Origin of the sequence: Rhodococcus sp. DN22 (assembly GCF_036669995.1) — a bacterium.
GTDB classification, from domain to species: Bacteria; Actinomycetota; Actinomycetes; order Mycobacteriales; family Mycobacteriaceae; genus Rhodococcus_F; species Rhodococcus_F erythropolis.
This window is the reverse complement of sequence record NZ_CP133326.1, coordinates 1813045-1927953: the sequence shown is the minus strand read 5'-3', so window position 1 is coordinate 1927953 and position 114909 is coordinate 1813045. Positions and strand designations below refer to the sequence as shown.

Sequence of the window (114909 nt, the reverse complement as noted above, 5' to 3'; positions counted from 1 at the left end):
TGTTCTCGTACCGCGCCAGCGCCGTCCCGTACGGATCGAGGGCGACGATGCGGGGCGCAACAAGGGCAACCCCTGGATCGCTGAAGTGGCCCAACATCAACTCGAGCCAACCGGCACGCGGTATGACGTCGGAGTCGAGGAAAGCTACGAAACGTGTTTGGGCCGAACGCAATCCCGAGTTTCTCGCTGCCGAGGGTCCGCGGGCGCTCTCGTGCCGCACCACTGTGATGGTTCCGGTGCCCGGGCAGGCGCGACGGGGCTCCACCGGCACTTCCGAACCGTCGTCGACAACGATGACGGTCAGATCCTTGAGGACGGGCAGTAGGCGTTCGACGCCGGCCTGGTTGTCCTTGACCGGAATCACGACGGTGACATCTGCCGCAGACGGTGTCGACATCGGACGAGGATTCGCGACGCCTGAATCGAGAAGGTGACGAGCAACCGCAGCGCTCTGCTGGTCGACCACCTCGAGGAAGCCGTCACCGATCATCGCCGCAGCCGTCGGAGCCAGCTTGAGCATCCGTGTCGGAGAGCCGCCGATGAGCACCCGGCCGCCCGAGTACGTGCGCACCTTGGGGTCCAACCGAATGCCGAAGCCGTCGGGGAGTCTTGCTGGTCGCATCAGATGATCGTAAGGGACGTAGCCCGTCGTGCTGCAACTCGTCGCAGCCTCGAAAGCCGTCGCAGGTGGACCGTCCGCCCCCACTCGGTCGTGGTCGTCACCGAAGCCTCCCATCTGGACCAGGCTCCCACCGGGCCAGTCCATCCGTCACGCGTCCTACCAACTCACCGAAGATGTATGCGCCGTCTTCGGCGGTAGCCCCGACTGGATTGCCGAGAACGCCGTTTTGCGACACAGCGACCATACCGCCCGAACGCATTCCTGGCATCAGGTCCGCGATAGGAGACAAATTTCCTGTCTCAGCAAGGCTCATGTGCACCAAATCGGGCGAAAGGTGCAGCAATAGGCTCGTTTCAGTGTGTCCCGCGTGCGCATCGGCACCCGCAACAGCGCACGGCACCCAAGCGGCGTCACGTCCCTCGTATCGAAGAAGTGCCACAGCTTTGGCCAGCGCGGGACCATTTCCGCCGTGGCCGTTGACGAACAGCGCCCGCTTCGTCCATCTGAACGCCGACCTTCCGTATTCGACGACGAGGGTTTCCATAGCCTCGGCACCGATCGAAATCGTGCCGGCAAACCCTTCGTGTTCGCCGCTCGCCCCGTATTCGATGGCCGGGGCCACGACAACGTCGGGCAGAGCCTGTGCGACTGCTCTCGCGATCCGGGTGTCGGTATCGAGAGGCAGGTGCGGTCCGTGTTGTTCGAAAGAACCGACCGGGACCACGACGGTGAGCGCAGTGCCTTCGAGCGCAGGACTCGGGATGGCAGCAAGGTCACGCGGAGAACTCATCCCCCGATCGTATTGTGCACAGCTCCTCAAGCACTCGGCTCCACCCGAATCGATCGGATTGTGGTGGTGGCATTAACTGTTGCGACGGCAGTTCCGGTTTCGGTCAGAAGTTCTCCTGCAAGAAAAGCGAGGGATACACCACGTCTCACGACACGGCCACGCCCGATGTATGCGCCGGGGAGGGCATGCTCGGGGAATTGAACATGCAACGACGCTGTCCGCGCGAACTGGTCGGGTTCGAGAGTGGCTACCGATGCGGGACCAAGAATGCGGGACCAAGAATGCGGGATCATGAGTGAATCCCACTTCGAACGTCGAGGACTCAGGATCTATCGCGCGAAGTGTCCAACCGAGTATGTCGCTGCCGGAGAGGGCGGGAATGCCCATTGACCACATCCCAGAATGGTCCCTTGCGTTTCATCGTTCATGCCTGACCCCGGCTCTACCACCCCGAAACACAGCATGCGTGTGCCCCGGGGCATGCCTCGTCCCCGGTACACACGCTGCCATTTTCAAATATGCCCGTTCAGGCCGCTGTGGGTGGGCTGTTCCCACCGATCGGATGCTGATACGGATCAACCGACATCGGTGGATAGAACACCGTCTTCCGATCCGGGCCGATCTCCACCCGCCACTCCGTATGATGCAGCGTCCGATGATGATGACCGCACAACAAGATCAGGTTGTCGAGATCTGTTGGGCCACCATCATTCCAGTGAACAATATGATGAGCATCGCACCACCCCGACGGCGTCCCGCACCCCGGAAACGCACACCCACCATCCCGAACCGCCAACGCCCGCCGCTGCGGAACCGTCGCCGTTCTCGCTTCCTTACCGCACTCGAGCGGAACACCATTCTCATCCAACAAAATCCGCGTCACGGTGCAGTCGCACGCCAACATCCGGGCAGTGTCGATACTGATCGGACCCACCCAATCCGTCCACGCAAACCCGAGTTCCTCCGTGGACGGCAGCAAGTCCTTCAAGGCCTGCAGATCCGTCATGTCTTTCGCCGACGCAGTGATCGTGATGTGCGGTTTCACCCCGCCCTCGATCGGACCCAACCCCGCCCGCTCGTACCGGCGCAACAACTCGCAAAACCCGTCCGCACGTCGCAGCGCAGGAGTACGCGTGTCCTTCACGCCGTCCTTCTCAGGCGTCGGCGCCGACAAACTCGACAACAACGTGATCAACCGCGCCCCGTTCACAGCATCCAGATCACCCTTCACAGTCACTCTGCCGTACAAGCCTTTCGAGGCGTAGAACTCGTTGCGCTCCGAATCCTCGCCGACCGGAACACCGTCCTCACGCTTGCCGTACTGCTTCTCGATCCGCCGAATCGCTGCCCGCACCGCATCACAATCCGCGATGTTCTTCGACGCCAACCGAAGCAGAATCCCGCGGGCCTTGTCCACATCCGCCAGGGTCATGTTCTTGGGTGGATGCTGACAAAACGACGCCACCTGCCGTGCTTTCAACGCATCCACGTCACCCCGGTGAAACGCATCCGCCACAACAGGTTCGAGCATCAACAACCGCGCCAACCCGACCAGCAGACTGCACTCACCGATCTCCAGATTCGTCGAACCGTGCAACCACTGTGCGATCGCCCGAAAACCCTTCCCGCCGAGAACCTCACGGGAAAACATTTCCACGATCAGCAACACCATCCGCGACTGCAACTCGTGCCGGGCGTGCACCAGATCGAGAACCTCACTCTTGAGGCCCTCACCATCCAGCTGCCACGCTTCCCGACTGTTCATACCGAAAGTTTAATCGAACATACTTTCGAGAGCCAGAGACAAAACGGACGACTTAAATCGCCAACGCAGCCCGATGCCCCTCGATGACCGCTGCGTGCGAACGTCTCGGGGACAGGGCGTCACCGATGCGAAATATCTCGAAAGAACTTCCCTGCAAGGTGTTCCACAACTCGTCGACAGGTTCCTGCTGTGTCGCGAAGACCACCCAGTCGACCGCAACTTCCTCGACCACACCCGTCGGAAGGTGAACCAAGCTCACGAGCGGCGAGGCTCCAGCGCTCACCGAAGTCGCCATCAGATCCGTCCGTTGCACGATCGACTTCTCGAACGCCCGGCGGTTCCACCCCTCGAAATCCAGGGTGACGCTCAGATCTTGGGCAACCACCATGCCGTTGGTCGCGATCGTGACAGCGCAACCTCGATCAGCCAGGAATTCCGCCACCGACGTACCTTGATGGAATCCCAACTCGTCGTATACGAGCACCATTCCGCTCGGCAGAACCCTGCCGTCGAGAACGTCTCGAACACTTACGACACGCTCTGATCCACCCACCCACGTTGGGCGCACGGGCCGCGCGCCGGTTGCGATCACGACCACGTCGGGCGCCCGTTCCTCCACAATCGCAAGGTCAGCTCCAACACCCAGCTCGATCGTCACACCGCTTCGGCGACACTCCGATTCGAGATTTCGCACGAGGTCGGCGAGCTCACGGCGAACCGATACCACCGAGGCGGTAAGAATCTGTCCGCCAAGTCTTCGTTCACGCTCGAACAGCGTCACCGCATGACCTCGCTGGGCCGCGGTGGCCGCAGCTTGCAGGCCGGCCGGGCCGCCGCCAACTACCACCACCGTGCGGCCCCGTCGCCGCGGCATCGGCAGTGGGACCGATTCCCGACCGGCGTGCGGATTTTCGGTGCACCCCAACCAACGCCCCAGACCCATCCGCCCGACGCATTCCTGGTTGCAGGACAGGCAGGTTCGCACCTGTGACGATTGACCGGCACGCGCCTTGTTCACAAAATCCGGATCGGCGATCTGCCCGCGAACTACGCCCACCAGATCGCATACACCGTCCTCGAGTGCAGCTTCGGCTTGCTCCGGCGTCTTGAAACGGCCGACTCCGACGACTGGAAGATCGATGACCTCCCTGATCGCAGACGGGACGAAGTTGGCGTAGCCCGTGGGTACAGCCATCGATGCTTCGACCAGATGCAGTGTTTCCGTGGCCATTCCGACGGTGGTGTTGATGTAGTCGACGTGACCGTCAGCTTCGATCAGTTGGGCGGTGGTTACCGCGTCGGACAGTTCGATGCCACCCCGCGTTCCTTCGTATCCACTCAGGCGCACACCGAGCACACGATCCGGGCCGATGGCCTTACGCAGGACCCCGAGCACTTCGAGAAGGAAACGAGCACGATTCGCCACGCCCCCGCCGTAGCGATCGGTGCGCAGGTTGGTCGAGGGTGCCAGAAACGCGCGCACGATGGACGACTGCGACGCCTGCAATTCCACCCCGTCGAAGCCACCGGCAACGCAGTTGCGCGCAACAAGGGCGAACCCTGCGAGAACCTCGGCAATGTCCGCGTCGTCGACAGCTTTGGGCACCTCGCGGAACAACGGATCCGCAACGGCGCTCGGCGCCAACAGCGGCGATCGCGAATAGGTTCCAGCGCCCTGACCCCCATTGTGGTTGATCTGCGCGAGAATCGACGAACCATGCGCATGAACGGCGTCGGTGATCCGCCGGTATCCCTCGATCGCTTCCGGCCGATAGCCCGCAATCATCTTCTCGTACGGTCGATCCGAAGGATGCGTCGAGTGTTCCTCGGTGATGATCAGACCCGCACCGCCCCGTGCCCGCGCCTCGTAGTAGCTCGCGTGCTGCTCCGTCGGCAACCCGTTCTCCGCGTAATTGGTCAGGTGTGCGGAGAACACGACCCGATTGCGGAGTGTCAGGTTGCCCAGGCGCAGTGGCGCGAAGAGGCGCGGGTATGGCGTCATCAGACCTTGGAGTTTCCCTGATCGAGAGCGATATGACTTGCCGTGACGGTGCGTGAACCGTCACCCGCGAGCCACAGAACGGTATCGGCGATCTCGTCGGGTTCGGCGAACGCGATGTCCGAGAGGATCGGAGTGAAGTTGGGAAGGTACTGCGGAAACTTTGCAAATACCTCGAGCGCGCCCTGGTCGACCCCCATCGGCGTATTTACTCCGTAAGGGTGGATCGAGTTGACCCTGATCTTGTACTCCCCCAGTTCCTTTGCCGCGGCCTGCGTCAGACCGACGAGACCGAACTTGGCGCTCGCGTAGTGCGCCTGTCCGGGCAGCGCCTTGAGTCCGGCCACCGAACTGACCACGATGATCGATCCACCGCGCCCACCTTCGATGATCGCCGGCACCGATGCCTTGAGGGTTTTCCAGACTCCGGTCAGGTTGATGTCGATCAGGGTTTCCCACTGCTCGTCCGACATTTCCCAGAATCGATTCCAGTTACAGACCCCGGCATTGGCGACCACGATGTCAAGGCGTCCGAACTGCTCGACACCGTCCTTGACCACCGCGGTGAGCGCTGCGCCGTCACGGACATCTACCTCGCGGGCGAGGATCTTCCCACCCTCCGCTTCGACCAGACGTATCGTCTCGGCAAAGTCCTCGGAAGTTGCTGCGTCGTAAGAATTGTCCGACGCCACCGACGCGCACACGTCGACTGCGATGATCGCTGCTCCCTCGCGCGCCATCTTGACCGCGTGCGCACGTCCTTGACCGCGCGCTGCGCCGGTGATGAAAGCAACGCGACCTTCGAGCGAACGAACTGAACCCTGTGTCATGAGATAGCCCTCTCTGCAGAATTGAAACTCGTTCTAGTAGTAAACCCTGCAAAGCGCCCTTCGCGGATGGATTCGAGAACAGTTCTCGGGGCAACCGAGTCACCCACCTGGATGTCGGCCGCTTCCTTCAGCGTTTCGTTCGGCAGACGGGGCGAGCAGTCGATCACCACTTCACACTCGAGCTGTGACCACTCGCCGGTATGAACGTGCTCGACGCAGACGGCCCCTGAGGCGATTTCGATGACACGGGACGCGAGCACCCTGGTGACCCCGGCCTGCTGGATGCGCGTGTTGGCGCCGACCAGATCCCCACTCGCACCGAGCCTCGAACCGACGATGCTGTCCGGGGTCACAATCGAGACGGAGACGCCCTCGGCCGCGAGTGCTTCTGCGAGCGCCACCGCGATCGGTCCACCGAGCGGATCGATCAGCGCGACCGGACCCGGCCCCACGGTGGTCAACTTCCCGAAGGCTTCCGACGCATCCAACCACCGAACCGAGTCGTCGACCGGATACGTCGGCGGCCGCGCAGCACTACCGGTGGCAACCACAACCAGCTCGCCCCGACTACGTGCATCACTCAGGTCCTGCGCGTCGACCGCCGCCCCGGTCCGCATCGTCACGCCGCTACGACGGCATTCGTCCTCGAGCCACTGTGCGAGGAGTGTGAACCGGCTGCGGCCGTCACCTCGCGCAAAAGTTCGGATCATGCCGCCGAACTGCGATGAACTCTCGACGAGTGTGACCGAGTGCCCCGCCACCGCCGAGATCCGCGCGGCCTCCATCCCGGCGGGGCCACCTCCCACGACCAGCACGGCTCCCGGTGTCGAAATCTGCTCTCGCTCATCGGGGTCCACCGTCTCGAAACCCGCGCTCGGATTCCCCACGCACGTCACGACCGGGTTGCGAGGATCACGCACGAGGCACGTCTGATTGCAGAGCACACACGGCCGTGGACGATCACCGCGCGCGGCTTTCACGACCAGGTCCGGGTCCGCGATCTGGGCCCTGGTCATCTCGACGAACTCGGCCACTTCCAGCGCTGCACGAGCGTCGGTGATGTCCACGACGCTCCCCTGCACGACAACCGGAATCGAGACCGCGGCCTTGATCTCACGGCACAGATCGAGGTTGAAGTTCGGCGGACAGTGAAAGTCGGGTCGGTACCCCTCTGACGAATAGAGTCCGCCACGAACGACGACAAGGAGATCGAGTAGTGGCGACAGATCGCGTGCAAAACCGGCGGCGAGATCGGGTGTCAGTCCCGCCCATGGTGCTTCCTCGTCGCAGGACAACCGCAGGGAGACAACGTGGTCCGACCCGACTTCCTCGCGCACTGCCGAGATGATCTCGCGAACAAGGGCAACGCGATCAGTGCCGTATCGGTCTTGCCGAGTGTTGGTCAGACCCGAAAGGAACTGCCGCAGAATGCTTCGAGGACCGGCATCGAGTTCCACTCCGTCGATTCCCGAAGCGATGGCCATTGCCGACGCTTCACGAAAGCCGGCCATCAACTGGTCGATTTCCGGCTGCCCCATTGCCATCGGCAACTCACGCGTCACCGGGTCGGCCACTCTTGACGGTCCCCACAGCACCGATTGGGAGTATGCGCTCGATCCCTGCATGCCGGTATGACCGAGCCCGGCAAGAACCAGCGTCCCGTACGGAGCACATGCGGCCGCGATCGACTGCCACCCCGGGCCGCATTCCGACGCCAGCGGTGCACGCTCGTACGGCCAGTCGTTCTCCAATACCGAGGCCACTTCGGTGACGACGATTCCGGCTCCACCCTCGGCGCGGCGCTGGTAGTACGCACGGTGCCGATCGGAAAGTGATCTTCCCACAGCAAGATTGGTCTCATGCGGACCGAAGACAACCCTGGACCGGACGAAGCGTCCGGCCAGGGTTGTGTGTTCGTCGAGTGTCAACTCACAGCTCTATCGGAACCGCAATCTCAGCTGGCGCCCAGTGAGCGTGTGAAGCCTTCCGGGATCACCAGGTCTGCCGGGCTCAGTTCGGTGATGGACGAGTGGCCAAGGCCCATCAGCCCCGAGTCGATGCCCATCCGCATCAGGTCGAGCACGTTCTCGACACCGGCCTGGCCGTTTGCCGAGAGACCCCACAGGTAGGCGCGCCCGAGCATGACGGCCTTGGCTCCGAGTGCGAGCGCCTTGACGACGTCGCCGCCGCGTCGAATGCCGCCGTCGAGAACAACTTCCACCTGATCGCCCACGGCCTCGGCAATGCCCGGGAGCACGCGGATCGGCGCCGGGGTGCCGTCGAGGTTGTTGCCACCGTGGTTGGAGACCGAGATAGCGGAGACACCGGCGTCGACAGCTCGCTTGGCGTCGTCGATGCGCATGATGCCCTTGAGCATGAACGGTCCACCCCACTGCTCACGAAGCCAGGCGATGTCTTCCCACGTCGGAAGCGGGGTCTGCATCCACTCGCCGTACGCGCCGAAGAACGTCGGTGCCGGCTGGCCGGGAGCCGCGAGGTTGGGTGTTGTCAGATCGGGGATCTTGCCGGTCTTGGCGAACTCCAGCAACCACTTCGGGCGCATGATGCCCTCGGGGGCGAACTGGAACATCGCCTTGAGGTCCATCTTTTCGGGGATTGACGGGCTGCCCCAGTCGCGACCGTACGAGAAGGACCAGTCGGTGGTGATGATCAGGCCCTTGGCACCGGCAGCGCGAGCGCGCTCCATACGCTGCAGGAGCACGTCGCGGCTGCCGACCCAATACATCTGGAAGAAGACCTGCGGGTTGGCCGCGGCAACTTCTTCGATGGACTTGCTGGCGAAAGAACTCAGTCCGATGGCTGTTCCCCGTGCTGCAGCCGCACGAGCTACCGCTACCTCACCGTCGGGGTGCACTGCCTGCACACCTGTCGGTGAAATCATGACGGGCAACGAAATGTCCTGGCCCATAATGGTGGTGGACATCTCGCGCTTGTCCGACAGTCCCGCAGCGTGAGGAGCGAAACCCAGTTCGCTGAATGCCGCGACGTTGTCGTCGACCGTCAGCCCTTTCTCGGATCCCGCCACCAACGCCGCGTACACGGACTTGGGCAACCTCTTCTTCGCACGGCGCTGTGCTTCTGCCACCGTCTCGAAGAAAGCATTCTTAGCCATTGAACTGACCTCTCTGGGGTGCAGCTTTCGCCGCACTGTCGGTATCGCGCAGTAGTTACTGCATTCCCGCAAGCGGGTTTTCGTCACAAATCTTGGCGGGCGGACGCATCATCAGTGTCAGTGGCACCGATGCACGTGGGGTCTTACGTTGACCGGAACGGGAGTGGTCGACGCTGGACTTCGGGACCTCTCCCGCCGACGCCAATGCCATTTCACCGTTACCGATGACGCATTCGGGGTCAGGTCCGTCCATCGGCAGTCCGGTGAAGAACTTGGCTGCCATGCAGCCACCCCGGCAGGAGTCGTAGTGATTGCACTTGCTGCAGGCGCCACCGGTCTGCGGCGAGCGCAGCTCCTCGAACAGGTCCGAGTGCTGCCAGACTTCCTGGAATCCACCGTCTTTCACGATGTTTCCGGCGAGGAACTGCTCGTGAATCGCGAACGGGCATGCGTACACGTCACCGACCGGGTCGATCAGGCACACGACGCGGCCCGCGCCACAGAGATTGAGACCGGGCAGTGCATCGCCGAACGCGGAGAGGTGGAAGAACGAGTCGCCCGTCAGGACGCCTTCGCCGTTGGCCACCAACCAGTTGTAGAGCTCACGCTGCTGTTCGGGGCGTGGGTGCAGATCGTCCCACACGTCGGCGCCGCGACCCGAAGGGCGCAGTCGAGTGATGCGCAGGGTCGCGTCGTACTTGTCCGCGAGAGCCTTGAACTCGTCGAGCTGACTGACGTTGTGCCGCGTGACGACCACCGAAATCTTGGCGTCCTTGAAGCCGGCTTCCTTCAGGTTCGCGAGAGCCCGCTCGGCCATTGCGAACGAACCAGGCCCGCGCACAGCGTCATTGACCTCAGCGGTGGCACCGTCGATGGAAATCTGCACGTCGACGTAGTCACTGGCCGCAAGCCGTGCCGCGACCTTCTTGTCGATCTTCACGCCGTTGGTGGAGAACTTCACGCCAACCTGGTGGTCCGTTGCGTAATCGACGAGCTCCCAGAAGTCGGAGCGTACCGTCGGCTCGCCGCCACCGATGTTGACGTAGAAGACCTGCATACGTTGCAGCTCGTCGATGATGGACTTGCACTGTTCGGTGCTCAGCTCGTTGGGGTCACGACGACCCGACGACGAAAGGCAGTGCACGCAGGACAGGTTGCAGGCGTAGGTGAGTTCCCACGTCAGGCAGATGGGGGCGTCGAGTCCGAGTTCGAACTGATCGACGAGGCGACCCACCTTGGCGGGCGGAGAGGGCTGTTCAAGAACTGAGGTCATGGCTGTGTCCTCGCGAAGAAATGAAGCGGGCGAACGTGCAGAAGGGCTGTTCCGCACGTGGGGGCGAGCGTCTGGCTCAGACGGGCACGATCATGTGCGAATCGGCGAGAGTGCTCAGCGCGCGGGCATATTGGGGAGCCGCGTCATCTTCGATGCCTTGCGCACGTAGTGCGGACCTGACATCAGGATGGTCTGGCAACGCCTTGACCACCGCAACGATGGTCGTGTTCTTCAGGAACGACAGCTTGCGCGTTCCGAAGTGGTAGAGCAACGCCCCGAAAGGTTCGGGGCGAAGCGCTACCTGCGGGTGGAGTTTCCACCCCGCATCGAGATCCAAAGCAGACACGGTCAGTACACGCCGCACATGCCGTCGATGGAAACTTCCTCCACGAGGGACTCCTCGACGAGGTCGTTCTCGAGCGCCTTGTTGTCACGATCTGACATGGATTCCTCCTGCGGTCGCACTCCGTCTGGAAGTCTGTAGATCAGACTTCCAACCTGGGAGTTGGTGGTCACTAGTGGGACTTCACTGTGACTCGGTTCACCACTGTAATGGCATCGAGTGCAGAATGACACACATGGAGCGAAAAAAGTATGCGTAGCCGCAAGAAACCGTCCGCTCGGATAGGTCGTCGCCCCTCCACAACGAGGGAGGGAATCAGCACGATCGGCATCGAACTGTTCTCCACCGTCGGCTTCAACGAGGTGAGCGTCGACCAGATAGCCGACGCCGCCGGCATCGCGCGTCGGACTTTCTTTCGCTACTTTCCGTCCAAGAACGCCGTCCCCTGGGGCGACTTCGACGGACATCTCGACGAGATGCGCGAGCACCTGGATTCACTGCCCGCTGACATACCGTTGGTCGACGCACTCGAATCCGCATTGTTGACGTTCAACACCTTCCCGCCGGAAGAGACTGCGGTACATCGCAAACGGATGGAATTGATCCTCGAAGTTCCGACGCTTCAGGCATACTCTGTGGTGATGTACGAAGGTTGGCGGCAGGTGGTCGCCGACTACGTCGCACGCCGAATGAATCTCGAGCCGACCGATCACGGCCCACGCACGGTCGGCTATCTTCTGCTCGGGGTCGCCATGTCGGCGTACGAACAGTGGCTCACCGACGATTCACTCGAGCTACCGGAACTCTTGAAAACAGGTACGCAGTCCTTGCGGACCGGCATCACCACCTGAGAAGCATCACCACCTGAGAAAGGCGATCATGTCCACCATCACGAACGAACCGGTCCTGGATTCACTGGCACCGTCGACGCCGGGCTTGTGGTCGTTCGGGCATGTCACCGTCGAACGTGTCGATTCCGGTCCGATCTCGCTCGATCGTCGAGGCGGCCGACTCCACGTCAGGCACTCCCTCACTCCCGCCGATCTGAGCGAGCGACTCGTAGCCGGAGTCACCTCGTCGATCCAGGACGCGGAGTTCGGTCAGGACGAATTCGAATTGACGATGGTCGGACTGGTTCGGTCCACCGTGGACGGCGCTCTCGAATCCTGGACCACCTACTACCGGAACTCCCTTGCCGAACTACTGGACGGCACTGCAGATTTCGCGCCGATTCACGACAAAGCCGAAGAACTGGTTCGCGGTTCCGTACTCGATCTGGGTTCCTGCTTCGGTTTCCTGCCCCTGCGGCTCGCGCGCGCCGGAATGGACGTGACCGCCACGGACATCCTGCCCGGAACGATGATCCTGCTCGACGCGGTAGCCCCCGAACTCGGCATCACGATCGACACGGTGATCTGCGACGCGGGTGAAGTACCGGCACCGGACAACAGCGCCGACACCGTCACCGCAATTCATCTCCTCGAGCACGTCGACGACTCGGTCGGCGAAGCCGTGATCGCGCAGGCACTCCGAATCGCACGTCAACGGGTCGTCATAGCCGTCCCCTTCGAAGACGAAGCCACCGCGTGCCACGGCCACATCCGTACGTTCGATCTCGAGTCACTGCGTGCGGTCGGCCGGCAGACCGGTGTGCCGTTCGAGGTATTCGAGCATCACGGCGGCTGGTTGGTGCTGGACGCATCGGCCGCCTGAAAAGAACTAACCTTCTTTCAGCGTATGGGCGACAAGTGCATTCGCGTGCCCATGCCCCATCCCGTGCTCCGACTTCAACCAATTCACCAATTCCATGTGCTTGGTGAGGTCTGAGCTTTTGATCAGCTCTTGCCACTCACCGATCGGCCGACCGTATTTCTTCTCGATCGACGGAAAATACGACGCCGGGCCTTTCACGGGTTCAGTCATGACCGGAATCTACCTCCACCGCCCGACAATATTCGCGCACCTGCGGTGCCCGCATGTCCGCACCTGCGGAATCGCTGGGTAGATACGCGACCATCGGATTATGGTCGAAGTACACCCACCCCAGAGCACAGGAGTTTCAGAGATGCGACTGTCCACACGAAATCAACTCACCGGCACCATCACCGAGGTCAACCTCGGCACCGTCATGGCAACGGTCAAGGTGAAGTTGGACGGCGGCAACCAGATCGTGACTTCGTCGATCACCCGCGATGCCGCACTGGATCTCGACCTCGAACCAGGCCAAGCCGCAACGGTATTCGTGAAGTCCACCGAGGTGACGATCGGCGTCGAATAACTGGTGATCGCTGCGATCAGGGCCGGGTGAGATGCGTGGTCATCGTGTAGTTCTTGCTCGGCCCCGTCACGGTCCAGACGACCGCCCAAGCCGATCCATCTACTGCAGTGACGTCGATTCGCCCGCGGTAGGTGTCCGCACCGCACAGGTGCTCGACTTCCTCCCCCGGCGCCCAGTCGTGGAACTCTCTGCCGTCTTCGAATGTCACGGCCCATTCGAGGCCGCGCTTTGCAATGAACAGAGTGCGGAACACTGGCAATTCCAGATCGCCGTCACGCAGAGTGCCACTCTCGTACCAGCGCATCCGACCGTCACCGGCGTCGGAGATAGTGGTCTCGCCGAAGACATGCTTGGTGGAACCGGAAAGGCGGTCGACGATGTCGCGCTCGAAGTGCCACGTTCCTGCCAGCGCCCTCGGCTCGATCTTCGCGTCGTCAACCATGTGACGATTCTAGTGACCCTGGACAAGGACTTGCGAAGGAGCCGAACGCACTGCGTGGAGTATGTTCCGAGTACACCCGGAACACGCAGGAGATTCACACAGACATGAATGATTCGGCCGCCCTTCACCAACGCACAGTGTTCGCCGAAGATCTCGAGATCGGCCAAGTGATCCCATTGGGCTCGTATTCGGTGACCGAAGAGGAGATCGTCGAGTTCGCAACCCAGTGGGATCCCCAGTGGTTTCACATCGACAAGGAAGCCGCCGGGTCCGGGGTCTTCGGCGGGTTGATCGCCAGCGGGCTGCACACCCTGTCGATCTGCCAGAAGTTGGTGGTCGACAGTCTCTACGACCAGTGGAACGTGATCGCCGGAAAGTCCATGCGCGACGTGAGCTTCCTACGTCCACTTCGCCCCGGTGACACCCTGAGCGGAAAGGTCACCGTCGACAACGTCGTGTTCGACAATCGCGCGCGGGGATTGGTCACCATCACAGCGAAATTGGTCGATGCAGACGGCAATCGCGTTCTCGACGTAGTCACTGACGCCTACCTGCACTGTCGCCCGACTCGCGGACAGTGAATTATCGGTAAATTCCGCACCGCATTGTCTGAATTGCCGTACTTTCAGTGACGTTGCGACGCAACAGTACCCATCCCCGCAAACAGGAGTTCCTCACACATGAGCAGCCTCGGCGAGATCAATCCTCTCGGCATTCTTCAGATCCTCATCTACATGCTCTTCGGTGGGTCGTCCAGCACTCCCGAGTAGACCCTAGCTTGCCATAGCCATAGTCAGCATCTAGGGTGCTGACTATGGCAACTAATAGTCAGGCGTCCGCGACGGTAGCGCCGTCGACCGACGCAGCGTGTCATCACACCGAATTCGACTCCAGCTGGCGGAGTTTCGACGGCATTCAGGGCGGACTCGCCGTTGCACGGATGCTGCGAGTGGCTGCCGACGCGTCCGGAGCCGAACCTCTGGCAGTCACGGCGCACCTGGACCGCCCCGTCCCTCCGGGGCCGGCCGAGCTGACTGTCGACGATATGCGGGGCGGGCGGACCGTCAGTTGCCACGTCACGCTGACCGGTTCGGGATCCGCTCTCGTTCGGCTAGCCCGCGACACAGGAGGCACAACGATGTCCGCCCCTGTCGCCGCACCGACTCCGGCCGACCCGTCAACCCTGCCGCCGCTGGAGATCCCGGTGGATTTTGTGCCGTTCTCCCAGCACCTCGACATCCGGCCGATCAATTCCGCGAGGCCGTTCGCCGGTGGCGACTCCCCGGAATTCGACGTCTGGATCCGATTGCTCACAGACCTCGATTTCACGGCCCAAGAGCGCGCCGCGGTCCTTCTCGACGCGCTTCCGCCCGGATTGTTCGCGACACTGACGATGCCCGTGGCTATACCCACTATCGAGTTCACCGCGCATTTCACACCGGAGCACCTCACGGCAGATCCCCAATCACTGTCACCGTGGTATCGCCTACGCCACGGGACCGCCTGGGCGACAGACACTCTCTGTGTTGACGAATCCGAACTATTCGACTCGACCGGACGGCTCGCTGCTCGGGCTCGCCAGCTTCGTCGAATTCTGGGTTGAACTCCCAATTGAGTTCAGCCCTACTACCCCTGGAGGTCGCGACGACGGAACGCAACAAGCGATGCTGTCGAAAGCACTACTGCCACAACGATCATTGCCAGCAGCGGTAGAACTGTCACTGGCTCGGCGGGGGCACCCGGCACGTGGGTGAAGGGTGACAGATCCAGCACTAACTGTGGAAGCTTCAGCAACGTTCCGAGTTGCCCGAGCACGATGCATGCCGCCAAGATTCCCCAGGAGAGCGCCGACGCGTAGGTCGGAAACAGTCCGAAAGCCAACGACACCAACCCCACGACTACAAGCACCGCGGGTAGATAGGCCAAGGCGGCGCCAGTCATCCGGAGTGTGTTGCCGCCGATGTCGTCCGTGACGAGCCCGAAGGCAAATCCGGTGAAGGCACCCATCAAGACGTGCGCGAGGATCACCCCACCCACAACCATACCCAGGTGGGAAAGCATCCACCTCCACCGCGACAAAGAGGTTGCCAGCAACGGTTCGAGCCGTCCCGATGTTTCCTCACCCCGCATCCGGAGAAGACTCTGGACCGAATATGCCGCGATGACAATCGAGGTGAGACCGAGAGCAGTGGCCAAGTACGAATCCACCAGATCCGTACCGCCGCCACCAAGTTTCTCGAACATCTCCGCGGTCTGCTGCGACGATCCCACCATCGCGTCGATCTCGTTGCCCACAGCGCCGTAGGCGAACCCGAGAATGACAACGGCAAAGATCCACCAGAACATCGTCATTCGCTGCATGCGCCACGCCAGGCCCCAAGCCGACGGCAACCACGATGCTGCGGTCGGCGGGCCGGGCCGGGGCTGCACGAGCCCCGCTCCCTGATCGCGATGGCCGATGAGAACAAACGCCACCACCACGTGCACAACCGCAAATCCGATCAGCAACAGCAGGATCCACCAGGCGTCGTCGTCGAAAGGTCTGATCTGTTGCGCCCATCCGATCGGCGAAAGCCACGACAACCAACCGCTCACCACGCGAGTTCCGTCGTCGACGACCGTACTGTTCACGTCGCCGATCGCGCGCAGCATGAAGGCAACACCGATCGCGGCACCCGCCAGACCGTTGGCCGTACGAGCACCGTCGGTGATCTGCGCAGTCACCGCCGCCACACCGGCAAACGCGATTCCGGTCCCACCTATCGAAGCACCCAACGCGAGCGAACCAACGACAGGCAAACCGACGGCGATCGATCCCAGGGCAATTCCCAGTGTCAGAACCACGTTCGCACCGACCGTGACAATCAGTGCGGACGTCAGAAGCGCTCGCCGACCCACCACCGCAGCACCGATCATCTCGGCACGGCCGGTCTCCTCGTTCTGTCGTGTATGACGAACCACCGCAAGGGTGCTCATCAATGCCGCCACCAACGCGAACACGAGCACCGACTGACTGGCGACTATCGCGCCCTGCGAATCGCCGGACACGATTCCGTTGGTCGCCAGCGCCACCGGCGATACCGCGGAACTGACTGCGATGTTTCGTAATTCCTCGGGTGTCGAGTACAGCCCGGTCACACTGGCGACGACTAGCAGCATGAACAAGACGATCGAGATGACCCACACCGAAAGCTGAATTCGGTCCCGTCGCAAAGCCAACCGGACCAGTCGGCGTGTGCCGGTGAATTGACTTGCCGAGGCAGGTACCGGTGGAGCGGCCTCGACAACAACGGTCATGGCCGTACACCGGTCTCGGCTCGCAGGTGGACCGAAGTCTCCCTGGCGCGCTCGTCACCGTAATGACGCAAGAAGAGTTCTTCGAGTGTCGGCGGAGTGGAAGTGAGCGCCACGATTCCGAATCCGACCAAGTACGTCATGAGTGGTCCGAGTTGCGCGCTGTCGACTTCGCAGGTGACGTGGTTACCGTCGATCACCGCGTCGTGGACCCCGCCGAGCCCGTCGAGTCCGCCGATCTGGCGCTGTGTCTCCGCCGAGATGGACGTGCGCGTGAGATGCCTGAGTTCGGACAGCGTTCCCTCTTCCACCGTCCGCCCGTCGCGGATGATGCTCACGCGATCGCACAGCGCTTCGACCTCGGCGAGGATGTGGCTCGACAGCAGGACCGTCTTTCCGGCGTGAGCCACCTCTTCGACGCAGTCCTGAAACACCGCTTCCATCAACGGGTCGAGCCCCGATGTCGGTTCGTCGAGTACGTAAAGGTCGACGTCGGACGAAAACGCCGCCACGAGTGCAACCTTCTGCCGATTACCTTTCGAGTACGTCCGCGCCTTCTTGGTCGGGTCAAGTTCGAAGCGATCGAGCAACTCGCTGCGGCGTTTTCGGTCCAAGCCACCGCGCAGACCCGCCAACAGATCGATAGCCTCCCCGCCGGTGAGGTTGGGCCACAGATTCACGTCGCCAGGCACGTAAGCGAGACGTCGATGCAAGGTAACAGCGTCTCGCCACGGATCGCCGCCGAGAACAGTTGCGTCTCCGGAGTCCGAGCGGAGCAGGCCGAGGAGCACCCGAATAGTGGTCGACTTTCCAGAGCCGTTCGGTCCCAGGAATCCGTGCACTTCACCTGCTGAGACTTCGAGGTCGAGGCCGTCCAGCGCGCGGGTGGTACCGAAGGTCTTGACGAGGCTTTTCACTGAAATTGCCGCACCCATGAATTTGACCGTACGCCGATTTCACAAATGTGTGAAGATAGAAAAGAAGAAAGATCGAAGGGTTCCGATGACCGACGTCAGCCGCACCGTTGCACCGGACGAGAGCCGACATTTTGTCGAGCGACTCTCACTCGTTCTGAGCGACATGGGTTTTCCGCCGATGCCTGCACGCGTCTGGGCCGCGTTGATGACCAGCGAGACACCCTCGTCCACGCCAGGAGATCTCGGATCCCGATTGGGAGTGAGCCCCGCCGCCATTTCCGGAGCAGTCAGATACCTCCAGCAAGTCGGATTGATCGAGCGAGTGGCCGTCCCCGGATCGAGGCGTCAGCACTACTGCGTCAGCGTCGAGATGTGGGCCGACGCGTTTGTCACGAAACAATCGTCCCTCTACCAGGTCTCGGCAGTTGCGGACGAGGGCATTCGGGTCCTCGGTGAAGGCACTACGGCCGGCGATCGTATGGAAGATCTGCGCGACTTCTTCGACTTCATGGCCGCGGAAATGCCGCGCATGCTCGCGGACTGGCGCTCCCAGCGAAAAGACCGGACACCTGGAAGGTAACTTCAGGTTTACCCGCATTTTCGGTGGGGTACCTCAATTCTCGTTCCAGCATGATGAGGTGCGCTGTACCCGAGGAGTTGTTGATGAAGCTGTCGATCAGGGGCGCGAAGACTTCACCGACGCCACCCTCCGCACGAACCGCTTCACCCGAAACCTGTGAACAATCGATTTCCTTGAACCGCAACGCCGCCGGGGCATTCGCCGGCGATCATCACGCACTGTCGAAACTCCTGGCCCGATTGCACCCTCGCGTCGTTCTCTACTATCGCGCCAGGCTTCTCGGGACGCCTGTCGCAACATTCGCCGACGATCTCGCCCATCAATGCACCCTGGACGTCGTCACACGAATGTCCGAAACGATCTCGGCCGACACACGAATCGAGAACTTCGCCTACGAGTTGGCCTCGCAACGGATTGCGTCAATTCCCCAGTCACGCAACATCGACGGACAATTCAAATGCCCACGTCGCCTCACCGACGACCAACGTGAGGTCCTGGTATTGCGAATCGCAGTGGGTCTGACTGCCGAGATGACCGCGTCGACTCTGCGCACAACTCGATCGAGCGTGCTCCTCGTACAGCATCAGGCGCTGCGCGCCTGGGCGGTCTCCGAGCGGAGCTAGATCAGACCTTGCTTACTCGCGGCGTAGACGGCCTCTGCTCGCCGACTCACCTCGAGTTTGCGCATGATGTTGCTGACGTGGAACTTGACCGTGGTCGGCGAGATGAACAGTCGCTCACCGATCTTGATGTTGGACAAGCCGTTTGCGAGCAGTCTCAGTACTTCGAGTTCACGATCGGTCAATCGTTCTTTGGATGACGACTGCCCGTTGAGCGATCGGACGACAGCCGATGCGCTGCGAGAATCGAACGCACTCTCACCCCGCGAGACCGCCCTGATCGCACGCACCAATTCGGTGGTGTCGACGTCTTTGACGACATAGCCGCGAGCACCCGCGTGTACCGCTCGCACCACCAGTTGATCGTCGAGAAAGGTGGTGAGAACCAACAGTCCGAGCCCGGGATGCGCCGTAGACAACTGGCCACAAAGGGTCAGTCCCTCGTAGTCGGAACTGGCGGAGAGTTTCAGATCCATCAAGACGATGTCCGGACCCACCTTGTCGACCACGGCAAGCGCCTCGGCGAGAGACGAAGCCTCCCCCACGATCTCGAGGTCGCTTTCGCGCTCGAGAACCGAGCGGAGCCCTTGCCGCAAAATTGCATGGTCGTCGACCAGGACGATTCGAACCAATCCCTGAACCGGCGATGCTCCGCGGGTGATGACGGGACGCGCAGTGGTCATGATTCCTCGCTCTCGATTTCAGTGGTGGAGCAAAGATTGTCGACATCCGCCTGGAGCGGAAGTGCCTGTGGCAGTGGTAGTGGCAGTCGCACGAGAATCTGAATTCCACCGATCCGCGCGCGCCGAACTTCGAGCGCACCACCCAACTCGAGAGTTCGTGTCTGCATGTTCGCCAGTCCGCGATGACGGCCGTCGACGTCGTTGGTGGCTGCGAGTTTGAGGATCAGACGCATCCGCGCAGGGTCGCCGTCACCGTCGTCGGAAACCGACAGCAGCACCGTATCCGCTCGATAGGTCAACCGCAGGACCGCTCGACTCGCATGGGCATGCACCGCAACATTGAACAGCGCCTCCCCCGCGATCCGCAGAAGAGCGTGTTCGGCATCGCCTGGAAGCTCGGTCGGGGTGCCGCCGACGCGAACGCTGACCGCCAACTCGTCCGGCATGTGAACCACGCCGAGCTGCTCGAGCATCTCGGGCAGCGACGTCCGGTCCGCGTCCGAGGAATGATTGAGCGCGTAGATCGCCGAGCGAAGCTGCTCGACCGCCCGCCTGGTCAAATCCTTTGCCAAGTCCAGTCTTTCACTGCGTTCCGCCTCCGGGATGTCGCTCCGGCAGACCTCGATCTGCATGCCGGCCGACAACACCGCCTGTGTCACGCTGTCGTGAAGTTCGCGGGCGATCCGGTGCCGTTCGTCGTCGACCACCTGGTGCCGGTGAGCCACTCCGAGTTGACGCTGCGTGGACTCCAATTCGCTGTTGCGCACCGCGAGGTCGGCTGCAGTGCGGTTGGCCTCCGCATATGCGTCTTCGGCTCGTTCGAGCAGTAGTTGTCCGCGCTGATAGAGCGCCGAGTTCTGCAGAGCCACGGCAGTCTGGCTGGCCAGAATGCTGAGCACAGCACCGTCCGTCGTGTCGAGCGTCCGGTTGGCCGGCGTCCAGGCCGCAAAGGCGCCGACCACACCGCCGCCGAGCACGATCGGCACAAACGCGTAGTGAGCGTCGATCACCGAGTTGGATTCGATTCTTCCGCAGCGGATGTCGTCGAGGCATTCGACTACATCCTCCGGAAGTGGTGGCCCCTCCACGTTGTCGACCAGAAATGGGGTGGCGTCCGGGCCGAGAACCAATCGCCGTGGTCCGGCGTCGGGCAATGTTCCGTCGGCCAAGGCGAAGACTATCCAGTTGGCACTCAGATGAGCACGGGCAGCTTCCGCCACCGCACAGACGAGGGTTTCCGGCCCCTCGACGGTCCGCACCAAAGCCCGCGAGATCAATTCCAACGCATGTACGACGCGTTCGAGACGCTCGGCAGCGCCGCGGTACTGCGGATAAAACGAACTCTTACCCGAACGTAAACCGGTGAGTCGCGACAGGTCCGCGGTCATCGTCTGCACCGCTTCACCCTGCACCGCATCACCCTGCACCGCATCACACTGTCCCTCTTCACAACGCACCTCGGAACAACGCCACCATCTGCTCCTGCGTCGCTTCCCTGGGATTGGTGGACATGCAGGCGTCGAGCAACGCGAAGCTGGCAAGTCGACTGAGGTCTCCCTCGCGAACACCCAACTCCCCCAGCCCCTTCGGAACCCCAACCTCCCGGGCGAGACGTTCGACCCGGTCGGCCACCGCCAGCGCTGCTTCCTCCGGGGTGCCGTGCTGTTCAGGAAGGCTCAGTGCCGCAGCGATGGCGACAAAGGGGGCAGCGTCCGTCGTGGAATTGAATCGGATGACGTGGGGCAACAGAATTCCGTTGATGACGCCATGTGGCAGATCAAGCATGCCGCCCACCTGATGGCTCATGGCGTGCGCGGCTCCGAGTATCGCGTTGGTGAACGCCAACCCGGCCTCGAGACTCGCCTGCGCCATCACCGATCGAGCTTCCATCTCCATCGGGTCCTGGATCGTGTTCACCAGATTCTCCGTCACGAGGCCGACCGCGCGGAGCGCGTGATGATCGGTCAACGGATTGTGCGCCAGTGAGACGAAGGCTTCGATTCCGTGCGTCAGTGCGTCCAATCCCGTTGCTGCATTGAGCCACTCGGGCATCGTCGTGAGCAACCGCGGATCGATGACCGTCACATCTGGCACGAGGGCACGGCCGATGATGGTGATCTTGGTGCCGCGGGTCGTGTCCGTGACGATGCAGAACTGCGACACGTCAGCGCCCGTTCCGGACGTAGTGGGAACCATCACCAACGGCGGGATCGGTTTTGTCGCCTGATCGACACCCTCGTAGTCGAGTATGTTGCCGCCGTTGGCAGCGAGGACGGCTACACCTTTAGCCGCGTCGATGACGGAACCGCCACCGAGCGCGATGATGACGTCGCACTCGCCTTCCTGGTACACCTCGAAACCGGCCGCGATCTCGAAGTCCTTGGGGTTGGGCGTCAGCCCTGACCACACTGTCGCGGTCAAGCCCTGCTCCGTGAGATGGTCCTCGAGTTCGCTGACCCACCCCGCGTCGATCAAGCCGGGATCGGTGACCAGAAACGGGCGGAACCCGCCGAACCGCAGAGTCGCGTGTGCTGCCTCGACCAGGGAACCGATACCGAAGACGATCTCGGGGGCGTGAAATTTGACCAGTCGAGCAGCAGTGCCGCGGCGATGAACACCGTGGTTCACAGCATCCGGATATGCCACGGACACGACCCCACTCTCCTCTCGCGCGGCACCGAGATCACCGCTTCGCGAATTCCCAGCTCGCTCGCCCGAGCACCAACTGGTGTGATCCACCTTACAAGTGCTGGCCCCGAGCCTACGCGGACAGCAGTCGGGGCACACCCACCGAAGGAGAGGCGCTTACCTACCCGTTCGGGCAGGTAGTCGTCGCCGGAAAATAGATGGCGCGGCAATCAGGTCCCGTTGTACTTTCGGTTCTGGCCAGAGCGGCCCGTAGTACCGATCCAGAAGGTGTTTATGACCCAGCCCGCGCCGAGCGCGCCTCTCGCCCCTGCACTGCCGGCAACCTCGAGGGTCACTTGCTGATCCCCGAAACGACGGACTGACAGCCGCGAGGCCACTCGGCCTGCTCCTACCTGCTTTGTTCACTCAGCTAGGAGTTCTCCAGTGCCTCAATCACACAATTCCATCTCGAAAACCGACACCTTCTCGTGCATTCAGTGCGGACTCACCGTCATGACGTACGGCCCCGATGGTGATCGCCGAAACCACTGCCCCAGTTGCCTGCATTCCCGACACCTTTTCGACCAGGTGGAAGGTGGACCGTCGGACTGCGGAATGCGGATGGCTCCCATTTCGATCGCAGTACTGCGCAGTGGCGATTGGATGATCATCCACCGCTGCGCGCAGTGCCTCGAGCTTACCTCCAACCCCGTCAGCCGTGACGACAACCAGTTGTTGTTGATGAGAATGGCAGTGCGGCCGCTCGCGCAACCGCCCTTCCCGCTCGAAGCCTTCGGCGACTTGTGAGGGGGAAGCAGATGCCACGTAGGAATCCCAGCACCCGCGCGCGGCGGGCACCGCAACGGACCAAGCACGTATTGCACGGAATCGGCGGCGAACAAGGATCGAGCTTCCGTTGTCTCACATGCCGTTTGGACATCTCCATTGCGGCGCCGGGTACCGCTCATCGGAACCACTGCCCGAACTGTCTGGCAAGCCGCCACGTCGATGGTCGTGTTCCGGGCGACCGGGCACAACAGTGCAGAGGTGCCATGGCGGCGCTGTCCCTGTCGGTACGGCAGGACGGTGAGTGGATGCTCGTTCACCAGTGCATCGAGTGCAATACGTTGAAAGTCAACAGGATCGCCGGCGACGACAACGCCTTGGTCTTGCTGCGGTTGGCGCTACGCCCGTTGGCGGATCCTCGACTGAGCTCGCGCGCGTTGCTAGCGCTCTGATCGATCGTCCGGCGTAATCGCGCGGTCCTGCGCGCGATTACGCCGGACGAACACCACGAACACGATCCCGGCAAGCAAGCCGACCACCGTCGGTCCGAGGACCAGTCCCGAATACAGCCACGGGGCAGGTTCTGCCGGAAAGAGGTCCATGAATATGGGTCCGGTGTATGTCGGCTCGGCAAACGGCTCCCGATAGGATCCGCCGGTGAGAATGTGAGGTGATGCCAACGAGTTCCACCACCACTGAAACACGCCGAGCGCCACCAGCCCACACACGGCGCCGAACACTGTCAGCGCCGCGATCGGTCGCCAGATCGATCCCCTGATTTCGGACATGAGATCAAACTAGTTCACGACGGATCGCGCAGTGACATCGGTGAAGTGCAGTGACATCAGCGAAGTGCGTGCCCCAGTTCAGCGGCCTTTGCCATCAGTTGCGCGGCATCTCGGGCAACAACAACCTCGTCGCAGATCTCCGAATACTCCGGCATCGCGCACGATGCCTGGTTCCAGTAACGCTGAGGTTCAGGCGTGATCCAGGCCAGACGGTGAACCTTTCGGCGGAGTTCCTCGAGCTTGTCCACCTGTGGGGGCAACCCGTTGCACCGACCGTCGCCCACGATGATGACGGACGTCCGTGAGTTCAAGCTGTTTCCGTGCTCGTCCAACAATTCTGTGAGCACTCGACCATAATCGCTGCTGGCTTCCAGATCCAGACCCGGGTGCGCAAGTACCGCAGCCAGTGCGCCGTCACCGCTACTGGCGAGAAGGGTGTCGGTCACGTCGACCGGACGATCGACGAATGCGAGGACTTCACAACGATCTGCCCGGCGATGCATTGCCTGAGCCAACCGCAGAGTGAACGCGGTGATCGGGCGCACGGACAGCGACACGTCTGCGATGAGAAGTAGTCGAACACGATCGGGGCGAGGAGCTTTCACGACCAGATGGAAGGGAATTCCGTCGGTGCGCAGACTCGAACGCACCGTGCGTCGCATGTCGAGATGTCCTCGAGAGCGCTCCCGAGGACGAGGCCTGGACGGTCCTCTCATCCGCCGAAGCACCTCGTGGCACGCGAGTTCGATGTCGTTGTGCGTTGCGCCCGCAGCAGATTCGCTGTCGGGCGCATCGGGAGCGCTTTCGGCGAGTGCAGCGGCCGAGAGTGCTTGCACGAACGCTTCGACCGCCTCGACGAGCCGGTTCAGTTGCGCCTGCGTCAGCGGCCCGTCGTCGGAGACGTCCGCATACGCTTTGCTCGGGTCGTATGCATCCAGCCAGGCGAGGATCGACGTCGGATCGTCCCAGGACAACGAACCGATCACTGCTGCAGCAACACTGGTGCTCAGGTCGCCGACCACTGCCGACGCGGCACGGTCCACGTCGACCGTGTAGCTGACTCCCCGTCGACCGGTCTCCGAACCGGTATCCACCGACAGTTCCGCATCGCTGGACGTCATCGACACATCGTCGTCGTCCTTGTGCGGGTTGAACCCCTTCTCCGCTTCCGGAGTGTCGAAGTAGTCGCCGACCTCGGCTGCACGTTCGTTGTACTCGGCATACCGGCCTACTTCTTGATCCTCGTCGATCCCCAGCGCGGTGGGCAGACCGTCCGCCACCTCGGCGCGCGAAGCCATCCGCTCGGCGTGCGCTTTGCCTGCGGCCGGCCGGAACAGCGCGTCGAATGCCCGATCGAAACCGGCCTGTTCGTGAGAATACTTGGCGCACACTGCCCGAAGACATGCTCGCAACGTCTCACGATCCGAAGCGCCGACCATCGCGAGTACACGCCGAACCTCGATGACCTCGGCCGGTGACGCGGAAACTCCGGCCGCCCTCAGCAATCGGCCGAAACTCGCGGACACCACGTCGAGAACAAACGACGGTTGCCACACAGCGAGGCCACCGAGCGTCGTCATCGCGTCGAACGGATTCCGCTGCCGCCGCGGATTCCCTGTTGATGGGGGTCACGTCCACCGGTCCCCCGGAACACGGCCGTCGTCGTGTTGGCGGGTTTGCTTGCCACCGTGGATCGCTCGATCGGCTCACCACCGTCACGCGACGGTGATTCGAGACGCTTTCCGTCGAATCGTTCCTTGGCCAGCGTCACATCTGACGAGTACTTGAGCAACGCCGTGAGCAGGATGTCGCGCACCTTGGCGTCGGAAGCGGTGTCGAATCCGCTGGCGGCGAGCACTGTTGCCGCTCTGGCCGCGTCGATGACCTCCGAGATGGACGGGCTCTTACGCAGCGGGAGATCACGCAAGATGCGAGCCAATTCGACAACCTCGGTGGCCGTAGCCGCATCCACCTCCGGCGCTCGGGCCGTGACGATCTCGCGTTCACGCTCCGACGTCGGATAGCCGAGATGGTAATGCAGACAACGACGCTTGAGCGCGGGTGAGAGCTCGCGGGTGTCGTTGGACGTCAGGATGACCCAGGGCTGCGAGCGGGCAACGAACGTACCGACCTCGGGAATGGTGATCTGCTGTTCGGCGAGAATCTCCAGGAGCAGTGCTTCCATCGATTCCTCGGTGCGGTCCACCTCGTCGACCAGAAGCACTACCGGATCGGGCGAGAGGATAGCTTCGAGCAGCGGCCGCACGGACAGGAAGTTCTCGGAGTACAACCCGAAATCCTGATCGGCCAGAAACTTCGACGCTTCGGCGACGCTGTCGAATTCGGAAACCTGATCACTGATCCGGTCGCGAAGCATCTGCACGTGCAGGAGTTGCTTCGCGTAGTCCCATTCGTACAGGGCCCGATTGTCGTCCAGCCCTTCGTAGCACTGCAATCGCACCAGTTTGCGGCCCCCGATCGCAGCCAGAGACTTCGCCAGTTCCGTCTTGCCGACACCGGCCGGCCCTTCGAGCAGGAGCGGACGCCCCAGCGCCGTCGCCAGATGAACGACTACCGCGAACTCGTCATCGGCAATGTAGTCCTGCTCTCGCAGAGCATCTTTCACTTCGATTCCGCTGGAGAAACTGCGACCGGACATGGAATACCTTTCGATAGGGGCACAGCCCCTGTGCGCGCTCGAGGAGTCTCTGGACTCCTTAAGCGCGCACGGGGCCGAAGGCCCTGCTAGAAGTACGACTTGTTGATCGCGTGATCGACAACCGGGATCATCGACTCCACAGTGACCTCACGGGGGTTACCCGGGGTGCACCAGTCGTCCTGAATGTGCTCGGAGATGGCGCGCACAGTCTTCTCGTCACCCTTGATGACATCACCACGACCCTCGTACTTCTTGGTGTTCATCTGGTTCTTCGCGTACGAGTCTGTGCGAACCTGCCCGAAGTTGTCGGGGATACCGACGTCCTTGGCCAGACGGATGGCAGCCTCGACGGCAGCATCCGCGGCCTGAACCGTGGTGAGGTTGCGAGTGTCGACACCGAGTGCGCCGGCCAACTGGGCGTAGCGCTCGTAGCGCGAAGGCAGGTTGTACTCCCACACACGCGGCAACGCGATGGCGTTGTTCAAACCGTGGTGGCTGTCGAAGAATGCACTGACCGCGTGCGAGATCGAGTGAACGATGCCGAGGCCACCGGAGTTGAAGGCCTGTCCGGCAATGTACTGCGCGTTCATCATTCCCTCGCGCGCCTTGAGGTTACGCGGCTCGAAGACGGCCTCGCGCAAGTTCTTCGCGACCAACTCGACCGAGTAGATCGCGTTACCGAGCGAAGGCGCGAAATCGAGACGAGAAACGAAAGGCTCACTGCCGTGCGCGAGTACGTCGAAGCCGCAGTACGCGGTGAAATGCTGAGGGCAGGTGTAGTAGAGCAGCGGATCGTCGATCGCCAACGTGACGATGGTCGCCTCGTCGAAGCCCACCCACTTGTGCGGGTTGTTCATGTCCGAGGTGTCAGTGATGACGTACGCCCACGACGTCTCGGATCCCGTTCCAGCCGTGGTGGATACGGCGATGTGCGGCGGGTTCTCCTTGTTGGTGGACTTGGCGAAGCCCTCGAACTCGTTGATGTTGCGACCGTCGTGTGCGATCACGACGCGAGCACCCTTGGCGGCGTCGTGGCTCGAACCACCGCCGATCGAGATGATCGAGTCGCACTTCTCCTTCTGATAGAGAGCCGCGGCCTCCATGACGTTGTAGTCCTTGGGATTCGACTCGACCTTGTCGTAGAGCACGACCTCGACACCCTGGTACTCGATCTTGCCGACGAGTTCCTCGATGATGCCCGAACCGCGCAGACCGGTCGTCATCAGAAGGGTGCGCTTGAAGCCGAGATTCTTGGCCTCCACACCGATGATGTCGTGAGCGCCCACACCCATCAGGGCGCGCGGGAAGGGGTGGAACTCCTTGATCGGAAAGTCCCAGATCTGGTTGAGCTCGATAGCCATCGGTATCTCCTCATGGATGTGCACGAATGTGACTGCGGGAGGGATTCGAGCCGATTCTTTGTGACCGGCGTCTCACCTGGTTTCCACTGTGTACCGACAAACAGCCCGTGCACAGACTTCGGCAGCTCAACCGCCCGGACGCCGCCCGCGAACCGCCCGTTCGGGCAGGTCGTCGCCACCCCGGACCGCCAGGAAGGCCGGATCAGACTGCCGTGGTTCCCGCTGATCGGGAACGTGTTGCTCGGCGACTACGATCCCCAGTAGCTTTTCATCACTGCTAACATTGAACTAGAACACGTTCTAGATGTTGCACTTCACTGACCTGCGCTTTACCCAGCTTCACGAGAGGACTAGCTTCGCGATGACGACAGTCGAGGTACCGCACAGCTCGCGATCGGCGGTACTCACCGTGTCCGGAGTCATCGAAGAGACTTCCGACGCCCGGTCGCTGGTGTTCGAAATTCCCGCAGAACTGAAGGACAAGTTCGACTACAAGCCAGGTCAATTCCTGACCCTGCGCATCCCGAGTGATCAGACCGGCTCGGTCGCACGCTGCTACTCCCTGGCCAGTTCACCCTTCACCGACGACGCCCCCAAGGTGACCGTCAAGCGAACTGTCGACGGCTACGGCTCCAACTGGCTGTGCGACAAGCTCCAGGTCGGCGACACCATCGAAGTGCTGCCGCCGTCAGGTGTCTTCACGCCCAAGTCGCTCGATCACGACTTCCTGCTCTTCGGTGCAGGCAGCGGGATCACTCCGGTGATCTCGATTCTCAAGTCCGCCCTCACGCAGGGCAGCGGCAACGTCGTGCTGGTCTACGCGAATCGCGACGAGAAGTCCGTCATCTTCGGCGCCGAACTGCGCGAGCTGGCAGCGCAACACCCCGGCCGCCTCACCGTGGTCCACTGGATCGAAACCGTGCAGGGACTCCCCGCTGTCTCGCAACTGGCGACGCTCGCCAAGCCATTTGTCGCGTACGAGGCCTTCATGTGCGGTCCAGGCCCCTTCATGGACGCCGTCCACAAGGCACTGGCAGAAGCGGGCATGCCCCGCACGCAAGTTCACGCCGAGGTCTTCAATTCACTCGCCGGCGACCCGTTCCGTGACGTCGAGGTAGCCGAAGTCTCCGACGAGGAAGCTGCCGACGCCGCAACCGTCGAGGTCGAACTGGACGGTGAAACCCACACCCTCGTCTGGCCGCGCAAGCAGACGCTCGTCGACATCATGCTCGCCAAGGGTCTCGACGTTCCGTACTCCTGCCAGGAAGGTGAGTGCGGGTCGTGTGCCTGCACCGTCACCGAAGGCGAAGTTCAGATGGACAACTCCGAAATCCTCGACGCCGAGGACGTGGCGAACGGCTACATCCTCGGTTGCCAGGCGAAGCCGATCACCGATCGCCTGAAGATCGAGTTCTGAACCCTGCTTCGATGCATGACGGCCCCTGATTCCCTGCGGAATCGGGGGCTTTGTCATCTTCTGAGCCATCATCCGCGCCATCTTCCGAGTCCCGCCCCGTAATCCACTCCGGCGCCGTTGTGGGCAACCGCCACAGCGCAAGAATCAGCACCAGGGTCACGATCAGGAAGCCCTCACGAAGGACCAACCCCAGAGGAAGCAGCAGCGGCGACGTCTCGATGAACTGCTGCCCCATACTCGGCCCGCAATAGACGACGGCCAACCCCACAGCGGCCGCACCGAACTGCAGCGGCGATCGAAGCCGAAAGAGAACCGTGACGGCAGCAGGCACGAGATACACCCAGTGATGAATCCAGCTGATCGGCGAAAGGATCGGCGCACTCAATCCGATCACCAACGCCGCATCGACCGCACGACCGACGCGATGTACATCTCGGGCGACCCAGAGCGCTACCGCCGCGCACAGCACGGTCAACGGCATCGCCAGAGACGCCGTCCATGTGCCCAGTGCCGCAAGTCCGCCCTGCAGTGAACTGTTACCGGCACTCGCGATCGCCTGCCCGCTCAAGTCCACCCGGTCACTGAGGTTCCAGACGACGTCCGACCAGAAGGTCCAGCTGACGGCCGGGTCCACCATTGCTGCGACGGCGGTCGCCGCGGCAAATCCGATCGAACTCCAGATCGCGAGTCGCCACTGCTTCGTGACGACGAAGTAGACGATGAACAGCGCCGGCGTCAGCTTGATCGCGGCTGCGACGCCGATCAAAAGTCCTCGTGGAAACCACCGGCCGAATCTCGAATCGCCTCTGCGGGTCACGTCGAGCAGTACGAGCACCATCAGCACCAGGTTCACCTGGCCGAAGGAGATGTGCGCGCTGACGATGGGTGTCACCGACACGGCCAGGACCAATGCCGCCATGACGAGCGGCCGCTTGGGGACGCGAGCGGGAGTGAACTTGGCGACTGTCCACACCACCGCCGCGATGCACAACGCCGACCACAGCAGATAGGCCGTCCACCAGTCGGAGAGAACAGTCGGCCAGAGGAAGATCACCGCGAACGGGGTGTAGGTGAACGGCATGCCCTCGTCGACGATCAACGGGCCGACAAGGTTGCTCTCGTAGATGTTCGAGCCTGCGGCAAATGCCTGGGCAGCGTAGCGGTAGACGAGAAAATCAACGGGTTCGACGGCCCGAACGGAGTACACGAGATAACACAGAGCTGCGACGCCGGCAGCGATCAGTGAACCGATCGTCACAATTCGAGACGCCTCGACACGGGTGGCGGGCATACCGAGAATCGTCCCACAACCTACCGAGCGGTACTTCGCTAGCGGGCCGCCCGGAAGTGCGCTCGCTCGTCTGCGGTCAGGTGTTCGCACGCGTAGCTCAGCGCCGTGCGTCCCATGTCTGCTGCATTCTCAGTAAGGAAGCCGGTCAACAAATCCCGATCCACCCGCTTGCCCACCTCGCGGAGCATCCAGCCCATCGCTTTCTGGGTCAGGTCTCGTCGATCACCCAGCACCTGAGCGGCAAGCTCGAGCGTGGTCGACGCGTCGCCGCGAGTGATGAATCCGTACGTCGTCAGCAGCGCCACCCGTCGTCGCCACAGGTCACCCGAATCGGAAAGCTCGAAGATCAGCCGGCGATCTCGGTCGTGCAGCCAGCCGCCGAGGATCTGTCCGGCGGACGAATCCACCAGATCCCAATTGTTGACCCGCCCGTCCTCGACAGCGGTCAGATAGAAACCTGCGATGCGAGCGCGGCCCTCGTCGTCGAAAAATTTTGGGCGACTGACTTTTTCGAATTGAGCGACCAGGATCAGCAGCCCGGCCAATCGGTGCTCGTGAACGTCACTGTCGAGAAGGAGACGTATCTGAGGCAACGCGAGTCCGACGTGCTTCTTCACCACCGATCGCGTCTTCGGTACTCGCACGCCGATGAATACGTCACCCTCGCCGTACTCCCCCGGCGCTGTCTTGAAGAACCGCTGCAAGTGGACGGCATCTGCGGGATCCGCGAGGTCGGCCAACTGCTCGATCACGTCCGGGGCACTCGATTGCGTCACCCCAGAACCTTCTCACGGGTCGTCTGTGCGGACTCTTCGATTCTCTCAGCGTCCTCACACCGTGTGCCCTGCTCGGCCACAGGTCGGCAGACGACACTCGAGGACAGTCAGTGAAAGGACCACCCATGATCACCGCCGCTATCGCATTCACCACCCTCACCCTCATGGCACTCTCGGGACATATCGCGGCAAGCGCGCCGCGCGGGCTCGTGGCCATCCGGACGAATGGTCACAAATCTTGATATTCGAGCCTCCGCATCGCCTCTAACTGCAACGCGAATGCAATTGGCGGAGAGTTGATCTCGATCTTCCGCGGGCGTGTACTACAGGAGGACACACTCTCGTCTTTGGAGGTCTCGTCATGAAGTCGTGGAATCGAATGCAAGATGCCGTCGCGGTGGTTCTCGGCGTCTTTGCGGCTCTCTCGCCGATGTGGCTCGACACCACCGATCGGGCAATGTGGTCACTCGTCGTCCTGGGTGTCCTGGTTGCACTGTCGGGTCTGGCGCACATGGCACGTCCGGACATGGCCATGGCGGATTACGCGATGGGTGTTTTCGGCGTCTTGATGTTCATTTCACCCTGGGTGATGAACTTCGACGCTCTGCGCGGTGCGTCGTGGACGGCCTGGGTTGTCGGGGTTCTGACCGTTGTGGTCGCGGTGAGTGCGATGCCGGTGATGAGTGCGCGGATGCATCACGGGGGTCACGGCGGCGTAGCCGCCCATTGACGGAGCGGCGTAGCCGCCCATTGACAGAGCGGCTTGATCAGGCTTTGATCGCGCCCAACAACCGCCCGGCGTCGAAGGCTTCGGCGCTGGGCGGTAGTGCGCCCGGACGACCGCTCACGAACACCTCGACGGTTCCCGATCCTTCGCCCACGGCACCGAGCCCGTCGATCCGCCGCAGAGTCTGTCGTGCAACGGCTTCGGCGCTGTCGAAGAGTGTGACGCCGGCGGGTAACCGTGCTGCGATCTCGTCGGCGAGCAGTGGGTAGTGGGTGCACCCGAGGACAACGCCGCTGACGTCGTCCGGCGTCCGGGCAACCGCGGAATCGATGGCAGCAAGTGCGGCTGCGCGATCACCGAGATCTATCGAATCGGCCAGGCCGTGGCACGGCACTCCGACGACCTTGGCGCCGTTGCCGAACTGCTCGATCAGATCGGCTTGGTACCGACTGGCCGTCGTCGCGGCTGTAGCCCAGATCGCCACTGAATCGCACGCGGCAGCGGCGGGTTTGATCGCGGGCACCGTTCCGATGACCGGTACTTCCGGCCCGACCAGTTCTCGCACGTGTGGCAGCGCGGTGACGCTGGCGGTATTGCATGGAAGAACGATGACCTGAGCCCCACGATCGAGGCTCCGCCGCACGGCACCGAGTACCCGGTCGACGACCCACGGCTCAGGCTTGGGGCCCCAGGGGGCGCCGTCCGGATCCAGGGAGAGCACCAGATCGAGATCCGGGCGCAGGCGTCTGAGCCACGCAGAGGTAGGGAGCAGGCCCAGTCCCGAGTCGATGAGTGCAACGATCACCGCACAAATCTATCGCCTCGGAACCGGTCCTGCCTCATCCGTTCAGGCCGGTGTGGACTCCAACACGTCAGAGATGGGCGTGCCGGCTGCGATCTTGGCGCGCATCTTCATCACCGCTCCCGCGCTACCTCCGCCGACGACAGCTGCCAGCACACCGTCGCGCTCGTAGTAGGCGACGAACTTTCGGCCGTCGTCCTTGACGATGTGAACGGTGTCCGTCGGTGCGACGGTCCCCAACGCCTGGATCTTGACGTCGTACTGATCGCTCCAGAAGTAGGGAACCTGCGCCGGCGCATCGGGATCACCCGTTCCGGTGAGCGCTCCCGCCAGGATCTTGGCCTGGTCGCCCGCATTGGTCCAGTGTTCGACGCGCTTGCGTCGATCACCGATCTGCCAGGACGCGACGTCGCCGACGGCCCAGACGTGGTCGGCACTGGTGCGGCCGACGCCGTCGCAGAGCACTCCGTTGTCGAGTTCGATTCCCGAACCGTCGAGCCATCCCGTGACCGGCACCGAACCGACTCCGATCGCCACCACGTCGACGGGGATCTCCGAACCGTCGCTCAAGGTCGCAGTGGCAACCGCTCCGTCGCCGGACAACGAGGTCAAGCCGGTGCCGACGCGGACATCGACGCCCTCGTTCCGATGCAGACGTTCGACGAGGGCGCCAACGGTGGGGCCGAGCACCGACGCCAGCGGTGTCGGCTGGGGTTCGAGCAACACGACGTCGACGCCATGAGACTTCATGCTGGCGGCCAGTTCGCAGCCGATGAAGCCGGCCCCGACGATCAGCGCACGCTTGCCGGGAGCCAGCTCGGCGCGAAGGGCCAACGCCTCCTCGATGGAGCGCAGAACGTGCACTCCGGACAGCTCCGGAAGGCCGGCAATGCGACGCGGAGTCAGTCCCGTCGCGATGACCAACTCGTCGTAGTCGAGGGTGGATCCGTCCGCGAACGCCACCGACTTTGCGGCAGTGTCCACCGAGGTCGCGGGCGAACCGAGCTTGAGATCCACCTTGTTCTCGACGTAGAACTCTGCCGGACGCAGCGTCGTCTCGTCCTTGTCGCCGCGGATCACTTCCTTCGACAGCGGCGGCCGGTCGTATGGCAGATGTGTTTCCCCACCGGCGAGCGTCAATTCACCCTCGAAGCCTGCTCGTCGCAGTTCCTCGACGGTCCGCAGCCCCGACAACCCCGCACCCACGATCACTATCCGTGCCACCACGTACCACCCTGTCCGACCCACGTCACTAGCAGCGCTCACTATGAACGCCGTCACTATTTGCAACCGACTCTGCCATACCAAATGCCGGAGTAGGTGTGGTGCATCCCGCATGGCCACCTACCAGTCACTACAGTTGGAGGTACTTCAGACGCACGCACTGACACATGAGCAGGGAGCCCCCATGACCAGCGATTCCAGTGAAAAGAACAGCGTCCGATTCGGCGCCGACGGTGGCGCGGAACTAGTCAGCACCCAGGGCAAGACGATCATCGCCGACGCCGTGGTCGCCAAGATCGCCGGTATCGCGACCCGCGAGATCAACGGCGTGTACGACGTCGGTGGGGGCACCGCGCGCGCGGTGGGGGCACTTCGCGACCGCATTCCGGGCGCCCGCGTCAACCATGCCCAGGGCGTGGCGGTGGAAGTGGGCGAGAAACAAGCCGCCATCGACATCGGCATTGTCGCCGAATACGGCGTCGCACTCCACGAATTGGCGGTAGGTATCCGCCGAAACGTCATTGCCGCAGTCGAAAGCATGACGGGTCTCGAGGTCACCGAGGTCAACATCACCGTCTTCGACGTCATGCTCTTCGAGGATGCAGAGAGCGGCGGCAGTACCGATCCGGAAGCCAAGCCGAGGGTTCAGTGAGTACCGCCGACGCCGGCCGCGAGATCGACGCGGCCGAGGTCGTCGCCGACGCAGTTCTTGCGATTCCGGAAGTGGCAGATCTGCACGGCGGGCAATTCGGTGAGGTGGGAACCTACCTCCCCGGACGCCGAGTCACCGGCGTCGTCGTCGACGAAACCTCTTGTGCGGTACACATTTCCGTTCACTATCCGGCCGATGTTCGCGGCGTCGCCGAACGCGTCCGAGCGGTGGTGGCACGGTTGGTCGACGTACCGGTGAACGTGACCGTCGGAGACTTGTCGACAGCGGGATATCCACCCGAAAATTCCGAAGATGCAGTCACCGAGCTTTCCACCGTCACCGAGCTTTCCACCGTCACCGAGATCGCACCGAACATTCGAGAAGGGAACTGACATGAACAGCACTACCGTCGGACTGCTGGTCGGTCTGCTCCTCGCGCTCGCCGGAATCATGGGCGGATTCAGCGGATTCGTCTTCGCCGTCCTGCTCGGCGCCGCCGGTATGGCGATCGGAGCACACCGCGACGGACATCTCGATCTCGGCGCGATCCTCCGAAGCCGTGGCCGTGGCTGAGCCGACCACTCCGAACGCGGCAGACGATCCCGGCCTACGAGGTTCGCTGGTCATCAAGGACCGGGCGATGGCCAAGATAGCCACTGCCGCAGCGGTGAACGTCCCGGGGGTGGTCCGCCAGTCCGGTGGCTTGACCCGCCTGACCGGGCGCGACCTTCCGCGAGCCGACATCTCGATGGGCAGCGACGCCGTGGCCATCAATCTGTTCCTTGCTGTGTCCTGGCCATGTTCGGTCACCGAACTGACCGGTCGCGTGCGGGCAGAAGTCGGACGCAGCGTCGAGTCGCTGACCGGCCTGCCCCTCCACGACATGAACGTCATGATCGCGGCAACCGAGGGTTCTGACGAATCCTGTGTTTCCGGCGTCGAAATCGCGGAAGGCCCCGCGCAGGAGGCACTCTCGGATCCGATTCCACCCCGAGTTCCCTCCGCGAACCCCGCCGCCGCGGTGTCAGCCGTCGTCATCGCGTGCGGTCTACTCGCACTCGCTTTCGTGGTCTCGCGCGAATGGTTCATCAACCGCGGAACCTTCGATTCGGCGCCCTGGATCCGAAACTCCGTGGAGTGGACGTCGCGTCTGCACTGGCAACCGTGGCTGCTGCCGGTCGCGATCGCTGCCGTCGTCGCGGGCGTTGTCCTGATCATGTCCGCCCTCAAACGCCGGGCGAAAACCCATGTGCCGTTGGGTAACCCGAGCGCATCGACGGTATGGATGCGGCCGACGGACATTGCACGTCTGTGCAGTAGCCACGCAGCGGTCGTTCCCGGCGTCGACTCGGCCCACACCAGCGTCGACCGCAAACACATCAAGGTCCACATCGAATCCACCGGCGGCGATCGAACCGAACTTGCCGCGGCCGTCGACGCGGCAGTTCGGCCTCATCTCGCGATACTCCAGCAGCCACTGCAGCTTTCGGTAGTCGTGAGAGAAACGCCAGTACGACGAAAGGACGCCTCGTGAACCGCTGGATCTCCGCGGTCGATCGGACCATCGTCCTCATCGTCGGAATCGCACTCCTCGCGGCGGGCGCATACGCCATCGCGTGGGACGCGGGTGCCTCACTGATCAGGACCTGGGTGTCACGACTCGATCGTGAGGTCCTCTTCGGTCTTCCGGAGGAGCCTTGGTGGCACTGGGTGCTGTCGGGCACCTTCATCCTCTGCGTCTTCGCCGGTTTCGGGCTGTTGTACCTGAACCTTCGTCGACGCCGAACGAGCGCAGTCACATTGCGGCACAACGAGTCCGGTACCGACGTCAGTGTGGATCTGGGACCGGTCGCCGACGGCGTAGCGGCAGAACTCGCCCAGCTGAGCGGCGTGCGCAGCACCAGAAGCAAAGCGACGATCGATCGCGGACTGCCAACGCTGTCGATTGTCGTCACCGCAGACCCGGCGATCGATGTCGTCGGCTTCACCACTTCGGCCGAACACATCGCCCGTGCAACCAGGCGAAGCCTCGACGGCTCACCTGTCGCGGTACAGGTTCTGTTGCATCTCGACCGGGTAGAAGCCTCCAAGTAGAAGCACCCCGAACAACCGATCGCAGACCACCTGGCCATAGACACAGAAAAGGCGCTCACTCCCCGAAGGGAATGAGCGCCTTTCCTAGTGCTGTGAATCAGCTAGCGAGACAAGAGTCTCACTTGATGATCTTGGCAACCTTGCCGGCGCCGACCGTACGGCCGCCTTCGCGAATTGCGAAGCGCAGGCCCTCGTCCATGGCGACAGGCTGGATGAGCTTGACGGACATCTCGGTGTTGTCACCGGGCATGACCATCTCGGTGCCCTCAGGCAGCGTCACGACGCCCGTAACGTCCGTGGTACGGAAGTAGAACTGCGGGCGGTAGTTGTTGAAGAACGGGGTGTGGCGGCCGCCCTCGTCCTTCGACAGGATGTATGCCTGGCCCTCGAACTCCGTGTGGGGAGTCGTGGTGCCCGGCTTGACGACAACCTGTCCACGCTCGACATCTTCGCGCTTGATGCCACGAACGAGCAGTCCGACGTTGTCGCCGGCCTGGCCCGAGTCGAGCAGCTTGCGGAACATCTCGATACCCGTGACGGTGGTCTTGGTGGAGGTCTCCTTGATGCCGACGATCTCCACCTCCTCGTTCACGTTGACCGAGCCACGCTCGATACGACCGGTGACAACCGTGCCACGGCCGGTGATCGTGAAGACATCCTCGACGGGCATGAGGAAGGGCTTGTCCGTCTCGCGGACCGGGTCCGGAATGGACTCGTCGACTGCAGCCATCAGGTCGAGGATGGACTGCGTCCACTTCGGGTCACCCTCGAGTGCCTTGAGTGCCGAGATCGGAATGACGGGGGCTTCCTCGTCGAATTCCTGAGCGGCCAGCAGTTCGCGGACCTCCATCTCGACGAGCTCGAGGATCTCGTCATCGTCAACCATGTCGGCCTTGTTCAGGGCGACGAGGATGTAAGGAACGCCAACCTGGCGAGCGAGCAGGACATGCTCGCGCGTCTGGGGCATCGGGCCGTCGGTAGCTGCGACGACGAGGATAGCGCCGTCCATCTGAGCTGCGCCGGTGATCATGTTCTTGATGTAGTCGGCGTGACCCGGTGCATCGACGTGCGCGTAGTGGCGCTTTTCCGTCTGGTACTCAACATGCGAGATGTTGATCGTGATGCCACGAGCCTTTTCCTCGGGAGCCTTGTCGATCTGATCGAAGGCCGAAGCCTCGTTCAGGTCGGGGAATGCATCCGCGAGAACCTTGGTGATGGCCGCCGTCGTCGTGGTCTTGCCGTGGTCGACGTGACCAATGGTGCCGATGTTCACGTGCGGCTTCGTCCGCTCGAACTTCGCCTTCGCCACTTTGTGTCCTCCTGGACTGTTGTTGCTTGCCGTATGCAGCAGTGCGGTTGGTTGTTACTTGGTCGTGCTTCGTGCCGGAAGCAACCGAGGTCACTTGCCGGCGCGGGCTGGGGAGCTCGCTGTGCTTACTCGCCCGTCGCCTTGGCGATGATTTCCTTCGAGACGTTCGCGGGAACCTCTGCGTAGGAATCGAACACCATGGAGAAGTTCGCACGGCCCTGGGTCTTCGACCGCAGGTCACCGATGTAACCGAACATCTCCGAGAGCGGAACCAGCGCCTTCACGACACGGGCACCACTGCGTTCCTCCATGGCCTGGATCTGGCCACGGCGGGAGTTGAGGTCGCCGATCACGTCGCCCATGTACTCCTCGGGCGTTGTGACCTCGACAGCCATGAGCGGCTCGAGAATGACGGGGCCGGCCTTGCGGGCGGCTTCCTTCAGTGCCTGCGAACCGGCAACCTTGAACGCCATTTCCGAGGAGTCGACGTCGTGGTAAGCACCATCGAGCAGCGACAGCTTCAGGTTCACGAGCGGGTAGCCGGCGAGAACACCGTACTGCATCGCGTCCTGCGCGCCGGCATCCACGGAGGGAATGTACTCGCGCGGGATACGTCCGCCGGAGACCTTGTTCTCGAACTCGTAGGTAGCACCGTCTTCGCCCACGAAAGGCTCCAGAGCGATGATGACCTTTGCGAACTGGCCCGAGCCACCCGTCTGCTTCTTGTGGGTGTAGTCGTGCTTCTCGACCTTCTTGGTGATGGTCTCGCGGTACGCAACCTGCGGCTTACCGACGTTCGCCTCGACCTTGAACTCGCGACGCATGCGGTCGACGAGGATGTCGAGGTGGAGCTCGCCCATACCGCCGATGACGGTCTGACCGGTCTCTTCGTCGAGTTCGACCGAGAAGGTCGGATCCTCTTCGGCCAGCTTCTGGATCGCGACGCCCAGCTTTTCCTGGTCGGACTTGGTCTTGGGCTCGATGGAGACCTGGATGACCGGCGCGGGGAACGACATCGACTCGAGGACGATGGGGCTCGCCTGATCGCACAAGGTGTCACCGGTGGTGGTGTCCTTGAGGCCGATCATTGCGTAGATGTGGCCGGCTACGGCCTCGTCTACCGGGTTCTCCTTGTTGGCGTGCATCTGGAAGAGCTTTCCGATGCGCTCCTTCTTGCCCTTGGTTGCGTTGAGCACCTGAGCGCCCGGATCGATACGACCCGAGTACACGCGGACGAAGGTCAGCTTGCCGAAGAACGGGTGAGCAGCGATCTTGAAGGCGAGAGCCGAGAACGGCTCTTCCTTGCTCGGCTTGCGAGTGATCTCTACTTCTTCGTCACCGAGCTTGTGGCCGACGACCTCGCCGATGTCCAGCGGGTTCGGCAGGTAATCGATGACTGCGTCGAGCATGGGCTGAACGCCCTTGTTCTTGAACGCGGAGCCACAGATGACCGGGTACAGCTCGGAAGCGACCGTCATCTTGCGGATGGCGCCCTTGATTTCCTCGACCGTGAGCTCTTCGCCGCCGAAGTACTTCTCCATGAGAGCTTCGTCGGACTCGGCAACGGTTTCGAGCAGCTTCTCGCGGTACTCTGCAGCCTTCTCGACGAGGTCCGCGGGGATCTCTTCGATGGTCGGCAGTGCACCGGTCGGAACTACGCCGCGCCAGGTGATGGCACGCATCTCGACCAGGTCGACGACGCCGTCGAAGTCGTCCTCAGCGCCGATGGGCAGCTGGAGAACGAGCGGCTTCGCGCCGAGACGGTCGATGATGGTCTGGACTGTGAAGTAGAAGTCCGCGCCCATCTTGTCCATCTTGTTGACGAAGCAGATGCGCGGAACGTCGTACTTGGCAGCCTGACGCCAAACCTGCTCGGACTGCGGCTCGACACCTTCCTTACCGTCGAAGACAGCAACTGCGCCGTCGAGCACGCGCAGCGACCGCTCCACCTCGACCGTGAAGTCGACGTGGCCGGGGGTGTCGATGATGTTGATCTGGTTGTTGTTCCAGAAGCAAGTCACGGCGGCAGACGTGATCGTGATGCCGCGTTCCTTCTCCTGCTCCATCCAGTCCGTCGTCGACGCACCGTCGTGCGTCTCACCGATCTTGTAATTGACACCGGTGTAGAACAGGATGCGCTCGGTGGTGGTGGTCTTGCCGGCATCGATGTGCGCCATGATGCCGATGTTGCGGACCTTGTTCAGGTCAGTCAGCACTTCCTGTGCCACAGGTTTCTTCCCCGCTCGTTGCTTGGTTTTCGGGTGTCGGCCGTATCCGGTGTGTTCCACCGTCAAGGCCATGGTCTTTCAATTATGTCTCTGCCGAGGCGAACCTGGCCACCTGCGTCCGGAAACCGGCGAGATGATCAGGTCGCCAACGGCGACAAGCGTCGGAGCCCCACCCGATGGCAGTTGCTCCGACGCTTTACATCACCAGCGGTAGTGGGCGAATGCCTTGTTGGCTTCGGCCATCTTGTGAGTGTCTTCGCGACGCTTCACAGCTGCACCGAGGCCATTGCTGGCATCGAGGAGCTCGTTGGCGAGACGCTCGACCATGGTCTTCTCACGACGTGCACGCGAGAAGGTGACCAGCCAGCGCAGTGCCAGCGTGGTGGAACGACCGGGACGAACCTCGACCGGCACCTGGTAGGTAGCGCCACCGACGCGGCGGCTACGAACCTCGAGTGCAGGCTTGACGTTGTCCAGGGCGCGCTTGAGAGTGACGACCGGATCGGTGCCGGTCTTCTCGCGTGCCTGCTCGAGAGCCTGGTACACGATTCGCTCTGCGGTGGACTTCTTGCCGTCCAGCAGGATCTTGTTGACGAGCTGCGTCACCAACGGGGAACCGTAAACCGGGTCGTTGATGAGCGGGCGCTTCGGAGCGGGGCCCTTACGTGGCATTAGCTCTTCTCCTTCTTGGCGCCGTAGCGGCTGCGTGCCTGCTTGCGACCCTTGACACCCTGGGTGTCCAGGGAGCCGCGGATGATCTTGTAACGGACACCCGGGAGGTCCTTCACACGACCGCCACGGACGAGCACCATGGAGTGCTCCTGAAGGTTGTGACCTTCACCGGGGATGTACGCGGTGACCTCGACCGAAGTCGTGAGGCGAACACGTGCGACCTTACGGAGCGCGGAGTTCGGCTTCTTGGGGGTGGTGGTGTACACGCGAGTGCACACGCCACGACGCTGCGGGCTGCCCTTGAGGGCTGCCGTCTTGACCTTGGCGGTCTTGTCGCGGCGACCCTTGCGGACCAGCTGGTTGATGGTTGGCATTTACCGGCTTTCTTGTGACGAACAGACTGCTCGAGCGAACTCGGGCCGTTCGAAAACGTGGCTGTTCTGAAATTAGGGATCTAGCAGTTGGAGCAAGAGAGCTGCTGCTCCTCACCCACCTCAGAGTCTGTACTCAGCACTTTCATGCCGCGCACTGCCCCCGAGGTCGGGCGTGTCGCATACCCCCACACAGGCAGCCGGATGCTCGTTCATCAGCAGTTTCTGCTCGAACGCGCGCACGGCAATACCTAGCTAGGCACACAGATCGGCCCGGGCATGCCGGACACGACCCATAACGATACCTGTCGGCGCGCCACGAGGTCAAAGCGAGGCCACGGTGATAGTGACCTCACGCTCTGACCAGACACTCTGGCTGCAAACTCAGACCACGCAGCCGGACCGGTCACGATCAGATGCTGCGGTTCAACGTCAACGCGCCGAGCTTTGCCGCAGCCTCGCACGGATCCGCGCCGCCCTGCGGCTCGGTGACCCACCACCCGAACACTCCCCCGGCCGGTGCGCTCGCGCTCACGCCGCAACTCTGCGGATCGGCCGGCTGGCGAACCTCGTAACCGCCACTGCCGTTGATGTCGATTTTCGCCACCACGTATCCCAGATGTTCGAATGCAGCGCGCTCGTGATCGAGGGTGCCCGTCTCGAACCAGTTGAAGGTGATCTTGATCGGACCCGCGGCCCCGATGCCGTCCCAACGGCAGATGGCGCCGAAGAACCCACGCCCGACGGCGTCGGCACCCACGGCACCGGCGATCTGCTCGTCGGTGACGGCCTCGCATTCTTGGAGGACGTTGGCGAATTCCTGGCTGTCACCACCGCCGTAGCTGCCCTCCGCACGGGGAGTCCCGATGACCACCGAGCCGCAGCCTGTCAGCAGAACCAGCGATCCAGCCAGGGCGAGCCCGATCCGTACGCGCTTCACGGCGCCCTCGAACTTCACTGTGCCCTCGAAACTGTTTTTTCCATCAGATCCCGCGCCACCGTGCATGGATCCGCGGTCGGTGGCAGCAAACCGTAGGTGATCGACCAGTGCACGAAGTCTCCGCCGAACGCGATACCCAACTCGCACAGCGAACCTGCCGTGGACGCGATGAAGCCTTGATGACCGCCGATCGTGATGTCGGCGGCGGGACGTCCGAGCAGGTCGGACCCGGCCCGTTCGCGGCCGATCGGGCTACCGCGGTACCAGGAGAAACTGACGCTCGGACCGCTCGAACCAGCGACCTCCCACTGGCAACCGACGCCGTTGCGCGTCGTCGTCGCAAAAGCGCCGAGGTTGAAGGCATTGACAACTTCTTCGTCGGTCACCGAGCCGCATTCGGCGAACATCGGACCGGGATCGGTGGGTGCGAGCGCCGGCGAACTGGCGTCGTCCCCCGGCCGATCGGCGGACCCGTCGTCGGAGCTGCAGCCGACCACCGCCGAAAGCACGGCAGCCGAGACCAATACCGAAGTCCCGATCGAAGTGAGGGTGCGTGCGGCCATGGAGCCGACTGTACTTCTCGGTGGCCCCCGACACACGCCACGTGCGCACCTCGCTCTTCGGTCGCCGCCACGCCGCTACCGATTCAGGGAGTCGGGACCGGTACCCGAACCAGCGTGGAATCCAATTGCGCCGCCCATTGTTTGACCACCTCGGTGCGTCGACGCGAGTCGTCGGTCAAGACGTCTGCCAGCCCCAGCCCGCGGGCCAGGTCCAGGGTTGCCTGTACCAAACGGTGCGTCACCGGATCGGAGTCGTCGACACCCAGACTCTCGACGGCCATGCGGTGCGCGATGCGCCCGAACCGTTCCTCGAGGGGCAACACGCGGGCCCGCAGGTCGGGGTCGGAGGCAGCGGCCGTCCACACCTGCAGTGCTGCTTTGAACAGAGTCCCGGTGTAGTACTCGACCAACCGCGAAATGACCGCCTCGGTTCGTCCGGCACCCACCGGAAGGTCGGTCGATTCCTTTCGTGCCTGATCCATCCTGGCGTCGAACATCACCTCGAGCGCCGCGGTGATGAGGTCCTCGCGGGTCGGGAAGTGATGCTGCATCGCACCGCGGGACACCCCGGCACGCTGGGCGACGACGCTCATCGTCGTTGCGCTCCATCCGAGTTCGGCGAGACACTCCACAGTCACTTCGAGCAGGTGGGAGCGCGTGACTCGACTTCGGTCCTGCTTGGGTTCTCGAGTCATCGCGCCGCCATCCTTTCTACCGCTGTGTTCCAGTGCGCAGTTCTACTGCGCCCAGGCTGCTGGACGCTTCTGCAAGAAAGACATCATGCCCTCACGAGCCTCGTCAGAGGAAAACAGCCGGGCAGACTGCGCGATCATCTCCTCGCCGTCACGGTCGAATCCAGCCAGGACCGAACGCGTCGTGATCCACTTCGATTCGGCAAGTCCCTGCGGTGAACATTGGCGCAAGGTGCCGAGCAGTTCGTTGATCGACTCCCCCGTGTCCTGCGACGCGGCGGTGACGAGTCCGATGGATTCGGCCTCGTGCTGGCCGAACTTCTCTCCGGTGAGCAGGTATCGGCTCGCAGATCGCTGGTCGAGCCTCGGTAGGACCGTGAGCGAAATGATGGACGCTGCCAAACCCAACCGTGATTCCGTCACCGCGAAGGTGCTCGCCGGTCCGGCGACGACGATGTCGCACGCCCCGACAAGACCCATACCCCCGGCTCGGACGTGACCGTCGATGCGCCCGATCACCGGCTTGGGAAGCTCGAGAATGCTGCGCAAGAGCGTCAGCATTCCCCGCCCTCGTTCTTTGACGGCCTCTTCCGGTGACGCGGACGATCCGGAAGCCTCGCTGAGATCGGCTCCCGCACAGAATGTTCCACCGGTGTGGGTGAGCACCACCGCTCGAACTGCCGGATCGGCGGCCGCTGACGTCAACCCCGCTTGTAACTCCGTGACCAACCGCGTCGAAATCGCGTTGCGGTTGTGGGGTGAGTCGAGAGTGATCGTGGCAGCACCGCCCGATACTTCGTACCGTACGTATGGCTTGTCCTGATCCGTCATGAGTCTCCTCTTCAGTAGGACCGTTTAGTACGACCGCGGCAGACCGAGAGAGTGCTGCGAGACGAAGTTGAGGATCATCTCGCGGCTCACCGGCGCGACGCGGGCGATACGGGCCGCGCCGAGCATGGCGGCCAACCCGTATTCCTTCGTCAGGCCTGCGCCGCCGTGCGTCTGGATCGCCTGATCGAGCGCCTTGATGCTGGCTTCGGCGGCGGCGTACTTTGCCATGTTCGCGGCTTCGGCAGCACCGAAATCGTCGCCGCTGTCGTAGAGCACCGCGGCCTTCTGCATCATCAGCTTGGCGAGCTCGAGTTCGATCTTCACCTGCGCGAGTGGATGCGAAATACCTTGGTGCGCACCGATCGGCGTCTTCCACACCGTGCGCTCGTTGGCGAACTTCACCGCAGCGTTCAGGGCGTAACGGCCCATGCCGATGGCCATCGACGCACCCAGGATGCGCTCGGGGTTGAGGCCGGCGAACAACTGCATCAAGGCGGCATCGGCTTCGCCTACCAGAGCGTCGGCCGGCAGCCGTACATCGTCGAGGAAGAGAATGAACTGGTGGTCCGGCTCGATGATGTCCATCTCCATCTGCGTCTTCACGAATCCGGGAGAATCCGTGGGGACGATGAACAGAGCGGGCTTGAGCTTGCCGGTCTTGGAGTCCTCGGTGCGCGCGACGATGAGGACGGCGTCAGCCTGATCGACACCCGAGATGTAGATCTTGTTGCCGCTCAGGATCCAGTCGTCGCCATCCCTGCGTGCCGTCGTGGTGATCTGATGAGAGTTGGAACCCGCGTCGGCCTCGGTGATTCCGAACGCCATGATCTTGGAGCCGTCGGCGAGGCTGGGTAGCCACTGCTGCTTCTGCTCCGCCGTGCCGTACTTGCCGATGATGGTGCCGCAGATGGCCGGGGAGACGACAACCAGGAGCAGACCGGCACCCTGCGCCGCCAATTCCTCCTGCACCAGCGCGAGTTCGTAGATACCGGCACCGCCGCCGCCGTATTCCTCCGGTAGGTTGACGCCCAGGAATCCGAGTTTGCCCGCCTCGTTCCACAATTCGGTGAGCGGCTCACCCTTGCGTGCCTTGGGCAGCACGTAGTCGACGTAGTTGAAGCGCTCACCCAGTTTGGAAACGGATGCCCGCAGTTCCTTCTGCTCTTCGGTTTCGATGAAACTCATCATGCGTCCTCTTCTGTAGCGGGTTCTTCCACACGTGCGAGTACCGATCCGACCTCGACCTGCTGGCCGACGGCGACCGGAAGTTCTACCAGGACACCGGCAGTCGGCGCGGTGACGGTGTGTTCCATCTTCATGGCCTCTAGCCACAGAATCGGCTGGCCGGCAGTGACGGTGTCACCGAGTGCGGCGCCGAGGCGGATAACCGATCCCGGCATCGGAGCGAGCAACGAACCGGCGGCGACTTCCGCCGACGGATCCACGAAGCGCGGTGCTGCCGTCAACGCGACCGGCCCCAGCGAGGAGTCGACAAAAATCTCACTCCCGTATGCCGCCACGTCGAACGAACGCCGTACTCCGCTTAGCTCGAGCACGACCCGTGCAGCAGTTGCCGATACCAGGCTCACGTCGTCGAAGCCTTCTGCGTTCAACACGCCGCTTCGGCTCAGGGAGTAGCGGACATCGTAGTCGCCCGACGCAGTGGAGTAGCTCTTGCTCTGCGGCTGCGACGGGAGGTTGCGCCACCCGCTGGGCAAGCGGCCGATGACGCGCGCCGACGCCCGGTTGTGCGCGGCATCGGCAAGTGCCGCCGCCAGCGCCGAAAGCCTTTCGGCGTCGGTGTCGGCCAGAGGCGTTGACAACTTCTCGAGGTCATGGGTCTCGAAGAACGCCGTATCGGTGTCCCCGGCAATGAAGGCCGGGTGAGCCAGGACATTGACGAGCAGATCGCGGTTGGTGCGCAGGCCGTGAATCCTGGTGCGCGCCAGCGTCGACCCGAGCAGCCGGGCAGCTGCGGTCCGCGTCGGCGCGTACGAGATGACCTTGGCCAACATCGGGTCGTAGTGGACGCCGACAACACTGCCGTCGACGACGCCGGAGTCGAGGCGAACGCCCTGCTCACGCAGAACACTGAATTCTTGTGGGTCACCGGGCAACTCGATGTGGTGAACGGTTCCGCTCTGCGGCTGCCAGTTCTTGGCGGGATCCTCGGCGTACAGGCGCACCTCGATCGAATGCCCACGGATCTCCGGCTGCTCGTCCGCGAGCACTTCACCTGAAGCGACCTGCAATTGCAGTTCCACCAGATCGAGTCCGGTGGTGCACTCGGTGACGGGATGCTCCACCTGCAGGCGAGTGTTCATCTCCAGAAAAAAGAAGTCACCCTTTTCGTCTGCCAGGAATTCAACGGTTCCCGCACCCTCGTAGCCGATGGCATTGGCGGCGAGCCGCGAGGCGTCGAACAGCTTGTCGCGCATGGCGGCAATGCGTTGCACGAGCGGCGACGGCGCCTCTTCGACCACCTTCTGATGCCGACGCTGGATCGAGCACTCGCGCTCCCCCACCGCCCACACCCCACCGTGGCGGTCGGCCATGACCTGAACCTCGATGTGCCGACCGGTCTCGAGGTAGCGCTCGCAGAAGACAGTCGGGTCGCCGAAGGCGGACTGCGCCTCACGCCGCGCCGCTTCCAGTTCGCCTTCCAGCGAAGACAATTCACGAACGACACGCATTCCGCGTCCGCCGCCGCCCGCCGACGCCTTGATCAGCACTGGCAAATGAGCGTCGGTCACCGCAGCGGGATCGAGTTCGGACAGCACCGGAACTCCGGCGGCGTCCATGATCTTCTTGGACTCGACCTTCGACCCCATGAGCTCGATGGATTCGACGGGTGGGCCGATCCACGTCAGCCCCGCGTCGATGACGCTGCGCGCGAACTCCGCGTTCTCGGAGAGGAATCCGTATCCGGGGTGAATCGCGTCGGCGCCCGAAGCCTTCGCGGCGGCGATGATCAACTCGCCCCGCAGGTAGGTCTCGGCAGGCGTGTTACCCGGCAGGCGAACCGAAGCATCGGCTTCGGCGACGTGAGGGCTGTCGGCATCCGCGTCGGAAAATACCGCAACCGTGCCGATTCCGTTCTTCCGACAGGTTGCGAAGACACGGCGGGCGATTTCGCCACGATTGGCGACCAGTACTGAAGTGATTGTCACGGCGTGCCTCACATACGGAAGACGCCGAAGTTCTCGGTGCCTTCGATCGGGGCGGTGGCAATGGCCGACAGGCACATTCCCACCACGGTGCGGGTGTCTCGGGGATCGATGACGCCGTCGTCGTACAGACGCCCGGACAGGAACATCGGAAGTGACTCGGCCTCGATCTGGTTCTCGATCATCGCGCGCATGCCGGCATCAGCCTGCTCGTCGAAAACCTGGCCGCGGGCCTCGGCAGCAGCGCGTCCCACGATGGAGATGACGCCGGCGAGCTGCGCACCGCCCATGACGGCGGACTTGGAACTGGGCCAGGCAAAGAGGAATCTCGGATCGAATGCCCGTCCGCACATGCCGTAGTGACCGGCGCCGTACGACGCTCCGAGCAGGATCGAGATGTGCGGAACCTTGGAGTTGGCAACCGCATTGATCATCATCGATCCGTGCTTGATCATGCCGCCCTCCTCGTACTCCTTACCCACCATGTAGCCGGTGGTGTTGTGCAGGAACAGCAACGGCGTGTTGGAGCGGTTGGCAAGCTGGATGAACTGCGTTGCCTTCTGGGACTCTTCGCTGAAGAGAACTCCACGTGCGTTGGCCAGGATGCCGATCGGGTAACCGTTGAGTTCGGCCCAGCCGGTCACGAGGGAGGAACCGTAGAGCGGCTTGAACTCGTCGAAGTCGGAACCGTCGACGATACGGGCGATGACCTCACGCGGATCGAACGGAATCTTCAGGTCGGCCGGAACGATGCCGAGCAACTCTTCCGGATCCTCGAGCGGTTCGATGATCTCCCCGCGAGGCGCCGGCCCCTTCTTGGTCCAGTTGAGTCGCTTGACGATCGAGCGACCGATGCGGATCGCGTCCTGCTCGTCGGCTGCGAAGTAGTCGGCCAACCCGGACTTGCGAGCGTGCATTTCGGCGCCGCCGAGTGCCTCGTCATCTGATTCCTCACCGGTGGCCATCTTGACCAGCGGCGGACCTGCGAGGAACACCTTGGAGCGTTCCTTGATCATCACGACGTGGTCGGACATGCCCGGGATGTACGCGCCGCCGGCAGTCGAGTTACCGAAGACCAGTGCAATGGTGGGGATACCGGCTGCGGAAAGCTGTGTGAGGTCACGGAACATACGCCCGCCCGGGATGAACACCTCCTTCTGCGTCGGCAGGTCTGCACCGCCGGACTCGACCAGCGAGATGACGGGAAGGCGGTTCTGCATGGCGATGTCGTTGGCCCGGAATCCCTTACGCAGCGTCCACGGATTGCTGGTGCCGCCGCGCACGGTGGGATCGTTGGCGACGATCAGGCATTCGACACCTTCGACAACACCGATACCGACCACGGTGCTGGCGCCGACCGGGAAGTCACTCCCCCACGCAGCGAGGGGACACAGCTCGAGGAACGGCGAATCCTGATCGAGCAGGAGTTCGATCCGCTCGCGCGCCAGAAGCTTTCCCCGCTTGTGGTGCCGCTCGGTGTACTTCTCGCCGCCACCGGCAAGCGCCTTGGCGTGCTCGACCTCGATCTCGGCGAGCTTGGTGTTCATGGTCGATGTTGCGGTCTGATACACCTCGGAATTGGTGTCCAGCGTTGACCGGATGACACTCATGACTGATACCCCAATCGCTTGGCCGCGAGGCCGGTGAGGATTTCGGTGGTTCCGCCACCGATTCCCAGAATTCGCATGTCCCGGTACTGCCTCTCCACTTCACTTTCCTGCATGTATCCGAGGCCGCCGAACAGCTGAACGGCTTGGTTCGCAACCCATTCGCCCGTCTCGACTGCCGTGTTCTTCGCGAAGCACACCTCGGCGATCAGGTCGCCGTCACCGGCCATGTACCGCTCGATCACCGAGTGGGTGTACACCTTGGCGACGTCGATCTTGCGGGCCATCTCGGTGACGGTGTTCTGCACGGCCTGCCGACTGATGAGGGGCCGACCGAAAGTTTCGCGGGCGCGGCACCATTCGAGGGTCAGCTCCAGGCAACGTTCTGCACTGGCATACGCCTGCGCGGCGAGCGCGACACGTTCGGAAACAAATGCCTGGGCGATCTGCTCGAAGCCGCTGTTCTCTGCGCCGACCAGATTCTCCACCGGAACCCGGGCATCGACAAAGGACAGTTCCGCGGTATCGGATGCACGCCAGCCCATCTTCTCGAGTTTGCGCGAGACGGTGAATCCCGTTGTGCCCTTCTCGATCACGAGCAGTGAGACACCACCCGCGCCGGGACCACCGGTGCGCACTGCGGTAACGACGAAGTCGGCTCGAACGCCGGAGGTGATGAACGTCTTGGCGCCGTTCACGACGTAATGATCGCCGTCGCGCTTGGCTGTGGTTGTCAGGTGCCCGACGTCGCTGCCTCCGCCGGGCTCGGTGATGGCGAGCGAGCCGATCTTGTCGCCGCGCAAGGTCGGCTTGACCCACTTCTCGATCTGCGCCTCGTCGCCCGCTGCAATCAGGTGCGGCACCGCGATGCCGCAGGTGAAGAGCGAAGCGAACAGCCCGCCCGACGCACCTGCCTGATGCATCTCCTCACAGATCACGATGGAGTCGACGGCGTCGCCGCCCTCACCGCCCACCGATTCGGGAGCACTGGCGCCGAGCAGCCCGAGAGCGCCTGCCTTGCGGTGCAATTCGCGGGGAATCTCGCCGTCACGCTCCCACTGCGTCAGGTGCGGCAAAATCTCCTGGTTCACGAATCCGCGTACGGTCTCGCGAAGCGCAAGCCTTTCCGGTGTGGTCCACACGGTCACCGTGAATCCTCTTTCTCGTCAGTTGTGGGGAGTAGCGAAATCGGGATGTCGATGTGGCGCGAGCGCAGCCATTCACCAATTCCCTTGGCCTGCGGATCGAACCGCGCCTGCGAGGCAACACCCTGACCGAGAATTCCCTCGATCACGAAGTTGACGGCACGAAGGTGCGGAAGCTGGTAGCGAGTGACGTTCAGGTCTGCTGCTTCCGGTAGCAGTTCCTTGAGCATTTCGACGGTCAGATTGTGCGCCAACCACTTCCACTGATCGTCCGTGCGAACCCAGACGCCGACGTTGGCATTTCCACCCTTGTCGCCACTACGGGCACCGGCAATCGTGCCGAGTGGCACCGAAAGCGAAGACTGTGGCGGCAACGGCTCCGGACGCTCAGGTTCGTCGACGGCTTCGAGGTCCTGCGTCAGCGTCGACGGAGCGATGTCCACGCGAGTGCCGTCGGGCAGTACGGCCACGTGAGGCACCGATCCCGCGTCGACGTAGCCGGGGGTGAACACTCCGTACGGCTGGCCGTTGCTCGGCGGAGCGGTCAGCGAGAAGCCTGGGTAACTGGCGAGTGCCATTTCCACCGCAACCGCAGAGAAGGGACGACCGATCACCTTGGGATCGGAATCGCGAACCACGCAGCGCAGCAACGCACTCGCGGTTTCCTCGGTGTCGGAATCCGGGTGATCCGTGCGAGCGAGAGTCCAGACCAGTTCGGCGGGCTTCTTCGTCAGCCAGGATTCGAGTTGAGTCTTCGCCAGATCGGCCTTGGCCTCGATGTCGAGACCCGTGAGGATGAACGTGGCCTCGTTGCGGAACCCGGCCAGCGTGTTGAGTGAGACCTTGTACTGCGGCGGCGGAGCCTCGCCCGTGACTCCGCTGATCAGCACCCGATCCGGGCCTTCCTGGGTGAGCACCGCGTTGTCGATGCGGGTGGTCACGTCCGGGCCTGCGTAGCGTCCACCCGTGATCTCGTACAGCAGCTGCGCCGTCACGGTGCCGACGCTCACCTCGCCGTCCGTACCGGCATGCTTGGTGATGACCGAAGATCCGTCCGCGTTGATCTCGGCGATCGGGAATCCAGGACGGCCCAGATTCGGAATCTCGGTGAAGAACGCGTAGTTGCCGCCGGTGGCCTGGGTTCCACACTCGATGACGTGGCCCGCCGCGACAGCACCGGCCAGCTGATCGAAATCATCTCGCTTCCAACCGAAATGGTGAGCGGCGGGACCGACGATCACCGAAGCGTCGGTGACACGTCCGGTGACCACGACATCGGCGTCGGCCGACAATGCTTCGACGATGCCCCAGGCGCCGAGGTACGCGTTGGCCGTCAGCGGGGAGCCGAGTCCGAGTTCGTCTGCCCGAGAGACCAGATCGTCGCCCTCGACGTGGGCGATCTTCGCGTTCAACCCCAGCCTGGTGTTGACCTCGCGCAGCGCGTCGGCCAGTCCGGCCGGGTTGAGACCGCCGGCATTCGCGACGATCTTCACGCCCTTGTCGAGCGCAAGTCCGAGGGTGTCTTCCACCTGTCGCAGGAACGTCTTCGCGTAGCCGAGCGACGGGTCCTTCATCCGGTCCCGTCCGAGGATCAACATCGTCAGTTCGGCAAGGTAGTCGCCGGTCAGGTAGTCGAGTTCGCCGCCCTCGAGCATCTCGCGCATCGCCGAGACGCGGTCGCCGTAGAAACCGGAGCAGTTACCGATCCGTACCGAACTCATTTATCCACCTTCGCTTCTCGTGCGGCTCGTCCCTCGCCGCTGGGTCCGGCAAATGCCTGCGCAAACCCCAACCACTCGTCTGCGTCGGCGCCAACGGCGACCAGATCGAGATCGGCGCGATTGGCGCGCTGGGTGACCAGCAGGCAGAAGTCCAACGCCGGCCCGGTCACCTTCTGCGGTGCATCTTCCGGCCCCCAGGTCCAGAGCGAACCGTCCGGCGCCGTCAACTCAACCCGGAAATCGTCGGCGGGCGGCGTCTTCTCGTTGACCGAGTACGCAAAGTTCCGCGTGCGGACACCCAGATGAGCGATGTTCTTGATGCGCGCCGTCGGGGCTCGCTCGACGCCGAGCGCGTCGGCAACGTCCTGCCCGTGCGCCCACGTCTCCATCAATCGCGCAGTTGCCATGGACACTCCGCCCATGGGCGGGCCGTACCAAGGAAACTTGGTACCGGACGGGGCGGCGGTGAGAGCCTCGACGAGAGCGGTGCGCCCCGCTCGCCAATCGGCGAGCAACTCCGCCGGCGGGCGGGCCGCCTGCTCGGCAGCACCGTCGTCGACAAATCCCGCCGGATTCACGAACGCCGCCTTCAACTGCTCCGCAAACCCGTCCGGGTCGGTGATCGCCAGGATCGCAGCACTGTCCGTCCAGTGCAGGTGCCCGATCTGATGCGCGACGCTCCACCCTTCCGCCGGCGTCATTGTCGCCCACTTCTCCTCGGGCAGATCCGCAACCAGGGCGTCGAGGCTCTCGCCTTCGGCCCGCAAGTCATCGATGAACGTCTGAAGTTCGGCCATGCGACCAGCATCACACTCGGGTTCATAAAAATCAAGCACGAATGATTGTTATTGAGAAATCTCGCGATGAGAGACTGAGCTCAACTGCCATCGACTACCAGGAGCACCCATGAGCGACGCCGTACTGATCTCGCGAACCGGCGATGTGGTCACGTGGACCCTCAATCGCCCGGACACCCGCAACGCGATCTCCGAGATCGACATGATCGAGGCCCTCGAAGACGCGGTCACCGCAGTCAACCGAGATCAGAGTGTGCGCGCGGTCATCCTCACGGGGGCCGGGTCGGCTTTCTCCTCCGGCGGCAACGTCAAACACATGCGAGACAAGGAAGGCATGTTCGGTGGTGCTCCCGGCGAGATCCGCCAGGGCTACCGGCACGGCATCCAGCGCATTCCGCTCGCGCTGTACACGTGTGAGGTGCCGACCATCGCCGCGGTCAACGGCCCGGCCATCGGAGCGGGCTGCGACCTCTCCCTCATGTGCGACCTCCGCATCGCCTCGACCGCCGCAGTCTTCGCCGAGAGCTTCGTCAAGGTGGGACTCATCCCCGGCGACGGCGGAGCCTGGCTGCTCCCCCGCGCGATCGGCAACGCCCGCGCCGCCGAGATGGCGTTCACCGGCGAACCCATCGATGCTGCGAAGGCACTCGACTGGGGTCTGGTCTCGCAGATCACCGAACCCGAGGAATTGCTTTCCGCAGCGCATGCTTTGGCAGCTCGAGTAGCCGCCAATCCCCCGCAGGTACTCCGCATGACCAAGAAACTCCTCCGCGAAGGCCAGCACCAGAGCCTCGAGAGCCTGCTCGAACTCTCGGCCGCCATGCAGTCGATCGCCCACCACACCCGAGATCACCACGAAGCCGTCGCCGCGATGCTCGAGCGTCGAAGTCCCGAGTTCACCGGAGAATGAAGGCCGGCAGTCAGCTACTGCCGGTCGGCGCAGTCCTCACCTCGATACTGTCGCTCCAGTTCGGAGCGGCATTCGCGACGACCCTGTTCTCGCAGATCGGGCCGGCCGGAGCCACGACGCTTCGGCTGACGATCGCCGCGATCATCCTCGGCGTCATCGTCCGCCCGCAATGGAGCAGGTGGTCGAACCGGCAACGCAAAGGCATCTTCGCGCTGGGCATCGCCCTCGCCGTGATGAACGGCGCCTTCTACCTCGCCCTCGACACGGTGCCCATCGGCACCGCCGTCACCATCGAGTTCCTCGGACCGTTGACGCTGGCCGCAGTTCTGTCTCGTCGGTGGGCCGACGGAGCGTGGGTACTGCTCGCCTTCGGCGGAGTGTTGCTGCTCGGGTTAGGCGATCACGGCGAATCCGGTTTGGACCCGATCGGGGTGATGTTCGCGTTGATCGCCGCGACTGCGTGGGCCGGCTACATCGTGGCCGGTTCCCACCTGGCCGCGACGCTCCCGAGTGCCGACGGGTTGGCGGGCGCAAGCATCGTCGCAGCCGTATTGACGCTCCCCTTCGGCGTCGTCTCGGGCGGAAGCGAACTGCTGGATCCGAAGATGCTCGCCGCAGGCGCCGCCGTCGCCATCCTCTCGTCCGTCATCCCGTACAGCTTGGAAATGTGGGCGCTGCGCTCCTTGGCCAAGAAGGTCTTCGCGGTCCTCATCGCCCTCGAACCGGCAGCGGCCGCACTGGCCGGAGTCCTCGTGATCGGGCAAACGCTCGACGCTTTCACACTCGTCGCCATCGGACTGGTGGTGACCGCGGGTGTCGGGACGGTCGTCATGAATCGAAAGTCCACACCGAAATAGTCCAGGTACCGTCAGAGCACGTCATTCCAACGCACAGGAGAACCATGACCAACCCGATCATCGCCACCGTTCTCGGTAACACCCCGCAGATCGACGAAAGTGCGTTCATCGCACCCACCGCCACCGTTGTCGGCGCTGTGACCATCGCTGCGGGAGCCAGCATCTGGTACGGCGCGGTTATCCGCGGCGACGCAGAATCGATCTCCATCGGCGCTGACACCAACATTCAGGACAACTGCACCGTGCACGCCGACCCGACGTTCCCCGCAGTGCTGGGCGAGCGAATCTCGGTCGGCCACAACGCAGTGCTGCACGGGTGCACCGTCGAAGACGACGTTCTCGTCGGCATGGGTGCCGTGGTGCTCAACGGCGCACACATCGGTTCGGGATCACTGATTGCAGCCGGTGCGGTCGTGTCTCAGGGGATGCAAATCCCGCCTGGATCACTGGTCGCCGGCGTGCCCGCCAAGGTCAAACGTGAACTCTCCGAAGGCGAAAAGGCCGGTATCACCGCCAACGGCGCCGGCTACATCATGCTCGCGAAGGCTCACCAGGACATCGAACAGGCCTGATCGAGACGATGCTCGCGGACGGTAGCCGCAAGAGCAACGACTAGTCTCGGGGCCGCAACGTACTGTTCGGCAACTCGGGTGCCGGGAGCGCCGGGCCGTCGTATCCCGGCACCACGCCGAAACGCTGGTCCGGGACGCTGCCGTCGAATCCGGAGGCCAGCTCGGCCTGCCACTTGCGTCGATACTCGACGATCTCTTCGTGTGTACGGCCCATGAAGTTCCACCACATGATGACCTGCTCGCCCAACGGTTTCCCGCCGAGAAGTAGCAGTCGAGCCGGTTCGGATCCCGGATTGCGCAAAGTCAGTTTTCCGAAACCCGGTGCTTGATAACCCAACTCGGCCCAGCCGACGGTGGTACCACGCAGAACAACCGATCCTTGATCGACGATCACGCCGTGCTCATGTGAACGATCGACATCGAGGGCGATCTCGGCCCCAGGATCGAGAATCACCTCGGCACCGAGTAATTCGGTGAAGGTAGACACCGGAGACGTGTCACCGGCGAGCGAACCGAGGAACACACTGAGCGTGGCACCATCGGTGGTCACCGGCTCCGGTCGATAGTGAACGAACGCGGGTGCGGTATCGCGCGCCGCATCCGGCAGCGCCACCCACAACTGCATCCCGTGCAGAACCTTCGTATTCGGCGTCGACACCTCGGAGTGCGCGATCCCACTCCCGGCCGTCATCAAATTCAGTTCACCCGGCCGCACCATCGCATGGGAACCGATGCTGTCACGGTGCTCGATCTCTCCGGTGAACAGCCAACTCACCGTTTGCAATCCGGTATGCGGATGCGGCGGCACATGCATGCCCGGTCCTGAGCCGACGTCATCCGGACCGTAATGATCGGCAAAACACCATGCCCCGATCAGCGAACGCTCGCGTTGCGGAAGGGTGCGACGCACTCGCATCGCCCGCGGGCCACCGAGCGGTACGTCGCGCGGGGTGAGAATCTGAATCTCGCTCTCCGCCGGATGGCCTTCGCATTCCTGCTCGACGGGCTGCGCTTCGAGGTTGCTCATATCGTCCATCCTGCCTCTAGTCATGACTGCGCGAGACGCAGACGCGTGCACAATTCGGCCAACATTCGAAGTTCATCCGCGTCCAGGGCCGGTCCGACGTGGCGTCGAATGCTCGCCGCATGACGGCGACCCACTGATTTCTGCAGCGCTGCACCCGCTTCGGTGAGTTGCACGATCGTCCCGCGGCGATCCTGTGGATCAACACTTCTCGATACCAGACCTTCGCCCTCCAACCGTTCTACCAGGCGGCTGAGTGACGGCTGGCTCAACAGGATCTCGCGATTCAGGTCATGCAGGCGAAGTGAACTACTCGGTGTGAGGCTCAATGTGAACAGCACGTCGTACTCGCGCATCGACACCTGATCCCAGACGTCATCGGCAGAGAGCCGCCGCAGCACCGACACCTGGGCGCGAAACAAGGCTTCCCAGGCGTCGGTGGCGAGTTCGGTGGTACTGACCGGAACCTCAGGCGGTTGCTCGTCAGGCAGTGACACTGCTTGCCTCACGAGCCGCCTTCATCGACGCGTGAGTGGGCGGGTTGTCCGGCACATGTGCGGGCCGCCTGGCCGCGAACTCACGGCGCAGAACCGGAACAACTTCCTCACCGAGCAGATCGAGCTGCTCGAGCACCGTCTTGAGCGGCAGCCCGGCGTGATCCATCAGGAACAGCTGGCGCTGGTAGTCGCCGAAGAAATCGGCAAACGCCAACGTCTTCTCGATGACCTGCTCAGGGGAACCGACGGTCAGCGGCGTCTGCTCGGTGAACTCTTCGAGTGAGGGCCCGTGGCCGTACACCGGAGCATTGTCGAAATACGGACGGAATTCCTTGACCGCGTCCTGACTGTTCTTGCGCATGAAGACCTGACCACCGAGACCGACAATCGCCTGATCCGCGGAGCCGTGGCCGTAATGCTCGTAACGCTGGCGGTAGAGATTGATCAGCTCGATGTAGTGCTCTTTCGGCCAGAAGATGTTGTTCGCGAAGAATCCGTCGCCGTGATATGCCGCGATCTCCGCAATCTCGGGGCTGCGGATCGAACCGTGCCACACGAACGGCGCGACGCCGTCCAGCGGGCGCGGGGTGGACGTGAATCCCTGGAGTGGAGTGCGGTACTCCCCTTGCCAGTTCACGACCTCCTCGTCCCAGAGCCGGCGAAGAAGTTGATAGTTCTCGAGTGCCAACGGGATACCGGCGCGAATGTCCTTGCCGAACCACGGGTACACCGGCGCGGTATTTCCGCGTCCCATCATCAGATCGACACGCCCCTCAGCGAGGTGTTGAAGCATCGCGTAATCCTCGGCGATCTTCACCGGGTCGTTGGTGGTAATCAGCGTCGTGGACGTGGAGAGCGTGATCTTCTCGGTCTGGGCCGCGATGTATCCGAGCATCGTGGTCGGAGATGACGGCACGAACGGCTTGTTGTGGTGCTCGCCGGTCGCGAAGACGTCGAGACCGACTTCCTCGGCGTGCTTGGCGATGGTCGTCATGGCCTTGATGCGCTCGTGCTCTGTCGGGGTCTTACCCGTCGTGGGATCAGTGGTGACGTCACCGACCGTGAAGATTCCGAACTGCATGGTTGCTCCTCCGCGAACTAGATCCATGCGTTTGCATGTAACTGATCAAACATTCAACCATCCAGCTGTATTCCACGGCAAAAAAATGAGGGCGGCACACAAGATGTGTGCCGCCCTCACCTGGACGAACGATCTACCGAAAAGCGGTCAGTGCATAACGATCGGCGTTGCCGTCTCGCCCTCGGCCACCGGCCTGGTGGTCTTGCTCCGCGGCAGGAAGAACGCCGGGATGAGGGTCAGGACGATCAGCACAGTGGCAACGAGGAAGGTGTTGCCGAAGGCATCCGAGGCCGCACTGAGAATCGAATTGGCAGCAGACTCCTGCGGACTTCCCGGCTCGGTCGGAATGTGCGACGCCGCACCGACCATCGTCGTATCGAGGCCACGATCGAGAAGCTGGTTGGTCAAGACCACCGACATCACGGCGGTACCGATCGAACCTGCGGTCTGCTGAACGATGTTCATCAGGGTGGAGCCGCGAGCGATCTGCTCGTTGGAGAGCGTCACGATAGCTGCGGTCATCAGCGGCATCATGGTGCAACCCATACCGAGGCCCATGACGAACAAGGCGCCCATCAGCAGCCACGTCGGCGAGTCGGAAGCGACCTGCGTGAACACACCCAAACCGATGAGAATCAGCGGCAAACCGGTCAGGACGATCTTGCCCGGGCCGATCTTGTCGACCAGTCGACCAGCGATCGGCATGGTGACCATAGCGCCCAGACCCTGTGGAGCCATCAACAATCCGGCCGCGAGCGTGGTGTGCCCGCCGACCTGAATGAAGTAGCTCGGGAACAGCAACCCGGCGCCCATGAACGCGACGATGAACAGCGACGTCGTGATGACGGCGGTGGTCAACTGACGGTTCTTGAACAGGTGCAGGTCGATCAGCGGGTGATCCTTGTTGAGCGCGTGGAACACGAAGGCGATGATCAGCGCCAGACCGATCCCGGCCGACACCAGAACTCGAGCGGACGCGACGGTTCCCACCTCAGGGATGGACGACACACCGAACAGGAACAGCGCCAGGCCGGGCGACAGCAGGATCATGCCGAGGAAGTCGAAGGACTCCGAAGGCTTCGCCTTGTCGGACGGCAGAATGATGAACGCAGCAGCCAGAGCGATGATGCCGATCGGCAAGTTGATCAGGAAGATCCAGTGCCAGCTCGCGGCCTCGATCAGCCAACCACCGAGAATCGGGCCGCCGATAGGACCGAGCAGCATCGGGATACCGAGAACTGCCATGACACGACCGACACGGTCCGGACCGGCGGCCCGGGTCATGATCGTCATACCGAGCGGCATCAACATGCCGCCGCCGAGACCCTGGAGCACGCGGAAGCCGATGAGCGAGGTGATGTCCCACGCCATCGCACAAGCGACCGAACCGAGCACGAACAGCACCAGGGCCGTCATGTACAGGCGCTTGGTGCCGAAACGGTCGGCAGCCCAACCGGTAACCGGAATGACCGTCGCCAAGGCGAGCGTGTAGGCCGTCATCGTCCACGCGACGGTGGCGTACGAAGTTTCGAAGTCCTCGGCAAAAGTGGTGAGCGCGACGCTCACCACGGTTACGTCGAGAATCGACATGATGGCGCCGAGCACCACCACGGAAGCGATCTTGAGGACCGCCCCGTCAAGTTTGTCGGACGCCGGTGCCGGCGCGTTCGGCGATGTCATCGCGAAGTCTCCTGGTTAAGTGCTCGCAGATAGTCACCCGCGAGAATGGGCTTGAGAGCCTCGAACAAACGAATCCGCTCTGGCTCAGGAACACGCGACGCGAATTCGCGAAGCTGGCCGCGCTTGCACTCGATGTGGTTGGTCGTCACCTTACGACCGGCCTCCGACAAGGAAACCCGCTTGACGCGTCGGTCCCGCTCGTCTTCACGGCGATCGACCAGACCCATGTTCACGAGCTGATCGATGTTCCGCCCCGTAGCTGCCACCGAGAGCCGAAGCTCGTCGGCAACCTCGTTGATCGGGATCGCCGCATCACGTTGTGCAAGTACGAACAGCACACGCACCTGAGAGAACGAGAGATCCAGTTCGATCAACGCATCGATCGACTCCGAATCACCGGCGCTCATCAGGCGAGTGAACAACTCGTCGAGTGCTCCATACAGGTCATCAGAATCGGAAGCGATCACCTGGCAAATGGTAGTGCGGTTGCAACTATTGCCCAAATGAAAACATGTTGCAACTTATTATTTGGTGAGCACCATCACGTTGCGAAGAATCATTCCTGCAGCAAGATGGCCTTTCCGAGAACTTTGCCGCTTTCGAGATCAGCCAGGGCAACTGCTGCGTCGGCAAGCGGATACCGTGCCTTGACCAGCGGACGCAAGCCGTTCCGGACGTGTTCTACCAGCGATGCATGCACCTCGGCTACCGCTTCGGGATTGGTGCGCGTGAACTCGCCCCACGCCGCGCCGACAATGCTGATGTTGCGGAAGAGCACCCGGTTCACCTTGACCTGAGGGATGCCGCCGCCGGCAAATCCGATAACCACAAGACGCCCCTCCGGCGCCAGAACCCGGACCGCGTCGTCGAACGCATCCCCGCCTACCGGATCTACCACGATCTGAGCGCCGACGCCGTCGGTCAGTTCCCGAATCCGCTCTCCCCATCCCGGAGCCAGCGCGACAACCTCGTCGGCACCGAGCTCACGCAAGAAGTCCTCGACGCCTTCGCGTCGTACCACGGCGATCACCCGGGCACCGTGCGCCTTGGCCAGCTGGATGGTTGCCGTTCCGACTCCGCCCGCAGCGCCGAGCACGACGACCGTCTCCCCCGCGACGATCTTCGCGCGACGAGCCAGCGCGAACTCCATCGTCTGATAGTTGATGATCAGAGAGGCCGCCTCGTCGAAGGCCAGTCCGTCCGGAATTCGGAGTACCTGCGCCGGGTTGACGGCAATCCGCTCTGCGTAGCCGCCCAGATACGCGGCCGCGAGAACACGATCGCCCGGAGCGAAACCCGACCCTTCCGGCGCGGAGACCACGACGCCCGAGATCTCCGCGCCGGGAATGAACGGCGGTTCCGGGCGGATCTGATACTTGCCGTAGGTGATGAGTAGGTCCGGAAAGCAGACGCCACTGGCCTTCACATCGATGAGAACAAGACCTTCGGCTGCGGGCTCGGGAACCTCCTGCGCGACAATTCCTTCGGGACCGGACAGTTCCGTAACCACCATGGCGCGCACAGAAAGCTCCTCTTCGGGACATCTGAAGTCTGGACCGGTAACCCGGTTTTCTCGACTTTAACCCGGTACTCACGTCAGATCATCGTTCGCTCCCGATGTGCAGACGTTCGAGTCCGTCGAGAATCAGATCAAGACCGAAAGCGAATTCGGCGGCGTAGCTGTATCCCGGAGCTAGGACGTGCTCGGTGGTCAGCTCGGCCAGGTGCGGATACTGACCGCTCTCGAACGAGCCCATGATCGCCTTCGCCAGTTCCGTCGTTTCCTGCGCTGTTTCGAACGGCAAGCTCACCTCTTGCAGCACGAAGCCGTAGATGTACGCATCCATGATCGAAAAGGCATGCGCAGCAAGGGCGACCGGAAAGTCGGCAGCGCGTAGTGTGCCGATGACGGCGTCGTGGTGGCGCAGGGTCGCGGGACCAGGCGTCGTTCGGGACTCCATCAACGGAGTTGCCCACGGGTGCCTCCCCAGCACCTCCCGAGTCGATACCGCTCGCGCGTGAACTTCCGTTCGCCACGGCAGTCCCGGCGTCGGAAGATCGATCTCCGCAAAGACCGCGTCGACCATTCCGTCGAGCAGATCCCCCTTGTCCGAAACATGGTTGTACAGAGACATCGCCTCGACGCCCAGTTCGGTCCCCAGCTTCCGCATGGTCATCGAATCGATTCCGACGGAATCTGCAAGCGCCACGGCAGCGCGTACAACGTCATCTCGGGTCAATCTTGTGCGCTTCTCCACATTGACAGAACTTACACCGTAAGTGCAATACTTACGGTGTAAGCATTCGACGAAAGGAGACTCGCATGCCGCAGGAACTGATGACCGCCGTCGTACAGGATCGCTACGGCGAAGCCGACGTTCTCTACCTCGACCACATTCCGCGCCCCACTGTCGCCGACAACGAAGTGCTGATTCGCGTCGAGGCCGCGTCCGTCGACCGCGGGGCATGGCATCTCATGGCCGGACTGCCATATCCGTTGCGCCTCGCGGGATTTGGACTGCGCAGACCTGAGAACCGGGTCCGCGGACTGGACGTTTCCGGCCGAGTGGAGGCCGTCGGCAGTTCGGTGACCCGCGTGGCAGTCGGCCAGGAGGTATACGGGATCGCGGTCGGTTCGTTCGCGGAGTACGCGTGCGCACTCGAGACGAAGATTGCTGCAAAACCTGCCCGGTTGTCGTTCGCACAAGCAGCAGCGGTGCCGGTCTCCGGCCTCACAGCGCTGCAAGCCGTGCGCGACCACGGCCGCGTGCAGGCCGGGCAATCCGTCCTCGTTCTCGGTGCGTCCGGTGGCGTCGGGATCTACGCGGTGCAGGTGGCAAAAGCCATGGGCGCGCTCGTCACCGGCGTATGCAGCACCTCGAAAGCCGATACCGTCCGCTCCCTCGGTGCCGACGAGGTTCTCGACTACCGCTTCGACGACGCCACCGACGGATCGCATCGGTACGACGTCATCATCGACACCGGCGGCAACCGCCGACTGCGAGATCTTCGACGGGCGCTCACACGCACCGGGAGGCTCGTGATCGTGGGCGGCGAGAACGGTGGACGGTGGCTCGGCGGAATCGATCGCCAAATCCGCGCACTGTGCTTGTCTCCGTTCGTATCTCAGAAGCTCGGGTCTTTGATGGCTTCGGAGAACGCCGAGGATCTGGAGGTGCTGACGGCAATGATCGACGCAGGTGTCATCACCCCGGTGATCGACTCCGTTCATCCCCTTGCCGACACCGCCGTCGCCGTGGCACGAATGGTCGACGGTTCCGGCTGCGGAAAGCAGATAATCGCCACTCGCTGAAAAGCCTGACAGAATCGGCTCACTCCAGCGAACAGGAATCTCACGTGAACCCAGATCTCACGCTCGCGCCGCAGCCAGACAGAGGACCGATCTTCGTCAAGTCCCGCCCGGTCCGCACCGGCGACATCGACGTCGCCAAGCAGGTCAGGCTCGACGCCGTCGCCCGTTATCTGCAGGACATCGGCAACGACAACATCGAAGCCGCCGGCGCCATCGACACTCATCCGCTCTGGATAGTGCGTCGTACGGTCGTCGATGTCGTACGCCCGGCGATCTGGCCGGAAGAGTTGACGATGACTCGCTGGTGCTCCGGCTTCTCCACGAGATGGGCGAACATGCGCGTGCGCTTCGACGGCAGCAACGGCGCGCTGATGGAAACCGAAGGCTTCTGGATCAACATCAGCGCCGAGTCAGGCATGCCCACCAGGATGAGCGACGACTTCATGCGGCCGTTGGAAGAATCCACCGACGAGCATCGCCTGAAGTGGAAGCGTGTCCTCGCCGAGAACGCCCCGGAGGCGGACGACGCGGGTGTTCTGGACACGCCGTTCGCTCTGCGCGCCACGGATATCGACCCGTTCGACCACGTCAACAACGCCGTCTACTGGCAGGCAGTCGAAGAGGTCCTCAGCGCGCGCACCGAACTGCGTACAGTTCCGCATCGAGCACTGATCGAGTACCTCTCCCCCATCGTCTCCAGCGACGACGTCGTCCTGCGCAGCCGCGTCGACGACAAGACCGTCACGGTCTGGTTCCTGGTCGGCGAAGCGCTCCGCGCAGTTGCGCAGGTGAGCGCCCTCTAACGCAGTTTCTGGGTCGCGACAGCCGCGACACCGAACACCAACGCAAGAAGAATCGCGGCCCAGAAACCGAAGAGCCACCACACCACGCCGAACACGACCACTGCCGGGGCAACGGTGATGAAAGCGATGGTGGGGCTTTCGCGTACCACCTCGAGTGCAGTTCGGGCATTAGTTCGATCGAGCTTCTTACCGGCCATCGAAAACCTCCTTCAAGGTCCTGACCATCCAGAGTAACCGGACTGACGGGCACAAAGCGGATACCGTGAACGCATGGCCGACCACCGCACCCTCGTCCTCATGCGACACGGCAAGTCCAGCTACCCCGAGGGCATCCGTGATCACGAGCGTCCGCTCGCCGAACGGGGCCTGCGCGAGGCCCGCATCGGCGGCGAATGGATACGCGAAAACGTCCCGCCCGTAGACGCCGTTCTGTGCTCCACCTCCCGGCGGACCGTCGAAACCCTTGCCTCGACGGGAATCGAAGCTCCCGCCGGATTCGAGAAGTCCATCTACGGCGGCTCACCCGCAGACGTCATTGCAGCTGCGCGAACCACGTCCGACCACGTCAAGACGCTCCTGATCGTCGGACACGAACCCGGAATTCCCTGGACTGCACTCGATCTCGCATCGAACGAAAACTCCGAAGCGGCCCAACGTATCCGCGACAAGTTCCCGACTTCGGCGATCGCCGTCCTCTCCGTACCGGTGCCGTGGACCGAACTCGACGACTCCGTCGCCACTCTGCTCGAGTTTCACGTGCCCCGTTAGATCAACCACACCGCTAAAGCACCTCACGTAGCAGTCGGTCCGAAAGTGCAAGCGTGTCACGGTCGTACGTCGACGTCGACGCCAGCACTTCGTCGGCACCGGTCCGCTCGGCGAGATCGTGAAGCTGTTGTTTCACCTCGACAGGTGTGCCGTGCAGCGCCGACGCCATGAACGACTCGATACGTCTGGCATTTCGATCACTGCGCGGGGCGCGCCTGATCTCGTCCGGCGACGCGAGCGGCGGAAACTCCCCCGTCCGTGACGATTCTGCGAGCGCGTATGCCTCCGGGATCAGCAACTCACGCGCCGCGTCGGTGGTATCGGCAACCGCCACTTCGAGAGAAACCACCACATAGGGTTCGGGATGAGCGTCGGTGGCCCGGAAAGCTCGGCGGTACTCGTCCAATGCATCCACCCGGTCGGTGCTCCCGATTCCGAGTATCGGCCCACCCACGACCACCGGAAGCCCCAGTTGCGCAGCCACTTTCAAACCTGTACGCGTCGCGAGTACGAAGATCGGCACCCCGGTCTCCGACGCCGGCCGTGCCGTCACTGCCGCGGATCCGTGCAGATAGCGCCTCACCTCATCGAGATCTGACGCAAACGTGTCCGGAGCATCCTTGCTGCGTCGTAGTGCCTGACGAACAGGTTCCGTGAATCCCAGCGATCGGCCGAGGCCGAGATCGATTCGCCCCGGGTACAGCGCCTCGAGCATCAAGAACTGCTCGGCGACGATCAGCGGTTGGTGATTCGGCAGCATGACCCCACCGCTCCCGAGTCTGATATCGCGCGTATGCGCGCCGATCGCGGCAAGAAGCACTGCCGGCGACCCGCTCCCGATCCCGGGCACCGCGTGATGCTCGGCCACCCAGAACCGGTGGTAGCCGAGAGCGTCGGCGTGCGCGGCGCGTTCGACGGAATGCGTCAGAGCTGCGGAGTCGGGGTATCCGCTCCTGGTTCGGGATCGGTCGAGCAGTGAGAGAAGCACTCTCGGAGCAACAAGGAATTCGGAAAGTTTCATCCGGACGCCTAATGAGGACCGTTTCTGACCGCAATCCCCGCAACACTGGACCTGTCGCCGGAATCCACCATCACATGAAGGGCACGTCATGGACATCAAGCTCGAACTGGTCGCCATTCCCGTCACCGACATCGACCGCGCCAAGGACTTCTACGTCCGCCTCGGCTTCAACGCCGACCACGATCACACGGTCAGCGAGGACCTGCGCTTCGTCCAGCTGACCCCACCCGGTTCGGCCTGCTCGATCTGCATCGGCAAGGGAATCACCGACGCCGAGCCCGGTTCCGTCGTCGGCATGCAGGTAGTGGTCAAGGACATCGAAGAGGCTGAGCGCGAGTTCAAGAGCCGCGGCATCGACATCAGCCCGATCGACGACCAGGCTTGGGGCCGATTCATCTACTTCGCCGACCCCGACGGCAACAAGTGGGCAGTCCAGGAGATCGTCATCCCGGACCTCAGCGGCAGCAACTCCTGAAGCGAGCGAGATGAAAAATCCCCCCACCTCTTTCGAGGTGGGGGGATTTTCTACGAACTAACGCTTAGCGGTAGTCGTCACATGCGACTACCCGACTAGCGGTAGTCGTTGCTGAAGCCGTAGTCGTCCAGCGGAACTGCAGCACCGGTGTTCTGGCCGAAGCCGTCCGGGCTGTAGTACTGGTCGTCGTACGACGGCACTGCGTAAGCAGCGGCGCGTGCCTCTTCGGTGGGCTGAACCTGGATGTTGCGGTAACGGTTGATACCGGTACCGGCAGGGATCAGCTTACCGATGATGACATTTTCCTTCAGACCGATCAGCTTGTCCGAGCGGCAGTTGATAGCCGCGTCGGTCAAGACACGAGTGGTCTCCTGGAACGATGCCGCGGACAGCCACGAATCCGTCGCGAGCGACGCCTTCGTGATACCCATGAGCACCGGACGGCCGGCTGCGGGCTCGCCACCCTCGGCGACAACGCGGCGGTTTGCCGACTCGAACTCGGCGCGCTCGGTGAGCGAACCGGGCAGGAACTCGGTGGCACCGGAATCGATGATCGTCACGCGACGAAGCATCTGGCGCACGATGACCTCGATGTGCTTGTCGTGGATCGACACACCCTGGCTCCGGTACACCTCCTGGACCTCGTTGACCAAGTGGATCTGAACCTGACGCGGACCCATGACTCGCAGGACCTCGTGGGGATCGGCAGCACCTTCCATGAGCTGCTGTCCGACCTCGACGTGGTCACCGTCAGCCAAGAGGCTTTCGCGACCGTCGGCATGCTTGAAGACGCGCAGACGCTGACGCTTGCTGAGCTTGTCGTAGACAACCTCTTCGCCGCCGTCGTCCGGAACGATGGTGATCTTGTAGAAACGATCGCCGTCTTCGAGCTGTACCCGACCGGTGACGTCCGCGATAGGAGCCTTGCCCTTGGGCACACGTGCCTCGAACAGCTCCTGGACACGCGGCAGACCGCCGGTGATGTCATCTCCTGCGACACCGCCCTGGTGGAAGGTACGCATGGTCAGCTGGGTACCGGGCTCACCGATCGACTGTGCGGCGACGATACCGACAGCCTCACCGATGTCGACCAGCTTGCCGGTGGCCATCGAACGGCCGTAGCAAGTGGCGCAAACGCCGGTGCCGGTGGTGCAGGTCAGGACCGAGCGGACCTTGACCGTCGTGATGCCGGCTTCGAGCAGAGCATCGATCGCGGGGTCACCGAGATCGTGGCCACGCTCGACGATGACGGTGCCGTTCGCGTCGACTGCATCGGCCGCCAAGGTACGGGCGTACGTGCTGGTCTCCACGTGAGCATCGCGGATCATCGTGCCGTCGGCCTGCTTCTCGGCGATCGTGGTGACGATGCCGCGCTCTGTTCCACAGTCGACCTCGCGGACGATGACGTCCTGCGAAACGTCCACCAGACGACGGGTCAGGTAACCCGAGTCGGCGGTGCGGAGTGCGGTATCGGCCAGACCCTTACGAGCACCGTGCGTGTTGATGAAGTACTCGAGAACGGTCAGGCCTTCCTTGAAGGAAGACTTGATCGGACGCGGGATGAACTCACCCTTCGGGTTTGTCACCAGACCCTTCATACCGGCGAGCGAGCGAACCTGAGTCATGTTGCCGGCTGCGCCGGACTTCACGATCATCGGGATCGGGTTGCTGTCGGGGAAGTGAGCCTCCATGGCCTTGCCGACCTTGTCGGTCGCTTCCTGCCAAATGGTGACCAGAGCGCTGTTGCGCTCCTTCTTGTCCAGAGCACCACGCTGGTACTGCTTCTCGATCTTGTCGGCCTGAGCCTCGAAGTCCTCGATGATGGCAGGCTTCTCCGGCGGCACGAGCACGTCGGAAATCGAGACCGTGACACCCGAACGGGTGGCCCAGTAGAACCCGACGTCCTTGAGCTTGTCGACGGTCTGAGCAACCACGATCATCGGGTACCGCTCGGCGAGATCGTTGATGATCGTCGCCTGGCGCTTCTTCGGCATCTGCTCGTTGACGAACGGGTAGTCCGCCGGAAGCAGCTCGTTGAAGAGCACACGGCCGAGTGTCGTGGTGGCGGTCCAGCCGTCACCGTATTTCCAGCCCTCGGGGAACAGTTCGTTCTCGAGGTCGCGCGGCGGACGCTGCTGCGTCAGACGCACCTTGATCTGAGCCTGAACCGAGAGCGCGCCGCGGTCGACTGCCATCTGAGCCTCGGCGGGCGAGGAGTACACGCCCTGCTCTGCCTCGTCGTTGGTCGGAGCAACGAGCTCACCGGTGACACCCTCGTCGAGACGGGTCAGGTGGAACAGACCCGTGACCATGTCCAGACGCGGCATGGCGAGCGGGCGACCCGAAGCAGGCGAGAGGATGTTGTTCGAGGACAGCATCAGGATGCGGGCCTCGGCCTGAGCCTCTGCCGACAGCGGGAGGTGAACAGCCATCTGGTCACCGTCGAAGTCGGCGTTGAAGGCCTCACACACCAGCGGGTGGAGCTGAATGGCCTTGCCCTCGACGAGCTGCGGCTCGAATGCCTGGATACCCAGACGGTGCAGCGTAGGTGCACGGTTGAGCAGCACGGGGTGCTCGGCGATGACCTCTTCGAGGACGTCCCACACCTGGACGCGCTTGCGCTCGACCATGCGCTTGGCCGACTTGATGTTCTGCGCGTGGTTGAGATCGACCAGACGCTTCATCACGAACGGCTTGAACAGCTCGAGAGCCATCAGCTTGGGCAGACCACACTGGTGCAGCTTGAGCTGAGGACCGACGACGATCACGGAACGACCCGAGTAGTCGACGCGCTTACCGAGCAGGTTCTGACGGAAACGACCCTGCTTGCCCTTGAGCAGATCGCTCAGGGACTTCAGCGGGCGGTTACCCGGTCCGGTGACCGGACGTCCACGACGACCGTTGTCGAACAGGGCGTCGACCGACTCCTGCAGCATCCGCTTCTCGTTGTTGACGATGATCTCGGGAGCACCGAGGTCGATCAGTCGCTTGAGGCGGTTGTTGCGGTTGATGACGCGGCGGTACAGGTCGTTGAGGTCGGACGTCGCGAAACGTCCACCGTCGAGCTGAACCATCGGGCGAAGCTCCGGCGGGATCACCGGAACAGCGTTGAGGACCATGCCCATCGGCGAGTTGCCGTTGGTCTGGAATGCCGCAACCACCTTGAGGCGCTTGAGTGCACGCAGCTTCTTCTGGCCCTTGCCGCTGCGGATGGTCTCGCGGAGAGACTCCGCCTCGGCGTCGAGGTCGAAGTTCTGCATCAGGATCTGGATGGACTCTGCGCCCATCGCACCCGTGAAGTACTCGCCGTAACGGTCGACCAGCTCGCGGTACAGGAGCTCGTCGATGATGAGCTGCTTGACGCTCAGCTTGGTGAAGGTGGTCCAGATCTCGTCGAGACGATCCAGCTCACGCTGCGCGCGGTCACGGAGCTGACGCATTTCGCGCTCGCCGCCGTCCTTGACCTTGCGGCGGACATCGGACTTCGCGCCCTCTGCCTCGAGCTCGGCGATGTCGGCTTCGAGCTTCTGCGCACGTGCCTCGAGATCGGCATCGCGCTGATCTGCGACGGTCTTCTTCTCGACCTGCATCTCGGCTTCGAGGGTGGACAGCTCGTTGTGACGGAGCTCCTCGTCGACGCCGACGATGACGTAGGCAGCGAAGTAGATGATCTTTTCGAGATCCTTCGGAGCCAGGTCGAGCAGGTAACCGAGACGGCTCGGAACACCCTTGAAGTACCAGATGTGCGTGACCGGTGCGGCCAGTTCGATGTGACCCATACGCTCACGACGAACCTTGGCGCGAGTGACCTCGACGCCACAGCGCTCACAGATGATGCCCTTGAAGCGGACACGCTTGTACTTACCGCAGTAGCACTCCCAGTCCCGGGTGGGGCCGAAGATCTTCTCGCAGAAGAGGCCGTCCTTCTCGGGCTTGAGCGTGCGGTAGTTGATGGTCTCCGGCTTCTTGACCTCGCCGTAGGACCAATTGCGGATGTCCTCTGCACTGGCCAAGCCAATGCGGAGTTCATCGAAGAAGTTGACGTCGAGCACGTAACTTCCTTTCCCCGTTGGGGTTACGGTTGCCGGTCACCCGGCAACCTGACTGCCAATTCAAATGTGAACTACGCCCCCGGGCCGCTCTTTCAAGAGCGACCCGGGGACCGAAACCTAGTTCGCGAGGTCGTCGACCGTCGCAGCTTCGTTCCTGGACAGGTTGATGCCCAGGTTCGCTGCGGCCCGCTCCAAGTCCTCGTCGTCGCCGTCCGCCATCGTGATGGCCGCGCCGTCCGAGGACAGCACCTCCACGTTGAGGCAGAGCGACTGGAGCTCCTTGAGGAGCACCTTGAACGACTCGGGGATGCCGGGTTCGGGGATGTTCTCGCCCTTGACGATGGCTTCGTACACCTTGACTCGACCGACCACGTCGTCCGACTTGATGGTCAGCAGTTCCTGCAGCGTGTAAGCCGCGCCGTAGGCCTGCATCGCCCAGCACTCCATCTCACCGAAGCGCTGGCCACCGAACTGGGCCTTACCACCGAGAGGCTGCTGCGTGATCATCGAGTACGGACCGGTCGAACGAGCGTGGATCTTGTCGTCGACCAAGTGGTGCAGCTTGATGATGTACATGTAACCGACCGAGACCGGGTACGGGAACGGCTCGCCGGAGCGGCCGTCGAACAAGGTGGCCTTTCCGTCGGGTCCGACCATCTGCTCGCCGTCACGGTTCGGCAGCGTCGCGCCGAGGAGACCGGTGAGCTCGTCTTCCTTCGCACCGTCGAACACCGGGGTGGCGATGTTCGAGTCGGCCGGAGCGGACAGCATCTCTTCCGGCAGGGTCGCAGCCCAGTCGGGACGAGTGCCGTCGGACGCGATCTGAATGTTCCAGCCGGTCTTGCCGATCCACCCGAGGTGGGTCTCCAAGACCTGACCGATGTTCATACGACGCGGGACACCGTGCGTGTTCAAGATGATGTCGACAGGCGTGCCGTCCGAGAGGAACGGCATGTCTTCCTGCGGCAGGATCTTGCCGATGACGCCCTTGTTACCGTGGCGGCCGGCGAGCTTGTCGCCGTCCTGGATCTTGCGCTTCTGTGCCACGTAGACGCGGACCAACTCGTTGACACCGGGAGGCAGATCGTCGTCTTCGTCACGTGAGAACACGCGGATTCCGATGACCTTGCCGGTCTCACCGTGAGGAACCTTGAGGGACGTGTCACGAACCTCGCGAGCCTTCTCACCGAAGATGGCGCGAAGGAGGCGCTCTTCGGGGGTCAGCTCGGTCTCGCCCTTCGGCGTGACCTTTCCGACCAGCACGTCGCCGTCACGAACCTCGGCACCGATACGGATGATGCCGCGCTCGTCGAGGTCGGCAAGGACCTCGTCGGAGACGTTCGGGATGTCGCGAGTGATTTCCTCGGCACCGAGCTTGGTGTCGCGGGCATCGATCTCGTGCTCCTCGATGTGAATCGAGGTCAGGACGTCCTCTTCCACGAGACGCTGCGACAGAATGATCGCGTCCTCGTAGTTGTGGCCTTCCCACGGCATGATCGCGACGAGCAAGTTCTTGCCCAGCGCCATCTCACCGTTCTCGGTGCAAGGGCCGTCGGCCAGAACCTGGCCGGCCTCGACACGCTGTCCCTCGTCCACGATCGGACGCTGGTTGGCGCACGTGCCCTGGTTGGAACGCGCGAACTTGCGCATCCGGTACGTCTTGCGGCTTCCGTCGTCAGCCATCACCGTGACGTAGTCCGCGGAGATCTCCTCCACGACACCGGTCTTCTCGGTGATGATGACGTCGCCGGCATCCACAGCTGCACGCAGCTCCATGCCGGTTCCGACGAGAGGTGCCTCGCTGCGAACCAGCGGGACAGCCTGACGCTGCATGTTCGCGCCCATCAGGGCACGGTTTGCATCGTCGTGCTCGAGGAACGGAATCATCGCGGTTGCGACGGACACCATCTGACGCGGCGAAACGTCCATGTAGTCGATGTCGGAGGACGCGACGAACTCGACCTCGCCACCCTTACGGCGGACGAGAATCTTCGAGTCGGTGAAGCGACCCTCGCGGTCGATGGCCGAGTTGGCCTGCGCGACTACGTGGCGGTCTTCTTCGTCAGCGGTCAGGTAGTCGACCTCGTCGGTCACCTGTCCGTCGACGACGCGACGGTACGGGGTCTCGATGAAACCGAACGGGTTGACGCGGGCGTAGACCGACAGCGAACCGATCAGGCCGATGTTCGGGCCTTCCGGGGTCTCGATCGGGCACATGCGGCCGTAGTGCGACGGGTGAACGTCGCGAACCTCGAGGCCGGCGCGCTCACGGGACAGACCACCCGGGCCGAGGGCGGACAGACGACGCTTGTGCGTCAGCCCCGACAGCGGGTTGTTCTGGTCCATGAACTGCGACAGCTGGGAGGTTCCGAAGAACTCCCTGATCGCAGCGACGACGGGCCGGATGTTGATCAGCGTCTGAGGCGTGATTGCCTCGACGTCCTGTGTGGTCATGCGCTCACGAACCACACGCTCCATGCGGGACAGGCCCACGCGGATCTGGTTCTGGATGAGCTCGCCGACGGTACGCAGACGACGGTTGCCGAAGTGGTCGATGTCGTCGACCTCGACGGGAACCTCGACGCCGCCCGGAGCCGTCATCGAGGTGTCACCTGCGTGCAGACGCACGAGGTACTCGACGGTGGCGACGATGTCTTCTTCGGTAAGCGTGGATGCAACGATCGGCTGACCCGCGTTCAGGCCGAGCTTCTTGTTGATCTTGTAACGACCCACGCGAGCGAGGTCGTAGCGCTTGTCCTTGAAGAACAGGTTCTCCAGCAGGGTCTGCGCGCTCTCCTTGGTGGGGGGCTCGCCCGGACGCAGCTTGCGGTAGATGTCGAGCAACGCCTCATCGGTGCCGGCGGTGTTGTCCTTCTCCAGCGTGGCCATGAGGATCTCGGAGAAGCCGAAGCGCTCCGTGATCTGCTCGGTGGTCCAGCCGAGTGCCTTGAGCAGGACGGTGACAGGCTGACGACGCTTGCGGTCGATACGGACACCAACGGTGTCGCGCTTGTCGACGTCGAACTCGAGCCATGCGCCGCGACCCGGGATCACCTTGACGCTGTGCAGATCCTTCTCGGTGCTCTTGTCGACGCTCATGTCGAAGTACACACCGGGGGAACGCACGAGCTGCGAGACGACCACACGCTCGGTGCCGTTGATGATGAAGGTGCCCTTGTCGGTCATCATCGGGAAATCTCCCATGAAGACCGTCTGGCTCTTGATCTCACCAGTGTTGTTGTTGATGAACTCCGCGGTGACGAACAACGGCGCCGCGTAGGTCATGTCCTTGTCTTTGCACTCGTCCGTCGAGGCCTTGACCTCGTCGAATCGAGGGTCGGAGAAGGACAGCGACATAGTGCCGTTGAAATCCTCGATCGGAGAAAGCTCCGCGAGGATGTCCTCGAGACCACCGGACACTGCATTGTCGCCGAGTGCCGCTGCTCGTTCACGCCAACTCTGCGCGCCGATCAGCCACTCGAACGAATCTGTCTGTACGTCAAGAAGCCCGGGAACTTCGAGGGGTTCGCGAACTTTCGCGAACGAAACCCTCTTCGGGGCTCCGGGGATTCCGGAAACTGCCTTGGTCTGGCTAGAGACTGCCAAGATGCGTCCTTCCAGCACCTCACGCGGGCCGCTCCGTGCTGTTGCGACCGCCGCTGTATCTGCTTCGAATTTCGCTGGTTACAACCCGAACGAAACCCGTCGCAGAAAGCAAGAAGTACTTGACTTCGCAGCGGTTGAGACGAGGGGTGGACAGGAGGCAGCCAGCGCAACGTCCAAAAGTACACCCTTACTCTGGAAATGTCGAGTCGGGTGTAACTGAGGGTCGAATTCAGATACTGACGTGAGACTGCCGATCACTCGTCCGTGCATGTTCACCGATCAGAGTGGACCTTGCGGACCGCTCCGTCAAGGGCGAGAGCGCGTGTCGCAGCATTCGAACATTCGTGACGCGCATTCGAACACCGCCACCGGAAGTGTAGCCAGCAACGGCGTCACATACGAAAAATCTGGACCGACATCGTGCGTCGGTCCAGATCTTCGCGCTGGTACGCAGGTGCTACTGGTCGCGAATCTCCGAGCTACTGGTCGCGAATCTCCGAGCTACTGGTCGCGAATCTCCGAGATCAGCCAGTTTCCGTCCTGCTTCTCCAGACTCACGATGACCATTCCGGAGCGAGAGTCTGCCGCCACGCCGTTCTGCGTCGAGCTGACGTTCAGTTGGGCGAGCAACTGCGCCCGGTCCTTCTCGAGTCGTGTGATCCCGATCAGCGGGACATCAGCGGTCGTTGCCGTCTGAGTTTGTTCGACGCCGGCCTTCTGCGTGTCCTTGTACTGCGTCAGCTGATCGCGCATCGACTGGTTCAGGCCCTGGACACCCTTGTCGAAATCGGCGTCGAACGTGTCGGGCGAGAACGTGAAGACTGCAGCCAACGCCGACGGCGTCACACGAAGAACCTCAGCAGTGGCGCCTTCGTCCACCCAGGCGATGTCGTCCGTCTTCGCGCCGACTTTGAAGAAGGCGATGCCGGCGAGGATCGCGACGATGACCGCTGCGGCCCCCAGGATCGCGACCAGGCGCCAACCGGCCTTGGATTGTGTAGGTGTTGTCGCCGACTCCCCCGCGCCCGTCTCCGGGGTAGCAGGGGCCTTGGGTTCGTCTGCGACGGTTTTCGCCGGTTTGGTCAGATCGGGGCCTGGTGTGGATTCCGGAGCGTCGGTTTCCGTCTTCGGCGGCTCGATGTCGCCGGACTCGGCCTTCGTGAGCGTCGGCTTCGCAACCTTCGGCTTCGCAACCTCTGGCTTCACAGCCTCCGGCTTCACAGCCTCCTGTGTCTCTTCTTCCGGCTGTTCGATCGTGGGCTCGACCGGGTCCGAGTCGGACGTCCCCGCGGGGACGTTGAGCGAACGAGCGCTTCCAGCGATCTTCGGCCGACGGTTCTGAGGGGAGGACGGTCCGCCGGTACGACGTTTGGGTGGCATTACGCGCTTCTCCTTCGAGGGATGTCGGTGTGCAGGTTCGACGAACTACTGGCCACCGGAATCACCACCCTCGGTTGTCGGTGCAGGAGCACCGGATGCCGGTGCTTCGGTCCCCGAACCGGGTGCGGGCGTTGCGTCAGGAGCAGGCGTGGAGCCGTCGGCAGCCGGCAGAGTGCCCGAGCCGAGATCGAGCCGCGATCCGATCGGATCAGCGGACTGCGCCTTCCAGACCCCGTCGACCTCGACCATGCCCAGCCGCATGCCGAGCTGATTCTTGACGAACTGGTTGCCCTGGGTCGTGGTGACTCGAACGACGACCAGTGCCGTGGCGGTCCGGTCATCGGTATTGAGCTCGGTCAGCGCGGACTGCACAACTTCGGTGTCAGCCTTCGAACCCGAGTTACGCAACTCGTCGGTGATGGAATCCTGAACGGTCTGCAGATACGTCGTCATCTCGTCACCGGTCACCGAAGAACGCATGTTCTCGATCGACTGGTCGAGATTGGCCGAATCCGCGTTGTTGAGGTTGATCGCGACTTGCTGCGCACCGATCAGCGCGTCGTCACGCATCTCGGCGGTGGTGCGGTCGGTGGTGAGCGCCCGAACGTACGGGACGCCGAACACACCGAGCGCAACCACTGCCGCCAGAAGCAAGACACCGACCGCAATCAGAGACGCTGTCAGCCCCTTCGGTCTACCGGTTGTCGGCGCTCCCGATTCGACTTGCTCGGGCCCGCCGGACTGCGGGGAACTGTTTCTCTGAATCACACTCACTACCCTACTTACCTGTTTTGCCCAGCCTCTGGCCGCGAATCGTCAACTGCCACAACTCAGTAGCCTGAACTGCACAAACTCGACCACATTCGGATCGGTCTACTTCGGTGTCACTCCGAGCAACGGCGCCAACTGCGTCGCGATCGGGTTGAGGTTCAACTTGTCCGGATCGACCTTCGGCTTGAAGTCCCAAGGCTGGATCGTGTCGGGATCGGCGTACACCACGCGGTTGGCACTGCGGACGCCCGTCTCGCTGCCCAGCGGCGTCTCACACGACGCCGCGGTGTTGAGCGGGAAATCCTGCTGGGTGTCGTCGAAGTTGGGATTCTGACGCTTCATCTCGTCCAGGATCGCCATGGTGCCTTCGTAACCCACCGTGCACGAGAGCGGATTGTTGGTCTCGAGCACCAAGCCCTGATGGACCGTTCCGTCGCCGGGAGCAACCGTCGGTGCGGCAGCGGCCAGGCCGGGAAGGAAGATCAGGAACGGCTGCAGCGCGATTGTTCGGGGTGCAAGCGTCTTGGTGGTCGCGGCAAGATTGGTCAGGTCAGTCGTCAGGCTCGGGCCCGCCTCGTTGATGAGGGCACCGATCTGATCGCTGGCCGGGATGCCGTTGTCGATCAAGCGACGGATGTCCGGATCGCTGGTCCGCAACTGCGCCGTGACAGCATCGAGATCGGTACTGAACTGCTTGATCGCGGACGACTGATCCGACTGCGTCGTCAGTACCGTCTCACTGTTCCGAATCAGCGCGAGCGTCTGAGGCAGAGTGTCGAGCCCGGACTGCGAGAGACCGGACAGCGAATCGGCCAGGACCTGAATGTCCTCGCCCTTGCCGTTGAATGCGGCACCGAGTTCGACGGCGACGGTGTGGAGCGCGTCGACCGGCACGGACTTGACCAAGCCGTTGGCGCTGGTCAGCACATCTTCGATCGGGATCGGAGTTGTGGTGTCCCCCACCGCGATCACCGAGCCGTCCGCGAGGAACGGTCCCTGATCGGTATCGGGCTGAAGGTCGACGTACTGCTCACCGATGGCGGAGCGGTTGGCCACGACTGCACGGGCCGACGCGGGAATCTCCGGAGCACTGTTGTCGATCTTCAGGTCGACCTGAATTCCGTCCTCGGTCAACGACATGTCGCCCACTCGACCGACCGGCACACCGCGATACGTCACTTCGGCGTTGGTGAAAATTCCACCGGACGTGGCCAATTCGGTCTTGACCGTGTACTGACCGAACCCCATGAGGTTGTCCAGACGCACGTACTTGGCGCCGACGTAGATGAGACCCAGAAGCGCGACCACCACGAAGCCGACGAGCTGCCATCTGACCAGAGCTGATCTCACTGTCCATCACCACCGATTCCGAACTGTTCCAGCATTCCCTGGATGGGGTTGAGTGGGTCCGCTGCCGGAGCCGGTGTTGCCGGGTCACCGGCCGTGGTGGCGGGTAGACCGGCGACGACGGGGATCTGCGGCAGGATCGGAGCGATCGGCAGCAGCGACACCGTCGGCCAACCCGGCCGCGGTCCGTTTCCGTTGTAGTACGGGTTGGACGGATCTACCACCGGCTTGGGATTGCCGAACTTCGGCTGACGGTATTCCGGTTCACCCTGTCCGACACCGAGACCCGAGAGAGTGTTGCCGATCTGCAAGTCGACGCTCAGGAAGAGGTTCACGGAACCACCCTGCGCAATCTTCTCGACACCGTCCGGGAACGGGAACGTCGGAAGGAAAGGAAGTGCCCCGACGAAGTCGTCACCGGAGTCTGCGAGCGCCTGCAGCGTTGGACGCAGAGCCTGAAGATCAGCGATCAGATCGTCCTTGGACTGCGTGAGGACGTCGGTTCCCACTGTTCCGAGTCGATCCACCTGAGCAAGCATCTGCGTCAGCTGCGGGCGCTGCTCGTTGAGAACCTGTGTCGCAACGGGGAGTTCCTCGAGAATCTTCCCGATCTTCTCGTTCTGATCGTTGACGCGGGTCGAGAGCACATCCAGGCCGTCGAGCGCGCGGGTGATGTCGTCACGCTGTTCGTTGAGTCCACCGATGAGTGTGTTCGCCTGCTCCAGAAGACTTCTCGTCTTGCCCTCGCGACCGTCGAATGCGGCCCCGAGTTCTTCGACGATGGGTTGCAACTGGCCCACACCGCCGCCGTTGAGCAGCAGCGACAATGCGCCGAGAACCTGCTCGATCTCCGTGGCGTGGCGAGTGCGATCGAGCGGAATCAGGTCTCCGTCGGCCAGCTTCGCAGAGTCCGGTCCGGACGGCGGGGCCGACAACTGGATGAACTTCTCGCCGAGCAGGTTGGTCTGCTCGACCGCGGCAATTGCGTTGGCGGGTAGATCAACCGACGAGTCGAGGATGATTCCGACGTCCGCGGTCCATCCGTCCGGTCCGACCGACACGTCGTCGACTCGACCGACCGGAACACCGTCGACCTTCACAGCGGACTGCGGAACAAGGTCCAAGACATCGTCGAACTGAATGGTCAAGTGCATCGGATCGGAACCCACATCGGGACCGCCGGGAAGCGGAACCGCGTAGATTCCCTCGGACGAGCAGGCTGTTGCCGAGATCAGGACGGCGCACAGTCCGGCGCCGACTATCAATGAACGCTTCACTCGCCCTCCCCGTTTCCACTGGTCAGTCGCGGTGACACGACGCCGGGCACAGTGCCCGGAACTACCTGCATCTGCCGTTCGGAACCGGCAAGGATGCCGAAGGGAAGGTTCAGGCCTGCAGCCTGATTGGCTGCGTCGGTCATCGCAGCGACGTTTGCACACTGGTCGATAGCCGGTTGCATCTGCCTTCCCAATGCCTCGAACCGCGGATCACCGGGCAAGAGCTTGCCGAGGTCCATCAACTTGCAGAGCACGCCGGCCGGGTTCTGCAGATCAGGGAACGCCAGACGTGAAGCCAGCACACCTGATTCGGCGTCGTACGAGTTGACCAAGTTGGAGATCGCCAGCGGAAGCATGGTGAGCGTGTTGGCCAGTGCTTCCTTGTTGTTCGCCAATGTCTGTGTCGGTTCGACGAGACCCTCGGTTGTCTGGACCAACTGATCGCGGTTGTCTGCCACGAACTTCGCGACGTCGCCGAGAGCAATCGAGAGCTGGTTCAGAGCGGCACCGAGATCGTCGCGCTCACCTGCCAAGAATCCGGTCAGGTCCGACAGCTGGGTGTTGAACTGACGCACCTGCTGATCGTTGGCCGCGAGAGCGCCCACGAAAGTATCCAGGTTCTTGATGGTGAGCGAGATGTTGTCACGCGAATCATTCAGCGTCCGTGCGGCATCCGAGAGGTTGGTGATGCTGTCTCCCAACGCTTCACCGTTGCCCTCGAGGTTGGCCGCACCCGTCTCGACGAAATCGGACAGCGCGCCGTTCTTGTTGGCACCTTCGGGACCGAGCGCCGACGCGAGTTCGTCGATGCTGGAGTACAACTGGTCGACCTCGACGGGCGTCGCAGTCCTCTCGATCGGAATGACTGCACCGCTGGCCATCTTGTCGCCACCGGTGAAGACCGGTGTCAGCTGGATGTAGCGGTCGGCAACCACCGAAGGCGTGATCTGAGCGGCACTGGCACCGGCGGGGATGTCGATCCCACGATCGACGCGCAACTCGACCTTGACCTGATCTCCCTGAGGTTCGACGGATTCGACGGTGCCGACCTTGACACCGAGAACACGAACGTCGGAACCGTCGTAGATACCCACCGACTTGTCGAAGTAGGCGGTGATCTTGGTGGTACCGGCGCGAGTGAACACCCACCACAGCGCGCCACCGAGTACGAGTAACCCGATCAGAACAGCGGCGATGATCGCGACCGAGCGCTTCTTGGAGCCGCTTCCGGCTTCGGCAGTATCAGCCATCAGTTGCCTCCCAACGTACGAACGGGGTCACGGTAGCCCGGAATATCCGGCAGACCCGGCGGAAGGAGGTTCACGACGACCTGGTCGAACCAACGGCCGTTGCCGACCACGTTGGCGTACAAGCGAATGAAGGGTTCGTAGAGCTTCAGTGCCTTGTCCAAGTTCTCGTTGTTGGCCTTCAAGATGTCGATGACGCCGTTGAGCTGCGTCAGCGCCGGCCCGATTGCCGCCTCGTTGTCACGAACGAGACCGGTGAGCTGCTGAGAGACGCGCTGAGTTCCGGTGAGCAGCTGCGAAATCGCTTGCTGGCGATTGTTGAGCTCCTGCACCAGAAGTCCGCCGTCACGGATCAGCTGGGTGAACTCCTTGTTGCGATCCGCAAGAAACTGCGACGTCTTCCCGGTGGCGGCGAAGAGCTTCTGCAAGTCCTGATCGCGGCTCGCGATCGTCTGCGACAGCCGACTGACACCGTCGAGCGAAGCGCGGACATCGCCAGGTGTCTCGGAGAATGCCTGGGACAACGTCTCCATGCTCTTCGCCAACTGGTCGGTGTCGATGTCGCCGACGGTGTCCGCCGCGGCCGAGAAGGCCTGAACGACGTCGTACGGAGAGGTGGTGCGCTCGAGCGGAATCCGGTCCTTGGGATCGAGGTTGTCGGTTCCGCGCGGATCGAGTGCGAGGTACTTCTGTCCCAGAATCGTCTTGATCTGAATGGACGCAGAGGTTTGATCTCCCACCCACGCGTCACTGACCTTGAAGTCGACGAGAACACGGTCACCGTCGAGATCGACGGAAGTGACCTTGCCGACCTTCACGCCGGCGATACGAACCTCGTTACCAGGCTTGAGACCCGCAGCTTCGGAGAACTCGGCGGAGTAGGACGAGCCTGCTCCCACGAACGGAAGCGAATCGAGGAAGAACGCGGACAAAGTGGCCAACAGCACCACGAAGATACCGATGGCTCCGGCCATTGCCGGACTGCGACGTTTACTCATCGACCTTGCAACTCCCTCATACCGTCTTGAGTGCATCGCGTGGCCGCGTTGGTGTAAATCGGCTGATTGACCGTCGGCAGGCCGGTGGGCAGATTCAGCGAGGCAGACTGTCCTGGACCGGCAACGATGTCGATTCCGCACAGGTAGAACTGGAACCAGGAACCGTAACTCGCTACGCGAGCGAGCTTGTCGAGCTTGACCGGCAAGGTCTCGAGCACCGCGTTCACGTCGTCACTACGACGGTTGAGCGTGGTCGCCAGCGTGTTGAGCGCCGTGATCGAGCCCTGAATCGACGGCCGCGTCGGCTCGAGCAGATCTGCAGTGGCATCGGTCAACCCGGCGAGTGAGGTGACGGCCGAACCGACGACACCGCGCTCGTTGGCCAACCCGGTGACGAGTTGCTGGGTATTGACGATCAGCGAATCGAGGTTCTTGTCGTTCGCGTTGACGGTGTCGAGAACGTCGTTGAGGTTCTTGATCACCGCCCCGATGACGGCGTCCTTGTCCGCGACGGTGTTGGTCAAACTCGCCGTGTTGCGGACGAGTTCGCTGATGGTGCCGGACTCCCCCTGGAAGACCTGGATGATCTGGTAGGACAGCTTGTTGACGTCGTCAGCGCTCAGGGTGGTGAACAGCGGCTTGAAGCCGTTGAACAGCGTCGTGAGATTTACTGCCGGGCGAGTCTGCGCCAACGGCAGGGTGTCGCCGCCGGTGATCTTCTGGCCCTGGCTGCCTTCACCTTGCGAGAGCGAAATGTATCGCTGCCCGACCAGGTTGCGGAACCGGATCGTGGCGATGGAACTGGCAGGCAACCAATCGCGGTCGGACACCGAGAACTGCACCTCGGCCTGGTTGTCGTTGACGATCGCGATCTTCTCGACCTGTCCGACACGGACACCGGCGATGCGCACCTCGTCGCCCTCGTTCAACGAGGTGACGTCGGAGAAGACTGCGTTGAACTTGGTGCCTCCGCCGCCACCGAGGTTGGCGATGCTGGCGGCCAGCAATCCTGTTGCCAGGACGGTGACCACCACGAAGATGATGAGCTTTGTCAGTGGAGCTGCGAGTCCTCTCATTGGACGCTCACCTCCGCACCGGAAAATGCCGGAGCACTGACCATCGTGGTCCACGCCGGAACATCGTCCGGCGCAACACCGTTGGCCTGTCCGTAGATCACCTTCAACGTATCCTCTTCGAGTTTCGAGCCCGCGTAGCCGGCCTGCTGAGCAGGGCCGCTGTTGTTGGTCGAGAACAACTGAGGTCCTGAGCCCTCGGGTGCGGGCAGGAATTCCATGGTGGCGGGACCGGGATTGCGGGAAGGAACCTGGTAGGAACCGTCACCGTACGAACCACCGGGGTATTGCGGGAACGGACGACCTGGCTCGGTGACGTTGTCGTAGCAAACCGGGCCGCGGTTGTCGACGAGCCGTGGCTCGTCCTGGTTGGGCAGGTAGCGACCCTTGGGGTTCACGATCTGAATACTCGCACGCACACCAGGATTGGGAGCGTCGGTGGACAGGATCTTGGCAGCTTCCGGGGCGGTGTCCGAGAAGCCCTTGAACGTGCACCCGAACGTCGGTGAGTACTGAGCCAGAAGCTGGAGAGCTTCCTTCGAATCCGCAGCGAGCGTGATGATCGAGGACGAGTTCGCTTCGAGGAAGGCTGCGGTGTCCGACGATGTCACGGTGAGCGACGCCAGCAGAGTCCGCAACTGGTCCTGCTTCTGCACCACCGTGTTACCGGTCGTCCGCAGATTGTCGAGAGCGTTGATCAGATCGGGCGCAGCGTCCGAGTATGTCTGGGAGAAGTCCGCGAACTTGCGCAGATCCTCTTGCACCGCGGGCAGCTCGGTGTTGACGCCGCGGAAGATCTCCTCGAGACGATCGACCGTCAGACCGAGCTCAGCGCCGCGTCCCGTCAGACCCTGCGCGAGAGAACCGAGAGTGTTCGCCAGATCCTGCGGCGGAATCGCCTGCAGAAGTGGGAGCAGTCCGTCCAGAACGTCGCCGACCTCGACAGCGTTTCCGCTCTTGTCCTGCTGGATCACCGTTCCCGCGGAAATCGGAGCAGCGGTGGTTCCCTCCGGAATGATCAGGGAGACGTAGCGCTCACCGAAAAGCGTCTTCGGGAGCAGACGTGCCGTCACGTTCGACGGAATCAGATCAGCCTTGTCCGGTTCGATCGCGAGGACCGAGGTGACCTGGCCGTCTTTTGTCGACGCGGATCGCACCTCGCCGACCAGCAGACCACGAACCTTGACGTCCGCGTTGGGTGGCAATGCATTTCCGACGGTGTCGGTGACGAGGTCGATCTTCACGACGTCCTTGAACGTCTTGTTGAAGGTTCCGATGGTGAAGGCCAGGAACAATGCCAACACCACGAAGAACACGAGTCCGAGCACACGGCGGCGCAGGACTGACGGAGCCTCGATCATCCGGCCACCCTCACTGTCGTCGTGGTGCCCCAGATTGCGAGGCTGAGGAAGAAGTCGAGAACGGCGATCGTGACGATTGCGGCGCGAACAGCGCGGCCGACGGCCACGCCGACGCCTGCGGGACCACCCGAGGCATGGAACCCGTAGTAGCAGTGGATCAGAATCAGCACGAAGGCGAAGACCAGGACTTTCGCAAACGAATACAGCACGTCCTGCGGTGGCAGGAACAGATTGAAGTAGTGGTCGTACGAGCCCGTCGACTGCCCGTTGAACACGGTACTGATCACTCGCGACGCGAGGTACGCCGCAAGCAGACCCACGATGTACAGCGGGATGACGGCGACGAAGCCGGCGATCATGCGGGTCGTGACCAGGAACGGCACTGACGGAACTGCCATGACCTCCAGTGCGTCGATCTCTTCGGAGATTCGCATGGCACCGAGTTGAGCGGTGAAACCACAACCCACCGTGGCCGAGAGCGCAAGAGCCGCAACGATCGGAGCGATCTCACGGGTGTTGACGTATGCGGACAGGAAGCCGGTCAGGACCGAGCTACCCAACTGCTCCAGAGCGGCGAAGCCCTGGAGTCCGACGACGACACCGGTGAATCCCGACATCATCGCGATGACACCGATCGTTCCGCCGATGACTGCGAGCGCGCCGCTACCGAAGGTCACTTCGGCGAGCAGCCGAAGCGTCTCCTTCCGGTACCGATGCAGGGTGCGCGGGGTCCATGCGATGGCGCGCGCGTAGAACGACATCTGCTCGCCCGCGCGGTCCAACGCGTTCACTGGAATTCTGGCAACTTTGCGGCTCTTCAGCAGGAACTGATCGCCGCGGCCTCGTGCGATGGTCATTTAGGTCAAGATCCCTTCGCCGGCACGATCTGGAGGTACACCATCGTCAGAATCAGATTGGCGAAGAACAACAGCAGGAACGTGATGACGACGGCCTGGTTCACCGCCTCACCGACGCCCTTCGGGCCACCGGATGGGTGGAGTCCCTTGTACGCGGAGATCACACCGGCGATGACACCGAACACCGCGGCTTTGATCTCACCGCTCCAAATGTCCGGTAGCTGCGCAAAAGCTGAGAACGACGAGATGTAGGCACCGGGGTTACCGCCCTGCAGGATCACGTTGAAGAAGTAACCACCCGCGATACCGACTACGGACACCAGTCCGTTGAGCAGCACAGCGATCAGCACCATCGCGAGTACACGCGGAACCACCAGGCGCTGAATCGGATTGATTCCGAGGACTTCCATCGCGTCGATCTCTTCGCGAATGGTTCGAGAACCGAGGTCGGCCGTCACGGCCGATCCGGCCGCACCGGCGACCAACAATGCTGTCACCAGAGGGCTACCCTGCTGGATCACCGCCAGGACGCTGGCAGCGCCGGTGAACGATTCTGCACCCAACTGCTTGATCAGCGAACCGGTCTGCAGTGAGACGACGGCGCCGAAAGGAATGGCTACCAATGCCGTCGGCAAAATTGTCACGCTGGCGATGAACCAGGCCTGCTCGATGAACTCACGGAACTGAAATGGACGCCGGAACGTATTCCTGACGACGTCGACAAACAGTTCGACGATGTTTCCGGCCTGAGTTAATGCTCCGTTGACCGGACTCAGAACCGAGTTGCGGGTAACCCCCATCCGATATGCCTACCCTTGCCCGTGTGTCGTGTTTCCGTAGGGATCGCCCTCGTATGCAGGAATGACCTGCGTGTCTTGCGAGTTGTCGTTCCACTCCCCCTGATAGCCGCTCGCGTCGGCGTACTGGGGAGCGTACTGCCCAGTTCCGTCAACCTCGTCGAGGCTGTCCTGAATTGCCGCCTGAGCGTTAGCTGGGAGGGTGTGCATGATCTGGCGGACGCGCTCCTGGCGACGACGAACAGCCTGACGCTCCGGGTTTCCGGGGGTGGCCTTCATCTGCGGCACGATGCCCTCGACGTCGTCGACACCACCGGCGTGGTGACCGGCGTCGACGAGCGCCTGCTCGTGCGCCATCTGAGCCTCGTCCTTTTCCTCCGACATACCGATCGGACCGATCATCGTTCCGTTGAGGAACTGCTTGACGACGGGCTCGTCAGAGGTGAGCAGCACCTCACGAGGACCGAACATCACCAACTGACGACGGAAGAGCATGCCGATGTTGTCCGGCACCGTGCGTGCGAGGTTGATGTTGTGCGAGACGATCAGAATCGTCGCGTCCGACTGGGCGTTGATGTCGATCAGCGTCTGGCTGATGTACGTCGTACGCACCGGGTCCAGACCGGAGTCAGGCTCGTCGACGAGGATGATCTCGGGATCGAGAACGAGTGCACGCGCAAGACCGGCACGCTTGCGCATACCGCCGGAGATCTCACCGGGAAGCTTGTCCTCGGCGCCGACCAGACCCGTGAGATCGAGCTTCTCCATCACGATCTTGCGGATATCGGATTCCGACTTCTTGGTGTGCTCACGAAGCGGGAATGCGATGTTGTCGTACAAGTTCATCGAGCCGAACAGTGCGCCGTCCTGGAACAGAACGCCGAACAGCTTGCGGATCTCGTAGAGCTCCTTGGAGGAGCACTGCAGGATGTCCGTGCCGTCGATGACAATGGAGCCTTGTTCAGGGCGGAGCAGTCCGATCAGGGACTTCAGGAACACCGACTTACCGGTACCCGAAGGCCCGAGCAGTGCGCTGACCTCACCCGCGGGAAGTGTCAACGACACGTCCTGCCAAATCCTCTGCGACCCGAAAGACTTTGTCAGTCCTTGTACCGCTACCTCGACTCCCACCATTACCTCCGCGACGTCCGTTGCATGCATGCACCCGTGTGGGTTGGGTCACTCTATCGCATGGGAGTGGTACCCGTGACTGCGAATACTACTAACGAGTAGGGAAGAAGCATAATTCAGGTCACAGCCTAGTTCGGGCACCCCTCCCACCTGCATGGATTCCGACATATCACCCGCGAAAAAAGTTCAAAAAAAGAGGGCCACTCCCCGTGGGGAGTGGCCCTCTTCGTTACTACTCGCGAAGAGCAGCGGGAAAACCGTCTTACTTGATGACGATCTTTGCGCCGGCAGCTTCGAGCTTTTCCTTGGCAGCCTCTGCGGCGTCCTTGGCAACCTTCTCGAGGATGGCCTTCGGAGCGCTCTCGACGAGGTCCTTGGCTTCCTTCAGGCCGAGGCCGGAAACGACCTCACGGACGACCTTGATGACCTGGATCTTCTTGTCGCCAGCCGACTCGAGGACGACGTCGAACTCGTCCTGCTCTTCAGCAGCTTCTGCGCCGGCAGCCGGTGCGCCTGCAGCGGCGACGGCGACGGGAGCAGCAGCGGTGACCTCGAAGGTCTCCTCGAATGCCTTAACGAACTCCGAGAGCTCGAGGAGGGTGAGCTCCTTGAACTGGTCCAACAACTCTTCGGTGCTGAGCTTCGCCATTGTGGCGGTCCTTCCTGTAAGTCCCATGTCGCTGATCCGCGACCGGGCGGGGTTATAGCAGTGATGCGCGGGTGCGGATCAGCTTTCGGCTTCGGCCTCGGCCGGAGCCTCGGTGGCAGCCTCTGCGGGGGCCTCTGCGGCTCCGCCTTCTGCGGCCTTCTTCTCCTGCAGGGCAGCGGCCAAACGGGCCATCTGCGAAGCGGGAGCATTGAACAGGCCTGCGGCCTTTGCCAAGTTGCCCTTCATCGCGCCGGCAAGCTTTGCCAACAGGATTTCGCGGGATTCGAGATCCGCGATCTTGTTGACCTCTTCCACGGACAGCGCAGCGCCGTCCATGTAGCCGCCCTTGATGATGAGCGCCTTGTTGTCCTTAGCGAAGTTCTTCAGAGCCTTCGCAGCGTCGACCGGTTCGCCCTTGATGAATGCAATGGCGGTCGGACCAACGAACAGGTCATCAAGGCCCTCGATGCCAGCCTCTGCGGCGGCACGCTTGACCAGGGTGTTCTTGGCGACGGAGTAGGTGGCACCTTCTCCGAGAGCGCGTCGCAGTGTCGTGATGTTGCCAACCGAAAGGCCACGGTATTCCGTGACCACAGCGGCGGTCGAACCCTTGAACTGCTCGGTGATTTCCGCAACTGCGGAAACCTTCTCAGGCTTTGCCATACTTCGCCTCCTCTCGTGACAGTCGTTGTCCCACTCAGGAACCGCTGCACCTCATCGGGGTGAACCCGAGAAGACACAGTCCGCGACATGCAAAACGCCCCGGCGCAAGCGCACGGGGCGTACAGAGGAAACATGAAGAAGAGGCTTACGAATCAGCGTAACGATGCAACGCAAAGCAGTGCATAACCAGGCAAACTGTAGAACCACTACATCAAGCTATCCCCCTACCTCGTTCACCTACGTGGGCCGCCGGGCATTCCCGGACTTTCAACCACACTCATTACTGAGTGCAATCACCAACGGTCTTGGGTAGAACATGATTTTGGGGTGAAGTTCATATCCAGCACTGAACTCCGCGTCGAAGACTACCTGACTGCTCGCTGCATAACCAAATCGGGTTCGTCACGCAGCTGGTTTCTTCAAGCACCCGGTTTCTTCAAGCACCGATGGCCCTGGCGATCTTGTGTTCGATCTCTGCCCGAGCTCGGTCCGGCAGCACCAGCAGCCCGTCGAGTTCCTTGTGAGCCTTCCGATACGCACTCTGACGTTCCTGTGGCGTCGCGCCATCGTCCATGGCCAGGCGCAGCAGACGTTGCGCCCTTACCAGGCGCTCTTGTTCGTCGAGGGTGAATCCGCTCCGTCGGCGACGCTTCGCCTCCGCTTCCGCGATCTCGAAGGCGATCGAGTAAGCGTGCACCGCCTCGCGGTACTCGGTTTGTGCCTGCTGGTTGCCGATCATCGTCTCCGGATTGCCTGGACGGAGCAGATCGGCCCGATATTTGGCTCGATGAAAATCGGCCGTCAAAGGCTCACGCATGTCCGTCATCATCGGAGTGTCGAGCAGTGTGACCGGATCGAGCTCGTACGAGAACCATCGGGCGTCGACCGCATCGTGCTGCTCGATGGCCTTGGCCAGCTCTCGGCGCTGTGTTTCTTCGTCGGCGTGATGTTGTGCGTTGGCCTGCGCGATGGCGACCTTGGTCTCCTGCTTGAGCCGGAAGCGCTCTTGCCGGCGCTCGATCCGCCTTTCGTTGGCAACCGCGACACCTTTCAGCGCCCCACCGATGGTGCCGCCGAAAACGAAGATCAGCCACCAAAAGTTTCCGAGGAACTGGAACGCTTCGTGCATACCCCGATGATGCCACCGTTAGATCGATACCACCGTTGGATCGATACCACCGTTGGACCGGTACCACCGGCAGGGATCACCCTCTCCCGAAACAGACAAGAAGGCCGGCAGGGAGTGATCCCTGCCGGCCTTCTTGTTCGTATGCGGACTGCTTACGCGTCTGCAGCATCCTCGAGGAGGTTGCGAGTACGGTTCGGATCCACCGGGATGCCCGGACCGGTGGTGGTCGAGACCGTGATCTTCTTCACGTAGCGACCCTTGGCCGACGAGGGCTTCGCACGCAGGATCTCGTCCAGGGCTGCGCCGTAGTTCTCCACCAGCTTCTCATCGTCGAACGATGCCTTGCCGATGACGAAGTGCAGGTTGGCCTGCTTGTCGACGCGGAAGTTGATCTTTCCGCCCTTGATGTCGTTGACAGCCTTGGTGACATCCGCCGTGACGGTGCCCGTCTTCGGGTTCGGCATCAGGCCACGCGGTCCGAGGACACGGGCGATGCGGCCGACCTTGGCCATCTGATCAGGAGTCGCGATTGCGGCGTCGAAATCGACCCATCCACCCTGGATGCGCTCGATCAGGTCTTCTGCACCGACTACGTCAGCGCCTGCAGCCTCGGCTTCTGCTGCCTTCTCGCCAACAGCGAACACGATGACGCGAGCGGTCTTACCGGTGCCGTGGGGCAGGTTGACCGTTCCGCGGACCATCTGGTCAGCCTTACGGGGGTCGACGCCCAGACGAACTGCAACCTCAACGGTTGCATCCATCTTGGTGGACGACGTCTCCTTGGCGAGCTTTGCAGCCTGAAGCGGGCTGTAGAGCTTGTCTGCGTCGATCTTCTCAGCGGCGGCGAGGTACGCCTTGCTGCGCTTTGCCATTTGTTCTGTCCTTACTTATCACTGCAGCGAATTACCTGTGCAGTGGTGAATGGTTCAGTTGTGGTCGGGGCCTGGCCGGCCCTCCCACGTAGTGCTGTGGAGCGGACTATTAGCCCTGGACCGTGATGCCCATGGAACGAGCGGTGCCGGCGATGATCTTCGCGGCCTGCTCGATGTCATTGGCATTGAGGTCTTCAGCCTTGGTCTTCGCGATTTCGCGCACCTGATCCATGGTCACCGAGGCAACCTTGGTCTTGTGCGGTTCGCCGGAGCCCTTGGCGACGCCGGCTGCCTTGAGGAGCAGCTTGGCGGCGGGAGGGGTCTTCAGCTTGAAATCGAAGGTCCGGTCTTCGTAGACCGAGATCTCGACCGGCACAACGTTGCCGCGCTGGGACTCAGTCGCCGCGTTGTAGGCCTTGCAGAACTCCATGATGTTCACGCCGTGCTGACCGAGCGCGGGACCCACGGGAGGTGCAGGGTTAGCCTGACCTGCCTGGATCTGCAGCTTGATGAGCCCGGCGAGCTTCTTCTTCTTTGGGGGCATCTCTAGTTCCTAGTTTCTAGCTTGGGTGTGTGTCTTGCGTCGAACAAATTGCAAGTTTTGGGGTGGTCAGATCTTCGCGACCTGGTTGAAGTTGAGCTCAACCGGGGTTTCACGACCGAAGATCGACACGAGAACCTTGAGCTTCTGCTGCTCGCCGTTGACCTCGCTGATGCTGGCCGGAAGGGTTGCGAACGGGCCGTCCATGACGGTGACCGACTCGCCGACCTCGAAGTCGACCTCGATGAGGGGCTTGCCGAAGGACTCGGACGGTGCCTCGCCTGCTGCGACGGCGGCCGCTGCAGCCTGCTGCTTCTTCTGCTCCTGCTGCGGGAGCAGGAACTTGACGACCTCGTTGAGGGTCAGCGGCGAGGGACGCGACGTGGCACCGACAAAACCGGTGACGCCAGGCGTGTTGCGCACTGCGCCCCACGACTCGTCGTTGAGCTCCATGCGAACGAGGATGTATCCGGGCAGAACCTTGCGATTGACCTGCTTGCGCTGGCCGTTCTTGATCTCGGTGACCTCTTCGGTGGGAACTTCCACCTGGAAGATGTAGTCACCGACGTCGAGGTTCTGAACGCGAGTCTCGAGGTTGGTCTTGACCTTGTTCTCGTAACCGGCGTACGAGTGGATGACGTACCAGTCACCCGGGGCGCGACGCAGCGCAGCCTTGAGTTCGGCAACGGGATCCTCGACCTCGAGCTCGGCGGCGGGAGCGGCCTCGTCGGAGTTCTCGGCATCGTCGGAGATGACGTCCTCGGTCGCTGCAGCGTCTGCATCAGTGCCTTCGGCAACGTCTGCATCGGTGCCTTCGGCAACCACGACGTCTACTTCGGCTGCCGCCTCGGCAGAAACACGCTCTTCGGCCAAAGCCTCATTCGTGTCGTTCTCGGGGGTGCTCACTGGGGCACTCGCTTCCTCTCGTTACTCGGACCCGGGTCGGGTCTTGTCGCGCTCGCAGGCAAAGACGCCCGACTGCTACGGCGATCAGCCGAACAGCCAGGTGACACCCTTGATCACAGCGATATCGACGCCGCTGATGAAAGCGACCATGAAGACCACGAACGTCAGCACGACGCTGGTGTAGGTGATCATCTGCTTGCGGTTCGGCCAGATGACCTTACGGAGTTCTGCGATGACCTCGCGGAAGAATTTGCGCAGGCGCTTGAAGATGTTGTCCTTCTTCGCCTTGGGCTTCTTGCCGGGGTTCGTTGCAGTCGGCTTGGCCGAAGATGTCCGGGATGCCGTCCGGGCCGGAGTCTTCACGGTGGACGCGCTGACCGAGGCGCCGCGTGCAGCGCGCTTGCCGGTCGGCTTGTTGGAAACCCCACTGGATGCGGAGGGAGCCTTCTCGGCACCGTCCTTGTCCAACGACAGATCGGAACGCGTAGTCGCGTCAGCTGCAGTGTCGTCGACACCGGTCGAATCGGCAGACGTTGAAGTCTCCGCATCCGAAGTGTCGGCGTCGCGCTTGGCGCGCTCCTCGCTCACGTCGTTCCTCTCAGTCGCTGGCATCCGGGGGCAGGGGCGACAGGACTTGAACCTGCAACCTGCGGTTTTGGAGACCGCTGCTCTGCCAGTTGAGCTACGCCCCTTTGGTTGACATCGACAGGTGGACCCTGCCTGAATCAACCGTTCTGCGATCACACAACATACGCGCTACCCGAGGTGAATGTCTTGCAACATTCAGGGCAGCGCGCAGCGCTGAGGAATCCCAGAAATCTCAGTGTACTTCAAAGCCCCGGAACAAACACAATCCGCCCTGCGATCAGGCTAGACGGACCGTGGCGGTGGCACGACCGAAGATCTTCTTACCTTCGGACTTGGCCACGATTGCCAGTACTGCGGTCTTGCTTTCTTCGTCGATCGACTTCACCTTGGCGGTGAACTCGATCTCGGCAGCCTTGTCGGCTGCCACGATCACCGGGCTCGTGAACCGTACGTTGTACTCGGTCACTGCGCCCGGATCCCCCAGCCATTCGGTGACGTAGCCGGCACCGATGCCCATGGAGAGCATGCCGTGCGCGACGACGTCCGGCAAGCCGGCAAGTCGTGCGACCTCGTCACTGAAGTGAATCGGATTGGGATCTCCCGAAACACCCGCGTAGTTGGCGAGGTTTCCACGCGTCAGGGTGACGGACTTCTCGGGGAGAAGTTCGCCGACACTCACGTCGGAAAATTTACGAAGCGACATGCATCATCACGTCCTTGACTGCGTGGGCGATGTTCTCGTCCACTTCCCCACCCGTTCGAGCAACAAGCGTTGTCCACGTGGTGACAACTGCTTCGTCGTTCTGATCGGTGATGATGTTCTTGGTCACGATGATGTCGCTACCTGCGGCCTGCCTGAACGAATCCAGGAAAACATCGCAGAAGAGTCGGTCACCGACCTGCATGGGCTTGTGCAGCACCAGTCGCTGATCGGTCTGAAGAATCTGACTCAAGTCGTAGCCTGTGACGATCTCTTCGAACAGACGTCGCTGAGCAATGGCACCCACGATGGCGACGAACGTAATGGGAGCAATCAGGCCGTCGTATCCGAGGCCTTTGGCTGCCGATTCGTCGTAGTGCGCAGGATGCGCGTCCTGGACGGCGCGAGCGAACTCGCGCACCTTCTCGCGTCCGACCTCGTAGAAGTCTTCGACACGATAGTGGTGACCGACCATCTGGACGGCATGAGCGGCCGGGTCCGTAGGGACCTCGGCCGCTGCCTGGTTCTCTTGCAAATCTGTCACGCGGTGAGACTCTCTTCTAGCTAGGACCCGAAGACGCAGGCCCCGAGAGGGTCTTCCGCGAAAATCGTCGTCCTGTTAAGGACTTACTACTTCGACTCGCGATGCGACTGGTGGGTTCCGCAGTTGGGGCAGAACTTCTTGAGCTCCAGGCGATCGGGGTCGTTGCGCCGATTCTTCTTGGTGATGTAGTTGCGGTGCTTGCATACCTCGCAGGCCAAGGTGATCTTGGGCCGAACGTCGGTCGAGGAGGCCACGGGATGCCTTCTTTCGGGTGTATCTGATTACGAGCAATCAGGGTGGATCATGCATATTGTGTAGCGGTGACCGGACTTGAACCGGCGACGCAACGATTATGAGTCGTTTGCTCTACCAACTGAGCTACACCGCCTCGGTGTCGAGTGTCGCGCGGAAAGCACGGCACCACAATCCAGCGAGCCCCCTAACGGAATCGAACCGTTGACCTTTTCCTTACCATGGAAACGCTCTACCGACTGAGCTAAGGGGGCGTGGCTCAGGAGTGCGTTGCCGCTCTCTTGAAGCCTCCGAAAGATTACACACGAACGAGCGCCAGCACCAAATCCGCTGGTCATCGGGGCAAAAATGGTGCCGGAGCCCATTGTTGCACCGATCGGGGCCGCTGGCGAGGGCTTTGCGGGAACCAAGTTGACCCCGCACTCCCCCGAAGGCATCCCCAGAAGCACTCCCGAGGCCCCTGAGCCACAGCCGCGCTGGCGTCACCAACGCCCACCCGACCTCGGAACAAGCACAAAAAAGTCAGCCCCGACTCTCGTAAAGAGAATCGGGGCTGACTTGGTGTGGCAGATGTAGGATTCGAACCTACGTAGGCATAAGCCGACGGATTTACAGTCCGCTCCCATTGGCCGCTCGGGCAATCTGCCGTGCTTGCACCAGGCTTCGATCCGGCGCATTCGCAAGTATATCGCGACGTGCGGCGGCCGAAAACGGCTTCCTCGGTGCGGTGAGAAGAATACAACGAACACACCCCCATTTTGCAAACCGGGTGGTAACGGGCGGTGCCGACCCGATAACGTCGAGGTGTCCACCGGTATGGAAGGTGGGCAGAACTCGATGTTCGTGAACTACCGGAAAGCGGGAGTGTGAAGTGGCTGATTCGTCCTTCGACGTGGTGAGCAAGGTTGACCGTCAAGAGGTGGACAACGCCCTGCATCAGGCTGCCAAGGAGTTGACCACGCGTTTCGACTTCCGAAACACGGGAGCGTCGATCGAGTGGTCTGGTGAAGAGACGATCACGTTGAACGCCGACACCGAGGAGCGACTGCTGGCCGCCCTCGACGTGTTCAAGGAGAAGTTGATCCGTCGTGACATCTCGCTGAAGGCATTCGATGCCGGCGAGCCGGCGCAGTCCGGAAAGATCTACAAGCTGTCCGGAACCTTGGTCCAGGGCATCAGCAGCGAGAACGCGAAGAAGATCACCAAGAAGATTCGCGACGAGGGCCCCAAGGGCGTCAAGGCGCAGATCCAGGGTGAGGAACTTCGTGTGAGCAGCAAGAAGCGCGACGACCTCCAGGGCGTCATCTCCCTGCTCAAGGGTGAGGACTTCGGGATCGCCCTGCAGTTCGTGAACTACCGGTAGTAGAGGCTGCGCCCCTGTGCGCGGTTAAGGAGTCCTGGGACTACCTAACCGCGCACAGGGGCCGAAGGCCCTACATCCCGGCCATCTTCTCCAAACGCTCGATCCGGTCCGCCATGGGCGGATGCGTCGAGAACAGCTTGCTCACCTTGTCCCCCGCTCTGAAGGGGTTGGCAATCATCAGGTGGGACTGCGCCGCGAGCTTGGGCTCAGGCGGCAACGGCGCGGCTGCCACGCCCGACTCGAGCTTGCGCAGCGCCGACGCCAACGCCAATGGGTCACCGGTGAGCTCGGCTCCCGATTGATCAGCCTGATACTCGCGAGAGCGCGAAACGGCCAGCTTGACCACGGTTGCCGCGATCGGTCCCAGTAGGGAGACGAGCAGCAAGGCGATCGGATTACTTCCCTGCCCGTTCCCTCGGCCACCGAAGATGCTCGCGTACATCGCGAAGTTGGCCAGGCCAGAGATGACGCTGGCCATCGCGCCGGCCACGGACGAGATCAAAATGTCCCGGTTGTAGACGTGGGAGAGTTCGTGCCCGAGTACGGCGCGCAGTTCGCGTTCGTTCAGGATCTGCATGATGCCGCTGGTCACGCACACCGCGGCGTGACGAGGGCTACGACCGGTGGCAAACGCGTTCGGGGCGTTCGTGGGGCTGATGTACAGCCTGGGCATCGGTTGGTGCGCCGTCGTGGCGAGTTCGCGCACGATCCGGTAGATCGCCGGTGCCTCGACCTCGGTGATGGGCTGGGCGCGCATCGATCGAAGCGCCAGCTTGTCGCTGTTGAAGTAGACGTAGGCATTCATGCCGACGGCAAACAGAACGGACCCCCACAGAAGGAACGGGCTGTTGAACAGCGAGCCGATGAAGACGATCAGCGCCGACATCCCCACCAACAACCCGAATGTCTTCGCACCGTTCGCGTAGCCGTGCAAACTGCTCACCTCTTGCCTCGCTGGAGCCGAAGGCTCACCCGAACTCCCGGCGTATGCACCGGTTCTGTTCAGTCAACGAAGGACAGGGTCATCAGGGTTCCCACCCAGGGTCGTCAGGGTTTCACCCCAGGTGCGTCAGCCGACTCGTTCGATCGTGTAGTCCACGAGGCGCACGAGCGCTTCGTTCGCCGGTCCCTGCGGGAGCTCGGCCAACTGGGCCTTTGCCGAGACTGCGTACTCGCCCAGCTTTGCCTTCGCCTTGACCATGCCCGGCGAACGCTCGAGCAGTTCGAGAGCTTCTTCTACCAGTGCGTCTTCGGTGACCGGGCCCGTGAGCAGCTCCCGCAGGCGATCTGCGTCGGCTCCTTCTTCGCGGAACGCGTACAGGACGGGCAGGGTGTGGACACCCTCGCGCAGGTCGGTGCCCGGAGTCTTTCCGGACTGCGCCGATACGGACGAGATGTCGATGATGTCGTCGGAGATCTGGAACGCGGTGCCGACGGCGTCACCCAGGCGCTCGAGGCGCTCGATGTGAGCTGCGTCGGCGCCGGAGAAGGTGCCGCCGAATCGTCCGGATGCAGCGATGAGCGATCCGGTCTTCTCCCACACGACCTTGAGGTAATGCTCGACCGGATCCTGTTCCTTCTTGACGCCGATCGTCTCGCGCATCTGGCCGGTGACCAGTTCTGCAAAGGTTTCGGCGATGATCCGAACGGCTTCAGGTCCGAGCGTCGATACCAGGCGTGATGCGTGCGCGAACAGATAGTCGCCGGCCAGGATCGCCACGCTGTTTCCCCAGCGGGCGTTGGCGCTGGGTGCTCCGCGCCGCATGGACGCCTCGTCCATGACGTCGTCGTGATAGAGCGTCGCCAGGTGAACGAGTTCGGTGACAGTCGCTGCGGTGATGATCGACGGATCGTTCGGCACCGGTCCGAGTTGCGCGGTCAGGATCGTGAACAACGGACGGAAGCGCTTTCCACCGGCTCGCGCGAGATGCAGCGCGGCCTCGGTGAGGAAGTCTTCGCCGTCGGACAGCTCGCTGACCAACAACTCCTCGACATCGGAGAGTCCACCACGCACTACTGCGGCGAGCTGTTCGTCGCCCAGGTCGATGCCTGCAACGACGGTGCTCGATGCGGTTGCGTCGGCAGCAGTCTTTTCGGTGCTCACGATGTCAGTACCCATTCCTGTCGTCAGTGACGGCTCGGTTCCCACGGTAGTGAACCTAGCGGTTCGCACTCGGGACGGCCTCGCCACGGTGGCGATCGCGAGCCTGGGAAGATGTGAGTGTGTCCGTAGAAGAGCAGTCCCCCGTCGTCGATTCGCTTCCGGCCGAAACCGACATTGTGGTCATCGGCGCAGGTCCCGCGGGTTCTTCGGCCGCGGCATGGGCCGCCCGCAGTGGCCGAGACGTCGTGCTGGTGGACGCTGCCGTGTTCCCGCGAGACAAGACTTGTGGTGATGGACTCACTCCGCGCGCCGTGGCCGAACTGGATCTCCTCGGCCTCGGCGAGTGGGTTCGGTCACATACGACGAACAAGGGACTACGGTTGTCCGGCTTCGGCCAAGAACTCGAACTCGAGTGGCCAGGGACGTCGTTCCCGCCGATCGGCAGTGCGATCCCCCGGACCGAACTCGACGACGCCATTCGCCGGTGCGCCGTCGAATCCGGCGCGGTCATGGTCGAGGGCACCAAGGCCGTCGACGTCGAACTCGACGGTGATCGAGTAGCCGCCGTCGTACTCGCCGGCCCCTCGGGACGCAGCACTCTTCGTTGCCGGACGCTGATCATCGCCGACGGCGTTCGCTCGACGCTCGGCAAGAAGCTGGGACGGCAGTGGCACCGGGACACCGCGTACGGCGTCGCGGCACGCGCTTACGTCGCGACGCCGCGCAGCGCCGATCCGTGGATCACCTCGCATCTGGAACTGCGGGACGCCGAGGGCACGTTGCAGGCGGGGTACGGCTGGATCTTCCCGCTCGGCACCGGCGAGGTGAACATCGGCGTCGGGACACTGGCGACATCCAAGCGCCCGGCGCCGGGTGCCCTGCGTCCCTTGCTCGACTTGTACACCGACCAGCGCCGAAGCGAGTGGCAGTGGAGCAGCGAAATTCATTCCGTCGCTTCGGCTTTGCTACCCATGGGCGGCGCCGTCTCCAACATCGCCGGACGCAACTGGGCCGTGATCGGCGACGCCGCAGCGTGCGTGAACCCGCTCAACGGTGAGGGCATCGACTACGGCCTCGAAGGCGGACGTCTGGTGGTCGAACAGCTCGGCGCCGACGACCTCACGGAGCTGTGGCCGACCGTGCTTCGGGAGCATTACGGGCAGGCATTCTCGGTCGCGCGCCGGCTCGCAGGCCTGCTGACGGTTCCGCAATTCCTGCCCGCCTCGGGCCCGATCGCGATGCGCTCACGGGCACTGATGACGGTCGCCGTTCGGGTGATGGGAAACCTCGTCACCGACGCCGACGCCGATCTGACGGCGAAGGCATGGCGTGCGTCGGGGGCCGCGTCGAGAAAGATCGACTCCCGGCCGTTGTTCGGTTGAGCAAGTGCTGTGCGCCTTTATTAACCGCCGGGGGTTAATAAAGGCGCACAGCAGTTCAGGCAGTGGCGTAATGCAGCGCCACGATGCCGCCGGTGAGGTTGCGCCACTTGACGTTCTTCCACCCGGCAGCCTCGATCTTGCGTGCCAGCTCTTCCTGGGTCGGCCAGGCGCGGATCGATTCGGCGAGGTAGACGTAGGCGTCGGGGTTGCTGCTGACGGTGCGTGCGACCTGCGGGAGCGCCTTCATGAGGTACTCCATGTAGACCGTGCGGAAGGGCCCGAAGACGGGCGTCGAGAACTCGCTGACGACGAGACGTCCGCCCGGCTTGGTGACGCGGGCGATCTCGCGCAGTCCGGCTTCGAAGTCGGAGACGTTGCGCAGGCCGAAGGAAATCGTCGCGGCATCGAACACGTTGTCGGCATAGGGCAGGTACATCGCGTCACCTGCGACCATCGGAACTTTGCGCGAGATTCCGGCCTTGAGCATTCCCTTGGAGAAATCGGTGGCGACGCACCAGGCACCGGAGCGCCCCAGTTCGACGGTCGAGACTCCGGTGCCGGCGGCGAGGTCGAGTACCTTCTCTCCCGGCTTGAGGTCGAGGGCTTCGCGGGTGGCCTTGCGCCAACCCTTGTCCTGGCCGAAGGACAGCACGGTGTTGGTGAGGTCGTATCGCTCCGCGACGTCGTCGAACATCGACGCGACTTCGTGCGGTTGCTTCTCGAGAGTTGCTCGGGTTCCGTGTGTAGTGGCCACACCCGAAACGCTACCAACCCTCGGGCAGCGAGGGCGTTCAGGCTGCTCTGGCACCCGTTCGCCACCCGAGGCCCTGCACGTCCTCGTAGTGACGGAGCAACTCTTCGCAGATTGCCGGCCAGGTCCGGTGCAGCACCGAGCGCCTCGCCGCGGAGCCGAACTGCACCCGCAGATCACGCTGACGAAGTGCGTCGACTGCGCTTGGCAGGAGTTCGGTGAACCTGTCCGTCGGCAGGAGGTAGCCGTTGCGGCAATGCGAGATCAGGTCACGTGGTCCGCCGGCGTCCGGTCCGACGACAGGTACACCGCTCGCGAGGGCTTCCTGAACCGCCTGGCAGAAGGTCTCGTGCTCGCCGGGGTGAACGAATACGTCCAGGCTCGCATAGGCGTCGGCCAGCGCGGTACCGCCGAGTTGTCCGGTGAAGATCGCATCCGGCATCAGTCGTCGTAGGTTCTCGCGATCCGGACCGTCTCCGACGATCACGATCTGCACGCTGGGATCGGCCGCCAGCACGGCCAGTCGCTCGACATGCTTTTCGGGCGCGAGGCGACCGACGAAGCCGACCACCAACCTGTCGCTGTCGCCGATCCACGAATGCCGCAACGCCGAGCTACGACGCGAAGGTGCGAATCGTTGTGCGTCGACGCCGCGGGCCCACCGGTGCACGCGCGGAATTCCGTGCTCTTCGAGGGCGTCGACTGCCGACGTGGAGGGTGCAAGGGTCCTGTTGCAGCTCTTGTGGATTCGACGGGTCCACGCCCACGCGGCGCGACTGGTGACGCCGAGACCGTAGCTTTCGGCAAATCCGGCGACGTCGGTCTGGTAAACCGCGACGGTGGGTATCGCGAGCCGCTTGGCGACGGCCACTCCCCCGGCGCCGAGCAGGAACGGCGACGCCAGATGGACGACGTCGGGCGCGAAGGTCCGCACGGCCGTCGTCAGACGCGGTTGTGGCAGGCCGACGGGGAGTGAACTGACTTTGGGCACCATGACGGCGGGCACCCGAACCACCTGAACACCTTCGTGTTCGGTGGCGGCAGAGGTGTCGGATCCGACAGTGTCCGGCGCAATGACCATGGCGTCGTGGCCAGTGCGATCGAGGTGTTCGAGCACGCGTAGTACCGAGTTGGTGACGCCGTTCATGTTGGGCAGGAATGACTCCGCAACGATGGCTACTCTCACACCGAGAACGGTGACAGGGCCAGGAAAAGTCCACGTCATGTTCGTGTGAAGTTCCGGCGAAGCGCGAACTAACTCGAGGCGACCGGCGCCGATCCCGGAGCTCCCGCTTCCCGCTTGCGCAGGTACCAGATCGACGGTCCAGCCAGGAGCCACGTCACGACGATCACCGATCCCGCCGGGATCAGCGCCACCGTCGCGTTGCGTCCCGCTACCCGGACCAAATCAGGGTCGGCTTTGGAGTACTCCACCTCGATGCGTTGTCCCACAGTCAGATTGGTGGGGTAGAGCACGCCGAGTTCAGGGTTGTGATTCGCGCCGTCCGGTGTCACGAAGCTGATCGCCGAACGTAGCGAGCCTGCCGAGAGCACCTCGGCGGTTGCGGTCCCCATGTTCGATTCGATGGTCCGATCGTTGCGCCAGGCACCGAGAACCAGGATCACCGCGAGCACCGAAATGCCGACCGCAACCACGAGTACGCCGATGCGGAAGCGCCGCAGAACCGTTTGCGTCACAGCTGTGCTCGCACGGAAGCGTGGAGTTCGCGCAGTCCACTGCGATCTGTCGCGACTTCGAGCACACGAATGCCGTTTGCGGGTTGCGCCAGCGTCGTTGCCAGGGCGTCGACGGTGACGGCTGCGTGCGGCACGCGGTAGGCCGCGCACAGCGCAGCGAGGTCCATGCCGTGCGGTGTTCCGAACACTCGCTCGAAGACGCCGGCGTACTGCGGGTCGCCTTGTTCGAGGAGTTCGAAGATGCCGCCGCCGTCGTCGTTGGCCACGACGATGGTGAGGTCGCTCGGCCTCGGCTCACCGGTCCCGATCAGCAGCCCGGACGCGTCGTGCAGGAAGGTCAGGTCGCCCATGAGAGCGACGGTCCGGCCGCCCTCGTATGCCAGTGCGGCACCGACCGCCGCCGAGACGGTGCCGTCGATACCTGCGACCCCGCGATTGGACAGCACCCGCACGGCGGGCTTGGAATAGCTCACGAGGGCCGCGTCGCGAACGGGGTTGGACGCGCCGAGCAGAAGCTGGTCGCCGTCCGCGAGTGCATCCATCACGGCAGCTGCCACGTGCAGGCCGGTGGCTTTGGGGTGGGCGTCGAGTTGCTTGCGGACGGCAGTTTCGGCGTGTTCGGTCAGCGCGGCGCAGCGTGCGATCCAGGCGGGATCGGGCGTCCCGGTGACCACTGCCCTGGTTCCGGTGGCGAGCACGTTGCCGGATACGTCGGGCCAGCGCGGCCCGGTGGTCAGCGCGTAGACGTCGACGCTCGGGTCGGCCAAAACCTTCGAGACCTGACGATGCAACGTCGGGCGGCCGGTGATGATCGCCTGCTTGGGCTTGAGTTGTGAGAGCGCGAGTGGATGCAGTGCGATCCCGTGCATCGGAGCCGTCGGCTCGGCCACCGTCGGCAGGCCGGCCAGCTCAGGCCGAAGTGCGCTGCCGTGTCCGGAAATGACCACCGTATCGGCGGTGAGGTCCAGATCGACCGGAACATCGAGCGTCGCGTTCTGCGTGGTGGTCCAGGCTGCACCGCCTGGACGGCCCTCCGGAACCGGGCCATGGACGTGCACGTCCGGCACCAGCGGCTCTCGGAGCGGGATGTCGAAATGCACCGGACCCGCGTTTCCGGATCTGGTTCCGCGGGCAGCGGCGAGGACCCGGCAGACCGCCGAGCGCCACTGGCTGTTCTGCGTCGAATCGTCTTCGGCCAAGCCCAGGCTGATGGTTGCGCGAACCTGACTGCCGAAGAGCCCGAGCTGCTCGACGGTCTGGTTGGCGCCGGTGCCGAGCATCTCGTAAGGCCGGTTGGCGCTCAGGACCACCAGCGGCACTCGCGCATAGTTCGACTCGAGGACAGCAGGTCCGAGATTCGCGACGGCGGTCCCGGAGGTCATCACGATGGGGACCGGTCGTTTCCCGGCGATTGCCAGTCCGAGTGCCAGAAAGCCTGCTGTCCGCTCGTCGATCCGCATGTGCAGACGCAACCGGCCGTCGAGATCGGCGGCCTGGAGGGCAAATGCGAGGGGCGCGTTGCGAGAGCCTGGACACAGCACGACTTCACGCACGCCACCACGAACCAGTTCGTCGACGACGGCTGTGGCTTGTGCAGTGGACGGATTCACGCCTTCAAGAGTGTCAGATGTTCGGGTGCAAGCATGCCCAGGGGCGGGGACAGCGGCATTATGTGTGGGTGCGCACACTCTTCGATCCAGCCGAGCTCGAACCCCGCCGGTTCTATCAGTTACTCACCGCTTCGGTGGTCCCCCGGCCGATTGCCTGGGTGTCCACCCTGTCGGCGGACGGCGTCGGCAATCTGGCTCCGTACAGCTTTTTCACCGTGGCAAGTTCGGCGCCGCCGATCGTGCAGTTCACGTCGGTCGGACGCAAGGACAGTCTGCGCAACATCGAAGCGACCGGCGAATTCGTGATCAACCTGGCGACCGCCACGCTCGCAGACGTGGTGAACAAGAGTTCGGCCTTCTACGACGCCGAGGCCGACGAATTTCTCGAGTTGAACATCCGTAGCGAACCGAGCGAGCGGGTTCGCCCCGTCCGGGTCGCCGACTCCCCGATCGCCATCGAATGCACGCTTCACCAGGTCATCGAGGTCGGTAATTCATTTGTCGTGATGGGAAATGTGGTCGCGGTCGCAGTACGTCCCGAGGCTGTCGCCGACGACGGGTTACCGGACTTCGCGGCAATCGCACCGATGAGCCGACTTGGCCGAGCGCAGTGGGGTCTTCCTCCCGAAGTCGTCGAAAAGGACAGACCCACCACTCCACACCGGCCGTAAATCAGGTTAGGGTTACCTGATTAGGTACGAGTAACAGCTAATCAGGGAGCAACCAGTCATGGCCAAGCGCGCCAAGTTCGTGAAACCGGCCTCACGCAGCATTGTGTCGGCGCAGGTCGTGGCGAACAAACGAATCAGCCCGAGCTTCATCCGAGTGACCATTGCCGGCGAAGAGCTGTCCACCATCGCACCGATGGGTGCCGATCAGTGGTTCCGCATGTTCATCCCGCAGGTCGGCCAGAGCGAACTCCGGTTGCCGAGCGCGGCAAGCAATCTCTGGTACGCGCAGTACCTGTTGATGTCCAAGGACACGCGACCGGTCGTGCGCAACTACACGATTCGCGCCTACCGTGCTGCCGGATCCGGTCTCTTCGGTGAGACCACGGAGATCGACATCGACTTCGCCTATCACGGCGACATCGGCCCGGCATCCGCGTGGGCGGACACCGCGTCGACCGGCGACAATGTCGCCCTCCTCGACGAAGGCTGCATCTACAACCCCACACCCGAGGCCAAGTGGCAACTGCTCGTCGGCGACGAGAGCGCACTTCCGGCGATCATCGGCATTCTGGAAACCGCGCCGGCAGACCTGCGTGCCGAGGTCTTCGTCGAGATTCCGAACATCGAAGACAAGCAAGACATTCCGGAGTTGGCGAACGTCAACGTGCATTGGCTCGTTCGCGAGGACGAACACGCAACGCCGGGTGTTCTGACCCTCGAGACCGTCCGCGCCGCCGAACTGCCCGAGGGGCCGTCCTACACGTTTGTCGCCGGCGAACAGGCACTCACCACCGGGCTGCGTCGGCATCTCGTGAACGACCGAAAGTTCGCCAAGACGGACATCACCTTCACCGGCTTCTGGCGCCACGGACATTCGGCTCACTGACAAACGAATGCAAAAAAACGAGCGGCCCGGGAGAAACTCCCGGGCCGCTCGTTGTCTTACGTTCGCTTATGCAGCGTGCTTCTGGATCACATCGCCCAGACGCGGCAGAGCTGCAGTCACATGCTTCTTGGCCGAACCGCGCAGCTTCGAGTACATCGACTTGACGACGGCCTTGTCGCTACCTTCGATACGCTCGTCCGTCACCTCGAGGAGGGAATCGGCAACCGCGTCACCGCGGGCGCTGATGAAATCGGCGAAGCTGCCTTCACCGGAAGCCGAGAATTCCTGCCAGTACGGCTCGAGCTTTGCCACGAAAGCCGGCAGAAGCGCGGTGACGGCGTCCGGCACGATGGACGGGCTCACCTTCTTGACCGCGCCGTAGCCACCCTTGAGAGCCAGCCCTGAGGCCCCCGACTTATCCGAAACCTCTGCGTCGATCAAGGTCTGCACGTCCGCGACGACCGCGGGAACCCGTGATTCCTCGAGCAGGGTTTCGTTCAGAGCTGCAACCACTTTCGATCCCTTCATTCTTCACTGATGTTCATCAGGTCGCGCCCGAGACTATACGAAATTCGGCAGGTCTCTACTGCCGAGTATCCGATGGCAGCGCCTGGCCCTCTCCAACCACCAGTCGCGCCGGTCCGCGGGCGCGGCCAGCGTCTCGAGCAGAACCGGATCAGGCTCGACGGCACCAACGGACAAAGCGCCGTCGACGGCTGCTCCGGTGACCGCGATATCCCGGACGAACAGGCCGCCCGTGCCGAGGCCGCAGGCAAACGGAAGCCTGGGCAAGGCTGCCGCGGCCGCCAGTCCCGCGGACATCCCCACAGCCGTGTCCAGCGCACTCGATACCACCACCGGCACCCCGTAGTCCGCCAGCTGCGCCGACAGCGCCACCACAGCACGCATTCCGCCCAGCGGGGGCACCTTCACGACGGCTACGTCCGCTCCCCCGGCTCGTACGACGCGCAACGGGTCCTCGGCACGGCGAATGCTCTCGTCTGCAGCGATCCGCACACCGGTCCCCGCGGCGCGGACGCTGACCAGTTCCTCGACGCTTGCACACGGCTGCTCCGCATATTCGAGTTCACCGTCTTCGGTGATCGCTCGCAAAGCCGTGATCGCCTCGTCCACACTCCACCCGCCGTTGGCGTCGACGCGCACGTTCGGGATGTGCCGACGCACCTCGTTCACCCGGGCGACGTCCTGCGCCAACGACTGCCCCTTCTCGGCGACCTTGACCTTGGCGGTCCGGGCCCCGGGGAAGCGCTCCAACAATTGCGGAACGGTAGAGGCGTCGATCGCCGGCACGGTGGCGTTGACGGGAACGGCGTGACGAAGCGCAGGCGGCGGACCCAGCCACGCCGCCTCGATCCCGGCGAGCAACCACTGCGACGCCTCGTCGTCGTCGTACTCGACGAACGGTGCGAATTCTCCCCACCCGGCCGGGCCACGAACGAGCAGAGCCTCACGAGTCGTGATGCCGCGAAAGCGAACTCGCATCGGCAGCGCGAGCACCACGGCGTCCGAGATCAGATCGTCGAACGAGGGGAACATCTCAGGGCTGTCCTGGAAGCAGTTCGATCATGAGCGCCTCACCGTCGGCGAGGAGCTTGCCGTCGAGGTCGGTCAGGCGTGCGCTGACAAAGGTCTTGCGACCCTCGACCCGATCCACCTTCCCTTCGATCACCAGTTGCGTGTTGAGCGGAGTGATCGCACGGTAGTTGATGTGGAGGTAGCCGGTCCGGGAAATCGGACGACCACCCGCGTGGACCGTCATCCCGAAGACGTCGTCGAACAGCAAGGGCAGGACGCCGCCGTGAGCGGCACCGTTGCCGCCCAGGTGGTAGCGGCGGAAGACGCCGGTACTGCGGACTCCTTCGGTGTCGAACTTCTCGACCATCCACGGGAGCATGAGGAGGCTGCCGCGTCCGGGCAGTTGGATGTTCGAGCCCGCGGGCGACTTGCCCTCCGGCACCTCGTACGGAGTCAACCGATCGGCAAGCTCCTCGGCCTGCGTAGCGATGTCAGCGAGTACGTCGTCGGGAACATTGGTCGAGACGGCAAGGTCCTGCAACCTGCGCATCGCTTCGACGAAGCGGCCGAAGTCCGGACCTGCAGGAGTGTGCCGGAACCGTGGAAATCCGCCCCGCTTCTCACCGTCTGTGACGATCTCCGTGCCGTCTGCGGTTTGTTCGCTCATGACCTGCACGTTAGCGCGCCCGGGAACGTGTTCTACCTCAGGCATCCGTTAGACACGCGAGGCGTGCCTCTATCGTGACTGAGGTGACCTTCAACCCGCAGCTCTGGCGCCCTGTTCCCGGATTCGAGAACCTCACCGACATCACGTACCACCGGCACGTCAGTCAAGGCACCGTTCGCGTCGCCTTCGACCGACCGGAAGTACGTAATGCGTTCCGCCCGCACACCGTCGACGAGTTGTACCGCGCGCTCGATCACGCCCGTATGACCTCCGACGTGGGAGCGGTCCTGCTCACCGGCAACGGACCGAGCGAGAAGGACGGCGGCTGGGCGTTCTGCTCGGGCGGAGACCAGCGCATCCGTGGCCGCAGTGGCTACCAGTACGCCGAAGGTGAAACGGCGGACACCGTCGACAAAGCACGCGCCGGACGCCTTCACATCCTCGAGGTCCAGCGCCTGATCCGCTTCATGCCGAAGGTCGTGATCTGCCTGGTCAACGGTTGGGCTGCGGGCGGCGGTCACAGCCTGCACGTGGTGTGCGACCTGACGCTCGCCAGCCGCGAGCACGCACGGTTCAAGCAGACCGACGCCGACGTCGGAAGCTTCGACGGCGGCTACGGCAGCGCCTATCTGGCAAAGATGGTGGGCCAGAAGTTCGCTCGCGAGATCTTCTTCCTGGGTGAGACGTACACCGCCGAGGAAATGCATCAGATGGGCGCGGTCAACAAGGTTGTCGACCACGCGGAACTCGAAAACGTCGCGATCGACTGGGCAGGCAAGATCAACGGCAAGTCGCCGCAGGCACAGCGGATGCTCAAGTACGCGTTCAACCTGCAGGACGACGGGTTGGTCGGCCAGCAGCTGTTCGCCGGTGAGGCAACACGTTTGGCGTACATGACCGACGAGGCCGTCGAGGGTCGCGACTCGTTCCTCGAAAAGCGTGATCCCGATTGGTCACCATATCCCTGGTACTTCTGAGACAGTAGGTGCGAGAGGGAGGTCGGACGTGGAGATTCTGAGTAGCCGTACGATATTGCGCCCGAGCGAGTACGAACGAACGCTGAGCTTCTACCGAGACACCCTCGGTCTGGCGATCGCTCGTGAATATCCCGGCGGCACAGTCTTCTTCGCCGGCCAAGGGCTGATCGAAGTCGCTGCGCACGGCGGCACCGGCGAAGGTGGCTTTCGCGGCGCGATCTGGCTGCAGGTCCGTGACCTCACTGCCGCTCAGACCGAACTGGTTCTCGCCGGAGTCAAGATCGCCCGCGAGGCCAGGCAAGAACCGTGGGGTCTGCACGAGATGTGGATCGCCGACCCGGACGGGACACCGATCGTGATGGTGCAGATCCCGGAGGACCATCCCATCCGACGCGATTCCCGGCCACCGTCCGCGTAGTCGAGACACCACTGTAGCCGAGCAGTGACAGATGCCCGCCACGACTTTCGTGGCGGGCATCTGTCGGTTCTTCGCAGAGATCAGTTGCGCGTGCTCAGCGCCTGAGAGATCTGATCTGTCTGGGCCTGACCCTCGAGCAGTTGGCGAACCAACCACAGCCGCAGCACCTTTGCCACCGATGCGGCCAGGAAGAGTGCGGCACCGACCACTGTCAGGGCGAGGAAAACCACGGTGAGGATCTGGTACGACACCAGATCCCGCAGGTCCGAGAGCGTCAGCGAAGAGATGTAGACGACGAAGGCGCCGACCACACCGACGACCATGAGCACCAGGCCGGCGATGCGCGTCGCAGCGTCGCCGCCTGCCTGCTTCTTGTCCAGCTTCAACTCTGCGATGTTCTTCTTGAATTCCTCACGGCGATCTTCGGCGAGAGTAGTCATCGTCATCCTCCTAGATAACTGGTAGAAAGTTCGTTTTCGATGTCGAGGGGATCGCCGGTCTTCACGACGCGTCCCTGCAACATGAGTGCGGCCGAGGTCGCGATGGGCAGCACCGCTCGTGCGAACTGCTCGGCGACGAGAATGGAAATGCCTTCGGCTGCAAGCGAGCCGACGACGTCGTACATCTGCGAGACGATTCGCGGTGCGAGACCCATCGACAGCTCGTCGAGCAGGAGCACCGTCGGGTGAGTGCCGAGCGCCCGTGACAGCGCCAGCATCTGCTGCTCGCCGCCGGACATCGATCCGGCCAACTGCCCGCGCCGCTCCCCCAGGATCGGGAACCTGCTGTACGCAACCTCTTCGAGTTCGGCCAACCCGACGCCCGTTCCCGTGGCGATCCACAGATTTTCGCGCACGGTCAGGTTTGCGAAGATCCCGCGCCCCTCGGGGATGGAGCAGACGCCCAGCCTCGCCAACTCCGAAGGCTCGACGCCGTTCACGACCTGGCCCGCGAGCCGGAACTCGCCGCGGGTGACCGGCAGGACGCCTGAGCAGATCTTGAGCGTCGACGTCTTGCCGCCGCCGTTGGGCCCGAGCAGCGCCACCACTGCGCCCGGTTCGAGTACCAGATCCACCCCGTGCAGAACCTCGATGGATCCGTAACCGGCACGGACACCGGACAGTTCGAGCAACGGTTCGGAGCGGTCGGGGCTGCGTATGCCCTCGTCGATTTTCGCCTTGCCAATTTTCGCTGAAGTCATACCGCCTCCTCCTCGGTCCCGATGTAGGCCGCGATCACTTCCGGATCCGTCCGGATCTTCTCCGGATCGCCCGAGGCGAGGACTGCGCCGTAGTCGAGCACGTGAATGGTCGAGCACACCTTCATCACCAGCGGAATGTCGTGCTCCACCAGACAGATTCCAAGTCCACCCGCCGCCAGCTCGGTGAGCATCTCGGCAAAGACCTCGGTTTCCTGCTCGGTCTGGCCCGAGGCCGGTTCGTCGAGCAGCAGCACTCGCGGGTCGGTCATGAGCGCCCGTGCAACTTCGACAACGCGGGCGCGTCCGGTGGGGATGTCCGCGACGTCCTTGTCCGCGACATCCGTCAGCCCGGTCAGCTCCAGCAGACGATCCGTCTCGCTGTCCACGTCGATCTTGTTGCGGCCGTTCGCCTTGTGGATGTCTCCGGCGACACGCAGGTTGTCACGCACCGACAGCGAGACGAACAGTTCGAGCCGCTGGAAGGTACGTGCAAGCCCGCGACCTGCCCGCTTGTGCGGCGGCAGCTTCGTCACGTCGACGCCGCCGAGGAACACCTGACCGGACGTGGGTTTCTGCAGCCCGGTGATGGTGTTGAAGAGCGTCGTCTTGCCCGCACCATTCGGTCCGATCAGTCCCGTCACGGTTCCGGGTTGCACGGTGAGCGAAACGTCCTTGACCGCGACGTGCCCACCGAAACGAACGCTCACACCGCGTGTTTCGAGAAGAGGTGCATCAGACATGGGCGGTCAACTCCTTCGGCGAGCCGCCCTGGTACTGAGGAATCCCCAGTTCGCGGTCGATCTCGTCACGGATCTCGGGGCTGTACGGGACGTCGATCCCGACGTCTTCGGGAACGACTGTCGCCTTGGCTGCCAATTCTTCCGGAGTGAGAACCGCACGGGGCATGACCATCTCGCCGATCACGGGCAGCATGAACACCACCGCGATCGTGATGGATGCGAACCACCAGTTGCCGAGTACGCCGGTCAGAGCAAGGACGTAGGTCAGCAGAACGACTGCGGCGCCGCCGATCAGAACCGGCCTGGCATCGGTGAGCCGACGGTAGCCCTCGATCACGCTGTGCACGGTGCCACTGGGGTTCGCGCCGACACCGATGCCGATCAGGGCCGGGCTGACGGCCGCGATGTTGCCCAGCAGCAGCCACATTCCCTCCAACTCCGGTTGCGCCGAAGCCAGATTGGTGAACGAGACCATGATGACGGCAAAGCCGATTCCGGCCATGAGCCCACCGAACAGCGCGCCGGTGACGTATCCGATGCCCGCGACGACGGTCAGCATGAGCAGCGAGAGGCTGACCATGATGGCAAAGCTCTCGCCCGAGACGGAACCCATCGCGCTCGACATCAGAATGCCGCCGAGACCGGCGATCCCCGAAGAAATCATGAAGACGCTCAGCTTGAGCCGAACCAGGCTCTGGCCGAGCATAGCCGAACCAGCCGGGCTGTCCTTCATCGCAGCGAGACGGCGCCCGTAGCCGCTGTTACGCAACGCGATGACGCCGACGCCGAGTACCGAGAACAGCGCGGTCACGGTCATCAGGAACACCGTTTCGTTGCTCAGATCGAGCGGGCCGATCTTCAGCGGCGGGAGGGCGATGTTGCCGTCTTTGAACAGCGAATACTTCATGCCGAACATCTCGTGTTCGGTGGTGTCGCGAAGGACCATGTTGGAGAGGAACACTCCGAATGCCATGGTCGCAAGCGCGAGATACAGCCCTCTGAGCCGCAGCGCCGGCAGGGCGACGAGGCCACCGATCACTGCGGTGACGAGGACTCCGACGACGATGCCCCACAGGTTGAGGTGCGCAGCCAACCCGGAACCTGAGATCCCGAAGTGGAAGGCCACGATGGTCGCGATAGCGCCGAAAGATACCGGCGCCAAGTTCAATTCACCCGCGTAGCCGGTGAGGAGTGTGAGCGAGAGCGCGATGATCGCGAAAGTCATTCCGATGGTCAGTGTCGTGACCGCCGACGTCACCATCAGCAGACGGATCAGGTACACGATGACGATCAGCGCCACGCCCCAGACGACGGCCTTGCGTACGCTCGGAACGTGGTACCGCTCGCGAGTGCGAGTGACCGCGCCGCGCAGGCGGTCCTGAGGTAGGACGATGAGTACGACGAACAGCGCGATCATCGGCAGGGAGACACGGAAATTCGACGTCCAACTCCAACTGGTCGGGAAGTACGCCAATACGTACGTACCGGCAAGCCCGAGAACCACGGCGCCGACAAACGTGCGTGGGATGCTGCGCAACCGACCGAACATGGCCGCGGCAAACGCGTCGATCACCAAGAGCGTCAACATGTTCGCCTCGAGTGTGCCGCCACTGATCGGGGTGATCAGGATGCCGGCCAGGACTGCGAGCGTCGAACCCATCGCCCAGGACAGTGCCGCGAGACGCTCCGGATTGTGGCCGTTGAGGCGCAGTAGTTCCGGATCGTCGACGACGCCGCGCATCGCAACACCGGCACGGGTGCGCGTGAAAAGTATACGCAGACCGACGGCGATAGCGATCGCAACGAGGATGCAGATCAGCTCGTGGTAGCGGATGCTCGCGCCGAACACCGTGATCTTGGACTGATCACCGAAGAACATCTGCATCGTTCGGGCGGTCTCAGGATGCCAGAACCAGTGGGAAATCGAGAGCATTCCGAGCAGGATCGATACCGTCACAACGATTTTGGTGACCTCGGCGGTATCGCGTAGCCCCTTCATGATCAGGACGTAGAGGCCGAGACCCATCAGCGGACCGACCAGGACCAACGAGATCAGCAAGGCAACGACAGTGGGAAGTTCCCAGCCGTAGCGCAACTGCCAGTAGATGAACGCACCGAGCATTGCCTGTGCACCGTGCGCGAAGTTGAAGATGCCTGACGTGTTGTACGTGAGTACCAGCCCGGAGGCGGCGATCGCGTACACCGATCCCAGGACCAGGCCCAGGATCGTGAAAGTGACAAAAGTGTTCATGGCTGAACCCTCGTTAGGGACTCGGGCGGCGGTTGGCGCTCGCCGCCCGAGTCGGAAGAATCAGGACTGCGGCTTGATGACGTTGGCGTTCTGGTACTTCGTCGAGACGCGGTCAGCGCCGAGCTCGGTTCCCCAGGTGCTCTTGTCGGTCGCGACGAGGTACTTGGGGTCGCACTTGAATTCGCCCGCGGTGGACGGGAACGCCTGCGAGTAGGTACTGCCCTTCAGCGAGGTCATGAGTCCGCAGGTGGCCGGCATGTTCTTGCCGGGATCGGTGGCGGCATGCAATCCGCCGCCGTCCCACTCGTGAATGTTCGAGAGTTCGTCGACCATGCACTGACGCGTCAGATCGCTGCCGCACTCGTCCGCGGCGGCCGCCCACAGCAGGAACGACGACGCCGCCTGCATACCGAGAAGCGCAGTCTTGCCACCCTGCTCGGAAACCAGATCCACGTACTTCTTCACTGCAGGCACCTTGTCCGCGTTCTCGAGCATCTGGAAGGTCATGCCCGCGTTGAGGTTGTCGAGCAGTCCGGTGTCCTTGTTCCAATCGGAGACGGTCGCGCCGTACCAGGTGGCTTCACCGAAGAAGATGGGATCGATCCCGACCTGGTCGAGGGCCTTCACGAAGTTCAGCTCCGACGGGCTTGCCGATCGTGACGTCCAGATTCCCTTCGCACCGCACTCCTTGTACTTCTCGGCAAACGGCACGTAGCTCGATTCGCCCTCGTAGTTGAGTGTGACGCCGCAATCCTTGAGCTTGAAGCCCGCAGCCTCGGCGATCGAACGAATCTTCGTGGTGGAGCTGATGATCGTGGGCATCGTGCTGTTGACGACGTCGAAGTCGTTCACCAGATCGGGATGCATCTCGGCCATCTGGAACCACTGCGAACCGTTCGCGTAGTCGACGGGGAACGGAACTCCCTGGAACGTCATGGGTCCGTTCGCGGCGTCCGGCGAGACGGTGAAGCCTGGCACTGACACCAGGTTGCACGCGACACGCGTCTGCTCGGCGGTCTGATCCATCGCGAAGCCGTAGCCGACCATCATGAACTGACTCGCGCACGCTTCCTGCATGACCGAGTTGGCCTGCGTCATCGCGGCGTCGTAGTCGGTACCGACGACCTTGCGGCCGTTGATACCGCCTTGATCGTTGCACCACGCGATGAGCGCGTTCACCGCATCGCTCATTTCCTTGTTCAACCCGGGAGACTTCACGTACCCGCGGTCGTCACCGAACCCGATCTTGATCTCGGTGTCGCTGACGCCTTGATCGGTTGCGCCGGTGGCATCGCCTTCGCCACACGGCGAATCGAGGGTGCCGAACTTCGCGTCGGATGTGCTCGACGCAAGATCGGCGCTGACGCCTGATCCGCCGACAGCGACGGCGTAGGGATCGTCACCACGATTCGATGCGCAGGCTGATGCCAGAACGGCGGTCGCTGCGAGTGCCACGATCAGCTTCGTGGACTTGTTGGGCTTCACGGTCGGAGCTCTCCTTCTCACTGACAGACACCGAGATACAGAGGTGAAACCCCTGTTCCGGTGCGCTCGGTGCCCGTAGGTAATCAGCGTTTAAAACGGTCCGAATGTGCCTTCCCGGTGAGTGAGACCAAAAAGTGAGGTCCCACACAGGGTTCGGATTTCGTGGCGCTGAACACATCGCGAACGGCAGCGCCGCAGCCCACGCGCGGGGACGTACTCCACGGAGGCCCTGTTCGCATCCCGTTCGCTGTACTTTTACGCGTTCGATACGCACAATTCACGTTGTGACCGCAGAGCTCGTAATCCTCCTGGTGGTAGTTGTCACCGCCCTCGCGTTCGATTTCACGAATGGTTTTCACGACACGGGTAACGCAATGGCCACCTCCATCGCGACCGGTGCACTCAAGCCCAAAGTTGCGGTCACACTTTCCGCGATCCTGAACCTGGTCGGTGCGTTCCTGTCCGTCGAGGTCGCCGCGACGGTAGCCAAAGGTGTCGTCAACCTCGGCGCGGTCAGTGGGCAGGATCTGCTGCTGATCGTGTTCGCCGGTCTTGTCGGCGGAATCATCTGGAACCTGGCGACCTGGCTTCTCGGATTGCCGTCGAGCTCCTCGCACGCGCTGTTCGGCGGCTTGATCGGCGCCGCGATCGCCTCCATCGGTATGGGCGGAGTCGAGTGGGGCGGAGTGCTGACCAAGGTCGTCGTCCCCGCAATCCTCGCGCCGGTCGTCGCTGCTCTGGTCGCGGGCGTCGGCACCAAGCTCGTGTACCGCATCACCGCATCCGTCAAGGAAGACGAGCGCGAGCGCGGTTTCCGTTTCGGCCAGATCGGCACCGCCTCCCTGATCTCACTTGCACACGGCACCAATGACGCCCAGAAGACGATGGGCGTCATCTTTTTGGCCCTGGTCGCTCACGGCACCATCACCGCCGAGACCGAGATGCCGTTCTGGGTGAAGTTCACCTGTGCCGTCGCGATCGCCCTCGGCACCTACCTCGGTGGTTGGCGCATCATCCGCACCCTGGGCAAGGGTCTTGTCGAGATTGCCGCGCCGCAGGGTCTGGCAGCCGAAGCGTCGTCCGCCGCCATCATCCTCACGTCGAGCCACCTCGGACTCCCCCTCTCGACCACCCACGTAGCCACCGGATCGATCCTCGGTACGGGTATCGGTCGCAAGGGCGCCGAGGTCCGTTGGGGTGTCGCCGGCCGGATGGCCGCAGCCTGGCTGATCACATTGCCGTCGGCTGCTGTCGTCGGAGCTATCTGCTGGGCTCTTGCACATCTGGTCGGCGGACTCGCCGGCGTGCTCGTCGTCTTCGCCGCGCTCATCGCCTTCGCGATCTTCATGTACATACGCTCGCGTAAGGAACCCGTGGACGCGGCGAACGTCACCGCCGAATGGGACGAGAATTCAGATGCGGCAATTGCCGAGATCCCGGCAGCCGAACCCACTCCGTCCACCGAAGCCACCCGCAACTCCTGAAAGGGGCGCAAGAGAATGCATCTACTCACCGATACCCTCGATTCGCTCTGGCAGGTAGTGGCAGTAGGACTGCTCTTCGGAGCGGGACTGCCGGCGATCTTCGCATTCGGCCTCAAGTCGCTGAGCCTGCCGAATCCCGACGGCACCGAAGGACCGACCACCCTGGGTAAAATGGGTGCGTACCTCTGTTTTGCGATCGTGCTCGTCACGATCTTCGCCGGAATTCTGTTGTTGATGAAGAACTTCTTGGCCAGCACGTTCGGAATCCACGTCTTCTGAGTGGTCGTCGCGGCACACCACTGAAACCACCGAAACGAAAATGAGGCCGAGGATTTGAGCAAGTATTCATTGCGCAGCGTGCTCGACTGGCTACGCGCCGGGTACCCCGAGGGCATCCCGGACAAGGATCATTTCGCCCTGCTCGCGGTTCTCCGTCGACGTCTGACTGACGAGGAGATCGAGCAGGTCGTTTCGATGTCCATCGAGTCCGCGCACGAGGTACCGGACCGCCACGTCGACTACGACACGATTCGCGCCATCATCGAGGGGATCCTCAACGAGGAGCCGTCCGAGGACGACGTCGATCGTGTCACCGAAAGACTGCGCGCAGGTGGGTGGCCGGTCATCGAAGACGTGGACGCCGACAACGAAGTTCGAGATGTGAGCTGACGTCATGGCTCTTCCGCCCTTCCTCACGTCGATAGTCGGCTGGTTGCGGGCCGGCTATCCCAATGGCGTCCCCGAACAGGACTACATCCCGCTCTTCGCACTCCTCACTCGCAGACTCTCCGAGGCCGAGGTCGACGCCGTCGCCGACGCGTTGATCGAGGACGGCGATCTGCCCATCGAGAAGACCGACATCCAGGTCCTCATCACGAAGATCACCAACGAGATGCCTCTCGAAACCGATGTCGACCGCGTGCGAAGCCATCTGGCTGACGGCGGTTGGCCCCTTGCCGGGCCGGACATCCGGTGAACGTTCTTCGCACACTCGCGGTTCCGCAGGGCGAGGCGGCTTTCGAGGTATTACCTGCCGTCGCGCAGATCCTGGGCGGCGAGCACGACGCCGTGCTCCCCGTCCCGGCTGCCGACGCACGCGAGACGGCCCGACTGAGCGACGCTCTGC

The 114909-nt window shown here is 62.8% G+C and carries 119 protein-coding genes and 4 tRNA genes (2 of these 123 cut by a window edge); 34 read left to right on the top strand and 89 right to left on the bottom strand.

Going from position 1 to position 114909, the window contains the following annotated elements:
* The 10 genes from mftF to mftA form a co-directional block, all read right to left on the bottom strand.
* Positions 1-622, bottom strand: partial view of a mycofactocin biosynthesis glycosyltransferase MftF gene (gene mftF, locus RA302_RS09055; RefSeq protein WP_020906864.1) — the 5' end (the start) only. It extends 776 nt beyond the left edge of the window; 622 of the gene's 1398 nt are visible here — the first part of the coding sequence; the start codon lies at positions 620-622; its stop codon lies off the left edge, out of view.
* Positions 623-719: 97 nt separating this feature from the next.
* The gene (mftE, locus tag RA302_RS09050; RefSeq protein WP_338480262.1) at positions 720-1412 is read right to left on the bottom strand and encodes a mycofactocin biosynthesis peptidyl-dipeptidase MftE; all 693 of its coding nucleotides are present in this window, start codon (positions 1410-1412) and stop codon (positions 720-722) included.
* Between the two features lie 526 nt (positions 1413-1938).
* Positions 1939-3177, bottom strand: coding sequence for a DUF222 domain-containing protein (locus RA302_RS09045; RefSeq protein ID WP_338480260.1), 1239 nt, complete (start codon positions 3175-3177; stop codon positions 1939-1941).
* Positions 3178-3229: 52 nt separating this feature from the next.
* Positions 3230-5179, bottom strand: coding sequence for a mycofactocin system FadH/OYE family oxidoreductase 2 (locus tag RA302_RS09040; protein ID WP_338480258.1), 1950 nt, complete (start codon positions 5177-5179; stop codon positions 3230-3232).
* Positions 5179-6006, bottom strand: coding sequence for a mycofactocin-coupled SDR family oxidoreductase (locus tag RA302_RS09035; protein ID WP_003941966.1), 828 nt, complete (start codon positions 6004-6006; stop codon positions 5179-5181). Before RA302_RS09035 ends, RA302_RS09040 begins: the two co-directional genes overlap by 1 nt.
* Positions 6003-7934 carry a mycofactocin system FadH/OYE family oxidoreductase 1 gene (locus RA302_RS09030; protein WP_338480256.1) on the bottom strand — a complete coding sequence of 644 codons (1932 nt, stop codon included), beginning with the start codon at positions 7932-7934 and terminating at the stop codon, positions 6003-6005. Before RA302_RS09030 ends, RA302_RS09035 begins: the two co-directional genes overlap by 4 nt.
* Before the next feature lie 26 nt (positions 7935-7960).
* Positions 7961-9139, bottom strand: a complete 1179-nt coding sequence (mftD, locus tag RA302_RS09025) for a pre-mycofactocin synthase MftD (RefSeq protein ID WP_020906858.1) — start codon at positions 9137-9139, stop codon at positions 7961-7963.
* 55 nt (positions 9140-9194) lie between these two features.
* On the bottom strand, positions 9195-10412 hold the full coding sequence (gene mftC / locus RA302_RS09020) for a mycofactocin radical SAM maturase (RefSeq protein ID WP_003942089.1): 1218 nt from the start codon (positions 10410-10412) through the stop codon (positions 9195-9197).
* A 76-nt stretch (positions 10413-10488) separates the two neighbouring features.
* Positions 10489-10776, bottom strand: coding sequence for a mycofactocin biosynthesis chaperone MftB (mftB, locus tag RA302_RS09015; RefSeq protein ID WP_007728309.1), 288 nt, complete (start codon positions 10774-10776; stop codon positions 10489-10491).
* Entirely contained in the window at positions 10761-10856 is a 96-nt protein-coding gene (mftA, locus tag RA302_RS09010; protein ID WP_063836238.1) for a mycofactocin precursor MftA, read from the bottom strand. The genes mftB and mftA overlap by 16 nt, the downstream gene beginning before the upstream one ends.
* A gap of 150 nt (positions 10857-11006) precedes the next feature.
* Here mftA and mftR point away from each other — a divergent pair, with 150 nt between their 5' ends.
* Complete coding sequence (gene mftR, locus RA302_RS09005; protein ID WP_019744253.1) at positions 11007-11606, top strand: mycofactocin system transcriptional regulator; 600 nt, start codon at positions 11007-11009, stop codon at positions 11604-11606.
* A 28-nt stretch (positions 11607-11634) separates the two neighbouring features.
* The gene (gene mftM, locus RA302_RS09000) at positions 11635-12468 is read left to right on the top strand and encodes a mycofactocin oligosaccharide methyltransferase MftM (RefSeq protein ID WP_019744254.1); all 834 of its coding nucleotides are present in this window, start codon (positions 11635-11637) and stop codon (positions 12466-12468) included.
* 6 nt (positions 12469-12474) lie between these two features.
* Here the strand turns inward: mftM and RA302_RS08995 are convergent, their stop codons facing one another.
* On the bottom strand, positions 12475-12678 hold the full coding sequence (locus RA302_RS08995) for a DUF4287 domain-containing protein (RefSeq protein ID WP_019744255.1): 204 nt from the start codon (positions 12676-12678) through the stop codon (positions 12475-12477).
* Positions 12679-12820: 142 nt separating this feature from the next.
* Here RA302_RS08995 and RA302_RS08990 point away from each other — a divergent pair, with 142 nt between their 5' ends.
* Complete coding sequence (locus tag RA302_RS08990) at positions 12821-13033, top strand: TOBE domain-containing protein (RefSeq protein ID WP_003942061.1); 213 nt, start codon at positions 12821-12823, stop codon at positions 13031-13033.
* A gap of 16 nt (positions 13034-13049) precedes the next feature.
* Here RA302_RS08990 and RA302_RS08985 read toward each other — a convergent pair whose 3' ends face one another.
* The gene (locus RA302_RS08985; RefSeq protein ID WP_019744256.1) at positions 13050-13475 is read right to left on the bottom strand and encodes a DUF6314 family protein; all 426 of its coding nucleotides are present in this window, start codon (positions 13473-13475) and stop codon (positions 13050-13052) included.
* A 104-nt stretch (positions 13476-13579) separates the two neighbouring features.
* Here RA302_RS08985 and RA302_RS08980 point away from each other — a divergent pair, with 104 nt between their 5' ends.
* Positions 13580-14056 (top strand): MaoC/PaaZ C-terminal domain-containing protein, encoded by a 477-nt coding sequence (locus tag RA302_RS08980; RefSeq protein WP_019744257.1) that lies wholly within the window; start codon positions 13580-13582, stop codon positions 14054-14056.
* Positions 14057-14289: 233 nt separating this feature from the next.
* On the top strand, positions 14290-15078 hold the full coding sequence (locus tag RA302_RS08975; protein WP_019744259.1) for a thioesterase family protein: 789 nt from the start codon (positions 14290-14292) through the stop codon (positions 15076-15078).
* 23 nt (positions 15079-15101) lie between these two features.
* Here the strand turns inward: RA302_RS08975 and RA302_RS08970 are convergent, their stop codons facing one another.
* Both RA302_RS08970 and RA302_RS08965 read right to left on the bottom strand, forming a co-directional pair.
* Positions 15102-16772 carry an ABC transporter permease gene (locus tag RA302_RS08970; protein ID WP_020968999.1) on the bottom strand — a complete coding sequence of 557 codons (1671 nt, stop codon included), beginning with the start codon at positions 16770-16772 and terminating at the stop codon, positions 15102-15104.
* Positions 16769-17704, bottom strand: coding sequence for an ABC transporter ATP-binding protein (locus RA302_RS08965; RefSeq protein ID WP_020968998.1), 936 nt, complete (start codon positions 17702-17704; stop codon positions 16769-16771). Before RA302_RS08965 ends, RA302_RS08970 begins: the two co-directional genes overlap by 4 nt.
* 67 nt (positions 17705-17771) lie before the next feature.
* Between RA302_RS08965 and RA302_RS08960 the strand changes: the two genes are divergently transcribed.
* Positions 17772-18266 (top strand): helix-turn-helix domain-containing protein, encoded by a 495-nt coding sequence (locus RA302_RS08960; RefSeq protein WP_338480247.1) that lies wholly within the window; start codon positions 17772-17774, stop codon positions 18264-18266.
* A gap of 83 nt (positions 18267-18349) precedes the next feature.
* A complete protein-coding gene (locus RA302_RS08955; RefSeq protein WP_020968996.1) occupies positions 18350-18889 on the top strand; it encodes a hypothetical protein in 540 nt (179 codons plus the stop codon).
* Here the strand turns inward: RA302_RS08955 and RA302_RS08950 are convergent.
* Genes RA302_RS08950 through RA302_RS08940 form a run of 3 tightly spaced genes read right to left on the bottom strand, consistent with a single transcriptional unit; the run spans position 18886 to position 22221 of the window.
* Positions 18886-19569 (bottom strand): response regulator transcription factor, encoded by a 684-nt coding sequence (locus RA302_RS08950; protein ID WP_019744264.1) that lies wholly within the window; start codon positions 19567-19569, stop codon positions 18886-18888. The two genes, RA302_RS08955 and RA302_RS08950, sit on opposite strands and share 4 nt — an antisense overlap.
* The gene (locus RA302_RS08945; protein ID WP_024487311.1) at positions 19566-20957 is read right to left on the bottom strand and encodes a GAF domain-containing sensor histidine kinase; all 1392 of its coding nucleotides are present in this window, start codon (positions 20955-20957) and stop codon (positions 19566-19568) included. The genes RA302_RS08950 and RA302_RS08945 overlap by 4 nt, the downstream gene beginning before the upstream one ends.
* Before the next feature lie 58 nt (positions 20958-21015).
* The gene (locus tag RA302_RS08940; RefSeq protein WP_020968994.1) at positions 21016-22221 is read right to left on the bottom strand and encodes an iron-containing alcohol dehydrogenase; all 1206 of its coding nucleotides are present in this window, start codon (positions 22219-22221) and stop codon (positions 21016-21018) included.
* A gap of 420 nt (positions 22222-22641) precedes the next feature.
* Here RA302_RS08940 and RA302_RS08935 point away from each other — a divergent pair, with 420 nt between their 5' ends.
* Complete coding sequence (locus RA302_RS08935) at positions 22642-23004, top strand: RNHCP domain-containing protein (protein WP_003941922.1); 363 nt, start codon at positions 22642-22644, stop codon at positions 23002-23004.
* An 11-nt stretch (positions 23005-23015) separates the two neighbouring features.
* Positions 23016-23435 carry an RNHCP domain-containing protein gene (locus tag RA302_RS08930; RefSeq protein WP_029536733.1) on the top strand — a complete coding sequence of 140 codons (420 nt, stop codon included), beginning with the start codon at positions 23016-23018 and terminating at the stop codon, positions 23433-23435.
* On the opposite strand, the gene RA302_RS08925 is transcribed toward RA302_RS08930, so the two are convergent.
* The 4 genes from RA302_RS08925 to mdo form a co-directional block, all read right to left on the bottom strand.
* Positions 23424-23771, bottom strand: a complete 348-nt coding sequence (locus RA302_RS08925) for a hypothetical protein (protein WP_019744268.1) — start codon at positions 23769-23771, stop codon at positions 23424-23426. The genes RA302_RS08930 and RA302_RS08925 overlap by 12 nt on opposite strands.
* Positions 23772-23827: 56 nt before the next feature.
* Entirely contained in the window at positions 23828-25351 is a 1524-nt protein-coding gene (locus RA302_RS08920; RefSeq protein ID WP_019744269.1) for a VWA domain-containing protein, read from the bottom strand.
* Positions 25348-26430 (bottom strand): MoxR family ATPase, encoded by a 1083-nt coding sequence (locus RA302_RS08915; RefSeq protein ID WP_029254875.1) that lies wholly within the window; start codon positions 26428-26430, stop codon positions 25348-25350. Before RA302_RS08915 ends, RA302_RS08920 begins: the two co-directional genes overlap by 4 nt.
* Positions 26431-26516: 86 nt before the next feature.
* Complete coding sequence (gene mdo, locus RA302_RS08910) at positions 26517-27791, bottom strand: NDMA-dependent methanol dehydrogenase (RefSeq protein ID WP_003942095.1); 1275 nt, start codon at positions 27789-27791, stop codon at positions 26517-26519.
* 361 nt (positions 27792-28152) lie between these two features.
* Between mdo and RA302_RS08905 the strand changes: the two genes are divergently transcribed.
* A complete protein-coding gene (locus RA302_RS08905; RefSeq protein ID WP_030535465.1) occupies positions 28153-29208 on the top strand; it encodes a ferredoxin--NADP reductase in 1056 nt (351 codons plus the stop codon).
* On the opposite strand, the gene RA302_RS08900 is transcribed toward RA302_RS08905, so the two are convergent.
* Both RA302_RS08900 and RA302_RS08895 read right to left on the bottom strand, forming a co-directional pair.
* On the bottom strand, positions 29180-30499 hold the full coding sequence (locus RA302_RS08900) for a glycosyltransferase 87 family protein (protein WP_047889736.1): 1320 nt from the start codon (positions 30497-30499) through the stop codon (positions 29180-29182). The two genes, RA302_RS08905 and RA302_RS08900, sit on opposite strands and share 29 nt — an antisense overlap.
* Positions 30500-30537: 38 nt before the next feature.
* Positions 30538-31275 carry a DNA alkylation repair protein gene (locus RA302_RS08895; protein WP_264614115.1) on the bottom strand — a complete coding sequence of 246 codons (738 nt, stop codon included), beginning with the start codon at positions 31273-31275 and terminating at the stop codon, positions 30538-30540.
* 361 nt (positions 31276-31636) lie between these two features.
* Between RA302_RS08895 and RA302_RS08890 the strand changes: the two genes are divergently transcribed.
* A complete protein-coding gene (locus RA302_RS08890) occupies positions 31637-32005 on the top strand; it encodes an SPW repeat protein (RefSeq protein ID WP_019744276.1) in 369 nt (122 codons plus the stop codon).
* A gap of 37 nt (positions 32006-32042) precedes the next feature.
* Here the strand turns inward: RA302_RS08890 and RA302_RS08885 are convergent, their stop codons facing one another.
* Both RA302_RS08885 and RA302_RS08880 read right to left on the bottom strand, forming a co-directional pair.
* Entirely contained in the window at positions 32043-32807 is a 765-nt protein-coding gene (locus RA302_RS08885) for an aspartate/glutamate racemase family protein (protein WP_029254872.1), read from the bottom strand.
* 42 nt (positions 32808-32849) lie between these two features.
* Complete coding sequence (locus tag RA302_RS08880; RefSeq protein WP_338480237.1) at positions 32850-34028, bottom strand: FAD/NAD(P)-binding oxidoreductase; 1179 nt, start codon at positions 34026-34028, stop codon at positions 32850-32852.
* A gap of 184 nt (positions 34029-34212) precedes the next feature.
* Between RA302_RS08880 and RA302_RS08875 the strand changes: the two genes are divergently transcribed.
* Genes RA302_RS08875 through RA302_RS08855 form a run of 5 tightly spaced genes read left to right on the top strand, consistent with a single transcriptional unit; the run spans position 34213 to position 36774 of the window.
* Entirely contained in the window at positions 34213-34680 is a 468-nt protein-coding gene (locus RA302_RS08875) for an Asp23/Gls24 family envelope stress response protein (protein ID WP_003941912.1), read from the top strand.
* Positions 34677-35072, top strand: coding sequence for a hypothetical protein (locus tag RA302_RS08870; protein ID WP_338480236.1), 396 nt, complete (start codon positions 34677-34679; stop codon positions 35070-35072). Before RA302_RS08875 ends, RA302_RS08870 begins: the two co-directional genes overlap by 4 nt.
* A 1-nt stretch (position 35073) precedes the next feature.
* On the top strand, positions 35074-35253 hold the full coding sequence (locus RA302_RS08865) for a hypothetical protein (protein WP_003942043.1): 180 nt from the start codon (positions 35074-35076) through the stop codon (positions 35251-35253).
* Positions 35246-36214: a DUF6286 domain-containing Asp23/Gls24 family envelope stress response protein gene (locus tag RA302_RS08860; RefSeq protein WP_024487309.1), complete on the top strand. Its 969-nt coding sequence runs from the start codon at positions 35246-35248 to the stop codon at positions 36212-36214. Before RA302_RS08865 ends, RA302_RS08860 begins: the two co-directional genes overlap by 8 nt.
* Positions 36211-36774 carry a hypothetical protein gene (locus RA302_RS08855; protein WP_019744282.1) on the top strand — a complete coding sequence of 188 codons (564 nt, stop codon included), beginning with the start codon at positions 36211-36213 and terminating at the stop codon, positions 36772-36774. The genes RA302_RS08860 and RA302_RS08855 overlap by 4 nt, the downstream gene beginning before the upstream one ends.
* Positions 36775-36892: 118 nt before the next feature.
* Here RA302_RS08855 and tuf read toward each other — a convergent pair whose 3' ends face one another.
* From tuf to RA302_RS08785, 14 genes are all read right to left on the bottom strand, one after another.
* Positions 36893-38083: an elongation factor Tu gene (tuf, locus tag RA302_RS08850; RefSeq protein WP_019744283.1), complete on the bottom strand. Its 1191-nt coding sequence runs from the start codon at positions 38081-38083 to the stop codon at positions 36893-36895.
* Positions 38084-38208: 125 nt separating this feature from the next.
* Positions 38209-40311, bottom strand: a complete 2103-nt coding sequence (gene fusA / locus RA302_RS08845; protein ID WP_003942073.1) for an elongation factor G — start codon at positions 40309-40311, stop codon at positions 38209-38211.
* Between the two features lie 201 nt (positions 40312-40512).
* Positions 40513-40983, bottom strand: a complete 471-nt coding sequence (rpsG, locus tag RA302_RS08840) for a 30S ribosomal protein S7 (RefSeq protein WP_003941856.1) — start codon at positions 40981-40983, stop codon at positions 40513-40515.
* Positions 40983-41357, bottom strand: a complete 375-nt coding sequence (rpsL, locus tag RA302_RS08835) for a 30S ribosomal protein S12 (protein ID WP_003941908.1) — start codon at positions 41355-41357, stop codon at positions 40983-40985. The genes rpsG and rpsL overlap by 1 nt, the downstream gene beginning before the upstream one ends.
* A gap of 409 nt (positions 41358-41766) precedes the next feature.
* On the bottom strand, positions 41767-42312 hold the full coding sequence (locus RA302_RS08830; RefSeq protein WP_338480217.1) for a DUF3558 domain-containing protein: 546 nt from the start codon (positions 42310-42312) through the stop codon (positions 41767-41769).
* Positions 42309-42857, bottom strand: a complete 549-nt coding sequence (locus tag RA302_RS08825; RefSeq protein ID WP_029254868.1) for a DUF3558 domain-containing protein — start codon at positions 42855-42857, stop codon at positions 42309-42311. The genes RA302_RS08830 and RA302_RS08825 overlap by 4 nt, the downstream gene beginning before the upstream one ends.
* Positions 42858-42940: 83 nt before the next feature.
* Positions 42941-43552, bottom strand: coding sequence for a TetR/AcrR family transcriptional regulator (locus tag RA302_RS08820; RefSeq protein WP_019744287.1), 612 nt, complete (start codon positions 43550-43552; stop codon positions 42941-42943).
* Between the two features lie 42 nt (positions 43553-43594).
* Positions 43595-44380 carry an enoyl-CoA hydratase family protein gene (locus RA302_RS08815; protein WP_084326723.1) on the bottom strand — a complete coding sequence of 262 codons (786 nt, stop codon included), beginning with the start codon at positions 44378-44380 and terminating at the stop codon, positions 43595-43597.
* 24 nt (positions 44381-44404) lie between these two features.
* Positions 44405-45565 carry an acyl-CoA dehydrogenase family protein gene (locus RA302_RS08810; protein ID WP_029536739.1) on the bottom strand — a complete coding sequence of 387 codons (1161 nt, stop codon included), beginning with the start codon at positions 45563-45565 and terminating at the stop codon, positions 44405-44407.
* Positions 45565-47550 (bottom strand): biotin carboxylase N-terminal domain-containing protein, encoded by a 1986-nt coding sequence (locus RA302_RS08805; protein ID WP_338480213.1) that lies wholly within the window; start codon positions 47548-47550, stop codon positions 45565-45567. Before RA302_RS08805 ends, RA302_RS08810 begins: the two co-directional genes overlap by 1 nt.
* Before the next feature lie 8 nt (positions 47551-47558).
* Positions 47559-49157, bottom strand: a complete 1599-nt coding sequence (locus tag RA302_RS08800) for a carboxyl transferase domain-containing protein (RefSeq protein ID WP_021334058.1) — start codon at positions 49155-49157, stop codon at positions 47559-47561.
* Positions 49154-50302 carry an acyl-CoA dehydrogenase family protein gene (locus tag RA302_RS08795; protein WP_338480211.1) on the bottom strand — a complete coding sequence of 383 codons (1149 nt, stop codon included), beginning with the start codon at positions 50300-50302 and terminating at the stop codon, positions 49154-49156. Before RA302_RS08795 ends, RA302_RS08800 begins: the two co-directional genes overlap by 4 nt.
* Entirely contained in the window at positions 50299-52020 is a 1722-nt protein-coding gene (locus RA302_RS08790; RefSeq protein ID WP_030535470.1) for an acyclic terpene utilization AtuA family protein, read from the bottom strand. Before RA302_RS08790 ends, RA302_RS08795 begins: the two co-directional genes overlap by 4 nt.
* Positions 52017-52817, bottom strand: a complete 801-nt coding sequence (locus tag RA302_RS08785; RefSeq protein WP_020968976.1) for a TIGR03084 family metal-binding protein — start codon at positions 52815-52817, stop codon at positions 52017-52019. The genes RA302_RS08790 and RA302_RS08785 overlap by 4 nt, the downstream gene beginning before the upstream one ends.
* A 109-nt stretch (positions 52818-52926) precedes the next feature.
* Between RA302_RS08785 and RA302_RS08780 the strand changes: the two genes are divergently transcribed.
* The 3 genes from RA302_RS08780 to RA302_RS08770 are packed head-to-tail and all read left to right on the top strand — an operon-like array spanning position 52927 to position 55156.
* Positions 52927-53727 (top strand): crotonase/enoyl-CoA hydratase family protein, encoded by an 801-nt coding sequence (locus RA302_RS08780; protein ID WP_020906831.1) that lies wholly within the window; start codon positions 52927-52929, stop codon positions 53725-53727.
* On the top strand, positions 53724-54584 hold the full coding sequence (locus RA302_RS08775; RefSeq protein ID WP_338480207.1) for an EamA family transporter: 861 nt from the start codon (positions 53724-53726) through the stop codon (positions 54582-54584). The genes RA302_RS08780 and RA302_RS08775 overlap by 4 nt, the downstream gene beginning before the upstream one ends.
* Before the next feature lie 44 nt (positions 54585-54628).
* On the top strand, positions 54629-55156 hold the full coding sequence (locus tag RA302_RS08770; RefSeq protein WP_338480205.1) for a gamma carbonic anhydrase family protein: 528 nt from the start codon (positions 54629-54631) through the stop codon (positions 55154-55156).
* A gap of 40 nt (positions 55157-55196) precedes the next feature.
* On the opposite strand, the gene RA302_RS08765 is transcribed toward RA302_RS08770, so the two are convergent.
* The 7 genes from RA302_RS08765 to RA302_RS08735 form a co-directional block, all read right to left on the bottom strand.
* Positions 55197-56183 (bottom strand): pirin family protein, encoded by a 987-nt coding sequence (locus RA302_RS08765; RefSeq protein WP_041815726.1) that lies wholly within the window; start codon positions 56181-56183, stop codon positions 55197-55199.
* Positions 56184-56203: 20 nt separating this feature from the next.
* Positions 56204-56677 carry a MarR family transcriptional regulator gene (locus RA302_RS08760; protein WP_020906828.1) on the bottom strand — a complete coding sequence of 158 codons (474 nt, stop codon included), beginning with the start codon at positions 56675-56677 and terminating at the stop codon, positions 56204-56206.
* Entirely contained in the window at positions 56664-57758 is a 1095-nt protein-coding gene (locus RA302_RS08755; protein ID WP_020906827.1) for an LLM class flavin-dependent oxidoreductase, read from the bottom strand. The genes RA302_RS08760 and RA302_RS08755 overlap by 14 nt, the downstream gene beginning before the upstream one ends.
* A 147-nt stretch (positions 57759-57905) precedes the next feature.
* Entirely contained in the window at positions 57906-59438 is a 1533-nt protein-coding gene (locus RA302_RS08750; protein WP_003942006.1) for a DHA2 family efflux MFS transporter permease subunit, read from the bottom strand.
* Positions 59435-59905 carry a MarR family winged helix-turn-helix transcriptional regulator gene (locus RA302_RS08745; protein WP_003941890.1) on the bottom strand — a complete coding sequence of 157 codons (471 nt, stop codon included), beginning with the start codon at positions 59903-59905 and terminating at the stop codon, positions 59435-59437. Before RA302_RS08745 ends, RA302_RS08750 begins: the two co-directional genes overlap by 4 nt.
* A gap of 89 nt (positions 59906-59994) precedes the next feature.
* The gene (locus tag RA302_RS08740; RefSeq protein WP_019744299.1) at positions 59995-60960 is read right to left on the bottom strand and encodes an NADPH:quinone oxidoreductase family protein; all 966 of its coding nucleotides are present in this window, start codon (positions 60958-60960) and stop codon (positions 59995-59997) included.
* A gap of 79 nt (positions 60961-61039) precedes the next feature.
* On the bottom strand, positions 61040-61696 hold the full coding sequence (locus tag RA302_RS08735) for a TetR/AcrR family transcriptional regulator (protein WP_021334063.1): 657 nt from the start codon (positions 61694-61696) through the stop codon (positions 61040-61042).
* Positions 61697-61761: 65 nt separating this feature from the next.
* Between RA302_RS08735 and RA302_RS08730 the strand changes: the two genes are divergently transcribed.
* Positions 61762-62751, top strand: coding sequence for an NAD(P)-dependent alcohol dehydrogenase (locus RA302_RS08730; protein WP_084326720.1), 990 nt, complete (start codon positions 61762-61764; stop codon positions 62749-62751).
* A 44-nt stretch (positions 62752-62795) separates the two neighbouring features.
* Positions 62796-63554 carry an acyl-ACP thioesterase domain-containing protein gene (locus RA302_RS08725; protein ID WP_020906825.1) on the top strand — a complete coding sequence of 253 codons (759 nt, stop codon included), beginning with the start codon at positions 62796-62798 and terminating at the stop codon, positions 63552-63554.
* Here RA302_RS08725 and RA302_RS08720 read toward each other — a convergent pair.
* On the bottom strand, positions 63551-63751 hold the full coding sequence (locus RA302_RS08720) for a hypothetical protein (RefSeq protein WP_003941897.1): 201 nt from the start codon (positions 63749-63751) through the stop codon (positions 63551-63553). The two genes, RA302_RS08725 and RA302_RS08720, sit on opposite strands and share 4 nt — an antisense overlap.
* A 73-nt stretch (positions 63752-63824) precedes the next feature.
* Here RA302_RS08720 and RA302_RS08715 point away from each other — a divergent pair, with 73 nt between their 5' ends.
* Positions 63825-64322: a histidine phosphatase family protein gene (locus RA302_RS08715; protein WP_007728426.1), complete on the top strand. Its 498-nt coding sequence runs from the start codon at positions 63825-63827 to the stop codon at positions 64320-64322.
* A gap of 13 nt (positions 64323-64335) precedes the next feature.
* Here the strand turns inward: RA302_RS08715 and RA302_RS08710 are convergent, their stop codons facing one another.
* The gene (locus tag RA302_RS08710) at positions 64336-65343 is read right to left on the bottom strand and encodes an LLM class flavin-dependent oxidoreductase (protein WP_338480194.1); all 1008 of its coding nucleotides are present in this window, start codon (positions 65341-65343) and stop codon (positions 64336-64338) included.
* Positions 65344-65431: 88 nt separating this feature from the next.
* Here RA302_RS08710 and RA302_RS08705 point away from each other — a divergent pair, with 88 nt between their 5' ends.
* Entirely contained in the window at positions 65432-65818 is a 387-nt protein-coding gene (locus RA302_RS08705) for a glyoxalase superfamily protein (RefSeq protein ID WP_003942070.1), read from the top strand.
* A 95-nt stretch (positions 65819-65913) separates the two neighbouring features.
* Here the strand turns inward: RA302_RS08705 and RA302_RS08700 are convergent, their stop codons facing one another.
* The 27 genes from RA302_RS08700 to RA302_RS08570 form a co-directional block, all read right to left on the bottom strand.
* Positions 65914-69870 (bottom strand): DNA-directed RNA polymerase subunit beta', encoded by a 3957-nt coding sequence (locus RA302_RS08700; RefSeq protein WP_019744304.1) that lies wholly within the window; start codon positions 69868-69870, stop codon positions 65914-65916.
* 117 nt (positions 69871-69987) lie between these two features.
* Positions 69988-73494, bottom strand: coding sequence for a DNA-directed RNA polymerase subunit beta (gene rpoB / locus RA302_RS08695; RefSeq protein WP_019744305.1), 3507 nt, complete (start codon positions 73492-73494; stop codon positions 69988-69990).
* Positions 73495-73977: 483 nt separating this feature from the next.
* Complete coding sequence (locus tag RA302_RS08690) at positions 73978-74856, bottom strand: hypothetical protein (RefSeq protein WP_097387641.1); 879 nt, start codon at positions 74854-74856, stop codon at positions 73978-73980.
* Between the two features lie 45 nt (positions 74857-74901).
* The gene (locus RA302_RS08685) at positions 74902-75630 is read right to left on the bottom strand and encodes a hypothetical protein (RefSeq protein ID WP_019744307.1); all 729 of its coding nucleotides are present in this window, start codon (positions 75628-75630) and stop codon (positions 74902-74904) included.
* A gap of 99 nt (positions 75631-75729) precedes the next feature.
* Positions 75730-76977 (bottom strand): MCE family protein, encoded by a 1248-nt coding sequence (locus RA302_RS08680; protein WP_019744308.1) that lies wholly within the window; start codon positions 76975-76977, stop codon positions 75730-75732.
* Entirely contained in the window at positions 76974-78251 is a 1278-nt protein-coding gene (locus RA302_RS08675; protein WP_020906821.1) for an MCE family protein, read from the bottom strand. The genes RA302_RS08680 and RA302_RS08675 overlap by 4 nt, the downstream gene beginning before the upstream one ends.
* Positions 78248-79501: an MCE family protein gene (locus RA302_RS08670; RefSeq protein WP_338480187.1), complete on the bottom strand. Its 1254-nt coding sequence runs from the start codon at positions 79499-79501 to the stop codon at positions 78248-78250. Before RA302_RS08670 ends, RA302_RS08675 begins: the two co-directional genes overlap by 4 nt.
* Entirely contained in the window at positions 79501-80496 is a 996-nt protein-coding gene (locus RA302_RS08665; RefSeq protein WP_338480185.1) for an MCE family protein, read from the bottom strand. The genes RA302_RS08670 and RA302_RS08665 overlap by 1 nt, the downstream gene beginning before the upstream one ends.
* Positions 80493-81572 (bottom strand): MlaD family protein, encoded by a 1080-nt coding sequence (locus RA302_RS08660; RefSeq protein WP_019744310.1) that lies wholly within the window; start codon positions 81570-81572, stop codon positions 80493-80495. The genes RA302_RS08665 and RA302_RS08660 overlap by 4 nt, the downstream gene beginning before the upstream one ends.
* Positions 81569-82930: an MCE family protein gene (locus tag RA302_RS08655; RefSeq protein WP_019744311.1), complete on the bottom strand. Its 1362-nt coding sequence runs from the start codon at positions 82928-82930 to the stop codon at positions 81569-81571. The genes RA302_RS08660 and RA302_RS08655 overlap by 4 nt, the downstream gene beginning before the upstream one ends.
* Entirely contained in the window at positions 82927-83787 is an 861-nt protein-coding gene (locus RA302_RS08650) for an ABC transporter permease (protein WP_003941894.1), read from the bottom strand. Before RA302_RS08650 ends, RA302_RS08655 begins: the two co-directional genes overlap by 4 nt.
* Before the next feature lie 5 nt (positions 83788-83792).
* Complete coding sequence (locus tag RA302_RS08645) at positions 83793-84587, bottom strand: ABC transporter permease (RefSeq protein WP_003942038.1); 795 nt, start codon at positions 84585-84587, stop codon at positions 83793-83795.
* Positions 84588-84596: 9 nt separating this feature from the next.
* A complete protein-coding gene (locus RA302_RS08640; RefSeq protein WP_024487305.1) occupies positions 84597-85718 on the bottom strand; it encodes an ABC transporter ATP-binding protein in 1122 nt (373 codons plus the stop codon).
* Between the two features lie 259 nt (positions 85719-85977).
* Entirely contained in the window at positions 85978-86364 is a 387-nt protein-coding gene (gene rplL / locus RA302_RS08635; protein WP_003941857.1) for a 50S ribosomal protein L7/L12, read from the bottom strand.
* Between the two features lie 78 nt (positions 86365-86442).
* Positions 86443-87027, bottom strand: coding sequence for a 50S ribosomal protein L10 (gene rplJ, locus RA302_RS08630; RefSeq protein ID WP_003942074.1), 585 nt, complete (start codon positions 87025-87027; stop codon positions 86443-86445).
* 436 nt (positions 87028-87463) lie between these two features.
* On the bottom strand, positions 87464-88156 hold the full coding sequence (locus RA302_RS08625) for a hypothetical protein (protein ID WP_019744313.1): 693 nt from the start codon (positions 88154-88156) through the stop codon (positions 87464-87466).
* A 152-nt stretch (positions 88157-88308) separates the two neighbouring features.
* Positions 88309-89028, bottom strand: a complete 720-nt coding sequence (gene rplA, locus RA302_RS08620) for a 50S ribosomal protein L1 (RefSeq protein ID WP_003941982.1) — start codon at positions 89026-89028, stop codon at positions 88309-88311.
* A 109-nt stretch (positions 89029-89137) separates the two neighbouring features.
* On the bottom strand, positions 89138-89572 hold the full coding sequence (gene rplK, locus RA302_RS08615) for a 50S ribosomal protein L11 (RefSeq protein ID WP_003941896.1): 435 nt from the start codon (positions 89570-89572) through the stop codon (positions 89138-89140).
* Between the two features lie 66 nt (positions 89573-89638).
* Positions 89639-90475 carry a transcription termination/antitermination protein NusG gene (nusG, locus tag RA302_RS08610; protein WP_003942049.1) on the bottom strand — a complete coding sequence of 279 codons (837 nt, stop codon included), beginning with the start codon at positions 90473-90475 and terminating at the stop codon, positions 89639-89641.
* Positions 90476-90559: 84 nt separating this feature from the next.
* The gene (gene secE, locus RA302_RS08605; protein ID WP_020968963.1) at positions 90560-91063 is read right to left on the bottom strand and encodes a preprotein translocase subunit SecE; all 504 of its coding nucleotides are present in this window, start codon (positions 91061-91063) and stop codon (positions 90560-90562) included.
* Between the two features lie 31 nt (positions 91064-91094).
* Positions 91095-91167, bottom strand: a tRNA-Trp gene (locus RA302_RS08600).
* A gap of 173 nt (positions 91168-91340) precedes the next feature.
* Positions 91341-91766, bottom strand: coding sequence for a (3R)-hydroxyacyl-ACP dehydratase subunit HadB (gene hadB / locus RA302_RS08595; RefSeq protein WP_003941909.1), 426 nt, complete (start codon positions 91764-91766; stop codon positions 91341-91343).
* Positions 91753-92307, bottom strand: coding sequence for a (3R)-hydroxyacyl-ACP dehydratase subunit HadA (gene hadA / locus RA302_RS08590; RefSeq protein WP_019744315.1), 555 nt, complete (start codon positions 92305-92307; stop codon positions 91753-91755). The genes hadB and hadA overlap by 14 nt, the downstream gene beginning before the upstream one ends.
* A gap of 86 nt (positions 92308-92393) precedes the next feature.
* Positions 92394-92561 (bottom strand): 50S ribosomal protein L33, encoded by a 168-nt coding sequence (gene rpmG, locus RA302_RS08585; RefSeq protein WP_003941903.1) that lies wholly within the window; start codon positions 92559-92561, stop codon positions 92394-92396.
* A 61-nt stretch (positions 92562-92622) separates the two neighbouring features.
* Positions 92623-92695, bottom strand: a tRNA-Met gene (locus tag RA302_RS08580).
* Positions 92696-92740: 45 nt separating this feature from the next.
* A tRNA-Thr gene (locus RA302_RS08575) sits at positions 92741-92813 on the bottom strand.
* A 310-nt stretch (positions 92814-93123) separates the two neighbouring features.
* Positions 93124-93206 (bottom strand) — tRNA-Tyr (locus RA302_RS08570).
* 224 nt (positions 93207-93430) lie between these two features.
* Here RA302_RS08570 and RA302_RS08565 point away from each other — a divergent pair.
* On the top strand, positions 93431-93922 hold the full coding sequence (locus RA302_RS08565) for a YajQ family cyclic di-GMP-binding protein (RefSeq protein ID WP_003941854.1): 492 nt from the start codon (positions 93431-93433) through the stop codon (positions 93920-93922).
* Positions 93923-93992: 70 nt separating this feature from the next.
* Here RA302_RS08565 and htpX read toward each other — a convergent pair whose 3' ends face one another.
* The gene (gene htpX / locus RA302_RS08560) at positions 93993-94856 is read right to left on the bottom strand and encodes a zinc metalloprotease HtpX (protein ID WP_029254860.1); all 864 of its coding nucleotides are present in this window, start codon (positions 94854-94856) and stop codon (positions 93993-93995) included.
* A 135-nt stretch (positions 94857-94991) separates the two neighbouring features.
* Entirely contained in the window at positions 94992-96041 is a 1050-nt protein-coding gene (locus RA302_RS08555; protein ID WP_336505181.1) for a polyprenyl synthetase family protein, read from the bottom strand.
* A gap of 98 nt (positions 96042-96139) precedes the next feature.
* Between RA302_RS08555 and RA302_RS08550 the strand changes: the two genes are divergently transcribed.
* A complete protein-coding gene (locus RA302_RS08550; protein WP_020906816.1) occupies positions 96140-97408 on the top strand; it encodes a geranylgeranyl reductase family protein in 1269 nt (422 codons plus the stop codon).
* 55 nt (positions 97409-97463) lie between these two features.
* Here RA302_RS08550 and RA302_RS08545 read toward each other — a convergent pair whose 3' ends face one another.
* From RA302_RS08545 to menD, 4 genes are all read right to left on the bottom strand, one after another.
* Positions 97464-98162, bottom strand: coding sequence for a demethylmenaquinone methyltransferase (locus RA302_RS08545; RefSeq protein WP_003941879.1), 699 nt, complete (start codon positions 98160-98162; stop codon positions 97464-97466).
* 37 nt (positions 98163-98199) lie between these two features.
* A complete protein-coding gene (locus RA302_RS08540) occupies positions 98200-99345 on the bottom strand; it encodes a glycosyltransferase family 1 protein (RefSeq protein WP_211917858.1) in 1146 nt (381 codons plus the stop codon).
* 68 nt (positions 99346-99413) lie between these two features.
* Positions 99414-99857, bottom strand: coding sequence for a DUF3592 domain-containing protein (locus RA302_RS08535; protein WP_020968960.1), 444 nt, complete (start codon positions 99855-99857; stop codon positions 99414-99416).
* A complete protein-coding gene (gene menD / locus RA302_RS08530) occupies positions 99854-101467 on the bottom strand; it encodes a 2-succinyl-5-enolpyruvyl-6-hydroxy-3-cyclohexene-1-carboxylic-acid synthase (RefSeq protein WP_338480175.1) in 1614 nt (537 codons plus the stop codon). The genes RA302_RS08535 and menD overlap by 4 nt, the downstream gene beginning before the upstream one ends.
* A 68-nt stretch (positions 101468-101535) precedes the next feature.
* Here menD and RA302_RS08525 point away from each other — a divergent pair, with 68 nt between their 5' ends.
* Positions 101536-102138 (top strand): flavin reductase family protein, encoded by a 603-nt coding sequence (locus tag RA302_RS08525; protein WP_021343457.1) that lies wholly within the window; start codon positions 101536-101538, stop codon positions 102136-102138.
* A gap of 58 nt (positions 102139-102196) precedes the next feature.
* On the top strand, positions 102197-103024 hold the full coding sequence (locus RA302_RS08520) for a siderophore-interacting protein (protein WP_020968957.1): 828 nt from the start codon (positions 102197-102199) through the stop codon (positions 103022-103024).
* A 66-nt stretch (positions 103025-103090) separates the two neighbouring features.
* Here the strand turns inward: RA302_RS08520 and RA302_RS08515 are convergent, their stop codons facing one another.
* From RA302_RS08515 to RA302_RS08505, 3 genes are read right to left on the bottom strand one after another with little or no spacing between them, the layout of a single operon-like run.
* The gene (locus RA302_RS08515) at positions 103091-103537 is read right to left on the bottom strand and encodes a hypothetical protein (protein ID WP_003941973.1); all 447 of its coding nucleotides are present in this window, start codon (positions 103535-103537) and stop codon (positions 103091-103093) included.
* A 48-nt stretch (positions 103538-103585) separates the two neighbouring features.
* Positions 103586-104581: an o-succinylbenzoate synthase gene (locus tag RA302_RS08510; protein ID WP_060939061.1), complete on the bottom strand. Its 996-nt coding sequence runs from the start codon at positions 104579-104581 to the stop codon at positions 103586-103588.
* Position 104582: 1 nt separating this feature from the next.
* Positions 104583-105227, bottom strand: coding sequence for a PaaI family thioesterase (locus RA302_RS08505; RefSeq protein ID WP_024487302.1), 645 nt, complete (start codon positions 105225-105227; stop codon positions 104583-104585).
* Positions 105228-105310: 83 nt separating this feature from the next.
* On the opposite strand from RA302_RS08505, the gene RA302_RS08500 reads away from it, so the two are divergent.
* Positions 105311-106204 carry a 1,4-dihydroxy-2-naphthoyl-CoA synthase gene (locus RA302_RS08500; protein WP_024487301.1) on the top strand — a complete coding sequence of 298 codons (894 nt, stop codon included), beginning with the start codon at positions 105311-105313 and terminating at the stop codon, positions 106202-106204.
* 28 nt (positions 106205-106232) lie between these two features.
* Complete coding sequence (locus RA302_RS08495) at positions 106233-106622, top strand: VOC family protein (RefSeq protein ID WP_019744328.1); 390 nt, start codon at positions 106233-106235, stop codon at positions 106620-106622.
* A gap of 80 nt (positions 106623-106702) precedes the next feature.
* Here RA302_RS08495 and RA302_RS08490 read toward each other — a convergent pair whose 3' ends face one another.
* The 5 genes from RA302_RS08490 to RA302_RS08470 are packed head-to-tail and all read right to left on the bottom strand — an operon-like array spanning position 106703 to position 112299.
* On the bottom strand, positions 106703-107062 hold the full coding sequence (locus tag RA302_RS08490) for a hypothetical protein (protein ID WP_003942018.1): 360 nt from the start codon (positions 107060-107062) through the stop codon (positions 106703-106705).
* 2 nt (positions 107063-107064) lie between these two features.
* Positions 107065-107823 carry an ABC transporter ATP-binding protein gene (locus RA302_RS08485; RefSeq protein WP_046378221.1) on the bottom strand — a complete coding sequence of 253 codons (759 nt, stop codon included), beginning with the start codon at positions 107821-107823 and terminating at the stop codon, positions 107065-107067.
* Positions 107820-108563: an ABC transporter ATP-binding protein gene (locus RA302_RS08480; protein ID WP_020968954.1), complete on the bottom strand. Its 744-nt coding sequence runs from the start codon at positions 108561-108563 to the stop codon at positions 107820-107822. Before RA302_RS08480 ends, RA302_RS08485 begins: the two co-directional genes overlap by 4 nt.
* Positions 108556-110814, bottom strand: a complete 2259-nt coding sequence (locus RA302_RS08475) for an ABC transporter permease (protein WP_019744331.1) — start codon at positions 110812-110814, stop codon at positions 108556-108558. Before RA302_RS08475 ends, RA302_RS08480 begins: the two co-directional genes overlap by 8 nt.
* Positions 110815-110874: 60 nt before the next feature.
* Positions 110875-112299 carry an ABC transporter substrate-binding protein gene (locus tag RA302_RS08470; protein WP_338480164.1) on the bottom strand — a complete coding sequence of 475 codons (1425 nt, stop codon included), beginning with the start codon at positions 112297-112299 and terminating at the stop codon, positions 110875-110877.
* A gap of 284 nt (positions 112300-112583) precedes the next feature.
* Here RA302_RS08470 and RA302_RS08465 point away from each other — a divergent pair, with 284 nt between their 5' ends.
* The 5 genes in view from RA302_RS08465 to menE are tightly spaced (at most 54 nt apart) and all read left to right on the top strand, a layout consistent with a single transcriptional unit that may run on beyond the window.
* On the top strand, positions 112584-113783 hold the full coding sequence (locus RA302_RS08465) for an inorganic phosphate transporter (protein ID WP_019744333.1): 1200 nt from the start codon (positions 112584-112586) through the stop codon (positions 113781-113783).
* A gap of 15 nt (positions 113784-113798) precedes the next feature.
* Complete coding sequence (locus tag RA302_RS08460) at positions 113799-114062, top strand: membrane protein (RefSeq protein WP_019744334.1); 264 nt, start codon at positions 113799-113801, stop codon at positions 114060-114062.
* Positions 114063-114116: 54 nt separating this feature from the next.
* Positions 114117-114452 (top strand): DUF3349 domain-containing protein, encoded by a 336-nt coding sequence (locus RA302_RS08455; RefSeq protein WP_019744335.1) that lies wholly within the window; start codon positions 114117-114119, stop codon positions 114450-114452.
* A gap of 4 nt (positions 114453-114456) precedes the next feature.
* Positions 114457-114759: a DUF3349 domain-containing protein gene (locus RA302_RS08450; protein ID WP_019744336.1), complete on the top strand. Its 303-nt coding sequence runs from the start codon at positions 114457-114459 to the stop codon at positions 114757-114759.
* Positions 114756-114909, top strand: the 5' portion of a protein-coding gene (menE, locus tag RA302_RS08445) for an o-succinylbenzoate--CoA ligase (RefSeq protein WP_020968952.1). It continues 986 nt past the right edge of the window; the window shows 154 of its 1140 coding nt (coding positions 1-154); it begins with the start codon at positions 114756-114758; the stop codon falls past the right edge of the window. Before RA302_RS08450 ends, menE begins: the two co-directional genes overlap by 4 nt.

What these genes read in the sequence shown, in the direction of transcription:
- rplA (WP_003941982.1), bottom strand. Translation starts at nt 89,028, where the DNA reads ATGGCAAAGCGCAGCAAGGCGTACCTCGCCGCCGCTGAGAAGATCGAC.
- RA302_RS08995 (WP_019744255.1), bottom strand. Translation starts at nt 12,678, where the DNA reads ATGACTGAACCCGTGAAAGGCCCGGCGTCGTATTTTCCGTCGATCGAG.
- RA302_RS08775 (WP_338480207.1), top strand. Translation starts at nt 53,724, where the DNA reads ATGAAGGCCGGCAGTCAGCTACTGCCGGTCGGCGCAGTCCTCACCTCG.
- RA302_RS08715 (WP_007728426.1), top strand. Translation starts at nt 63,825, where the DNA reads ATGGCCGACCACCGCACCCTCGTCCTCATGCGACACGGCAAGTCCAGC.
- rplJ (WP_003942074.1), bottom strand. Translation starts at nt 87,027, where the DNA reads ATGGCAAAGCCTGAGAAGGTTTCCGCAGTTGCGGAAATCACCGAGCAG.
- mdo (WP_003942095.1), bottom strand. Translation starts at nt 27,791, where the DNA reads ATGGCTATCGAGCTCAACCAGATCTGGGACTTTCCGATCAAGGAGTTC.
- RA302_RS08755 (WP_020906827.1), bottom strand. Translation starts at nt 57,758, where the DNA reads ATGCAGTTCGGAATCTTCACGGTCGGTGACGTCACCACTGATCCCACG.
- RA302_RS08555 (WP_336505181.1), bottom strand. Translation starts at nt 96,041, where the DNA reads ATGGGTACTGACATCGTGAGCACCGAAAAGACTGCTGCCGACGCAACC.
- mftR (WP_019744253.1), top strand. Translation starts at nt 11,007, where the DNA reads ATGCGTAGCCGCAAGAAACCGTCCGCTCGGATAGGTCGTCGCCCCTCC.
- RA302_RS08480 (WP_020968954.1), bottom strand. Translation starts at nt 108,563, where the DNA reads ATGTCTGATGCACCTCTTCTCGAAACACGCGGTGTGAGCGTTCGTTTC.
- RA302_RS08875 (WP_003941912.1), top strand. Translation starts at nt 34,213, where the DNA reads ATGACCAGCGATTCCAGTGAAAAGAACAGCGTCCGATTCGGCGCCGAC.
- RA302_RS08865 (WP_003942043.1), top strand. Translation starts at nt 35,074, where the DNA reads ATGAACAGCACTACCGTCGGACTGCTGGTCGGTCTGCTCCTCGCGCTC.
- RA302_RS08790 (WP_030535470.1), bottom strand. Translation starts at nt 52,020, where the DNA reads ATGAGTTCGGTACGGATCGGTAACTGCTCCGGTTTCTACGGCGACCGC.
- RA302_RS08450 (WP_019744336.1), top strand. Translation starts at nt 114,457, where the DNA reads ATGGCTCTTCCGCCCTTCCTCACGTCGATAGTCGGCTGGTTGCGGGCC.
- RA302_RS08660 (WP_019744310.1), bottom strand. Translation starts at nt 81,572, where the DNA reads ATGAGAGGACTCGCAGCTCCACTGACAAAGCTCATCATCTTCGTGGTG.
- RA302_RS08990 (WP_003942061.1), top strand. Translation starts at nt 12,821, where the DNA reads ATGCGACTGTCCACACGAAATCAACTCACCGGCACCATCACCGAGGTC.
- RA302_RS08825 (WP_029254868.1), bottom strand. Translation starts at nt 42,857, where the DNA reads ATGGCCGCACGCACCCTCACTTCGATCGGGACTTCGGTATTGGTCTCG.
- RA302_RS08640 (WP_024487305.1), bottom strand. Translation starts at nt 85,718, where the DNA reads ATGGTGGGAGTCGAGGTAGCGGTACAAGGACTGACAAAGTCTTTCGGG.
- RA302_RS08655 (WP_019744311.1), bottom strand. Translation starts at nt 82,930, where the DNA reads ATGATCGAGGCTCCGTCAGTCCTGCGCCGCCGTGTGCTCGGACTCGTG.
- RA302_RS08625 (WP_019744313.1), bottom strand. Translation starts at nt 88,156, where the DNA reads ATGCACGAAGCGTTCCAGTTCCTCGGAAACTTTTGGTGGCTGATCTTC.
- RA302_RS08750 (WP_003942006.1), bottom strand. Translation starts at nt 59,438, where the DNA reads ATGACATCGCCGAACGCGCCGGCACCGGCGTCCGACAAACTTGACGGG.
- RA302_RS08930 (WP_029536733.1), top strand. Translation starts at nt 23,016, where the DNA reads ATGCCACGTAGGAATCCCAGCACCCGCGCGCGGCGGGCACCGCAACGG.
- RA302_RS08975 (WP_019744259.1), top strand. Translation starts at nt 14,290, where the DNA reads ATGGCAACTAATAGTCAGGCGTCCGCGACGGTAGCGCCGTCGACCGAC.
- RA302_RS08765 (WP_041815726.1), bottom strand. Translation starts at nt 56,183, where the DNA reads ATGAGCAACCTCGAAGCGCAGCCCGTCGAGCAGGAATGCGAAGGCCAT.
- RA302_RS09035 (WP_003941966.1), bottom strand. Translation starts at nt 6,006, where the DNA reads ATGACACAGGGTTCAGTTCGTTCGCTCGAAGGTCGCGTTGCTTTCATC.
- RA302_RS08800 (WP_021334058.1), bottom strand. Translation starts at nt 49,157, where the DNA reads ATGAGTGTCATCCGGTCAACGCTGGACACCAATTCCGAGGTGTATCAG.
- RA302_RS08690 (WP_097387641.1), bottom strand. Translation starts at nt 74,856, where the DNA reads ATGCCACCCAAACGTCGTACCGGCGGACCGTCCTCCCCTCAGAACCGT.
- rpsG (WP_003941856.1), bottom strand. Translation starts at nt 40,983, where the DNA reads ATGCCACGTAAGGGCCCCGCTCCGAAGCGCCCGCTCATCAACGACCCG.
- RA302_RS08485 (WP_046378221.1), bottom strand. Translation starts at nt 107,823, where the DNA reads ATGACTTCAGCGAAAATTGGCAAGGCGAAAATCGACGAGGGCATACGC.
- RA302_RS08905 (WP_030535465.1), top strand. Translation starts at nt 28,153, where the DNA reads ATGACGACAGTCGAGGTACCGCACAGCTCGCGATCGGCGGTACTCACC.
- mftM (WP_019744254.1), top strand. Translation starts at nt 11,635, where the DNA reads ATGTCCACCATCACGAACGAACCGGTCCTGGATTCACTGGCACCGTCG.
- RA302_RS08890 (WP_019744276.1), top strand. Translation starts at nt 31,637, where the DNA reads ATGAAGTCGTGGAATCGAATGCAAGATGCCGTCGCGGTGGTTCTCGGC.
- RA302_RS09040 (WP_338480258.1), bottom strand. Translation starts at nt 5,179, where the DNA reads ATGACGCCATACCCGCGCCTCTTCGCGCCACTGCGCCTGGGCAACCTG.
- RA302_RS08505 (WP_024487302.1), bottom strand. Translation starts at nt 105,227, where the DNA reads ATGAGCGAACAAACCGCAGACGGCACGGAGATCGTCACAGACGGTGAG.
- RA302_RS08820 (WP_019744287.1), bottom strand. Translation starts at nt 43,552, where the DNA reads ATGACTCGAGAACCCAAGCAGGACCGAAGTCGAGTCACGCGCTCCCAC.
- RA302_RS08520 (WP_020968957.1), top strand. Translation starts at nt 102,197, where the DNA reads ATGGCCAAGCGCGCCAAGTTCGTGAAACCGGCCTCACGCAGCATTGTG.
- mftE (WP_338480262.1), bottom strand. Translation starts at nt 1,412, where the DNA reads ATGAGTTCTCCGCGTGACCTTGCTGCCATCCCGAGTCCTGCGCTCGAA.
- RA302_RS08490 (WP_003942018.1), bottom strand. Translation starts at nt 107,062, where the DNA reads ATGACTACTCTCGCCGAAGATCGCCGTGAGGAATTCAAGAAGAACATC.
- RA302_RS08970 (WP_020968999.1), bottom strand. Translation starts at nt 16,772, where the DNA reads ATGACCGTTGTTGTCGAGGCCGCTCCACCGGTACCTGCCTCGGCAAGT.
- RA302_RS08945 (WP_024487311.1), bottom strand. Translation starts at nt 20,957, where the DNA reads ATGACCGCGGACCTGTCGCGACTCACCGGTTTACGTTCGGGTAAGAGT.
- RA302_RS08815 (WP_084326723.1), bottom strand. Translation starts at nt 44,380, where the DNA reads ATGACGGATCAGGACAAGCCATACGTACGGTACGAAGTATCGGGCGGT.
- RA302_RS08810 (WP_029536739.1), bottom strand. Translation starts at nt 45,565, where the DNA reads ATGAGTTTCATCGAAACCGAAGAGCAGAAGGAACTGCGGGCATCCGTT.
- RA302_RS09045 (WP_338480260.1), bottom strand. Translation starts at nt 3,177, where the DNA reads ATGAACAGTCGGGAAGCGTGGCAGCTGGATGGTGAGGGCCTCAAGAGT.
- RA302_RS08710 (WP_338480194.1), bottom strand. Translation starts at nt 65,343, where the DNA reads ATGAAACTTTCCGAATTCCTTGTTGCTCCGAGAGTGCTTCTCTCACTG.
- RA302_RS08985 (WP_019744256.1), bottom strand. Translation starts at nt 13,475, where the DNA reads ATGGTTGACGACGCGAAGATCGAGCCGAGGGCGCTGGCAGGAACGTGG.
- mftD (WP_020906858.1), bottom strand. Translation starts at nt 9,139, where the DNA reads ATGGCTAAGAATGCTTTCTTCGAGACGGTGGCAGAAGCACAGCGCCGT.
- RA302_RS08650 (WP_003941894.1), bottom strand. Translation starts at nt 83,787, where the DNA reads ATGACCATCGCACGAGGCCGCGGCGATCAGTTCCTGCTGAAGAGCCGC.
- RA302_RS08960 (WP_338480247.1), top strand. Translation starts at nt 17,772, where the DNA reads ATGACCGACGTCAGCCGCACCGTTGCACCGGACGAGAGCCGACATTTT.
- hadB (WP_003941909.1), bottom strand. Translation starts at nt 91,766, where the DNA reads ATGTCGCTTCGTAAATTTTCCGACGTGAGTGTCGGCGAACTTCTCCCC.
- RA302_RS08730 (WP_084326720.1), top strand. Translation starts at nt 61,762, where the DNA reads ATGCCGCAGGAACTGATGACCGCCGTCGTACAGGATCGCTACGGCGAA.
- RA302_RS08510 (WP_060939061.1), bottom strand. Translation starts at nt 104,581, where the DNA reads ATGTTCCCCTCGTTCGACGATCTGATCTCGGACGCCGTGGTGCTCGCG.
- RA302_RS08780 (WP_020906831.1), top strand. Translation starts at nt 52,927, where the DNA reads ATGAGCGACGCCGTACTGATCTCGCGAACCGGCGATGTGGTCACGTGG.
- mftC (WP_003942089.1), bottom strand. Translation starts at nt 10,412, where the DNA reads ATGACCTCAGTTCTTGAACAGCCCTCTCCGCCCGCCAAGGTGGGTCGC.
- RA302_RS08925 (WP_019744268.1), bottom strand. Translation starts at nt 23,771, where the DNA reads ATGTCCGAAATCAGGGGATCGATCTGGCGACCGATCGCGGCGCTGACA.
- RA302_RS08665 (WP_338480185.1), bottom strand. Translation starts at nt 80,496, where the DNA reads ATGAGTAAACGTCGCAGTCCGGCAATGGCCGGAGCCATCGGTATCTTC.
- RA302_RS08460 (WP_019744334.1), top strand. Translation starts at nt 113,799, where the DNA reads ATGCATCTACTCACCGATACCCTCGATTCGCTCTGGCAGGTAGTGGCA.
- RA302_RS08720 (WP_003941897.1), bottom strand. Translation starts at nt 63,751, where the DNA reads ATGGCCGGTAAGAAGCTCGATCGAACTAATGCCCGAACTGCACTCGAG.
- RA302_RS08965 (WP_020968998.1), bottom strand. Translation starts at nt 17,704, where the DNA reads ATGGGTGCGGCAATTTCAGTGAAAAGCCTCGTCAAGACCTTCGGTACC.
- RA302_RS08900 (WP_047889736.1), bottom strand. Translation starts at nt 30,499, where the DNA reads ATGCCCGCCACCCGTGTCGAGGCGTCTCGAATTGTGACGATCGGTTCA.
- rpsL (WP_003941908.1), bottom strand. Translation starts at nt 41,357, where the DNA reads ATGCCAACCATCAACCAGCTGGTCCGCAAGGGTCGCCGCGACAAGACC.
- RA302_RS08920 (WP_019744269.1), bottom strand. Translation starts at nt 25,351, where the DNA reads ATGACGACGCTCGGTGGCCTCGCTGTGTGGCAACCGTCGTTTGTTCTC.
- RA302_RS08955 (WP_020968996.1), top strand. Translation starts at nt 18,350, where the DNA reads ATGAAGCTGTCGATCAGGGGCGCGAAGACTTCACCGACGCCACCCTCC.
- RA302_RS08645 (WP_003942038.1), bottom strand. Translation starts at nt 84,587, where the DNA reads ATGGGGGTTACCCGCAACTCGGTTCTGAGTCCGGTCAACGGAGCATTA.
- RA302_RS08950 (WP_019744264.1), bottom strand. Translation starts at nt 19,569, where the DNA reads ATGACCACTGCGCGTCCCGTCATCACCCGCGGAGCATCGCCGGTTCAG.
- mftA (WP_063836238.1), bottom strand. Translation starts at nt 10,856, where the DNA reads ATGTCAGATCGTGACAACAAGGCGCTCGAGAACGACCTCGTCGAGGAG.
- RA302_RS08475 (WP_019744331.1), bottom strand. Translation starts at nt 110,814, where the DNA reads ATGAACACTTTTGTCACTTTCACGATCCTGGGCCTGGTCCTGGGATCG.
- RA302_RS08670 (WP_338480187.1), bottom strand. Translation starts at nt 79,501, where the DNA reads ATGGCTGATACTGCCGAAGCCGGAAGCGGCTCCAAGAAGCGCTCGGTC.
- RA302_RS08770 (WP_338480205.1), top strand. Translation starts at nt 54,629, where the DNA reads ATGACCAACCCGATCATCGCCACCGTTCTCGGTAACACCCCGCAGATC.
- RA302_RS08785 (WP_020968976.1), bottom strand. Translation starts at nt 52,817, where the DNA reads ATGGCCGAACTTCAGACGTTCATCGATGACTTGCGGGCCGAAGGCGAG.
- RA302_RS08915 (WP_029254875.1), bottom strand. Translation starts at nt 26,430, where the DNA reads ATGTCCGGTCGCAGTTTCTCCAGCGGAATCGAAGTGAAAGATGCTCTG.
- rplK (WP_003941896.1), bottom strand. Translation starts at nt 89,572, where the DNA reads ATGCCCCCAAAGAAGAAGAAGCTCGCCGGGCTCATCAAGCTGCAGATC.
- RA302_RS08705 (WP_003942070.1), top strand. Translation starts at nt 65,432, where the DNA reads ATGGACATCAAGCTCGAACTGGTCGCCATTCCCGTCACCGACATCGAC.
- rplL (WP_003941857.1), bottom strand. Translation starts at nt 86,364, where the DNA reads ATGGCGAAGCTCAGCACCGAAGAGTTGTTGGACCAGTTCAAGGAGCTC.
- RA302_RS08980 (WP_019744257.1), top strand. Translation starts at nt 13,580, where the DNA reads ATGAATGATTCGGCCGCCCTTCACCAACGCACAGTGTTCGCCGAAGAT.